Genomic DNA, 115343 nt, shown 5'->3' on the forward strand with positions numbered 1-115343 from the left:
TGGCGAACTGACCCCAGTTCCAGACCGCCTCCACGCCGAGCGCGAAGCCGACCGCCACGGCGACGACCGCCATGAAACCGATCCGCAGCTTCGACAGCCGGACATACGCGGCAATACGCCCCGCCTCCGCGGTCAGAGTCGGAGAGACCGTCAAAACGGTCGGAGAGGGGGACAACGTGGACTGACTCATCGGGTTCCTCCTGGCGACGGGAGGAACGCGGGGGGATTCCAAACCGGCTGCGGACAACAGGCACTCACGCGAAAAACACGGACAAGGTGAACGGCGGCGGCGGCCAGGGTCAGCATCCCGACGACGGCGTGGGCCGTCCGGTGCAGGACCTGAGCGATCGAATCGGCGGTGGCGACATACCCGGTCCAGGGGAATCCCCACTTGAGGACCCACGCCCCGGCCCCGAGGACGACTTGAAGCGAAGCGACGGCCAGGAGCATCCAGCCGGAGCGGCGGATCCACCGCACTCCGCTCCGCTGCGAGACGAAGGTGTTGGCCAGGATCAGGCCCCAGGTCAGGATTCCCATCCCGAGGTGCTCGTGCAGTCCCGACCCGTGGTGGCGGATCATCCCGCCCAGGAGGAACTGCCCGGCGATCGCCACGACCGTGAGGACCGTCCACGGCTTGAGGTGTCCCGTCGCCGGCCCGCGGGCGTAGATCTCGGTATCGAACCATCCTCGGCTTTCCACCGTCGACACGGTCGCCATCAGCGAGAGGACGCAGGCGGCGAAGAAGCCGTGGACCATCGCCAAGCCCCGCTCGTCGAGGACGACGCGGAACCCGCCAAGCAGCCCCTGAACGATCACGCAGCCGAGGACCGCATAGGCCAGCCCCACCACCCACCGCCGCGACTCGCCGCGGTGAATGAGAACGACGAGACCGATCGACCACAGGCCGATCAGCATTCCGGCGAGCCGGTGTCCATGCTCGAGGAACTTGTCCCAGTTGGATGCAAAGTCCCGGAACCACGGATAGGTGACCATCAGGTACCCGTCCGAGTTCGGCCAGTCCCGGAAGGCCATCCCGGCGTTCTTCGACGTTGTCAGCGCCCCGAAGACAAGCGTCACTATCGCCATACAGCCCGTGGAAAAGGCGTAGCGGTGGAGAAGCGGCTTGTAAGGGGCGACGGTCATCAGGGCGAAATGGTCTCGGAAGGATCCAGTGGCAGTATCAAGTCTCAGTCGGAATCAGCATCGATCGCTGACTGATACCTGATACTTGCGACCTCCCCGCCTACGCGTTGACGGGCAACGGCACCGGAGTCGTCTGTGGCACGGTCTTCACCGGCGGAGTCGTCTGCGGCCAGAAGTCTTCGGCCCGGGACGGGTCGGAGTATTCGTAGGGGCCGCGGTAACAGAGCGGCGGAGTTTCGAAGTTGCCGTGTCCGGGAGGCGACGGAGTGTCCCACTCCAAGCCGTTCGAGTCCCACGGGTTCCGCGAGGCGATCGGCCCGAAGAACATGCTGTAGACCATGTTGCCGATCAGAAGGAACTGGGCGAAGCCCATGACGATCGCGCAGATCGTCATGAACTGGTTCATCGGCAAGAGGTGCTCAAGATAGGGGTAGAGGAACGGGTTGGCGTACCGGCGAGGCATCCCCGCGACCCCCAGAAGGTGCATCGGGAAGAAGGTCCCGTTGAACCCCATGAAGCTGAGGGCGAAGTGCCACTGGCCGAGCGTCTCGTTCATCATCCGGCCGAACATCTTGGGGAACCAGTAGACGATCGCCCCGAAGCAGCCGAACAGCGTCGCCCCGAACAGCACATAGTGGAAGTGGGCCACGATGAAGTAGGTGTCGTGGATGTAGATGTCGACCGGGACAGCCGCCATGAAGATCCCCGACAGACCCCCGACGATGAACATCGAGACGAAGGCGGTCGAATTCAGCATCACGGTGTTGAACCGGATCCGGCCCCCCCAGATCGTCCCGATCCAGTTGAAGACCTTCACCGCCGAGGGGAGGGCGATCATGATCGTCGAGACCATGAAGGTCATCCCGAGGGCCGGGTTCATCCCCGAGGTGAACATGTGGTGGCCCCAGACGATGAAGCCGAGGCCCGCGATGGCGGCCATCGAGTAGACCATCGGCTTGTAGCCGAAGATCGGCTTGCGGCTCATGCAGGCCAGCATGTCCGAGACCATCCCCATCGCCGGCAGCAGCATGATGTACACGGCCGGGTGGGAGTAGAACCAGAACAGGTGCTGCCACAGGAGCGGCTGTCCGCCGCCGACTGTCGGCGCGGCGTTGTTGACGACGAGCCCGGCGGGGATGAAGAAGCAGGTCCCGATCAGCCGGTCGGCGACGAGCATGAACCCCGCCGCGGTGAGGACCGGGAGGGCGAATGACTGGAGGATGGCGGTGATGAACATCGACCAGATCGTCAGCGGCATCCGGAAGAGAGTCATCCCCGGGGCCCGCATGTTGATGATCGTCGTCATGTAGTTGACCGAGCCCATCATCGACGAGACCCCGACGAGGGTCACGGCCAGCAGCCACCACGTCTGGGCCGCTTCCGAGCCGGGAGCCGCGCTCTGCAGGGCCGAGAGGACCGGGTACGAGGTCCAGCCCTGCGCGGCCCCGGCATCGATCCCCCCCCGCACGATGAGGGAAGTCGGCAGGATCGCGTTGAGCCAGTCCGGGGCCAGGCCGATCGCCATGGCGAAGCAGAAGATCGCCGGCCACATGAACCAGTAGCTGAGGGCGTTCAGGATCGGGAACGCCATGTCGTCCGCCCCGATCATGAGCGGAATCAGGAAGTTCCCGAAGGCTCCCGCCAGGATCGGGATGATCACGAGGAAGATCATCACGGTGGCGTGCATCGTGAAGAGCATCGTGTACGCCTCGGGGGAGATCTGGCCCCCCTGTGCGGCGAACGCGGCGCCGAAGATCGGCATGTTTTCCCACGGGAAGGCGAGCTGCCATCGCACGCCGAGCGCCAGCGCGCCCCCGACCATCAGCATGAAGACCGTGGTCAGGAGGAACTGGATCCCGATCACCTTGTGGTCCGTCGAGAACCGCCACACCTGCTTGAGCAGGGCCAGGCGGTCATCGGGATTGTGGTGATGGACGTGGCCGTGCGCGTGAGCCGCGTCGCCGTGTCCGTGGGTTGCGATGGAACTCATGACATCCTCACTGGGGTTCGAACGGGGAGACAGACGTCGGGCGAATGCGGGTTCGCCCGTCAGTTCTCGCCGCCGGACCCTTCCCGCGGACCGTGGTATTCCTGGTCCGCCTTGAGCTTTTTGAGGTATTTGACAAACGCTTCGTCGTTCTCGGCCACCATCCGGGCCTTCATCTTGTAGTGACCCCACCCGCACAACTCAGCGCACAGCAGCACGTAGTTCGTGCTCTTGTCCGCCTCGAACCAGACGGGAATGACGAGGCCCGGCACCGCGTCCTGCTTCACCCGCAGTTCGGGGAGGAAGAACGAGTGCTGCACGTCCTGTGTCCGGAGGTTGATCATGACCGGCCGGGCCGACGGCACGTGCAGGTCATTGACGGCGTACAGGTCGGTCGGCTGCGGGTCCGGCATCAGCGGCAGGAGCTTGTCGTTCTCGTCGAGGCCGGGGTAACGGATCCGCCACTCGAACTGCCGGGCCATGACCTCGGCGATTGGACCCTTGCGGGTCTCGGCCGGGAACTGGGACTTGATCCGGTACTCCGCCCACACGTCCATCTGATAGAGGGCGATGAACAGCAGGATTCCGGCGGGGACGATCGACCAGATCACTTCCAGGTTGTGACTGCCGTGCGAGAACCAGGCCCGCTCCGTGCTTCCGGGATCGGTTCGTCTGGCTCCCGAGAACAGGACGTACGCCAGCGCGACCTGCGTCCCCACGAAGGTGATCGTGGTGATGATCAGGATCAGGTAGAACAGGTCGTCGATCTTCCGGCCCAGCGGCGACGCGGCGGAACCGTCGGCGTTGATCGTCGTCGGAAACCACCAGCCCATGCTGGGGGCCATCAGACAGAAGATCGTCGCCACGATCGGCCAGAAGGCAAAAAAGACGCACCAGAAACGTTTCACGGTCACTCCTTCCGCTCACTTTGAACGGACATGAACTCGGCTGGAACCGGTCCGCTCGGGCGAACCGGCCTCGCCGGACACATCTAGTGGGCGGTGTCGGCTACCTTCGGTGGATCCACGGTGGCGCCCACTCCCTTGCCCGGTTCGAGCGTCTCGAACGGGACGGAGAGGACGTAGTTCACAAGATGCCAGCGGTCTTCCTCGGACATCTTGGCTTCTGGAATGCCGGGCATGGGGGTTCCCTTGATCCCGACGGAAATGCGGCAGTAAATGTCGTACGGACGCCGCCCGCCGCGGTAGATCCCGGTCCGGAGGTTTCGCGGCGTGATCGGATGACCCCAGTTGTCGCGAAGGCCCAGGGTCCCTTCGCTGTTGAGGGCGGTGGTCGAAGGCCCGTCTCCGCGGCCCGCCTGGCCGTGGCACTTTGAGCAGCCGGCGTTGTCGGAGAGGTAGAGCATCCGTCCCTTGGCGATCGACTCGGCGGTCGGCTCGACCCCTTCGGACTTCACGAAGACCCGGGCGGTCGGATCGTCGGACTGCGACGTCTTCCAGTTCGTGACGATCTGCTCGATGAGCGGATCGACGGTGTCCGCCATGAAGTCCGGCGAGTCGACTTCGGTCTTGAATCCCTTGATGACTTCGCTCGACGCTTCTCCCCCCTTGACCCGCTCGGCGAACGCGTCATCCGAGTAGTCGCCGCTGAGGTACTTGGCGAGACCTTCTTCGGTCTGGCCTCGCATCGACAGGAAGATGACGTACTCGACGATCGCCGCCGTCTCCGCGTCCGTCAGAAGCTTGAAGGAGGGCATGTAGGTCCCGGGAATCCCGTCCAGGATGATCCGGGAGAGGTCGTCACGGCGGGGGCGGTAGTCGTAGTGCGTGGAGGTGAACTTGAAGAGCCCCTTGCGGTAGTCGCGCGGGAGCGGATTGAGATACTTGGCAGTCGGACCGTTGCCGTCGCCGGCCACCCCGTGGCAGTGCTGGCAGTGCTCGGCATAGAGATGCCGTCCCGTCGACAGGACGGCGCCGGCTCCGACGAGCGCCGGGCTTCCCGAGGCGGGGGCCGCTGCCAAGGCGGTTTCGAGTCTGGCGACCTGCGTCGTCTCATCGAACGACTTGATCGTCCCGGTGAGCGTTTTGGCGCCCGGGAAGACGATCGTGTCTCCGGGCTTGATCGCGAAGACCGTCTTGCCGAACTTCAGGTCGACGGTCCCTTCGTCGCCCGATTCCACCGTGGCGTTCGCCTTGTTGGCCTCGAGCCCCAGGCGGTCCCACACGCGGATCGTCGTCGGCGTGCCGAAGCGGGAGTCGACGAAGGCGTCGACGTACTTCTCCGCCTCGGGCATCAGGGCGTTGCGGTCCTTCGACCGGGCGAAGTCCGACGTCCCCTTGGAACATCCCGCGAGCAGGACGACGCAGGACAGTGCTGTGAAAACCGCGGATCTCACGCGATCCCCTCCCGATATCGGAGCCCGGACGATCAAGTCCGGGACCCGGAACGAATCTGCTTTCAGGCCGGTCTCCGCCGGCAAGCCGGCGTGTGCCGACAACGGTCGACCGCCCTTCACTTCTTCTCCTCCGCGGCCGGAGCGGCGGCGGGGGTCGTGGAGATCGTCTCTCCCCCGGCTCCCACCTTGATCTCCGACTCCTGAATGACGCGGATCGGCGGCGCCGGCTGCGGCGCGCATCCCGTCAGTCCGGCCATCCAGGACAGTCCTGCGGCCGTCAACACGGCGGCAGTGAAGTTGTCGTGACGTTTCATCTTGCTCTCTGAGTGGCTCTCGGCCGGTCTCACGTTACTTCAGTTTGTCCGACGCCACCTTGAGGTCGACGGGAGTCACGGCGTCGGGCTGGACCTTGATCTTGAGCCCGCGTTCGATCGTCCCCTTCTCGTGCCAGACGACGAACTCCCGCTCGCCCGCCGGCACCCCCTGGATCTCAAAGCTCCCGTCGGGACCGGTCACGGCCGCCCACGGATGATTGACGATGGCGACGTATCCCTTCATCCAGGCGTGGATGTCGCACGCCACCGGGAGGGGAGCCGTTTCCGGATTCTTCGGCGTGAACGTCAGGCCGGTTGTGTCTTTCGGTGCGATCGTCTGGTTGAAGTATGAGGACTTGACGTTGTGGGCGGTCCCGTCGCTGTTCTTCATCTGCAGCGGCTGGCCGACACGGCAGAGACTGACGTGCGGGAAGAACTTGCAGCCATCCTGGTCGACGACGACCGGCGTGCTGGGCGGAGCCGGGATCTCGACCTTGGGAGCCTTCCGCAGGAAGACAACGACGTTGGCCAGGCCGCCATCGGCCCCGACAACGATCGTCTCGTTCGGGACGTCCACCTGCTTGCAGATCGCGTCGCTGCTGGTTCCCTTCGGAACGAGCGGCGGGAGCGCGGGGTTGCCCCCTTCGAAAACGATCCGCCCCTTGATCGTCCCGAAGCCGGTGACCTCTTCGGTCGCCTGCGTCTCACCGGCCGTGGCCGCCGCCGAGGCGCTCGAGAGAACGAGTTCGACCGCCACCGGCTGGTTGGCGCCGCCACCCAGGGCGGAGACGGGGCCGCCGCAGCCGCTCGAAAGCAGGCCGCCAGCCCCCAGCAATCCGGCGAGGAGGTAGGATGTCGGTTTCATCTCAGTTCGTCCCTTCCGGTTTGGCCGGAGGCGTGGCGTTCGCGGCGGCTGCAGCGGCGGCGGCTGCCGCCGGGTCGACGTATTGTAGCTTCCCATGCGCTTCCAGCAGTTGCTGGTAGTTGAAGAGGCCGAAGACCGCCGCTTCGATCTGGTCCCAGCCGTCCCCGCCGAAGAGGTCCGCCATGTTTTTCTTGTCGGCCGGGAAGTTGACCGGCATCGACGTGTAGGGCGTGACCCACGGCGGCGAGGAGATCCACAGCTTCACCCAGTCCGGCCGCAGCCGGCGGTTCACCCGTTCCAGGTTCGGTCCGCGGACCACCTGCTTGGGATCCCCCTGGATCTCGTTCCCGCCGACGAAGTGGCACTGCCGGCAGACGTTGCTGTTGATGATCTTCCATCCGGCGAGGTCATAGGCTTCCTTCGAGTCCGGATGCTTGGCGGCGATGGCGGCCGTCTGAAGCTCGACAAAGCCCTGCCCGCTCTGGGGCACGGTCTGGTACGGGAACGGGGCCCCGTCGATCGCCGCAAAGTAGTTCGCGAGCGTCTGGGCTTCGCTGTCGTCCAGGTTGAACTTCGGCATCCGCAGGACGGTCGTGTGGCGGATCTTGTCCGGGTTCTTGAGGAACGAATAGAGCCACGGTGTCTGGACCTTGACCCCCTCGCGGAACAGCGGCGGCGGCGAGGCCTGCAAGGCACGGTTCTGGTCGCCGACTCCCGGATCGTTGAGGATCAACTTCGAGAGCCAGAGGGCGAACGTCCCTCCGCGGCCGGTTCCTCGTGAGACGAGCGACTGGACGGGAATCGCGATAGGCGTGTGCGGCAGGACGATCTTCTCGAACGCTTTATGGACGCCCCACGTATCGACCCGCAGGATCTGATCCTCAGGGAGCTCTTCCAGATCGGGCTCGGCCAGGACCAGGCCGTGAACCTTGACGATCGCCTCGCCGGCCGGCGACCGCTTACCGGTGTCGCCGTTGACCGGCGGGATGAGCTTCAGCAGCAGGTCATAGGCAGACTGGTACTTGTCCGGTGTCAGCTCGGACCCCTGGAATTCTTCCGGCTTGATCCGGTACTGGAACTCCGGCATGTCGACCATGTGGCAGCCGGTGCAGTTGAACTTCTCCAGCAGCCGCTCCCCTTCGACGATCGCCAGCTTCGCTCCGGTCGGCCGGAACTGGTACTGCGGGGCCGGAGGATCGGCGACGAGGCCGAGCACGAACGTCGAGATCGCCTCGATCTGCTTCTGGTCGAGATAGAAGTTCGGCATCCGCAGCCGCTCGTCCCAGCCCTTGGTCTCCGACTTGCGGTAGTCGTAGCTGCGGGGATCGCGGAGCTTCTGCCAGATGAAGCCGGGCCGGCCGTGGTGCAGGAGGCTCTCGAAGAGGTAGGCCTCCGTCAGACTCTCCTCGGGGGCGGTGCCGTCTGCCTTGGCGGAGCCGAGGATCTTCTCGATCTTCTCGCGGGTGCTCGATCCGTCCCGCTCACCGTGATGGTGGAGGTACTCCTCGATGTGCTCGGGAGCGAGCTTGGAGGTGTCCTTGCGTCCCCAGTCGGTGAGGGCCGGACCGATCGGGCGGCCGTCCTCGAAGTTCGCGATGTCATGGCAGCCGAAGCAGCCGTAACGGCTCACCGTCCGGCGGCCGACGAACGTCAGCTTCCGCTGTTCCCACTCCTCGTCGGAGAGGGCGTTCCCGTCCGCGTTGACGAGCTCGATTTCGTCCCCCTTGACGACGTCCTTGAGAGCCGGGAGCGTGCCGTCCGCCTTCGGCTTCTTGGCTGCCTCGGGGACGGCGACACCTCGGTTCTTGAAGACCTCGTCCACCTTGGGCGAGTTCATGCTCTTGGCGAGGTAGAACCGCACGAGATCATCGAGCGGCGTCGTGACCGCCGCTTCCCGCGTCTCGCTCTGTCCCTTCGAGACGATCGTGAGTGTCACCACATCGCCCGACTTCCGGCTGGCGATGAGCGCATCGAGCTGTTCGGGAGAAGTGACCGCTTCCGAGCCGACCTTGAGGATCACGTCGTCGACTTCGATCGGAGCGACGCGGTTCCCTGCCCCACCCTCGGCCTTGACCCACGTCCGGGTCGCGGCACTCGTCTGCAGGACTTCGGTCACGACCACGCCGGACTTCTCGACGCCGAGCCGCGAAGCATCGGCCTCGGTCGTTGCGCGGGCCACGACACCGAGCGAGGTCTTCCAGTCCTTGTTGAGGGGCGCCGGTTCCGGCGTCCCCTTCTGGAGCAGGAAGGCGGCGATATCGGCCGCGGGGTCGATCACGGTCTCCCCGTCTTTGTACGGATCGAGGAACAGGTCCGGCATCCGGGTTCGGGTGTGGTACTTCTCCGGCTGCCGGAGCCAGGTGTAAAGCCACTGGAAGCCCGCTTCGCCGGGGAGCAGCTTTTCGTGAATCCGCGACAGCTCGGGGCCGAAGTCCGCCTTGGCTCCGGCGAGCTCTTCGTCGCCCGGATAGCTGTGGCAGGCGAGGCAGCCGCGGCGGGCGAAGAGGGCCTTGCCGCGGGCAGCATCCGCCTTGTAGTCCGCCTTGGGGGACTCCAGCTCGATGGGCGTCGACTTCGTCGTCAGGTAGGTCGCGATCCCGGACAGTTCGACCGGCTGGAGCTTGCCAGCCAGAGAGTCGTGCTGGTTCGTCTCGTCAAAGAAGACCGGCATCCGGGTCGTCGGACGGAACTTCTTGGGATTCGCGGTCCAGGAGGCGATGAACGACGGGCTCGTCTTCTGGGCGATGTGCCGCAGCGAAGGACCGACCTTGCGGAGCAGGCCGGGGATCGCGCTCGGATCGGCCGCGAGCTTGGCCGCCTCTTCGGCGGTGGACGGCTCGGCCCGCAGGTCTGGACCGATCGGCTTGCCGCCGTCATAGCCGTTGATTTCGTGGCAGCCGAAGCAGCCGTATTCCTTGATGAGCGAGTAGCCCTCGAACACCTTGGGAGCCGAGGCGCCGTGCTGCTTGTTGACGCCGAGCTCCGTCACCGAGTGGTGGCAGCGGATGCAGGTCGCTTCCAGGAACGGCTTCGGGAACATCGGAAGCTCCCAGAAGTGGTTCGAGTGCCAGTGGTGCTTCTGTTCCCACTCGGCCGCCTGGGCGGGGTTCGCCGGATAATGCTCGGCGTTCTGGAAGCTCGTTCCCGACCCGTCCCCTTCGTGGCAGATCGTGCAGCCGAACTTCTCGACCGGGTGCGGGCTGGTCGACGTCAGGAACAGGTCCGGGTTCGGGTGGGCGCTGAACGGCTGGTGGTATTCGTCCGCCGGGAAGTTGGCGACGTTCCCCGCCCCGAAGTCGGAGATGTTGACGTGACAGGTCCGGCAGCGGTCGACGCGCCCGACCCGCTTCATGCCGAGCGACTGATCGAGCCCGAGCGGCCAGTCGTACTGGATCTTGATGTGCGGGTTGAACCCGTTGATGATCGGCAGCTCCTTGAGCCACCGCTTGAAGGACGCCAAGTGGTTGGTCGGCTTGAGGAGTTCCTTCTGGTCGTTAAGCGCCTTCTCGTCCGCCGTGAACTTGGTCAGCTCGGCGTCGATGCTCTTGAGGTCCTCGGAGAGCTTGTTGTACTCCGCCCGCTTGGCGGCGAAGGCGATGTTCTTCTGCTCGAGAGCCCGGGCGATGTCGTCCGACTTCTCCTGCTCGGCGTCGTACAGCTCCTTGCGATGCGCCAGCTCCTTGGCGGGCTTGGCGTCGCGGACGGCGAGGTCGTAGTTCGCGCGGGCCACGTCCCGCTTGGCGTTCTGGAACTTGAGTTCCACCGCCATGATCTCGGTCTCGGCCTTGAGCTTCCGGTACTCCTCGACGAGCGGCTTGTTGTCGGTGCTGGCGAGGGCCTCTTCGTACCGCTTGTTGGCGTCGGTCTTCCGCTCGGAGAGCTTGTCGAGTTCGGACTTGTACTTGGCGTCGGCCAGCCGCTCTTCGTCCTTCTGCAGCTTGTCGACCTTCAGCCGTTCCGCCTCTTTCTGGTACCGCTTCCAGTCCCGGCTCTCATCCTTGGCCATCATGATGAGCGTCGAGCCCAGCACGGCGATCGCGCTGAGCGCGAACACCTTGTGCATGGTGCTGAGGTTACGCCAGTTCTGTTCTGTCGCAGGCATAGGACTCTTTCCAACACGGGGAGCGGCCGGTCTCCCTTCGGAGAGCGGCCAGCCGGTGGCCGGGTCAGATGTTAAAGAACCACTCGGGGATGGCGACGATGTATTTCAAACTGAACGCCCACCGCAGGACCATCTTCACGGGCAGAGCCATCATGAGGAGGATCAGGTTGGCGAACACCATGTAGCGGATGAATCCCATCCGCATGAAGTAGCTCCGCAGGAACGTCTGGGCCATCAGCGGCGGCAGGATGATCAGGTAGCCGAGGCTCAGGACGAGTCCCAGCCACTCCCGCTTGAGGATCGTCAGGATCGACATCCCGATGTCTCCCCCCTGGTAGGAGGGGAGCGACTGCCCGAGTCCCCACACCCAGAAGTATTCCGAGAGGTTGACGTTGTTCAGCACCTCGAGCTTGTGGACGTCCCAGTACTCGTAGGCTCCGAACATGTTCCAGTTCGGGCCGCGGATGAACGTCCCGAGGATGATCATCCCGATCCAGAGCGGAATGAAGCCGAACAGGAAGATCCCGACCGAGACCTTGCGGTCGTTGAAGCAGTAGTAGCCGTTCCCCTTGCGGTTGAAGTCGATGTAGGGGATAGCGCACAGCCCGCCGATGATGACGAGTGGCAGCACGACCCCGGCCATCCAGGGGTCGTAGTACACGAGCATTTCCTGCAGGCCGAGGAAGTACCACGGGGCCTTCGAGGGGTTCGGGGTCTTGACGAGCGAACCGGGCTCTTCCAGCGGAGCGGGCAGAGCCACACCCCAGACGATCAGGAACGCCGTCAGCAGCAGCATGCAGACGAGTTCGGTGTAAACGAGGTCCGGCCAGACGAGAACTTGATCCGACAGTTCTTTCTCGGCGACCGGCCGCCCTTCGGCGACCCGGCGATCGTTCTCCACCGCCTGCTTGAAGTACAGCCAGGTGAAGAACCCGAACAGGAACAGGAGGCCGACGATCGGGACGTTGTCCGGCTTGCCGACGATCTGCCGGAAGTCGTAGTCCGTCATGCTCAGCCCCAGGAACAGGATCGCCCCGTTCAGCAGGAGCCATGCGGGGGTCGGCTTCACCCAGCTTTCACGGTAGTGGATCATCGCCCAGAAGCCGGCAACCGAGAGCGCAAAGAAGATCCGCGCGTCGGATGTCACGAAGTTGACGATGGTCTTGAACCACTCCGGGAGCCGGAGCAGAAACTTCTCGGGATCGCTGCGGGAGACGATGTGAGCGAATGCGACGAAGAACAGGAGGGTCGTGTAGAGAGCCCAAGTGTAACACTTGGGAACGTGATGCAGCCCGGCGACCGACTCGTAGTAGCCGTCCTGCTTGTACGACCGCATCGTCCACCACAGGTTCATGATGGCGAGCAGCAGGTACAGCCAGCCCAGTCCGTTGATGACGGTAAGGGTCAGGTTGGGATGCGTTTCCATGAGTCTTCCGGATCGAACGATCCACCCCGCTTCATCCGAGAGACGAAACGGGATGGGACAAAATCGACTCGCGCCGCCACCAATCGCCTTTGCAGAGAGTCCGGCCTGGCCGGACCCTCCCTCCTCGACGCCTACAACGGCTGACTGATCCCGCCGTCCTTGCGGACTCGCCAGAAGTGGATCGCAATCAGGAGCGATACCACGACCGGAATGGCCACGCAGTGCAGGATGTAGAACCGGTTCAGCGTCTCCTCACCGACGGTGCGGGCCCCCAGGAGGAGGAACCGCGCGTCGCTGGCGTTCGTGATCAGGTCGTAGCCTCCAATGTTCAGCAATTGGAAGCCGGGGCCTTCATGTCCCAGGAAAGGATGGGCGCGGGCCATGTTCGAACCGACGGTGATGGCCCAGATCGCCAGCTGGTCCCACGGCAGCAGGTAGCCCGTGAAGGACAACAGCAATGTCAGAACCAACAACAGGACCCCGATGACCCAGTTGAACTCCCGCGGAGGTTTATAACTCCCCGTCAGGAACACCCGGTACATGTGGAGCCACACCGTGATCACCATGGCGTGGGCGCCCCAGCGGTGGATTTCCCGCATGATGCCGAGCGTGGTGACGTCGCGGAGGGCCCGGATGTCCGTGAACGCCCACTCAAGAGTTGGGCGGTAATAGAACATCAGAAGGACGCCGGTCAGGCTTTCGACCAGGAACAGGAAGAAGGTGACTCCTCCCATGCACCAGGTGTAGGAGAGGGCGATCCCCCCCTTCTGCACCGAGACCGGATGGAGGTGCAGGAAGAAGTTGGTCAGCACGACCACCATCCGGTTACGCCGATCGTACGGCGCCGGGTGGCGGAAGATGCTTTTCCAGATTTGTGACTGACGAATGTACTCGCCGACAGACATCACTGTCCCTTCGGAGACCGAGGCGTTGAACAACCGAAGCCGTGAAGACGAACGACGTGACTACCGAGACATCAGGCGATGCGAACGAACGATTTGGGATCCTGCCACTGACCGAGCTCGTCCTGGAACTTGACACTCTTGTCGACTTCCAGCTGTCCGTCGGGCGACAGGCTTAGACCGACGCGTTCCAGCGGCCGGGGGGCGGGCCCTTCGAAGTTCACACCCGTGATGTAGAAGCCCGAGCCGTGGCACGGGCATTTGAATTTCTGTTCCGCTTCGAGCCAGCTGGGCGTGCAGCCGAGGTGCGTGCAGACCGATGAGAGGGCGTAGATCGCGGGAGCCCCGTCGAACTCTGTGTTGACGATGTAGACGCCGCGGGACGGCTTGAACTTCTCGGAGACCTTGCCGTACGGATAGTCCGACGGCGGCCCGATCTTGAACCGGGAGGGGAGTTCGAGGACCGTGTTCGGCATCATGAACCGGGCGATCGCCAGCGACCAGACGCCGCCGATCGCCGCGAGGACGGTCCATGCCAGATAGTAGGGAACGGCAATGGCCGCGAGCATGGCGGCGGGGAAGCTCCGCCGCGTGACCGGAGCGGCGTCTTTCTTGCCCGGAGCCCCCTTGGCGGGAAGCTTGGGCTTGGCAGGGGCGGCTGCGGTGGCGACCGCGCCAGCGGCTGCCGGCGTGGCTTCGGCCTGCTTGACCGCCTTCAGCATGTCTTGAACGGAGGGACGGTCTCCAGATGCGGCGGCAGCAGCGGCCGCCGGTTTGGCTGCGGCGGGCTTTGCTGCGGGGGCGGCGGCAGCCGGAGTTGCGGCCGCGGGGGCGGCGCCTCCAGCGGCGGCCTTGTTGGCCCGGATGGCGGCCATGATCTCGGCCGGAGACTTGGGCTTGTCAGCAGGGGCCGCAGCCGGAGGACTCGGGGCGGCGGCTGGCGCAGGTGCGGATTCCGCGGCGGCCGGGGCCGCCTCCGCAGCGGCGGGAGCGGGCGTTTCGGGCGGAGGAGCCGCTCCTCCTGCGCCGGCTTTGGCAGCCCGAATTTTGGCCAGGATGTCCGCTGGTGATGGTTTCTGATCGGCCATATCGAGATGGGAGCGGCTGGGCTGGTGGAATGTGTACGGCGACGGGACTCGCTTTGAGAGCGCTCTGCTGGACGGGGCCCACGGCAGACGCTCCTCCTGCCGGAGGCCGGCTTCCGCGAGGCAGAACACTGCACACTATTCGATCACTGCTTCATCGAATGATGGCGGGCGGATTCCGGAGCGGCAATCGAGCCGTTTCAACGCCCGTTGATTTCTCACGATCAGGAAGCGCAAGCCTTTCCGGTTCTCGCCTCAGCGACGAAAGGGTGAGCGCTGAGGGCTGGGCGTTTCGAGTTGAAGGAATGAACGGGCGTGATCAGGGGACTGACGTCCCCCGCTCGCCCTACGCTCGTTTGTAGAACGGGAGCGAGACCACCTTGGCCTCTTCGTGGGTTCCGCGGATGTCGATCTGGAGCGTCGTGCCGGGTGCCGACAGCTCGGTCGGGACGTAGCCCATGGCGATCGAGACCCCCAGCGTCGGCGACTTCGTACCGCTGGTCACGTCGCCGACGGGCTCTCCGTTGTGGACGATCGGCATCTTTTCCCGCGGGATCCGCGGCGTCGCGAGGCGCAGGCCGACACGGGTCTTGCCAGTCGGGTGGGACTGGATCTGCTGAAGCGCTCCCTTGCTGATAAAGTCCGCGGGTTTCTTGATTTTCACAGCGAAGGCGAGTCCCGCCGTCAGCGGATCGATCTCCTCACTGAGTTCGTGGCCATAGAGCGGCATTGCCGCTTCGAGTCGCAAGGTGTCCCGGGCCCCGAGCCCACAAGGGCGGCTGCCGGCGAGGGCTGTGGCGGATAGGAGTTTTTCCCAACCCTTTATGGCGTGGGAGTTTGGGAGAATTATTTCGAAGCCGTCTTCCCCGGTGTAGCCGGTCCGGCTGACGTAGCCGGGGACGCCGCAGACTTCCGTTTCCAGCGCGGAGTAGTACTTCATGTCGACGGTCGCCGCGCTGACGAGGTTGTCGATCAGCACCGCCGCTCGCGGCCCCTGGACTGCGAACATGAACGTGTCGCGGGTCAGGTCGGTCATCTGGCAGTCGAACGACCGACCGTGGTGGATGACCCAGTTGACGATCTTCTCGCGGTTCGAGGCGTTGACGACCAGGAGGTAGTGGGAGTCGAAGCGGTAGATCAGGACGTCGTCGAGGATTCCGCCCCGCTCGTTGCAGACGAGCGAATAGCGGACATCTCCGACATTCAGCTTTGAGACATCGTTCGTGCAGATCCGGTCCAGCAGAGCCGCCGCCTCGGGGCCCTCAAACCGCAGCCGGCCCATGTGGGCGATGTCGAAGATCCCGGACGAGGTCCGCACCGCGTTGTGCTCGTCAACGAGCGTCGTGTACTGCACCGGCATCTGCCAGCCCGCGAAGTCGACCATCCGGCCGCCGTGGGAAACATGCCAGTCATACAGGGCGGTGCGCAAACTCATGAGAACCTCATCCTGGGGAGACATGACAGTTTCGCACAGTGCGTTCAGGCTGTCAGCCCTCAGGGGGCAGCTGTCGGGAAGGAAAGCTGGCCCGGTCTCGTGACTTCCCCAAGCGGCTCGACCGATTCGCCGCGACATCGGCGGCGCACGGACCTCCGCCACGCCCAGGAGACGAAGCTCCGTTTCACGAAAGCCTTGAACGGGCGCCGGAACGCGGCTCTCAGTCAATCAGCGCTGTCGTTTCTTCGAACCCGTACATCAGATTGAAGTTCTGCACCGCGACCCCGCTGGCCCCCTTGATGAGGTTGTCGAGGACCGCGAAGACCAGCACCTTGCTGCGGACCACCCGGACCGTGATGTCGCAGTAGTTCGTCTGCGCAACGTCCTTCGTCTTCGGCAGTTGCTCCGTGACGCGGATGAACGGCTTTCCGGCGTAGAAGCTCCGGACGGCCGCGAGCAGCTCTTCCTGCGTGGCCGGCTTGAGGCGGTCGGCGTAGATCGAGGCCAGGATCCCGCGGTCCATCGGGACGAGGTGTGGGGTGAACAGCACCTCCACCCCTTCCCGGCTGACGTCGCTCAGGACCTGTTCGATCTCCGGCGTGTGCCGATGGTTCCCCACGGCGTACGGGGACAGGCTTTCGTTGCACTCGGCGTAGAGCGTGTTGAGCTTGGGGGTCCGCCCTGCCCCGGAGACGCCGCTCTTGGCGTCGATGATGATTCCGGTCGGCTTGATGAAACCGCCGCACAGCAGGGGGGCCAGGGCCAGGATCGACGTGCTGGTGTAGCAGCCCGGGTTGGCGATCAGCTTCTGGCCGGGGATCTTTTCGGCGTAGAGCTCGGGGAGCCCGTAGACCGTGGCGGCGAGTCGGGCCGAGTCGGTGTGGACGTGGCCGTACCACTGCTCGTAGACCGCCGGATCTTTGAGGCGGTAATCCGCGCTCAGGTCGATGACCCGCAGTCCGGCGTCGAGGAGGCGGGGAATCGCTTCCATGCTGGCGACGTGCGGCAGGCAGCAGAAACAGACGTCCGCCCGCTCGGCGAGCTGCGCCGGGGAGAGGTTTTCCAGGCGAAGGTTGAGCCGGCCGCGAAGAAGCGGATGGATCTCGGAGATGTGGCCGGTCTCGCTGCGGCTCGTCACCGCCGTCACCTGCACCTCGGGATGCCGCAGGAGGATCCGCAGGAGTTCGAGAGCGGTGTAGCCGGTGGCTCCCTGGATGGCGACTCGAATCATTGGCGGCGGGGGACTAGGGATGAGGGACTAGAGGCTAGGGACGGAGCGAACCCGGAATCATATCCGAGTGGTCCGTGCGCTGAAACGGGCGGCGGGGGCGGCGGGTATTTCGCTTGGAAGTCCTGCCGGGATGCGGCAGACTTCGTTTGACGGTGTGCGACTTCTCATTCGACTGCTGGTTTCGATCGTGGGGTTCGATCATGGGAGCTGCCATGGGCTTTCGCGTCTGGACACTCGGCCTTGTCCTCCTGGTTCACGTTGGCTTCGTGCGGGGGGAAGATTTCCGCGAATCGGCGGCGGGGGTCGCGGCGGAGTCGCGGACGATCGCCCGGTGCGGGGCGGGGTGGCTGGAAACGATCGGCGGGTACCCCGTTCTGCATCTCAAGGGGACTCCTTATGAGATGGGGTACCAGCATGGGGCTCTGCTCAAGGACGCCGCGACCCGCAACCTCGGCAACATTGTTCAGATGATGACGGAGCGGGAGCTGGTGAAGCTGGGGCCCGTTGCAATCCGTCCGCGGGATGCGGTCCGCTCGATCGAGGCGGTCCAGCGGAAGTATGTGCCGACCGCTTACTACGAAGAGATCGCGGGACTCGCGGCCGGCTCGCAGCAGAAGTATGAGGAGGTCCAGACCGCCAACTTCCTTCCCGAGCTGTTTCACTGCAGCGGGTTCGCGATCATGAACTCCGCGACGGAGGACGGAACGCTCTATCACGGCCGCGTCCTCGACTACGCGGTGGACTGGGGGCTGCAGGAGCATGCGGTCATCATCGTGGCGGAGCCGAAGGACGGGATTCCGTTTGTGAACGTGTCGTATGCCGGGTTCGTCGGGTGCGTGACCGGGATGAATGTCGAGCACGTCTCGATCGGGGAGATGGGTGGCGGCGGGATCGGGCACTGGACGGGGGTGCCGATGGCGTGGCTGGTCCGGCAGGCGCTTCAGCAGGGGCACTCGCTGGAGGAGGCGATCTCGGTGTTCGAGAAGTCGCGGCGGACGTGTCAGTATTTCTATGTCGTGGCCGATGGTGAGACGAACGAGGCGGTGGGGATGGAGGCCTCGTGGAACCGGTTTGAGGTGATCCGGGCTGGTGAGAAGCATGCGCTCTTGCCGGAGCCGGTGGCGGACTGTGCCCTGCTCTCTGCGGGAGACCGCTATCGGGAGCTGGTGCGGCGGGCGAAGGAGGGGCATGGCAAGTTCACGGCCGAATCCGCTCTGCGGTTGATGGACCGGGGGGTGGCGATGAAGTCGAACCTTCATAATGTGCTGTTTGAGCCGAAGACGACGCGGTTCTGGGTTTCGAATGCGGGTCCGGACAAGCAGCCTGCGGCGGAGCGGCCGTATAAGGCGTTTCAGTTGACGGAGCTGTTGGAGCGGCGGCCGGACGTGAAGGCTGCGGAGATTCCGCTGGTTGTGCAGGCCGCGCGCTGAGGATCGGTTGGCTCACGTCCTCTGCCGGGTCCAGGGGCACCCTGGTGGGGAGTGCAGAGGGGCAACGCCCCTTTGCCCGCCGGAGGCCGTCTCGTCGGAAACCATCGGAAGGAGTGCGTGTCCAAGCGCGGACAACGTGTCGTATGCCCCCTCACCAACCCGCGGGGATCTCGAAGCGAGCGGTCAGTCCTCAACGCCGGTACGACAAAGGGGACATCCGTTGTTCACCACGGTTCCTCACAGGAGTGCCTCCGGCGGCAAGGGGGTGAGACCCCCTTGACCCCAGGCTGCCGTGGCATGTTGGGTTTGAGCTATCAGAGCTGCGCCGGCAAGGACGGTGTTTGAGCAAACAATTGCTCCATTTCGGCGGCATTGCGTGCCACCCGGGAACGGCCGATACTCCCCGATTCTTCCGTTCCCCGACCGACAAGCCCCCACGATGACCGAACAGGACCGCTCCGACGACGAACCCCAGGATCCGACCCTCAACGAACTGGCGTTCGATCTGGTCCACCAGATCCTCACCGCCACCGAAACCATGCGCGTCGAGCCGGTCGAAACCAAGACCGGAGCCATCGTCCTCGACTTCGGCGTCGAAACCACCGGAAGCCTCGGAGCCGGACTCGCCCTCTCCGAAGTCTGCATGGCCAGCCTCGCCGACGTGAACGTCGTCGCCGGCGAAGTCGCCGGCGTCGGCTGGCCTCACCTCTACGTCCAGACCGACTCCCCCCTCGAAGCCTGCCTCCTCAGCCAGTACGCCGGCTGGAAGGTCTCCGTCGGAAAATTCTTCGCCATGGGCTCCGGCCCCATGCGCTCCGCCGCCGGCCGCGAAGAACTCTTCAAAGACTTCGGCTACCGCGAGTCCGCCATCGGCGTCGTCGGCGTCCTGGAATCGGGCGAACTCCCCGGCGACGACGTCGTCCGCTACATCGCCGACAAGTGCGGGATCACCGAAGACAAGGTCGCCCTCCTCGTCGCCCCGACGGCGAGCATCGCCGGCAACATGCAGATCGTCTCCCGCAGCATCGAGACCGCGCTGCACAAGATGCACGCCCTCGGCTTCGACGTCGCCAACGTCGAAGCGGCCTGCGGCTGGGCCCCCATCCCCCCCGTCGCCGCGGATGACTTCGCCGGCATCGGCCGGACGAACGACGCCATCCTCTACGGCGGCCGCGTGACGCTCTGGGTCGCCGGCGAGGACGAGAACATCTCCGACATCGGCGCCCAGATCCCCTCCTCCGGCTCCCCGTCCTACGGCAAGCCGTTCCGCGACATCTTCGAGGACGCCGGCCGGGACTTCTACAAGATCGACCCCAACCTCTTCAGCCCGGCCGAAGTGGTCATCCACAACGTCGAAACGGGCAAAGTCTTCGTCTACGGCAAGACGAACCACGAGGTCCTGCGGCGGTCCTTCGAGTTCTGAGAAGAGACTTAAACACCAAGACACCAAGAGGGCACAAAGGACACCAAGAGAAGACGTGCCGGGGCAGAGAAATCAGCGTCCCCTGCCCTCCCCCTCTTCTCTTCTTCGTGCCCTTGGTGCCTCCTTTGTGTCTTTGTGTTTAACTCCGCCCCCGCCAGGGCTTACACGGCGGCCGGAAAAGTTTCCGGATTCCTCCCAAGATTTCGATTCCTCGAGCGAATAGCTGGGTGTCACCAAGGTTTCGGTGTCCAAGCCGTTTTGTGAGGGGATCAGTCATGGTCAGGAAATTGGCAATCAGCGCGGCGACCGTGGCCGCCGTCGGGGCTCTCGTCTTCGGCAGGGACGCCGTCAGCTATGTCCGCACCGGCTGTGCGTCCGTCCGCAGCGCCGTCCGGTCGGAAGTCCCGGTCGAGTTCGAGATCCAGCGGGCCCGGCAGGAGACGCAGCAGCTCGTCCCGGAGATCAAGCGGTCGCTGCATGTGATCGCCCGCGAACAGGTTGAGGTGGCCCAACTCGCCGCCGCCCTCGAGCGGAAGTCACAAGCCCTGGAATCCCAGGAAGAGGCGATTCTCTCCCTGAGCGGCGACCTCAAGTCCGACAAGGTGCAGTTCGTCTACGCCGGGAACAAGTACAACCGCAAGGAACTGGAGAAGGACCTGACGCAGCGGTTCAACCGCTTCAAGGTCGCCGAGGACACCCTCAAGAAGGAGCGGGAACTCCTCGCGGCCAAGGAAAAGGCTCTCGCGACGCATCGCGAGACGCTCGAAGGAATGCTCTCCCAGAAGAAGGACCTGGAAGTCGCCCTGGAGCGGCTGCAGGCCCGCCTGCGGACCGTTGAAGCCCGCAAGACCGTTGCCAGCCTCGACATCGACGACTCCAAGCTCGCCCAGGTCAAGACGCTCATCAGCGAGATCGACCAGCGGCTCGACGTGGAGGACGCCGTCCTCGACGCCGAGGGGAACTTCAGCGACCTGATCCCCGTCGAGAAGCATGTCGAAGAGTCGGTCGACATTACGTCACGCATCGACGAGCACTTCTTCAAGCCGGGGGTTCCGGAAGCCCAGGTTGCTGCGAATCCGGAATGATCCGCAGCGAACTGCCGACCGTTGCGATAATGCAGTCGCGGCGGTCGGCCTTGGTTCGGCTGTTCGCGAGGAATATCGTTGAGGGCGAAGGGATTCGCCTGGGACCGGAATGAAGCGGACGTGGTCGGGAGCGGTCACTGAGGGGGAGGGGCGGATGAAGTTCACATTCTCACCGGAGTCGCGCCCCCTCTCCGGCTACACGATCAAGCGGGCCATCTATCGGGGCGGGTTCGGCGAGGTCTATTACGCCGTCAGCGACGCGGGCCGGGACGTCGCGCTCAAGCTCCTGCAGAACAATGCCGAGGTCGAGCTGAGAGGGGTGCAGCAGTGCCTCAACCTCAGCCATCCGAACCTCGTGACGATCTTCGACGTCCGGCGGGACGAGGACAACGACCACTGGATCATCATGGAATACGTGCCGGGCGAGACGCTCGACACGACGATCCGGCGGTTCCCCAGCGGCATGCCGATGGAAGACGTCCGCCGCTGGCTGCACGGCATCGCGGGTGGCGTCGACTTCCTGCATCAGCGGGGGATCGTCCACCGCGACCTCAAGCCGGGGAACATCTTTGCGGCCCCCAGCGGTGCGAAGGTCGGCGACGTCGGCCTCTCAAAATTCATCAGCGCCAGCCAGCGGTCGGCCCAGACCCAGAGCGTCGGCACCGTTTACTACATGGCCCCAGAAGTCGCCCAGGGGCGGTACGGCAAGGAAATCGACGTCTACGCCCTGGGCGTGATCCTGTTCGAGATGGTGACGGGCCAGGTTCCGTTCGACGGGGAATCGACGGGTGAGATCCTGATGAAGCACCTCTCGCAGCCGCCGGATCTCCGGAGGCTGCCCGAACGGCTCCGGCCGGTCATCGCCCGGGCGCTCGCCAAGGATCCGCAGCAGCGGTTCGCCTCGGTCACCGCCTTTCAGCGAGCGTTCGACGACGCCGTGGTGGGCCGGGGCGCGTCTCAGGCTCACGCGACCGGCTCCGCCTCGACCTCGACGGAGGAGCCGCGGCGACACAAGTTCGGCTGCGGGCCGAAGCGTTGCCGGCCGGAGGGCTGGACGCGGCGGACGCCGCCGCAGCCGTGGGGGGCGGGGAGCTGCGACGGATGGTCGATCGGTCGCGGGCTCGCGATTGCCGCCTTCGTCGTCGTCCTGGTCTCGCTGTCGCGGGGGAGCTTCGGCCGCGGGCCGATCCTGATCTCGGTCATCGCGGCGCTGTACGGGATGGGATACGGCGCTTACGCCCTGTGCGGCCTGGTCTCGCGTGAATCGCGTCGTTTTCTCGACCGCTCGTTGTCCGGGGTCCCGCAGGCTGCCCCGCTACGGACGGCGATCGGACCGGCCGGGCCGCGGCGGGTCGCTCCGCCGACTGCGCGAGAGCGATGGCTGGCTTGGACGTCGACCGCGTCCATGGCGCCGGTCGTCGTCGCGGCCCTCGCCGCCCTCCTGGGGTGGCTGCAGCCTTCCTTTTACCGGACCTCGTTCGGCTCGCCCGACCTCGGCGCGCTGGGGTTGTTTGCCGGAACCGCTGTCGCGGCGGTCTGGCTCCTCGGCGGCGTGGCTGTGTTTCAGGAAGGCCGCGGCTACGAGCCGATGGCCCGCCGTGTCGGATTCGCGCTGGCGGGAGCGGGGGTTGGTCTCGTGGCCCACGTTCTCGACGACTGGCTGATCGGGACGGGAGCGTTGAGCTCCGTGTCGCGCGGGATGCGGGCGCTCGGTGAGCGTCCGCTCATCGAGTCGTCCGGGAATCCGGGTGGGCTCGCCTACCTTCTCTACTTCGCTTCGCTGGCCTTGGCCGTGCGGTGGGGCAAGCAGACGTCCGCAATCCGGGCGTCGCGGTTCCAGGTGGCGCCCCTCGTGTGGTCGACGATGATCGCGTACGGCCTCACGTTCGTGTGGCCGGTGCCGCAGGAGTGGGGTGTGCTGTGGGGGGCGGTCGTCTCGGCGGGGTTGCAGATTTCATCCCCCTGGACGCGGACCGACGATTTGCGGACGGTGACCTGAGGAGTGAGCCGTGGTGACGACTGCTGTTCCCGTCTTTCCCGTATTGGGGCTGGTGCTGTTCCTCATTGCCGGGGCGATCATCGCTTACGGCCTGACGCAGCCGCGCTGGCGCCCCGCAGCGGTGATGACCCTCGTCTTTGGCGGGGTCGCGCTGCTTCTGCTGGGCTTCATCGGCGTGTCGTCGGTCGAAGTCGTTCGGCCCGCCCAGGTCGCCACGATTCAGTACGGCGGCCCCGAGTCGATTCCTTACGCGCCGCCGCCGGAGTTCCTGCATCGTCATGACGTGCCGATGCCGGTCGGGCTTCAGCCGGACCTCGGTGCCCGCGTCATGAGGGCTCCTTCGTGGATGTTTCTGATCGTGGTGTGCGCCGTCGTCTTCGCGCTGGTTCAGGCGGGGGGCCTTCGTCTGATTGGCTTCATCGCAGGAGGAGCGGCGGTGCTGTTGGGGCTGGCGGTTGCCGTCTACTGGCTCCGCAGCGCTCATGTTCCTCAGGAGGCGGTGCTGGTGGAGTACACGCATCCCGACCGGCAGGCGATCGAACGGGAATGGGTGGCCCGCGCCACTCCGGTCTCGGCGGTCGCCACCGGCGCGGAGGAGGTGGAGCCGGCGACAGCGTCGTCGGGCGATCCGCACCGGATCGAACGGTTCGAAGCGATGAAGGAGAATGGGACGCTGATTGAGGCGTTGCCGGAGTGGGTGGTGTCGCCGGAGACTTCGGATCCGGCGGTGGCGGTTGTCGATTCGGAACCGCAGGCGAACGTTCTGACTGCCGAAGGGGCGGTGCTCTCGCTGGCGCAGTCCCGGTTGGCGGATCGGCTGCGGACGTTGCATCCGGAGGTCGGGGGTTGGTTCCCGTCGATGAATGAGGTTCGGTCGAGCGGGGCGATTGTCGAGCGGGTGCGGGAGACGCAGCTGGTGCGGATCGACGTGGCGGATGCGGTGATTCGGGAGCCGCTTTACCGCGAGTACTGGAAGGTTTCGCTGGAGCCCAAGGTCATCAATCGTTTGTTGGCGGCCTGGCGGCCGGAGGCGACGCAGAATCGGGTGGGGATGCTGGCGGCGGCGGTGGCGGCGGTCTCGGCGCTGTGTGGAGGCGTCGCGTTCGCCCTGCGGCGTTCGATGCCCTCGCCTGCGTAATGAGCGTCCTTGCCGGCACGACTTTGATAGCTCAAACCCAACGTGCCACGGCAGCCGGGGTCAAGGGGGAAACCCCTTGCCGCCGGAGGCACTCCTGTGAGGAACCGTGGGACACAACGGAGGTCCGCTTTGTGGGACCGGCGTTGAGGACTTCATCAAAATACACCGCTGGCGATCCACTCCCCGCGGGTTGGTGATGGGGCATCCGGCACGTTCTCCGCGCTTGGACACACCCTCCTTCAGGCATCTCTCGACGAGACAAGCCTCCGGCGGGCAAGGGGGATTCTCCCCCTTGCAACCCCTGACCAGGGTGCCCCTGGACCCGGTGATGGATCGCTGGTTGCCTATTCGGCGCTCGCACTCGTGATCCGATGCGTCGGAACCGGACGGCCCGGACGAAAACTCTGGATCGACGCAAAGTCAGCCCGCGCCCCCAGCGACTCACACGTCGACAACACCGCCTCCCGAACCAACTCCGTCAACCGCTCCGGAGCAATCGCCACCCGCGCATTCACCACGAGCTGCGCTTCCTTCACCATCGCCCGCGACGGCAAAGACAACTCCGCCTCCGTAAAACTGCTCACCAGGTTCGCCACCCCGTAAAACCCTTCCCAAAGACCAATCGCCTTCAGGTGCGCGGTCTCCGCCTCCTCGGCAGCTAGAGATGTCTTCAGACTCCTCACCACCCCCAGCAGCAGGTCGTCAAGCGCATAGTCCTTCTCGGCCGAGACGGTGATGTTGCTGTTCAGCCACCCCAGCTCCGCCTCTCCCTCGGCGTACACGTCGTAATCGAGATCCATGACGCGCCGGCCGAACTCCCCTGACTGCTCCAGGAACTCGCAGTAAGCGTCGAACCCCTCGCCCGTCTTCGCCGACATCCGCACGATCGGCCGCCCGGGAAACTTTTCGGTGAGCAGCGCCGTCAATTCCTGAACCTGCTCCGGCTTCAGCTCATCGATCCGGTTGATGACCACGAAGTCCGCCTCTTCGATCTGCTTCTCGAAGATATAGGCCGCCTTCGGAGAGAACCCGGACTTCTCCTGCCCCTTGAGAATCCGCAGCCCGTGGCTCGGCTTGATGATCACGCCGTAAGGCTTCATATCGAACGGCTGCCGGTACACCTGCGCCAGCGGACGGATCACCGTGGCGACCAGGTCCGTGCAGCTCCCGACCGGCTCCGCCAGGATCACGTCGGGACGCTCCTCCGCGCTCAGCTTCTCGACCGTCCCGGTCAGCTCATTGAAGTTGCAGCAGAAACACGCCCCCGCCACCTCGCCGACATGATACCCCTGCTGCTGCAGCCGGTGTGTATCGACCAGATCATTGGTCTGATCGTTCGTGACGATCGCCACCTTCTTCCCCTGCTCGACAAAGCGCTGCGCCAGGCGGGCGACAGTTGTGGTCTTTCCGGCCCCGAGAAAGCCTCCAATCAGGATAAAACGCGGTTCAGCCATATTTCCCATTCATGAGATCAGAGCGCATCCCGTGAGGGGTGCACACCGGAACAACCTCCCAAAACTCTAAGCGGGGTTTGACCAATCAACAAGGACTGAGGGAAAATGCACTCGACAATCGTGAATCCGGAATTAGCATCGCTCATCACGAGGAGGGCGTCTCGATGGCCGAAAGCCTGTCCGCTGACGAATGTGCTACACAACTCCGGGTCCTCTCGGAGCCGGAGAGGCTGCGGATTCTCGAACTGCTGATGATGGGGCCGCACGCGGTCTCCGCCATCGCGGACGTTCTGGATGTCAGCGTCGCCCTGGCCTCGCACCATCTCTCCGTGCTCAAGCGGGAGGGATACGTCCAGGCCCAGAAGAGCGGCCGGCAGGTGATCTACGAAATCGTGAGCGATCGGCTTGTTCAAGGGGCCCGTCGCCGCCCGGAAGTCCGCCTTGGCTGCTGCGTGCTCCAGTTCCCGAACTGACCGATTGGACCACCGGCGAGCGGGGGACGTCAGTCCCCTGATGAACGCCGCCCCGCCAGTTCAAACACCGCTGGTGGTTTGGACGGCTTTCCGATTCGCCGCTCCGCAACGGTGCTGAAGCGCAGGGCCACGCTGCAGAGACGCACACGATTCCGGGCGATATCATCGATCCCGTCCGGACAGACAACGTCCCGATTGACGAGGAGCGTGCGATGCGGCGGCCGATTCGGATGTGTCTCGCGTTGAGCCTGGGGGGCGCTCTCGTCGGCTGTGGCCAGTCCTCTCCCCCGGCCGCTCCGCCCGTCGTGGCCCCTGCCCCTCCTCCGGTGGCCGCGCCCGCCCCCGCGGCCCCGGCTGCCGCTCCGATGGCCGCGGCGGCGCCGGCATCGGCCGGTTCCAAGAGCGGCCGCTCGAAGATCGACCCCTCCGTTTCCGAAGACCGCATCTATCTCGTCGACGCCGAACAGGCGAACTTCGACATCGGTGATCCGACCGTGGGCTCGGACGCGGAAGTGGCGGTGATCACCGCCGATCCGGTTTCGCAGGTCGTTGTGAGTGGCGGGACAGTTGCCGGACGGATCACGGCGAAGCTCCCCGACGGGTTCCGGGCCCTGCCCGAGCACGGGGCGACGCCGGACGGCTGGCCCTGGCGGATTACCTGCGAGGCGGACGGCGCGGAGATGGTTTACATCCCCGGCTCCGTTTTCGTGCAGGGAACCAACGAGGGGACGCCGGAAGCGGCGCCTGCCCACGGGGCGTTTGTCGACTCGTTTTACATCGATCTCCAGGAAGTGACGCTCGAGCGTTATTTCAAGTGCCGCAATTCCCTCAAGGACGCCGGCAAACAGACGGTGGGAGAGCCTCTCAACGCCGGTGAACTGCAGAACCATCCGGCGGTGGGAGTGCTGTGGCGGGATGCCACCGCGTACGCCAAGTGGGCGAAGAAGGAGCTCCCGACCGAGGCGGAATGGGAGCTGGCGGCCCGGGGGCCGAACTCTTATCGGTATCCGTGGGGGAACGACCGTCCGATCTGGGAGAAGGCGCGGAGGCTTGGACAGATTGATCCGGTCGGCTCGTACCGTGCGGATGTCAGCCCGTTGGGCGTCTTCGACATGGCGGGGAACGCCCGGGAGTGGTGTGCGGACATCTTTTCGGCCGATTACTACGCATCTGCCAAGGAGCGGGATGGGAGCGCCATTCGCAATCCTCAGGGGCCGCGGACGAATCCCAACCTGCTGACGCGGGTGGCGAAGGGGGGGAAGTCGGATTGGGAGCTTTGGCACCGGGCGGGCGAATCGATGCAGCACCGGAATGAGGGAATTGGTTTCCGTTGTGTGGTGAAGTTGCCGGCTCCCGCGGCGGCGAAGTGATTCTGTCGGCGACATCGCCGTTCACCGGGTCCAGGGGCACCCTGGTGGGGGATGCAAGGGGGCAACGCCCCTTTGCCCGCCGGAGGCCTTCTCGTCGAGAGAAGTCTGAAGGAGTGAGTGTCCAAGCGCGGACAACGTGTCGTATGCCCCCTCAACAATCCGCGGGGATTGCGCAGCGAGCGGTGTAGTTGGAGGGAGTCCTCTACGCCAGTCCCATAAAGGGGACATCCTTTGTGTCCCGCGGTTCCTCTTCGAAGCGCCTCTGGCGGCAAGGGGGACTGTGTTGTTTCTTCGGCCCCTTGACCCCAGCTGCCGTCGCATATTGGGTTTGAGCAAGCAACGCTGTGCCGGCCGGGACGCGGTTCGAGCTGGCGGATAGGCGCGGTGTTCTCACCTCCGCCAACCCGCTAAACTCCGCCCCTTCCCCCCGCCCCCGCCCAATGGCATCCGAAACGGAGTTTGGTGCATGTCGTCCGTCCTCAAGCCGCAGAGCGAAAGCTACTCCTCCGACGACGTCCAGGTCCTCGAAGGACTCGAAGCGGTCCGGGCACGGCCCTCCATGTACATCGGCGGCGTCGACGTCCGCGGACTCCACCACCTCATCTGGGAAATCGTCGACAACTCGGTCGACGAATACCTCGCCGGTGCCTGCGACCGGATCGACGTCACGCTCCACAAGGACGGCTCCTCGGTCACCGTCGAGGACAACGGCCGCGGTATCCCGGTCGGCATCAACAAGAAGTACAAGAAGCCCGCCCTCGAGCTGATCCTCACCACGCTCCACTCGGGGACCAAATTTTCCGACAAGATCTACGCCCGCAGCGGCGGTCTGCACGGCGTCGGTTCGTCCGTCGTGAACGCTCTTTCTGAAGAACTCGTCGCGACCGTCCATCGCGAAGGGCATGAGTGGGTCCAGCGCTTCAAGCGCGGGAAGGCGACGACCCAGCTCAAGCAGACCCGCCCCTTCCGCGGCCACGGCACGATCATCTTCTTCCGCCCGGACGAACAGATCTTCCGCCGGATCCAGTTCTCCGCGGACACGATCCGCCAGCACCTCGAAGACATCTCCTTCATCCACGCCGGCCTGACGATCGTCTTTCACGACGAGGCCAAGGGGGAGAAGTTCGAGCTGCACCACCCCCAGGGGATCTTCTCCTACCTCGACAAGATCATCGTCGACGACGGCAAGAAGGTTGTCCACGAGCAGCTCTTCACCGCCGAGCGGGACGAGGAAAAGATCCGCGTCGAGGTGGCCCTCAAGTGGACCGAGTCCACCGACGAGGCGATCCGCAGCTACGTGAACGGCATCCGCACCCGCGGCGGCGGCACGCACGAGGCCGGCCTGCGGCAGGGGATCGCCAAGGGGATCAAGAACTACATGGACGTCCACGAGATCAAGCCCAAGGGGGTAACGATCACTCCGGACGATATCCGCGAAGGGGTCGTGGCGATCCTTTCGGTCTTCCACAACGACCCGATGTTCCAGGGGCAGACGAAGGACAAGCTCAACAACCCCGAAATGACCTCGCTGGTCGAGAACATCGCCCGCGGCGGGATCGAAGGCTGGCTCAACAACAACCGGTCGATCGCCGACGCCATCATTGGCCGGATCGTCCTGGCGGCCCGGGCCCGCGCCGCCTCCCGCGAGGCGGTCAGCGAAGTCCGCCGCAAGACGCCGGGCTCGAAGCGCAGCAACCTCCCGGGCAAGCTGCTCGACTGCCGGAGCGATGACCCGGAGGAGTCCGAGCTGTTCATCGTCGAAGGTCAGTCGGCCGGTGGCACCGCCGCCCGCGGCCGGGATTCGCGGACGCAGGCGGTTCTTCCTCTTCGCGGCAAGATCCTGAACACGGAGTCGCTCGGCGTCGGCAAGGCGCTCGAAAGCCAGGAGATCAAGGACCTGGTCGAGACGCTCGGGACCGGGATCGGCGGCGGCTTCGATCCGCACCGGCTGCGGTACCACCGGATCATCCTCCTGATGGATGCCGACAGCGACGGCTACCACATCAGCACGCTGCTCCTGACCTTCTTCTTCCGCCACATGCGGGAGTTGATCCAGCAGGGGAAGCTCTTCCTGGCCCAGCCGCCGCTCTACAAGATCGAAGTCGGCAAGGAGCGGCACTACGCCCGCGACGACGCCCACAAGGAAGAGATCCTGCAGTCGCTTCCGAAGAACCGGAACGTCGACGTGCAGCGGTTCAAAGGGCTGGGCGAAATGAATCACGACCAGCTCAAGGAGACGACGCTGGACCCCAAGACGCGGACGCTTCTGCGGGTCGACATCGAGAGCGCGATCGAAGCGGATGCGACCTTTTCGCAGCTCCTCGGCAAAGATGCGTCAGAACGCTACAAGCTCATCATGGACCAGGGGGCGGACGCGGAAGACCTGGACGTCTAGGGTGGGCTGGAGACTGAGGCGGTCGGCGGCCGGGCACAAAGGCGAACGGAGCGGTCGTCTCGAGTCTCTGACCTCCGTTTGGAGCGGGTTTTGCTATAAGCCGGTCGCTGACTGCGGGCGGCTGCAGGGCCGACGGTCGTTGAAATCAACACTCCCCGGGAACGGTGTTCGATCATGTTCGCTCCTCGACTCGCCGTTGCGACTGCTCCGTTCGAGCTTCCTCTCCGGCAGGCGATCAGCCTCGCGGGGGAGCTCGGAGTTTCGGGCGTCCAGTTCGAAGTCCGGACGGAGATCAAGCCCGACGAGATGGGGGAGACGGCCCGCAAGCAGTTCCTCCACTATCTCTCCGAACGCAGCCTTTCGCTCGGAACGCTCGTCGTTCCGCTGAACCGGCCGCTTTATGAACGGGAGAAGCTCGACCTGCGGATGGAGAAAGTCCGCGGAGGGCTCGTGCTGGCGTCACAGCTCCGCGTACGGACGCTCATCTTTCGAGCTGGACGAATCCCGGACAACGACACGCCGGACCGCGCTCGACTCGAGGAACTGCTGGCGGACCTGGCGATGTTTGGCAATCACCTGGGCGTGGTCCCGACGATCACGCCGTCTGACGACAGTGCCGAGACGCTGCTGGAGCTGACGGGAAAGATTTCGTCCGGACCGGTCGGCATCGACTTCGATCCGGCTGGCTTCGCGATCAATCGCCGGAAGCCCGAAGAGGCGCTGCACCGGTTGCATGGCGTCGTTCAGCACCTGCAGATCCGCGATGGCCGGAGCGACGTCGACGGCTCGGGCCAGGAGACCGTGGTCGGCCAGGGGCAGGTCCGCTGGGAAGAGATTCTCGCGCTCGCGGCGGAGATGAATTACCAGGGCTGGATGACAGTCCGCCGCACGGGGGGCGAAGACCGTCTCGCGGACTGCGTCCGCGCCGTCCAGCTGATGAAGAGCCTCGCCCGTCTTCCGTAGCAGGGCCGCCATCTGTGAAGGTGGCCAGCGGGGGACGTCAGTCCCCTCATGATGTCGTCAGTGATCTCGTCCAAAGACACTGATCACTGAAAACTGACGACTCCCAAAACAAAACAACCCTCGGGCCATCCCGAGGGTTGTCTGGTTCACGAGTCTCCACCTGTGGCTGCCGAATCGCGGCAGCGTGTCTTAAGTGGAGCCTTCGAACATCATCCGGTGTGTGCCGGATTCGCCCGTCCGGCCCCACAGTTTCGTTTCATTCCGCTCGGACTACCGAACCATTCCGAAGAGGTTCGACAGGCTCTTGCGGGAAGAAAGCTGGTTCTGGGAGGCCTTCGGCGAGTAAGCCTTGGGCTCCTGCGGCGGGGCCGGAGCCGGAGCGGCTCCATCCATCGGAGCGGCCGGAGCCGCAGCCGGGGCAGCGTGAACGGCCGGAGCCGTTCCGCAGGCGTTGCCGCAAGCGTCGTTGCAGGCCACGTCGCACTGATCGCAGCAGCCATCGACGACGTCGTATCCGCACAGGCAGAGAGCCTGCTCGGCTTCACGACGGACGCCGCGGTCGCAGTCGGCCAGAGCGGTCGTGAGGGCGGCCACCACGCACGGGCTGCAGCAGCAGCCGTTGCGGCGGACCTGATCGCCGATTTCATCGGCCGCCTTGCGACGAACGCGTTCATCCGCGTCGTTCAGGGCATAGATGAAAGCGGACATGATTTCCGGATGGCAGACGCAGTCATAACGGTCGCCGAGCTTGTGGATCGCGGCGGCCCGCTGACGGGCGTAGCAGGCGGTCTGCGAGCAGTAAATCAGCTCAGCGATTTCGCAGGCGTCGTTGCAGACCGGCGCACAGCAGTCATCGCAAGCGGTTTCGCAGCAGCTGGTCTTCTTGCCGAAGAGGCAGCCCTTCTTCCATCCGCCCCACTTGTGGCCGAACAGGCCGCACTTCTTGGCTCCGCCGAGGCAGCCGCTGTCGCAGCAGTTCGGGTCGCAAGGAGCGGCACAGCCCGGATCGCAGGGAGCAGCGCAACCCGGATCGCAGGGAGCGGCACAGCCGGGATCGCAAGGAGCGGCGCATCCGTTGCCGGCACCGCAGGGAGCGGCACAGGCCGGGCCGGTCGTGCAGGCGTTGCCCGCACCGCAAGCACCGGCTCCGGTGTCGGCACAGGCCGAGGGACCGCAGGCGGTCGCGGGAGCGCAGGCCGTGTCACAGCACATCGGCTTGGCGCAGGTCCGCTGGTAGTTGTAGACGTTCCGGTGGCACGGCCGGACGATCGTCGGCCGGCAGCACGAGGGCTGAGAGGTCGGGGCGCAATCGCAGCACTTCGATGCCCCACACCCACCCAGCAGGCCGAAGCCGGCCTGGGCGTAGCCGCCCAGCCCGAGCACTGCGGCCAACGCAGCGATGGTACGAATGGACTTCATAGCGTAGTGTCTCCTTCCCTTGGACTACACAGGCCGTCGTCGCGCCTCGAACGCGGGATACGCTCGTTCGAGGCGAGGGGCAGAAGAACCTCTCCTGCGGACATTCCTTTGACGGCAACTCACAGTTGGGTCGTGAACCCGCCATCCTTAGCGAGGATTCCACTCGCTGGTCGGTCATGGCTTACGAATTCCATCGGGAAGGGGGGAAAAGCCCCTTGAGAGCCGCAAACGTCGAAAATTGCAGGCGTTTTTGTCCTCGCGGCCTTCGGGCTGTGAGACTTTTCCGTCGAGGCAAAGTTCCCGGGCCGGTTTCCCCTCTGGAAGCCCTCGAACCCCATCCGGTCGCGAAGGCCCGGTAGCAGCGGCAAGCTGCGCGGGACTTTTCCGGTCGATCATCGCGTGACAACGATGATTGCTGTAGGACGCCATTTCGCCCCACCGCGCCGCACCACACCGGCAGAAAGTGCGCAGCCGGCGCGGCCCGTTTCGAAGCAGTTCCGCTTTCGCGGGCGGAAGCGGGCGCGGCACGGCCGCGATTGGCGGAATCTGGTATGGTCCGCGGTACTCCCTATCCGCTGCCGCCGAGCTCTCGCGACTCATTCATGCCGGTCTCTGCCGATCCGTCCGCCACTCCGACCGCTTCTCCGTCCGCGGAGCCGATTTCCCCTTCAGGAACGCACTCGGCCGCTGGGGGGCAGCCCGCGGGGGCTCAGGATGGGGAACGGCCCCGCTCGCAGTCCGCGGAAGTGACCACCCTCGCCGGCGGACTGGCGCACGAGATCCGCAATCCGCTCTCGACGATCCGGATGAACCTCGACCTCCTGTTCGAGGACGCGGTGGAATCCGAGGATCCCAAGACGCGGCGGATGCTCCGCAAGCTGGAGACGATCCGCCGGGAATGTGCGCGGGTGGAGGGGCTGCTGAGCGCGTTCCTCCAGTTCGCCCGGGCGGGAGAGATGCAGAAGCTCCCCCGCGACCTCAGCCAGGTCGTGCAGGAGTTCGTGGATTTCTACACGCCGGAGGCCCGGAAGTACGGGATCGAGCTGCGGCCGCATCTGGCGTCGAACCTGCCGCTCGTCGATATGGATCCGACGCTGGTCCGGCAGGCGGTGACGAACCTGACCCGCAATGCTCAGCAGGCGATGCCGCAGGGGGGAGTGATCGAGCTCCAGACCTGCCGCCGGGGGGACCAGGTCTGTCTGGACGTGATCGATACCGGAGTCGGGATCCCGCGGGCGGTCCAGGAGAAGCTGTTCCAGGTCTTCTTTTCGACGAAGGACTCCGGGACGGGGCTTGGCCTGCCGACGGTACGGAAGATCGTCGAGGCGCATGGCGGAACGATTCACTGCGACAGCGAGCCGGGCCGGGGGACGCGGTTTACGCTTTCCTTTCCGTGCGTTCACGAGTTGCCATCGCCTCCGGGGGGCGATGACGACGCGGCGGCGGAGCGGAGCACGTGATCACCCGAAGCCGGCGTACGGAAGCCGTGGCAGCGGTGGCCCTTGTGCTGGCGTGCTGGTGGGGAATGCAGATGGTGCACGAGGCGGGGCACGTCCTCGCGGCTCTCGTATCCGGAGGCCGGGTTGTTGCCGTGGAGCTTCGGCCGTGGGCGATCTCGAGGACGGATGTCGATCCGAATCCGTCGCCGCTGCTGGTGGTCTGGGGCGGGCCGGTCGTCGGTGTCCTGGTGCCGCTGGTGGCCTGGTCGATTCTGCGGGCCTGCCGGGTGGCTGCGGCGGCGCTGGTTCGCTTCTTTGCGGGGTTTTGCTGTGTGGCGAACGGCGTCTATATCGCGGTCGGCGGGCTGAGCGGGATTGGGGATGGAGCGGACCTGTTACGGCACGGCGCGAGTCCGTGGACGCTCGTCGTGTTTGGTACGGTCGCAGTGGCGGTCGGGCTGGGGCTGTGGAACGGGCAGTCGCGAGTTCTGTCGGGCGAGGGAGGGGTTCTTCGCCGGATGGTGCTGGGCGTTGTCCTGGCCGCCCTGGCGATTCCGGTCGCGGGATCGATCGTCACGGTCCTGTAGCCAAACCGCGTCCTCGCCGGCACGGTCCCATAGCTCAAGCCCAACGTACGACGGCCGCTGGGGTCAAGGGGGTCTCACCCCCTTGCCGCCGGAGGCACTTCTGTGAGGAACCGTGGAACACGACGGATGTCCGCTTTGTGGAGCCGGTGCTGAGGATCGGAGCGGGTTGGTGAGGGGGCATCCGACACGGTGTCCGCGCTTGAACACTCAATCCTTCAGACATCTCTCGACGAGAGGGCCTCCGGCGGGCAAAGGGGCGTTGCCCCTCTGCACTCCCCACCAGGGGTACCCCCTGGACCCCGGTTCATTATCAGCGCAAAAAAAAGCCCCTCGGCTTACGACCGAGGGGCCACTCACGTTGCGTCTCACCGAAAACTACACGCCAGGAATATCCACCGGCTCATCCGCCAGAATCTTCCGCATCTTCTGCAATGCACGCGTCTCGATCTGCCGGATCCGCTCCTTCGTCACACCAAACCGATTTCCGACTTCCTCCAGCGTCAGCGGATCGCTCCCGACGTCCAGGCCGTACCGATTCACAATGATCGCCCGTTCCCGCTCATCAAGCTGGTCCAGAATCCCCATCAGAATCTTGTGCTGACCCTGATTGACCTGCTCGTCCAGGAACTGGCTCCCCCGCTTCTCACGGGAGAACTCGAACACCTCTTCATTCCCCGTCCGGAACCGGTCCATCTGCGTGTAATGGGCCGGAATCGACCGGGCATAGTTCTTCATGATCGCCCAGGTGGCGTACGTGGAGAACTTGTTCCCCTTGGTGTAGTCGAACTTCTCGATCGCCCGGATCAGGGACATGTTCCCGTCCGAAACCATCTCGAAGAAACTCGTCGTCGGCGTCATATGACGCTTGGCGATCGACACCACCAGCCGCAGGTTGCTGCGGATGAGGAAGTTCTTCACCTCGCCGGCCTGCTCGACGAGCGACTCCAGCCGGTCCAGCTCCGAAGCCCGCGGGCGGCTCCGGTCGATCTGCTCACGCAGCTCGTGCGCCTGGAACTTCAGGAAGTTCATCTTCCGGAAGTAGTACCCCTCCTCTTCCCGGGTGAGAAGCGGAACGGTGTACAGGCTCGCCAGGTAGGGAGGCAGCCCCGGAGGAGCCTTGACCTTCGGACCCTTCTTGTCGACCACCGGAGGAGCACCCAGGATCACCACTTCCGCGGCGGGAACGTGGAACTCGGGGCTGTCCATGAAGTCGATCGGCTGTTCGAAAATCAGCTCGGCACGAACTTCCGACACGATCCGCTGGATCGACGACTTGCTCCGGCAGTATTCCCCCGCCAGAACGTCGATCGCCGTACCCCGCTTGTACCGCTGGTAGATCTCCTTCTTCCGATCCGCGCCCAAAGGCTCGGAGGCGTCCGGAAACACCGCGTTCTCAGGATGATCCGCGTCGTACTGCTTGAGCGTGTACCGGATCGTCTCCGGCGACCGCTCGAACGACTTCGAAAGCCGCTTGCTGATCTCGGTCAGGCAGGTCCCGGAACGAGCCAGCTTGCGGGCGTGGAGGATGATGTCCTCCCGCTCCGTCTCGCTGAGCTGCGTGAACCGCGATCCCCGATCGATCTCGTCGTGGTGCTCGTTGACGAACCGCGTCAGCGATGAGGTCAGGAAGCCGACACGGGTCCGGTTGCCGAACCGAAACCGACGGCTCACGAGACCGCGCTTCCGCCAGCGGTCGACGGTCTTGGTCGAGACGTTGTACTTCTTACTGACGTCCTCGACGGTCAGGACCGGCTCCGGCATCGTTTCGACGGCCAGGTTGGCGCTCGTCGAAAGGTCTTCGACGAAGAGCTGCAGGTCGTGCGCGAGGTCTCCCCCTTCGATCTCCAGCTGGGGATAAGCCGCGGGGCGGAACGAAGTCACCCGTTCACAGACATCCTGGTAGCGATAGGATTGAGAAGGATCGATCTCCGTCAGGAACTGCTCGGCACGATCCATTTGCTCGACCCGCACATCAATCGGAGCGTATCGGACCTGCTGGTCAGTCAGCTGCCGGATGGCGGGATTTTTGTACTGGGACATGATGGAACTCCTCCAACTTGCCCGGGGGTCATCTTCCGTCTTGAAAGGTGCGACCTCGGTTACCTGCGACGTCCTCGGTGTCGTTTTGACACCCATGTCGCATGAATCTCTTCTTCACATACGTTTCCGTTGGACGCTGAGATCACAGAAAAAGTTCGCATGCGAAGCGATTTTTTCAAAAACGTTAGTTCCAAGACTCTGCAGAGACTGTGCCGCGACTGATTCTATGAGCGTTTGTTCTGTGTAAGATGTTTTTCTGTATGTGCTTGCGTGTTTTTCGTTGTTGGGCACCCGAGCAGGAACCTCGAGTCAGAATGACCTTCAGGGTTTCAAATGACTACGGATCTTCCCGTCCGCCCTCTTGTCGGACAGTTCCAGGACAGGGCTAAACGCTGGCGGGTTCGTTTGTTCAGGTCTGGAGTCCGCTTGGCTGCGTGACGCCGCATTACGCCCGGCAGATTGGGAACGACCGTTTCAGGCTTACGAGGCGGTGAAGTTTCCGCAGGACGTCCGCACGGGAGCCTCAGCGGGAAAATTGGCCAAGGTGGCCGGAGGTGGTGCAGACGAAGTGGCACCTCCGCGCCAAGGTGGTATGAGACACCTGTTCGACAGCAGGAGCCCGAACTGTGAATGGATTCGCTCAACCCGTCCCGCCGCCATGCACCGTGATGCCAAACTCGGTCTTGTGCTTGCAATCCTCGTTATGGGGTTTGCAGCGGCTTTCTGCTGCCCGCGTCAAAAGCGGGGGGACGCCTCCGGTGCGATCGCGGACCTGCAGCTTCCGCAAATTGATCACGATCTGAAGGCCCGGCACGCGAAGGTCTATCTCCCGGTCGAACGACCGGTCGAGCCGATTCGACCCGTTGAGCCGGTCTCCACGGCAAAGAGCGATCCGCAGACGGCGGCCTCTCCCGTGACCGGCCCCGCCTCCGAAACGGACTCCCGTTCTCTGCCCGCTTCCGGAGCGAGCACTCCTCTGGCCTGGAGCCAGACGCCGGAGCCGGAACTCGACGACGCGGACGAAGTGGTCCCCGCCGCAACCGCGCAGCATGTCGTCGCTCCCGGCGACACCCTCAGCAGCATCGCCCTCAAGCGTCTCGGCAGCAGCACGCAGTACGCCCGGCTGTTCGAGGCGAACCGGGATGTCCTCAGCAGTCCCGACGCCCTCCAGATCGGCATGGTCCTGACGATCCCCGGTAAGGAGACCCCCGTCCGGGTTGCCGCGATGGACGACGACTCGTCGTCGAAGCGCCGCGAACGCGGTCCGGCTGTCGAGCCCGCTCCCTCCTCGAAGCCCCGGACCGAGCCGGTCCCGACGCTGGCCGAACCCTACCTGCCGACGAACGCCATCCCGGGACCGGCTTCGCTCGCCCCCTCCCCTTCTCCGTCGTCCTCCGTCGCGCCGACTCTCATCCCCGTGCCGGATGAAAAAGGGAGCGGCGCACCCCGCTCAACGGCCCGCTTCGGCGCCGCCTCGGTCGGTGCCAGCCTGATGCGCCCGTCGCGATAGGCCACTCTCTGGTCACGGCGGCGTTATCGCTCTCCGCTTCCGCGGAGGTTGCTGACGGCGGGTCTCTCCCGTCACACCTTGCCGGCCCGCAGCTCTTCGAGTGGATAGAACGTGTCGCGCCAGCGGATGCCGCGGTTTCGCAGCGTGACCCACATCGAGCGGAGCACGATGACGATGAACACAACCCCGCCCGCGGGGTAGAGGATGCCGGCCAGCACCGGAAAGCCGTGGAGGTAGGCCGACACGGCGAACAGCAGGAGATTGCTGAGGGCGATGATCCGCAGTCCCATGGGCGACCAGGGAAAGAACGCAAGCATCGGGACGACGATCATGATCAGGCTCAGCGCGGCGCACCCGATGAGCGCCCGCGGAACGGAGAAGTGCATCGCCGCGAACATGTTCTTCTCCAGCCCGCGGACGATCCCCCACAGGCCGCCATGCTGCCACTTCACTCGCAGAAGCTCGTTGGCCAAATAGACGTCCTGCCGTCCTCCCGCGTGCTTCATGAGCTTGCCCAGGCACATGTCGTCGGCGACTTCCATCCGGAGCGGCACGTGTCCCTCGAACTGCTCGTACGTTGTCCGCCGGACGAGGTTGAAGGCCCCGACGCCGAGGTACGCCCCCCGCATCCGCGAGAACCGGGCAAAAGCCGCCTCCGAGGCGATGAGCAGCATGACGCTGAAGAAGTTGACGATCAGCTTCTCGCCGAACGTCTCGGTCAGGACCTGCGGCAGCAGGACGAGGTGATCGAGCCGGCGGTCCTCGACCAGCTGCATCGCCCGCCGGAGGACGGACCCTTCATAGAGGATGTCCCCGTCGGTGAAGAGCAGAAAGTCCCCCTTCGCCGCCTGAGCCCCCAGGTGCATGGCGTGGTTCTTTCCCAGCCACCCGGCCGGCAACTCCCTGACATGGACGACCGTCAGCCGCGGGTTCTCTGCCGCCAGCCGGTCCATCACCTCCCCGGTCCCGTCGGTGGAACGGTCATTGATGGCGACGACTTCGAGGTCGGGATAGTCCAGGGCCAGCATCGACCGCAGCGCGGCCTCGATCGCCAGGATTTCGTCCCGGGCAGGAACGATGATCGAGATCCGCGGGGGCTGCGGCGCATCGAGCGGTGGGATGGAGCGGAGGTGCTGCGGCCGCAGCAGCCCGAACCACGCCGGAGCGGAGCGGCGGAGCCATAAGAGGAGAAGTCCCCAGGCGCACCAGTCCCAGATTGTCATCGCCGTGAGGTCTCGTTGCGGAGCCAGAAAAGAAGAACAGGAGTGGCGACAGGATAGCGGCCCGCCCGCAGTCGAGAACCGGACGCGGCCCCCCCGGCTCCGGCGGCCTTTGGCCGCAAGGCGCGACTGTTGCCGAAACTCACCACGGATCCTCGTCAGGCGTTCACCGACCGGCGCCATTCCTCTTGTTGTCAAGATCGAAGGCGCGATAGCTTCCGGGCCCCTCCGGACGACGGTTCCTGTCGTCTCCTCGGCCTGTTCACAGCCCTCCCCTCCTCCCCCCCCCCCTTCCCCTCTCCTTCTGCAGGTTGTCCCATGTCCTGCGCCTTCCCCGTCGGCGTCCGTCGATCGGTCTCCATTGCCCTCCTCTGGGCGGGAGCAGGAACTCCCGGCTGTACCGTCTTCCAGCGGGACCAGACCGTCCACATCCCGGAGTCGCAGCCGACGCAGCTCAGCCAGACGGTTTTCGATCAGGCGATCCTCGGAACGCAGCTTTCGTCCAACGCGGACCAGCGGGCGATGGTCGAACGGGTGGGCCAGCGGCTCGCCCAGGCGTCGTCGCAACAGCATCGCCAGTGGCAGTTTACGCTCGTTTCTGGAACCCGCGGAAACGCGGTCTGTCTCCCCGGCGAGCGGGTCCTCGTTGACGACAGCCTCCTGACGTATTGCGGGAACGAAGCGGGCCTGGCGACGGCGATGTCCCACGCCATGGCGCATGCGATCGCTGACCACGGCGGCGAGCGATTGAGCCGCATGACTCAGGAGCAGGCCGGATCCGGACTTCTCCGGCGTTCCGCGACGGCGCGGACCGCGCCGGAAACCCTGTTCTCGCTCGCCCACGGGCTGCCCCGCGGGGAGCAGACTCCGCTCCCCTTCAGCCAGGACCAGAACGTCGAGGCGGACGCGATTGCGGTGCAGATGATGGCCCGGGCCGGATACGACCCGAAGGAGGCGGTCCGGTTCTGGGAGCAGTTTGAGTCGTGGAACCGGCAGGAACTGCCGATCTTCGCCGAACTCCACCCGATCACCGACCCCCGCCGAAAATCGCTCGACAAGCTGATGCCGACCGCCGTCGGCTACTACGAACAGTCGGCCAAGTACGGACTCGGCCTCGCCATCAGCGTCCCCCGAACGAAGAAGGAGCCGATCGCCACCGTCAGCCATGAAGTGGCGAAGGGGCCGGAAAAGCTCGTTAAGACGGCGGATGCTTCGGCCGTCACGAGTGACCCGTTCCTGCTTGGCGGCGCGACTCCGCCAACGGCTGCGGCGCCAGCTTCGACCGCCTCCAGCGATCCCTTCTCTTCCACCGCGGGCAGTGGCCCGGCCGCGTTCGCCGCGACTCCGCCGGCCGCTCCGGCACTGACGAGTGTGGACTCGGCGACCGTGGCCGCCACGCTGGTTCCCCCCGCGCTCGGTAGCGTCGAGAAGGCGGCCGCGTTCCCCTCGTCGGCCCCTGCCGAGAGTGCATCGCCAGTCGCCGCCCCGTTCTCGAAGGCGCTCATGGCGGCCGCCGCCGCGCCGGCTGAAGAGCCGGCCGCCTTTCCCGGTATCAGTGGCGTTGTGACCTCGTCGGCCTCGCCGGTGGATCTGCCGGCGGCCTTTCCGGGAGTCACAGGAGTTGTGAGCCCGCCCGCGATGCCTGTCGATCGCCCGGCGGCGTTCCCGGCCTCGGCACGCACGTCGAGTCCGGCGATCCCCGCAGCCCCTGCGATGCCCCCTTCGGTACCGCCGGCCGCCGTGCCGACAGCAACTGCTGCACGGCCGACCTGGGCGCCTACGCCGGGGGCCGCCGATTCGGGAGCCCGCTGGGTGGCGCCGGTCCCGGCCGAAGCCCAGACCACCGCCCGCGTCGCCCGCCCGTCGACCGACTTGAGCGAGACTGCTCCTCCGCTTGTCGACGACAACTGGAAGGCTTCCCGGAAGCCGGCGAACTGATGCGGCTGGCCTGAGGTGGCGGAATGGCTCGCCCCGCGTCCTTGCCGCCGCGGCGATGCTTGCTCAAACCCAACGTGCCACGGCAGCCGGGGTCAAGGGGGTCACCCCTTGCCGCCGGAGGCGCTTCCATGAGGAACCGTGGTACACAACGGACGTCCCCTTTGTGGTACCGGCGTTGAGGACTCGCTCCAACCACACGGCTCGCTTTGCAATCCCCGCGGGTTGGTGATGGGGCATACAGCACGTTCTCCGCCCTTGGACACGCTCTCCTTCAGACATCTTCCGACGGCCAGGCCTCCGGCGGGCAAAGGGGCGTTGCCCCTCTGCACTCCCCACCAGGGTGCCCCTGGACCCGGTTGCGGCGTCGATTGCGACCGCCATCCAGCGAATGCCCTCGACCCACTTCATGGAATTCTCATTGGGGGGGCGTATATCGTGGCGGCCCCGTCAGACCACAAGAACGAACGGGAATCCAAGCGAGGAGCGGCGAGTCATGCAGTCCATTCTGGTCACCGGCGGCTGCGGCTTCATCGGCGCGAACTTCGTCCGGTGGATGCTCGGCACCGACTCCAGCCTCCGGATCACCAACCTCGATAAGCTCACCTACGCCGGCAACCTCGAGAACCTCAAGGAGATCGAGAACGACCCCCGCTACCGCTTCGTCCGCGGAGACATCGCCGACCCCGCTGCCGTTGACCAGCTCATCGCAGAGGGGCGGTTCCACGCGGTTGTCAACTTCGCCGCCGAAAGCCACGTCGACCGCAGCATCCTCGACTCGACCCCCTTCATCACGACGAACGTGATGGGGACGCAGGTCCTCCTCGACGCCTGCCGACGGCATCGCGTCCCGCGCTACCTCCAGGTCTCGACCGACGAAGTCTACGGCTCCCTCGGCGACGAGGGCTTCTTCACGGAGGAGACGCCGCTCGCCCCCAACAGCCCCTATTCGGCCTCCAAGGCGTCGGCCGACATGCTCGTCCGCGCGGCGGTCCACACGTTCGGCTTTCCCGCGATCATCACCCGCTGCTCCAACAACTACGGCCCGTACCAGTTCCCCGAGAAGCTGATCCCGCTCTTTATCTCGAACGCCCTGCAGGGTCAGTCGCTTCCCGTCTACGGTCAGGGGACGAACGTCCGCGACTGGATTCACGTCCTCGACCACTGTCGCGGCATCGAGGCGGCCCTCCGCCAGGGACAGGCGGGAGAGGTCTACAACTTCGGCGGCGAGAGCGAGCTGCGGAACATCGACCTGACGAAGCGGCTTCTCAAGGCGCTTGGCAAGCCAGAGTCCCTGATCCGCTATGTCGAGGACCGGCCGGGACACGACCAGCGGTACGCCATCGACTGCACCAAGGCCAAGCGCGAGCTCGGCTGGACTCCGCAGTACCGGTTCGAGGACGGACTGGCCGAGACGATCGCCTGGTACCAGAACCACGCCGATTGGATCGCCCGCGTCCGCTCGGGCGCCTATCGCGACTACTACGAGTCGCAGTACGGCGGCCGGCTCGGCGCTGACAAGACGAGGGCGTAGAGGACGGCAAGAAGGGCTCCGCTCGGCGGTCAACAGCAGTCCGCCTCTTTGATCGCTTACGCATCAAAATCTGGCGATGCGCTTAGCGCGGGGCAGTGGCGTTTCTACGATCCGGGTCGCTCGCTCAGTCTCCCTCCTCAGCTCTTCCCTGCCCTGGATCTCTCTCGATGCTGATCTTTGATGCCCACCTCGACATGGCCTGGAACGCCGTCGAATGGAACCGGAACCTCGAGCTCGAATGCACCGCGATTCGCGAGCACGAGAAGCACTACCCGGACATCGTCCCCGGCGACTGCACGGTCTCGTACCCGGCGATGCGGCGCGGCCGGCTGGGCATCTGCGTCTACACGCTCCTCCCCCGCCTGCACCGCAAGGACAAGGCCCTCACGTTCTACCAGTCGCGGGAGTCGGGGCACGCCGCCGCGCTCGGGCAGCTCGCCTACTACCGGGCCATGTGCCGCAAAGGGATCCTTCGCGAGATCCCCGACCGGGCGACGCTGAAGTCGCACTACGATCTCTGGAAGACCGCCATCGCCAAGAAGCCGGACGACATCTCGGGCGACCCGGCCCTCGGCTTCCTCCTCAGCATGGAAGGGGCGTCGCCGATCCTGTGCCCCGGACAGGTCGAGCAGTGGTTCGAGTGGGGCCTGCGGATCGTCGGCCCGACGCACTACGGCCCCAACGAATACGGCCACGGAACCGGCAGCCAGGGGGGGCTGACGGCGGACGGCCGTAAGCTCCTGAAGGAGATGGACCGCGTCGGCATGCTGCTCGACGCGACGCATCTCGCGGACGAGTCGTTCTGGGAGGCACTCGACATCTACCACGGCCCGGTCCTGGCGAGCCATCACAACTGCCGGAGCCTCGTTCCGGGGGACCGGCAGCTCGCCGACGACCAGATCAAGGCCCTGATCGCCCGCGGCGCGGTGATCGGCGCGGCCTTCGACAGCTGGATGATCAAGCCCGGGTTCAAGAAGTACGTCACGCCTCCCGAGGAAGTGACGATGTCGATGATCGTCGACCACATCGACCACATCTGCCAGCTCGCCGGGAACGCCAACCACAGCGGGATCGGGACCGACCTGGACGGCGGCTACGGCCGCGAGCAGTCCCCCGGCGACCTCGACACGATCGCGGACGTCGCCCGGATGGCCGAGCTCCTGGACAAGCGGGGCTACTCGAAGGACGACATCGAGAAGATCATGTCGCGGAACTTCGTCGAGTTCTTCCTGCGGTCCTTGCGGTAACCGCCGCGGCCGTTGACCACCGCCGTCGAGCGGGGGGCGTCAGGCCCCCCTGATCCCCCCGCTCGACGTCTGCGGCGCGCCCGGCAGTGCCGGGCAGTTACTTCTGGTTCTGAAGCTGTTCCGCGTGCCGGTTGGAAAGCGGGAACTGCCGCGGCGATTCCGTCGGAATCGGTTCCGCGGGGCGCTTCCCCGGAGCGATCAGCTGAGCCGAGGCGGTCATGACTTTGGCCCCCCGTTCTTCGCCGCCGCCGCCGCCGCCGCCGCCGCTCCCTCGTTCTTCACGGGCGTCAGGGCGGGCGGGTTCGCTGGGGAGTCCCTGAGCCCGCCGGACCTCGGCGAGCCAGTGACGGGCCTCCTGCATCTTGGGCTGTTTGTTGAGCGCGATCTTGAGATGCCGCTCCGCCCCGACGAGGTCCCCCTGCTCCTTGAGGATCAGGGCGATGTTGTAGTGCCCGGCGGCATCGCCGACCGTGCTCGCGAAGTGCGGGATGGCCGCCTCGATCCGTCCGCCGCGGACCATCGCCAGCGCCAGCTGGTGGCGGTAGTCGGAGTTCCCCGGCTCCGCCTGGACCGCCTTCGTGTACGACTCGATCGACTTCTCGTAGTCCTGTCTGGCCGCGTAGAACTGGCCGAACGTGGCGGCCACGTCCGCGGAGTCGGCAGATAGCCGCTGGGCCCGGTGAAGCCCCTCTTCGGCCTCGACCATCCGGCCGGCCAGGATGTCCATCCGGGCGAGCCCCAGGATCGCCGCGACGTTCTTCGGCTTCGCCTTCACGACCTCCCGGTAGTGCTGAGCGGCGCGGGTCGCGTCGCCGGCGTCCTCCATCCACTCGGCAAACGTCAGGTGAAGCATCGCTTCATCCTTCGGCTTGGCGGGGATTGTTTCTGCCTCTTCCTCAAAAGAGGCCTGCGCGACCTTGGAGCGGAAGAGGGACTTGAGACCCGACTCCTCGTCGGCGTAGGAAGCGGTCTTCTTGCCCGTCGAGGAGCATCCCGCGGCGCAGCAGCCCAGGAGGCCGACAAGGAGCCAGCGGTGGCGGCAGGTCGTCACGGGCATGGAGCCTCCTTGTTCTGGGATGGATCGCGGCGGCCTGACCGGCGCCCGACGCGGAGATCGGGCCGTCCCGATGGAACGTGCGACCGCCGCGCGGACCGTACAGCCGACACGCCTGTTTCGAGATCGGATCGACGGCGGGGCTGTGTTGAACGAAGTTTGCGGATCGTTCCGCCTGGGAAGAGTTTGACGGACCAGACAGGCCCGGGACCGGCGAAGTCTGCCGGCCCCCGCCCCGCGGACGGCCTTCCCCCGTCCCTCCCGGACGATCCGCCTTCGGTCCGGGGGCGATCCGAGGTGGCCTGGAAACGAACGAACCCTGACGGTCGGTCAGGGTTCGGTGCACGCCTGGAAGGCGGGTTCGCTGCGGTTGCGGTCAGCTGGCCGTTACAGCCCGCCGCCCCCTCCGCCGCCTCCACCCCCGCCCCCTCCGCCACCACCTCCTCCACCGATTTCGGACTGGTAGCCGATGACCGGCGGGAGGGCGTTGGAGATACGGGCTTCGTGGATCGCCTGGACTTCGGCCGCGGGACGCCCGACCGAGTGCGTCATGCGGGAGGCGATCGGAATGTTCCGCCCGGCGCCGATCGACGCGATCCCCTTCTGGACACTCGTCATGCGGACCCGGTCGTACTCCGGATTCGTCGTGGCGGCGATGTGGGCCTGCTGGAACTCGGGCGGGACGTACGACACGATCCACGCCAGGTGGGCCGTACCCGCCTGGTTGAGCTCGTGGGTCGCCTGGTCGAAGTGGTAGTCGTACAGGGTCGTGGCGGCGACCCAGCCGTTGGCGACCTGGGCGTCCATGACCGCCTGCGCGTCCCCGCGGTCCTTGCAGACGTAGGGATACGGCCAGTCGTGGGCGGCGTGATACTTGTGTACGCACGCCTGATGGGGGCCGGTCGGACGCGGCCGATTGGGCCACATCTTGCCGAACAGGTATCGCTGCCGCTGGCCGACCGGATCGTCGGCGTGGGCCTCGTACCATTCCGGAGAGCCGCGGCGGAGGCCGTCTTCCGCGGTGAACGGCCATCCCGCCATAAGGCTCGGAGCGGCGAAGGCCCCTGCGAGGATGGCGAGAGAGGACGAACAGAGGGTCCGATGGACCAAACCGATTCGCCGCATGAGATTCCCCCCTCAAACAGCGCGACGTGAAACCGGAGACGCGGCGCGGCCGGTCTCAACGGATTGTTCATCGTCTGCCGCGTGTAGCGGTCATGACGGGAATTCCGTCGATTTCGACGGGGTCCAGCGGTGCGGGAGACGGAACGGGAGCCCAATCCCGAAGCCGAGGAATCCGCGCGATCCCCGAGGACAACGACCGACGACAGGAACAGACAGAAACGCCCGTTCTGCGACGCCGGCTCAGCTCAACCCGGATGGCCCGACGCTCAACGCCTATTCCACGTGAACGACGTTGCTCAGTTCACGGTCCTTGATTTCCTCAAGGACGGCGTGGGTCACGAGTTGCTTCGTGTAGTACGTCGGAACGACACCCGCCACGACCACCTGGTCGTCGAAGAGGTCGATCCGCAGGTCGCGGATCCGGCCGCCGGTTCGAGCATGGACGACCCGCTCGAGACGGGCGGTGAGATCATCAGTGTTGACGAAAGTGGCCACAGAATCCGATGTCGAGAAGGGCATGACGCCTCCGTGAGCAGTGCCAGGACAGCCGCAGCTGAGGGCCCGTTTTCCTACGGGCTTTCCAGGCAGCTAGCACGGTAAACCTGCCCTCTCAACCTGTCAAACACCGAATTTCCGAGGGACTTCGAATTCGCGAGAAGTTTGCGTTGGGACCTAGGAAAATCCCAGGATCGGGAAGATCGTTACACCCAGGCAAGATTACCGGAATCTTCCGAACGTCCTATCTTGCCATCCCGAGGTCGTGGACCATTTTGACGAGGTCTTTGACGTTCTGGTGCGGGACGTCCGGCAGGACCCCGTGGCCCAGGTTGAAGATGTGGCCGCGGCGGCCCCCTTCGTCCAGGACGGCGGCCGCCCGCGAGCGGATCGTCCCCTGATCGGCGTAAAGCACGATCGGATCCAGGTTTCCCTGGACCGCCCGCCCTTCCCCCGCGAGCGACTTGGCCTCGCGAAGGGGAACCCGCCAGTCGACGCCCAGGACCTGCCCCCCTGCCTCGTTCTGAAGCGGCGTCAGGGCCGGGTTTCCGGTCAGGAAGTTGATGACCGGGGCGAAGCGGGAGGCTTCGGCGACGAGACGTTTCGTGTGCGGAAGGACGAATTCCCGGTAATCGGCCGGGGAGAGGCATCCGGCCCAGCTATCGAAGATCTGGACCGCCTGGCAGCCGTTTTCCACCTGCTTCTGGAGGTAGCCGACGACGCTCGTCACGAGCCGGGAGAGGAGCGCGTCCCACGCCCCGCGGTCGGTCCACATCAACGTCTTGGTGCGGATGTAGTTCTTGGAGCCCCCCCCCTCGATGGCGTAGGAGGCGAGAGTGAACGGCGCCCCGGCGAATCCCAGCAGCGGGATGTTCGGTGCGAGCTCCCGACGGATCAGCCGCACCGCTTCGTAGACGTACTCAAATACGGAAAAATCCTCGATCGGCCGGACGCGGTCGACCTCGGCGGCCGAGGTGAGCGGGTTGTGAATGACCGGCCCTTCCCCCTTGGCGTATTCGAGATCAAACCCCATCGGCTGGAGGATCGGCAGGAGGTCCGCGAAGAGAATCGCGGCGTCGACCCCCAGGACCTGCTGGGCCGTCACCGTCACCTCGGCTGCCAGACTCGGGGTCTTGCACAGCTCCATGAACGTGACTTTGCTGCGAACCGCCATGTATTCCGGCAGGTACCGGCCCGCCTGCCGCATGATCCAGACCGGGACCGTGTCGGTCGGCTCGCCCCGGACGGCGCGGAGGAAACGGCTGTTGTGGAGTTCGGAGGTCATGGAGGGGGAAAGGGCTGGGGGGGACGAGGGTCTAGGGACGAGGGGCTGAGGACGAGGGTCTAGGGAGAGGACTACTCTGGTCGCTAGTCCCTCGTCTCTAGTCCCCGGACCACTTTTCGGGGCCCTTTGGCCCACGCGGGGACCGCTCCCGCAGGGTAACGGTCCACCGAAACCATCCATAGTGACTGATTGACGCAATCCGCAAGCAGAGCGTGGGACTCGGTCGGTTGACCCGGGAAAAGGCGGTCTCCCGTGCAATCGTTCGCCAGGTCTTTAAAATCCGGGGATTCAGGACTGCCGGAGTGATTAAATGGCAAAGCAGCGCGTGCGGATCGGGGTTGTCGGAGCGGGAGCGAATACGCGACTGCGGCACATCCCGAATTTTCAGGGCATCGAGGGTGTGGAAGTCGTCGGCGTCGTGAACCGCTCGCCGCAGTCGGGCGCGCGGGTCGCCCACGAATTCGGGATTCCCAAGGTTTTTCCGGACTGGCAGTCGCTCGTCCATTCGCCGGACGTCGACGCCGTCATGATCGGCACCTGGCCGTACATGCACTGTGAAGTGACCTGCGCCGCCCTGGCCGCGGGAAAACACGTCCTGACCGAGGCCCGGATGGCGTCGAACGCCGCCGAAGCCCGGCGGATGGTCGAGGCCTCGAAGGCCCGTCCTGACCTCACCGCCCAGATCGTCCCCAGCCCGTTCGGGCTCGAGTGCGGGCCGGCGATCCAGACCCTCCTCGACGAACGCTACCTCGGGGACCTGCGGGAACTGGTCGTCATCGGGGCCGACGACACGCAGTGGGACTTCAGCCGCCCGATCCACTGGCGGCAGGACGCGCGAAAGAGCGGCCTCAACGTCCTGACGCTCGGCATTATGCACGAGACCGCCATGCGGTGGACCACTCCGGTCGAGCAGGTCTTCGCCCAGTCCCACATCTTCGAACCGACGCGTCCCGATCTCGACGCCGGGACGGAGGTCCAGGTGACGGTTCCGGACAGCCTCCAGGTCATGACCCGTCACGTCGGCGGGGCCCGCGGGATCTACCATTTCAGCGGAATCACGCTCTTCGGCCCGGGGAAGCAGATCCACATGTACGGCAGCCGCGGAACGATCAAGGTTCACTTCGGCGAGCGGGAGAAGGTCTGGGTCGGGCACCAGGGGGATCCGGCCGAGCGCCTGCTCGATATCGCACCCGAGTCGATGGGCCGGTGGCGGGTCGAGGAGGAGTTCATCGGGGTCATCCGCGGCGAGGAGAAGGTGAAATTCACCGACTTCGCCACCGGGCTCCGCTACATGGAATTCACGGAGGCGGTGGCGCTGAGCGCCGAGCGGAACCTGCCGGTCAGTCTCCCTTCGGCCGAAGCCTGAACAGGACCACACCTCGGCTGCCGCGCGTCGGCGGGTGGCAGCCGGTGAGGTCCGCGTTACCCCGAAGGGGTTTCGTCATACAGCCCAGGGTTGCCCGCAACGCGGGCTACCCTGGGTTCCGAAGCGCATGTTCCACCAACCCCAAAGGGGTTGCGTCAAAACGCGGCGATTTGGCGGAACTCCGTTGGGGTTCAACCACCTCATCCTCAAGACCCAGGGTAGCCGCTCCGCGGCAACCCTGGGCTGTTGGGCGTAACCCCTTCGGGGTAGGTGGCGCTCGCCTCGTCACGCCCGGGGACCGCGCTTCGCCTCCGCCTTTGTCCTATCCAGGTTCGATCCCGGAGTGCCGTGAACGGCGGTCTGGACGTCGAATGTGCTGTTCCTCGTCAGAACGGCCGCCGGGGCCGCCCCCCGCCTGTGAGAACCGTTCGGGGAGCGCCGGAGGCGGCGGAATGCGGGGCGTCCGCATAACCCGCAAGGCTTGTCACAAAAGCGGGCCGAATGCGCGAATGCTGGCTGACACCCGTTTTGCCCGCGGGCAAGATCATCCGATCTGTAGCGAGACGGTCCCGTCTGCGATGGGGGCACGGTCTGTGGACATCGGTTCACAAGGTCGTTGACCACGTTGTCGAGGGGGCCGTATGATGTTGGAGATTTTGTCCCAGGCTCCTGGTGTCCGGCAGCATGACGAAAATTGCCAAGATTCTTGTCGTGTTCGTCGCGATGGCCAGCCTGACGTTCCTGGGCTTCGCGATCACCACCACGGTTGGCGGTCCGAACTGGGAAGACCAGATCCCCGCGCTCGTGAACTACAAGATCACGCTCGGGGGGGACTCGGCGAATCCGGTCTGGCAGGCGGTCACCGTCCGCGACGAACCGGTCAACGGCGGCCAGAACAAGGTCCTGGCGAAGGTCCTCATCGCCTGTGTCGAAGACCAGAACCGGCGGGATGCCGAGAAGCTGACCCGCCTCAATGAACGGAAGCCCCAGCTCGAAGAGAAGCTGGCGCAGGTCAAGGCCTCCACCGCTCCGGATGACGCGTCTCTCCTGGGGTACTCCAAGTACCTGCGGGAGCACCTGGACAAGACCGCCAAGGAGATCGAGGCGGCCACCAAGCAGGTGGTCCAGAAGACCGATGAGGTCAAGAAGATCGAAGACGAGATTGCGACGCGCTACCGCGACGTGCTGCGGCTCGAGGCCCAGCTCCGCCAGACCCGCGGCGACCAGTTCCTGCTCACCACGATCCGCCAGCAGCTGATCGACCAGATCGTCCAGGTCGACGGCCTCCTGTCCCGGGCCCGCGAGCGGAACGAACAGTTGTACAACCCCAAGCCTGAGTGAGTGACGAACGCGTCCCCTTCCGTCCGATCCAACGGAAGGGTTCATCCGTCTGTCCGGAGCGAGATCCATGTCCTTTGTCGGAAAGATGCTGGTGGTGCTCAACCTCGTGTTGAGTTTCCTCTTCATGGCGCTCGCCGGCGGTGTGTTTGCCGTTCACAAGACGTGGAAGGAGAAACACACCCAGGCGCAGACCCAGGTCGACGCCGAGAACAAGAAGAACGCCGCCCTCCAGGCCGAGAAGGACACGGCCGCCAAGACGCACCAGGAAGAGAAGGACGCTCTCACGAACCGGGCCGTCGCGGCGGAAGCGAACCTGGGGAACATGACCCAGCAGATCGCGACCCTCACGCAGCAGAACAACGACCTGCAGACCAAGACCCGCCAGTTCCTGGGGGTCGCGGAATCGAAGACCGCGGAAGCGGGCGCCCGTCAGGACGAAACGGCACTCCGCCGGATCGAGAACGACAAGCTCCGCGAACAGCTCAACGCCGTGACCTCGGAGAACCGCAAGTTCCGCGACACCCTCTTCGCCCGGGACATCGAGCTCAAGGAACTCAAGGACCGCTTCAACTCGACGCTGACCGAATACGGCGACATCCGGACCTTCCTGGCCTCCAAGGGGCTCTCCTTCGACCGTGACTCGATCCGCCGGGCCCAGGAGCCCCCCCCGAAGGTCACGGGACTCGTGACCGACGTGAAGCGGGACAAGACGAACCGGCCTGAGTTCGTCGAGATCTCCCTCGGCAGCGACGAAGGTCTGGCGGTCGGCCACAAGATGGACCTCGTCGGCAGCGGTGTGGGGACCCGTTCGGCGGACTGGCTGGGACGGATCCAGATCGTCGACATCGGACCGGACTGGGCGGTCGGCCGGGTGATCGACAAGGCGGTCAACGGGATCGTCGAAAAGGGCGACAACGCCACCACGGAACTGTAAGCCGCCGTCCCGCGATCTCCGGGATTTCTCCTTCTTCCTTCAACACGCGTGACTGCGACAGGTCGATCCCATGGCCAAAGAACCCGCCGCTCCGGACGTCTACGTGAGCCTGCTGTTCGTCTCCGCCGCGGCCCTCATCACCGGCTGCCTGTTCCTCGTCGCCGAACTGATGCGGTACGACTGGAAGTTCTCGTAGCGCTTGCCGGTCCCGTCGAGGGCCGGTAAAACACCCCTTCCCGGACGTTTAGCGCAGCTGGTTAGCGCACTTCCTTCACACGGAAGGGGTCACAGGTTCGAGTCCTGTAACGTCCACTCGTTTGAGCTCGCTTGACCAAGGGAATCGCTGGTTCCCTTGGTTTTTTCTTGCGCGGATCACGCTGCCGTTCATCGGCCGTCGTCTCCGTTCCGCCGCTTTCGGGCAACGGCGGATGTGCAGAATGACCTGCATCGCCAGCCGCCTTGCGGAAGTCCTTCTGCCGGACCTGGAGATCGTCGCGGCTGGTGACCTGGATCGAATCGCGACACGTCGCAGAGACTGGCTGTGGGGCGACGAATTCGGTCCCCACATGACGTCGCAGAATGCGTGAAAACGGGCTTTTCCGGGCACAGGTCCGGACGGAGTTTTGAAGTTTCGAGAGCGGCCGGGCCACGCTCCCAAAGTGGCCCGCTTGCCCCGAGCGGATTAACCTGCCCTGAGCAACGGATCCGGGCGAGATGGCGTTCGCCCGAGTTGTCGCCGAGGGGACCATTGGTCGTTGATCAATCGGCGTCCCGGTCGTGTTTGACGGGGCTCATGAAGCCCCCGGGCTGTCGCAGCGAGGCATTCCCATGTGGCGGTGGTTGGCCCTGATCGCCCTGAATGTCGTCGCCGTCATGTCTGTTCTCAACTTCAGCAACTGGTTCGACCTGCTGTTCCCGCGGTACGTCCGCACTGCGATTGTGGTCTTCCTCAACCTTCCGCTGGGTATCGTCCTCTACCTCTTCAAGCCTCATGTCAACTTCTTCGTGGCCATCGGGTTGATTGCCGTGAATCCAATCTTCTGGGCCACGATGGTCGAACTCTGGTTGCGCAGATTTGTCGACCGACCGAAAGGTCCAACCCCCGGCCGATCAGACAACCAGGCGTGACGCTGGCGAGGGCATGCTGATTTGGAATTCGGTCTGGATCGGCGGCAGCCTTGCTGAAGTCCTCCGGCCGGACCGGTCGGTCATTCCGGCTGGCGACTTGGATCGGATTCCCGATCCCCTTGCAGACACTTTGCCTTGCAGACACTTTCCACAGCCCAAATCGAACCCACATCGGCCACTGGCGACGATCCGCCCTCATCTCCGCTCGCGCCCACTCACGTTCCTGCTGCTGCAACAACTCTCCGAGTCCGCCGCGGAGTGAGTTGCTTGAATGCGCTTTGAAGAGCGCGTCGGCGCTCATAAAACTCGGATTTGGGATTCGAGAGCAGTCACTCGAACGGAAGGAACCTTCATCGTGATCGCGGCGACGAGTCGACTCCGCTGGGGGCCGGTATTGCTCCTCCCCTTCCTCGCCGTTGCGGCGTGGGCCGTGATTGCGGACTGGCCTCCCGCGGTTGCGATTCGCGGGACACGGCAGAACAGTCCGGCCAATGACCGCTGGCGGGAACCGACCGAGGACGACGAGTACGCCGCCCGAAGTGAACTGCGACGGGCTCTGACCGCCTGGCAGACAACGTCGCCCCGTCCGCCGAGTTCCGCTCTGACGCCTCCGATGGTTCGAATTGTGAAGCGATGGCCGCGGACGGATGCTGGCTACCGGGCTCTCCTGATTCTCTGTCCGCTGGGAGGAGATCCGATTGAAGCGGCGTGGCAAGCCGTCAACCGGCCGTTTCGGCGAGAAGTTCCTGAGTCGGTCGAGAAGCTGTTCCTCGAAATCGCGGGAGAGCCACGTTGAAGGCCGTGGATGATGTGAAGACAACGGGATGGACGCTTCTGCCCGGATGCTTCTCCGCGGACGCGATGGCAGCGTGGGCGGGGCGTCTTGGCGAGAGCTTCTCAGGAGATCCTTCGCGGGGCATTCGCGAACGGGAGGGGGGCGTTTATGCCGCCCGCAACATCATCGAGATCGCTCCCTGGATCCGTGACGCCTGGCGGGCGCCGCCGCTTGTGGAGTCTGTCCTGTCGGTGCTTGGACCGCGGGCGGGACTGGTGCGGGGCCTGTTCTTTGACAAGCCTCCCAACCAGAGCTGGGCCCTCCCCTGGCACAAGGACCTGCTCATCACGGTCGAGCCGGTCGATTCGGTTCCGACGGGCTATTCGACGCCGCGGCTTCGCGCGGGTGTCTGGCACACGGAGCCGCCCGTCGAGGTGCTGGAGGCGATGCTGACGCTCCGGATTCATCTCGATGCCGTGACGGTCGACAACGGCCCGCTCGAAGTCCTGACCGGCTCCCACGTCAGCGGCAAGACGGTCGACCCGGGAGCGTTCCGCGCCGAGACGATCCTGTGCGGCGCGGGAGACGTCCTGGCGATGCGGCCGCTGCTCGTCCATTCCAGCGGCCGGTCTCGCGAGGGGACCGACCAGCATCGCCGGATCGTCCACCTGGAGTTCGCCTCGGAGGCGGTGCTGCCGGGAGGCGTCCGCTGGAACCTGTTCGAGCCGGTCCGCGCGGAGGCGGATCCGCTTCGATCGTGAGTCCGGCCCGGACGGCTACCCGACGTGATCGAAGAGCTGCGGTTCGTCCACGACCCGCAACTGGTCGAGAAGGTTTTCGAGGGCCTTCTCGACCTCGATGAGCTCGCGAACGACGCTCTGAGTGAGCGTCCGCGAACGCCGGAGGCTGCGCCGGGCGCGCGTCATGTTGACCAGGGCGCTGACGAGATGGCCCGCGGCAATGGCTTCGTGGTTGTCATCGATCATGGTTCTGCCCGCTGCTTGGAGGTACACACAAGTGTGCCCGCTCCAGCCGCGTGGCGGAGTTTTTTTCGTACGCCCCCCTGAGGATCCCCGTTGCGTTTCGGGAACATCAGGACCATTCGGCACGTCGCCCTGGCCGCCTGGTTCCAGCCGTGTTCCGACCGACCTACGGGCCCGCGACGAACTCGCCCCGCCGGATCGAGAAACAGTCCTCCCCCGAGAACACGAGGTGGATCGTCAGGCCATCAGGACTGATCCACTTCGTCGGGATCGACATCGCCTCCCCCGGTCCCGTGTCCCAGCGGTCCGGATGGAACACTGTTGTCCACGGTTCCCACGGTTCAGGGGCGTCGTAGATTCCGAACCCGCCCGCGAACTGCGGATCGTCCCCCGGCAGGGTCCGGCTCCACAGGTACCGCTTCAGGCCGCCGTTGTCGCTGACGGACGACCGGTAGAACGGCTCCGCGTTTCAAGTCTCGCGACGGACACCTCGGTGCCGGGCCGACGGGTGTGCAATATGCCATCCCGTGTCGCTGGCCCACGAGGGTCCAGGGGCACCCTGGTCAGGGGGTGCAGGGGGCAGAATGCCTCTTGCCCGCCGGAGGCCTGGCCGTCGAGGGATGTCTGAAGGAGGGCGTGTCCAAGCGCGGACACCGTGCCGGATGCCCCATCACCTAACCCGCGGGGATTGCAAAGCCAGCGGTGTGGTTTGAGGGAGTCGTCATAGCTGGTTCCACAAAGCGGACGTCCGTTGTGTCCCACGGTTCCTCAGGGAAGTGCCTCCGGCGGCAAGGGGGCATGGCCCCCTTGACCCCGGCTGCCGTGGAACGTTGGGTTTGAGCTATGGACGCCGCGCCGGCAGGTGCGTCATCCATTGCCTCCAGCAAGCAACGTGACCACAAGAACGGATGTGCCGCTGCCTTTGTGAAACATGTGTTAATCAGCCCTCCGGATGCGACTCGGCGGCCCGAACCCCGATGCCCCGGTTGAGACGTTCTGGTAGCATCCGACCCGTGAGTGCCGGTTGCCGTTCCAGACAACGGACGCCTCACGAGGGTTCTGATGGAAGCATGCAAACAACGTCGCTGACATTGCTGCATCGCTTGCGCGCGTCCGACGAACCCGAGGCATGGAATCGGTTCGTGCGCCTCTATTCCATGGGCATCTACTCCTGGGTCCGCGGCCAGGGCCTCCGGCATGACGACGCGGCGGACATCGTCCAGGACGTGTTCGTCACCCTCATGCAGAAGCTCCCCCAGTTCCATCATGAGGGAGCCCGCAGCTTCCGCGGGTGGCTCTGGGCCATCACCCGCAACAAGTGCCGCGAATGGGCCCGCCGCCGCAAACCGGTCGTCGTCCCCGCGGACTCGCTCGAGCAGTTCGAAGGGCAGGACGACGAGCCGTTCTGGGAGAACGATTTCCGTCGGCACCTGATCGCCCAGATCGCTTCCATCATCGAGCCCGACTACCCCCCCGACGTCTGGCGGGCCTTCTGGAAGCACGCCGTCGAAGGCAAGCCCGCGTCGCAGGTCGCTGCCGAGCTGCGGATCAACCTGTGGTCCGTCTACACCGCCAAGGCCCGAATCGTCAGCCGCATCCAAGAGGAGTTCGGAGATCTTATCGCCGACTGAACGACCGCCGGGGAACGCCTGCTTCCCGCCCGACCAGATCCGGGCCATTCTGCTGGGACGGGGGACGGCGGACGCCGCCGACCGTGTCGCCCGGCATATGGCTGTCTGTTCGAGCTGCGCGGCGGTCGCCGACGCGATCTCACTCGGCTCGAGCATCGCCTCCGGCTTCCGTCGGGACGACCTCCCCTGCCCCCCCACGGACCGCGAGCTGGCGGACGTGGTCGCCCGTGTCGTCCGGATCGACCGCTCGTCACGGGCCGGAAGCCCGAGCCCGCCTCGCGCGAAGATCGAAGTCCCGGCGCGGCTCGGCCCCTATCGCCCCATCGAGCTGCTGGGTACGGGCGGGATGGGGGTCGTGTACCGGGCCGAAGACACGGCGCTCCACCGGTTCGTGGCGGTGAAAGTCATCCGGGACAGCGCCGACGCGGAAGCCCGAGCCCGGTTCCTGAGCGAAGCCCGGGCCCTGGCGGCGGTCCGGCACGACAACATCGTGACGATTTATTTCGTCGGCGAGGAGCCGACCGCCGCTGGCTCCATCTCCTATCTGGCGATGGAGCTTCTGCAGGGACAGAGCCTGCGGGACTGGATGGCGACTGCCCCCTGCCCGTCGGTCGAGTGGATCGTGCAGGCCGGTCGGCAGATCGCGGCGGGGCTCGCCTTCGTCCACGACGCGGGGATGGTCCACCGGGACGTCAAGCCGGCCAACCTGTGGCTGGAGTCTCCGCAGGGAGCGTCGAACCGCTCCTCGGGAACCCACCCGTCGCCGCTCGTCTCTCCGCCTTCGTCTCCGTCCTCATCCCCATCTGCGATTCCTCTCGGCCGGGTGAAGCTCCTCGACTTCGGACTGGCTCACGAGTCCGGCCATCTGGTCGAAGCGGGGGCCGCCGGAACGCCCGCCTACGCGGCGCCGGAGCAGGCCCGCGGCGAGATCGTCGATGCCCGGGCGGATCTCTTTGCACTCGGCTGTGTGCTGTACGAGCTGTGCACCGGCAAGCTGCCGTTCCCCGGACGGAGCCGGCTGTGGACCGGCTGGGATCCGACGCCGACTCCCGTTCGCTCGCTGAACTCCGCTGTTCCGAAACGACTCGCGGCGCTGATCGACCGGCTGCTTGCCGCGAGCCCAGCCGATCGCCCGGAGTCGGCGCACGCCGTCGAGCTGGAACTCGCCGCCCTCGCTCCTCCTTCGCCCGGCGCCTCGGGCGTTGCAGCCCCGAACGGAGGGCTCCTCGCGATCCGCGAACACCGCCCGCAGCGATGGCTTGTCCCGGCGGCCGGTTTCCTCGTGGCCGCCGGTTTCCTTGCGATGTTCGTCTCTACGCGAGGCTCCGTCCCCTCCGCCGGTTCGGCTCCCGCGCCGGGCAAAGTCGGCAACGACGAACCGCCGCCAACCGCTCCCGTTGCCCAAGCGACGGAACTCACCACAGCGGACCCGCCGAACGCCGTCGCCGCGATCGAGGTCATGGACGACGACTGGCGTCGCGCCGTTGCGGCACAGCCGCCGCAGCTTCAGCTCAACTCCGTTCTACGGATGCTGGGACGCCTGAACCCGAAGTTCGACTGGCTTCAGGGGAGCGGCTGGGTCGAGCAGTACGGAGTGATCCGCATCACGGTCGATGCGGAAACGGTCTCCGACCTCCGCCCGATCGGAGTTCTGAAGGACCTGACGGTCCTGCGATGTCGCGGCTCCGCTCCCGGTCTCGGGATTCTGACCGACCTCTCGCCGATTTCGGGGCTCACCCTGAAAGAGCTTCACTGCCGCAACAATCCCGGTCTCCGGGACCTGTCTCCCGTCCGCCTCGACAGCCTGGAGTTCCTCGATGGGTCGTACACCAGCCTGGAAACACTTTCCGGGCTGACCGGGGCTCCGCTCCACACGCTCAAGATCATCGGAACGCCTGTTACGGACCTGGGGCCGGTCCGCAGGATGTCGAAGCTGAAGACGCTCGACTGCACGGACTGCCCCATTGCCGATTTCGAGCCTCTCGCGGCGACATCGGTTCGTGAACTTCGCGCAAATGTGCGGACCGAGCGCGATGCGGCGGCCCTCCGGAAGATCAAGTCGCTGGAGTATGTGAACCGCTTGCCAGCCAAAGAGTTCTGGAAGGGGTTTTCGGCGGGCAACGCTCCGTAGTCCGCCCCCGCCGGCGGGGGCGATTGTGAAGTCTCTGTAAATCCCCGCCGCGCCGTCCCAAATCTCACCGGGGAGCGCATTCATTCGGGGTGCGATTCGCTGTTGAAGCGGTCGCGGGACGCAGGCCGGAGGGCCCTTCACCCGCGAAGCCGCGGCAGCGAATCCGGCGCGAGATCCTCGCGCCTCGGAAAGCGATCGAGATCGATCGCCTTCCTGTTCGTCCCCGCCCCCGGAGATTCTGGTGAGAAGTCTACTGTCCCCTTGTGGTTCGCGGCCCGGCTCTCGGGGATTCACCCTTATTGAGCTGCTGGTCGTCATCGCCATCATTGCCGTACTGGTCGCGATCCTTCTTCCGGCCGTTCAGCAGGCCCGCGAGGCGGCGCGGCGCTCGCAGTGCAGCAACAACCTCAAGCAGATCGGCCTCGCCCTGCACAACTACGCGGAGGCCTTCGGCAGCTTTCCCCTCGGCGGAGCGGGAACGTCGACCGGTCCTATCACCACGCCGGGCGGGACCTGCGCCTGGACCGGGACCGATCCGATGCGGGCTCCCTGGACGGTGCTGATTCTTCCCCAGCTCGACGAATCGAACCGCTACAACAAGTTCGTGTTCGAGCAGAACTTCACCTGCTACAGCACCAACCGCCAGGGCTCCGCGGCGAACAACGCCCAGTGGCAGATCCCGCTCTCCAAGTACCGGTGTCCCTCGGACGACTTCTTTCCGCAGCAGCCGCTGACGAGCTACCGTGGCGTTGAGGGAGGGGGCGGCGTCCCCTGGTGCTCGTCGAGCTCCCGGCCGACCTCCCGCTTCTTCTTCAACAATGGCGTCCTCTACTACAACTCGGCCATCACGTTCCGCGACATCGCGGACGGGGTCTCGAACGTCCTTCTCGTCGGGGAATCGCCCTACCAGAACTGGTCGGACTCCGATCCCCGCTACAACGAAGGCTGGGCCTCCTCTGCCTTCACGATCAACACCACCGGTTTCCCGTCGGTCTCGACCGGCGTCCGCTTCCCGATGAACACCGGCGTCAACGGCAATGACTCGTCGGGGTGTTTCGGGAGCAGTCACACGGGCGGTGCGTTCTTTGTCCTGTGCGATGGCTCGGTGCAGTTCCTGAGCGAGAACATGAGCCTGGAGATCAGCCAGCAGCTCGGCGCACGGAACGACAAGGCTCCGCTGGGAGGACTCTTCCAGTGAGGATTTTCGTCCAGCGGCGATGGATGCCGAGGCTGGCCCTGTGCGGCGGCCTCGCGCTCGGTCTTTCCGGTTGCGGGTGGAGCGAGTCCGGGCCCCCCAGGCATGACATTCAAGGTCACGTGACCTATGCCGGGCAGCAGGTCCCGCGCGGGCTGATCCGGTTTACTCCGGACCACTCCAAGGGGAACAGCGGGCCGGGGGCCGTGGCAGACATCCACGACGGATTCTTCCGGACGAAGTCCGGCCGGGGGGTGATCGCCGGCCCGCATGTCGTCCTGATCTCCGGTTTCGACGGCGTAGCCCAGGCGGACTCCGCCCTTCCGGAAGGAGCCTCGCTGTTCAGTCCCTACACGACGACCTGGAACTTTGAGGACAAGACGGCTGTGGTCGAGATCGGGGTCCCGGTGAAGAAGACCCGCTGACCTCTTTCGACCGTGATCCTGGCCGAGGCGGTGCGGCTCAGCCGTTCGTCACGCCGACACGATCCAAGGACCTCGCGGCGCGCGACCAGGGGACATCCGGAAACGACGCCGGGTGAAAAAAGACCCGTGCCGCGAGGCCTTGGCCGAGGGAGGTTCTCAGCGCCCAGCAGGCCGCTTCGGCGAGCCAGCGGGAGCTGATCCGTCGCAGTCCCGTCCTCAGCCACAGCCGTGAGCGGAACTTTCGGCGGAACATTTTCCCTGAGTAGGCCGCGAGGGGCGCCGAGCTTCCCGCGCGGAGAGCCTCGTCGAGGACCTCGGTGGCGAACCCGGAGAGCCGCAGACACGGATCGAGGCCCCCTGCCGTGAGAGGCGACACTGCCCCGGCGGCATCCCCGACGAGGAGTCCGCGGGTATTCGCGATCTGCGGAAGAACGCCGCCAACCGGGATCCGTCCACCGCGGCGCTCGACTCGCTCCTCGATCGCAATTCCAAGTTTGGTCCGGACGACCTCGGTCCACCGTGCGAGCGCCGCGGGGGGCGCGAACCGCTCGGCATACCCGCCGACGCCGACGTGGATCTCTTCTCCGTCGTGCACCGCCCAGGCGATATAGCCGGGGGCGAGCTCCGGATCGATCAGGCAATGCATCCGCGGCGGGCCGCCGTTGGACGTGTCGCGGTAAACGTCCTCCAGGCCGACGATCCACTCCGTGTTGCGGCTCAGCCCGAGATGCTCCGCAACGCGGGAGACCGCCCCGTCCGCGCCGACGACGAAACGCGCCGTTGCCTCCCAGCTTTGCTTGCCCGTCCGTAGTCGAAGCGTGTTCGCTCCGCCCGCCTCGCAGATCGATTCGAGATGCGTCTCGAGGGCAATCTCCACCCCAGCGGCCCGGCACTCTTCGAGCCATGCCGTGTAGAGGCGTCCCATACGGCCGACGCGGAACTCGGCGTGCGGGCTCTCCAGATCGAGCCGCCGGAGGCCAGGCGAATAGAGTGAAACGTGACGGATCGCCGGGCCCAGCGAATCGGCCGGGAACGAAAAGTCCTCGAGCGTCCGCCGCACGAAGATCCCGGTCGTGTGGATCCCCGCTTGGAGCGTCTCCTTCCTGTCGATCAGAAGGACGCGGCGTCCCTGCCGCCCGAGGGCCAGAGCCAGGTTCAGCCCGGCCAGTCCGGCTCCAACAACCGCGCAGTCGAACTCGGCCATAACTCGCTCCTTTCGCAAAGACTTTGTGGTGCAGAGTATTTTCCGACAGCGAAACGTTCGGCGGATCAACGGGTGCGGTCAGGCGGGCGAGAAGCCTTTTCGGCCGCGGGGGACGGCCGCCGAGAGGGCGGCGTCGCGGACGACCTGTTCGAGCACTTCCAGGTACTTGAGGAACTCGGCCCGGCCGGTCGCCGTCAGGCGGACGAGCGTCTGCTGGTTCCGGCCCGCGCCGCGCTTCCAGAGTTCGATCAGCCCCGCCTCTTCAAGCACCTTGAGATGCCGGCCCAGGTTGCCGTCGGTCAACCGGCACTGCTCTTTCAACTCGACGAACGTCACGCCGTCCGGCGACGCCGCCAGCGACGTCATCAGTCCCAGCCGGGCCCGTTCGTGGATCACCCGATCGAGGCCGTCGTAGGCATAACGTCCCCCGCTCGAACCGTCGTCGGGAGTCTCGGAAAGGTGTTTCTCAGACGGCATGGCGGCGCTCCAGGGAGAAATAGAGCACGCCGGCCGCCAGCGACTGGCCGACGCCGAAGGTGATCGCCATCGTCCAGCCCGCCAGCGCCTGGCTGTCACGAGCCCACGTCAGGACGAAAAGTCCGGCGACGACATAGTACGCGCCGATCCACCAGGTCCCGCGCGGCAGGAAGCTCGCGGAGGCAAAGATCCCCTGGGCAAACAGGAGAGCCCAGATCGCGGGGAGCGTCCACCCGACATCCGGGGCCTTCAGGGTGATGACCGCCGTCGCCAGTCCCCCGGTCAGGAGGGAGGGAGCCAGGGCCCGCAAGGCGGTCAGCGTCCTCGCCCCTTCGCGTCCGGTTGGATCGCGGAGCCAGCGGGCCAGGAGGTCGACGGCGTTCGCAGCGACCGAGAGCCCGGCCACGGCGGACCAGAGGAGAACATAGGCGTGCAGGTGACGTGTCGGCTCCGCCAGCCCCCACGGCTGAAGTCCCGCCGCCAGAAACGCCAGGAGGGCGGAAAGGGCCGCGGCGTGGGCGCGGTATCCCCGGAAGACCTGTGTCGCGGCGACCCGTTCGCGGATCTCAGCGATCTCCAGAAGTGCGTGCTGCAACTGCATGACGACCCCCAGCGATGAAGACTCTGCACGGCAAAGTAATCCAGCGTCCCCAAAGTCACAAGAGCGAACGAGAGCAAGAGCAGCCACAGCCGCGGATCCAGGGCAGCCAGCCCTTGCCGCCGGAGGCGCTTCCCTCGCGGAACCGTCCAATCCACAACGGACGTCCTTCCCCGCGCAGGCAACCTTGAAGCCGTCTCCCCCGGAAGTACACTCGGCCAAAGCTGTGGGGTCTTCAGTCACAAGGGCAAAGGGAGTCATTCCATGCTTCGAGTTGCGCGCTCGATCGCCCTGCTTCTCGCCATTCCGGTGGCGACTGCTCAGGCGGCCAATGTCACGGTGAACTTTGCGGGGACGGTCCGGGCGATCATCGACGCCAACGACGCGGAGGCGCCGCCGATCGACTTTCAGCCCGCCCCGGTTGGAAGCTCGTTCTCCGGGACGATCACGTACGACGACGGTTCCGCGGTGACGGATGGCGGGACGGGCTACGCCCGTTATCTGAACCTGCTTTCGTCGAGCGGCTCCCTGACGATCAACGGTCACACGATCGTGACGAATGGGCCGGTGACCGCGACCACGGTCTCGGGAGAGAGCGGCTTCGGTTTCTCCGGGATCAACCTCGGCAACCAGCCGGTGACGCTGCCGGCCGGCTGGAACGTCTCGGCCAGCCCGCTCCCGTATTTCACGCTTCAGCTCTGGGACGTGCCGCCGAGAACCAGGCCGCTGACCCTCCCCTCGTCCCAGAACGATTTTGCCACGGACCACCTGAACCTGGTCCTGGACTTCCAGCAGAGCGTGACCGTGGCCGGCCAGGCCTACGGAGGCCGCGTCTTCCTCGAGGGAACGATTACCTCCCTCTCGGTCATCGGTCCCCCTCCCCCGCCGCGGGAGGTGGCGATCGACGTCATTCCGACGAGTCAGAACAACGAGATCAACCTCAAGGACAAGAAGCCGAAGCCGCTCGACGTGGCGGTTTTCGGATCGGCCGACTTTGACGTCACGGCGGTCCTGCCCGAGACGATCATCCTCGGTGATCCGGAGCTGACCGACCCGGAAACGGGTCTGGGGCAGAAGGTCGCTCCCAGTGACATCTTCGAGGTTGACGTTAACCGCGACGGACGTCTCGACCTGCTGATCCGCTTCGACCTGCGGGACCTGAAAGACTTCGGCGCGATCGGTTCGTCAACGACGTCGCTGGAGTTCCAGGCCCTTCTCGACAATCAGGGGCTGGTCTTCGGCAGCGACGACGTGTCGATCTCCGGCGGCAAGGGAAAGGGGCGGAAGTCCAAGCACCGCCCCAGCCGACATGACTTCCAGCTTCGCGGGCGGTGACCGAGGTCGCATCCGCTGTGGTTTGGACGGTTCCTCGAGTGAAAATGCCTCCGGCGGCAAGGGCTGGCCGCCCTTGACCCGCGGCTCCGGTCGATTCGCTCTCGTGAGCGGATCGACCTATGGGCTACTTCTTCGGCACGATGGCCGCGGCGGCCACCGTGCAGACGCGGCCGATCAGCGGATTGACGATGCCGTCGCCCGTCGGGTGAAGGCGGCTGCTCAGGAAGATCACGAACAGCTCCTGCTCCGGGTCGATCCAGATCCCCGTCCCCGTAAAGCCCCCATGCCCATAGGCTGCGGGGCTCAGGAGATCGCCGCGGTTGGCCGAGTAGCCCGAGCGGTTGTCCCACCCCGCCATCCGGAAATTGGAACCGGGAACCGCCGTCGGACGCGTCATCTCCTTGAGCGCCGCCTCCGGCAGGATCGTCTTCCCGTTCCACGTCCCGCCGCTGAGAAGCATCTGGGCGAAGACCGCGAGATCGTCTCCCGTCGAGAACAGTCCGGCATGCCCCGCCACCCCGCCGAGAGCCTGCGCCCGCGGGTCATGGACGAGACCCGTCAGCCACGTTTCCCCCTTCTTCTCCGTCGGGCAGATCCGCGGCAGGAGCGATTTGTCGGGAAGGTAGCCGGTGTCGGGCATCCCGAGCGGCTCGTAGAGCTCGGCCCGGACGTAGTCGTTCAGCTTCCGCCCGCTCACCTCTTCGACGATCCGCCCCAGCACCAGAAAATTCACGTCGGAATACATGAACTTCTCGTCGAGACCGGCGACCGGCTTGAGGGCCAGGATCTTCTGCCACGCCGTCTCGGGACCGAGGGCGTAGTCGCCGATCGCGTTGTCCGGAATCAGCCCGCTCGTGTGGAGCAGCAGGTGCCGGACGGTGATCTTGTCCTTGCCGTTCTCGGCAAAGGCCGGAAGGTACTTCGTTACCGGCGCGTCGAGGTCGACCTTCCCTTCCGAGACGAGCTTGTGAACGCTCGTTGCCGTCGAGATGGGCTTCGTCAGCGACGCCAGGTCGAAGACCGTGTCGAGCGTCATCTCTTCGCGGGTCGGCTCGGCGCGGCGCAGGCCGTACGCCTTCCGATGAACGATCTTCCCCTTGTGGCCGACCACGATGACGCAGCCGGGCATCTTCTTGTCCCGAATTCCCTCGGCGGCAATCCGGTCGATCGCCTCCAGCCGTGACGCCTGCATCCCGACATCCGCCGGAGCGGCCAGCGGCAGCTTCGGCTCGGCCGCTCGGGCCGTCTCCGCCATCCCGAGTAAACAGATTAACAGGGCCGCAGCAGCGGCCGACGGGCGGAGACGCAGGGCGCGGGACATGGCAACTCGCAAGGAGGACCGTTTGAAAACGGACGACTGACCACGGAGCGCTGCGATCAGTTCGTCGAGCAGCCGCCGCCGGTTCCGCACGATCCGGTGGCCAGCACCGGCAGTCCGGGGAGGGGGCGCGGCCGGGGAGCGGCGTTCGTGGGCGGGTACTCGTCGATGTATTCGTAGTACACGTTCCGCTGCCGGGGGATGTAGCCGGCGTCGCTGATGCAGCGGCGGATCGTGTCGAGCGAGAGATGGAACACCGTCCCCGCCTGGGCGACGACGTTCTCTTCGATCATGAGGCTCCCCATGTCGTTCGCGCCGAACATGAGCGCCATCTGGCCAACCTTTTCGCCTTGGGTGACCCAGGACGACTGGATGTTGGGGATGTTGTCGAGGTACAGCCGGGCGACCGCCTGCGTCTTGAGGTATTCGAAGGCGCCGACTTCCGGAATCTGCGACATGTCGACGCCCCCCTTGCGGCCTTCCTCGGCGTCCTTGCCGAACCAGGGGGCGTGGCCGGGAGCCTGGTGCGTCCAGCAGATGAACGCGGTGAAGCCCTTGGTCTTATCCTGGAGCTGCCGCAGCCGGTCGAGGTGCTCGATCCGTTCTTCCAGCGTCTCGACGTGGCCGAACATCATCGTGCAGGTGCTGCGGCCGCCGAGTTCGTGCCAGGCCTCATTGACTTCGAGCCAGCCGTCGGTCAGGACCTTGCCTCGCGTGATGAGCTTGCGAACGCGGTCGACCAGGATCTCGCCGCCGCCGCCCGGGAGGCTGCCGAGGCCGGCTGCCTTGAGCCGTTCGAGGACGGTCTTGAGCGGGAGTTTGCTGATCTTGTGGAAGTGGTAGAGCTCGGGGGGGCTGAAGCCGTGGATGTTGACCTGCGGGAATTTCTCCTTCATGGAGCGGAGGAGGTCTTCGTACCACTCCAGCGGCAGTTTGGGGTGGAGTCCCCCCTGGAGGAGGATCTGGTCGCCGCCGAGGTCGACCGTTTCCTGGATCTTTTCGAACAGGACTTCCTTGGTCAGGACGTAGGCTTCGGGGTGTTCGACCGGGCGGTAAAAGGCGCAGAAGTCGCAGACGGCGGCGCAGACGTTGGAGTAGTTGATGTTCCGGTCGATGTTGTAGGTCCGGAACGGCTCGGGGTGGAGTCGGCGGGTGACGGCGTCGGCCGCGGCGCCGATGGCGGTGAGGTCGTGCGACTGGAGGAGTTGCACGCCTTCTTCTGGGGTGAGCCGTTGTCCGTCGATCGCCTTTTGGAGGATGTGTTCGATGACGGGTGGCGTGACGCTGATCATGAAGGGAATTCCGAGTGCTGCGGGACTGGCGGATTGTACAGGTTCGCTCTGAGGCTCCAACCGACATGACGTTCCGCTCTTAACACCGGGTCCAGGGGCACCCTGGTGGGGGGATGCAAGGGGGGCAACGCCCCTTTGCCCGCCGGAGGCCCTCTCGTCGAGAGATGTCGGAAGGAGTGAGTATCCAATCGCGGACGCCGTGTCGTATGACCCCTCACCAACCCGCGGGGGATTCCAAAGCGAGCATTGAGTCCTCAACGCCGGCTCCACAAAGGGGACGTCCGTTGCTTACCACGGTTCCCCATCGAAAATGCCTCCGGCGGCAAGGGGGTGAGACCCCCTTGACCCCAGGCTGCCGTGGCACGTTGGGTTTGAGCGAGCACAGCCGCGCCGGCAAGTAAAGATAGGCACTTGTCTTTCCGCAGGTCAGGTGCGACCCTTCTGTAATGAACATTCTTTCACAACGGATTCTGACCTACATCGAAGGGCCTTCTTATCACCCATCGGACCTCAAGGGACTCGGCAAAAAGCTCGGACTCAAGCGGGACCGCCTCTCCGCCCTGCAGGAGGCCGTCGACGAACTCGTCGCGGGCGGAGCCGCCCGAGTCTCGACAACCGGACTCATTCTCGGCCGGTCCACCGCCGGACTTCTCCTCGGCAAAGTGAGCCGCACATCGGCGGGCGACGGTTATCTCACACCAGCCCCACCCGTCCCTCGCGGAATCACCGGCGACGTCTTCATCGACCGCGGAGACATGAAGGATGCCCAGGACGGCGACGAAGTCCTCGTCAAACTGACCGCCCGGCGGCGTGCGGGAGGACAACGGTCCGGAGAAATCGTCGAGGTCGTGACCCGCGAGACAACGGTCTTCGTCGGCACGTATTTCGAGGAAGACGGCGCGGGCTGGGTCCAGATCGACGGCCGGAATTTCCCGCACCCGATCTCGGTTGGCGATCCGGGGGCCAAGGGAGCCCAGCCGGAGGACAAAGTCGTCATCGAGATGCTGCACTTCCCGACCGATCGCGAATACGGCGAGGCCGTCCTGACGAAGGTCCTGGGACCGCGAGGCGAGCCGGGCGTCGACACGCAGCTCGTGATTCACGAGTTCGCCCTCCCGGTCGACTTCTCCGAACCGGCCCAGGAGGAAGCCCGCCGCCAGGCGGACGAGTTCGACGAGAACGACCTCTCCGACCGCGAGGACTGGACCGACGAGCTGATCCTGACGATCGACCCGATCGACGCCCGCGACTTCGACGACGCCATCTCGCTCCAGCGGGACGACAAGGGGCACTGGCACCTCGGGATCCACATCGCCGACGTCTCCCACTTCGTCGAGGAGAACAGTCCCCTCGACGACGACGCCCGCCAGCGGGGGACGAGCGTCTACCTGCCGGCCACTGTCATCCCGATGCTGCCGGAAGTGATCTCCAACGGTCTCGCGAGCCTGCAGGAAGGACGGGTTCGGTACGCCATGTCGGCGCTGCTGGAGCTCGACGAGGAAGGGAACGTCCGCAAACGCCGCTTCGCCCGGACGGCGATCAAGGTCCGCAAGCGGTTTGCGTACGAGCAGGTGATGCCGGTCATCCAGCATCCCGACCGGCACCCGGAGATCCCCCAGGAGATCCGGCGGCAGCTGTGCGACATGCACGCCCTGGCGATGAAGCTCCGCCGCAAGCGGTTCCGCAATGGGGCGATCAATCTGGAATTGCCCGAAGTGAAGCTCGACTTCGACCGCGACCTCCGGGTCACGGGAGCCCACGAGGCGTTCCACGACGAGAGCCACCAGCTCATCGAGGAGTTCATGCTCGCCGCCAACGTGGCGGTGGCGACCGAGTTGTCGGACCGCGGGATCGAGTTCCCCCGCCGGATCCACGACGAGCCGAACCTTCCCAAGCTCAAAGCGTTTGCGGAGTTTGCCGACTCTCTCGGCTTCCCGCTTCGCAAGCCGCAAAGCCGGAAGGACCTCCAGGGGCTGCTCGCCCGCGTCAAAGGGACGCCGCAGGAGCGGGCGATCAACTTCGCGATGCTCCGCAGCCTCAAGCAGGCGGAGTATTCGCCGAAGGAGGTCGGGCATTACGCCCTGGCCGAGCCGGAATATTGCCACTTCACGAGCCCCATCCGGCGGTATCCCGACCTGATCGTGCATCGGCTCCTCGGCCAGATCATCGATGGTCACAAGCGGCCGAAGGGGTTTCGCGGGGAAGCCCTGGTCCACATCTCGACGCACTGTTCCATGACGGAGCGGCGGGCGGCGGATGCCGAGCGGACCCTGAGCCGCGTGAAGCTGCTCCTGTACGTGCAGGACAAGATCGGGATGCGGCTGCCGGCGACGATCACCGGCGTCGACCGCTTCGGCTTCTTCTGTCGCGGAACGGAGCTCCCGGTCGAGGGGTTGGTCCACGTTTCCACTCTGCCCGGTCCCGAGTCGTATGAGTACGACAAGGTCGCTCAGCGGCTCGTCGGCCGGCAGACCGGACGGGCCTATCAGCTCGGCGACCGGGTCGAGGTTGAGATCGACCGCGTCGATGTCGACCGTCGAGAGCTCGACCTGCTGCTCGTCCAGCACGCCAAAGCCAAGGCCCCGCCCCGGCGGAGCAAGGGAGCTGGTGGCGGCGGAAGCAAGACGGAGTCACCCCGGCGCCGCGGCCGAAGCCGACCTCGGTGAGCACACTCCTCCCATCTCTGCCTGATCTGTGTGAATCTGTGTTGATCCGTGGCTCAAGAAGAACTAGCCACGGATGAACACAGATAAGAGAGGCCTCGCCCGTGGCTCTCGTATCGGGAATCTCCACAGTCGCTGGCTGAGAACTGACGACCGACGACTGAAAACTCGAAATGTCCGGATTCCCGCAGCCCCGCTCCGCCTACATCCATGTGCCGTTCTGCGCGCACAGGTGCGGGTACTGCGACTTCACGCTCATCGCGCGGCGGGACGACCTGATGGGGGCGTACCTCGACGGTCTCGCGCGGCAGCTCGAATCGCTGGGGAATCCCGTTGAGGTCGACACCGTCTTCTTCGGTGGTGGGACCCCGACGCATCTCGATCCACCGTCCCTCGCGCGGTTGCTGGAGCTCACGAACCGCTGGTTCCGGCTTGTCCCCGGGGGGGAGTTCAGCGTCGAGGCGAATCCGTCCGGACTGACCGATGAGAAGCTCGATCTGCTGGCGGAGACTGGCGTGAACCGTGTCAGCCTAGGCGTGCAGTCGTTTGTCAACGACGAACTGCGGCTGCTCGAACGCGATCACGCCGTGACGGAGGCGGTCGAGACGGTCGGCCGCCTTCAGCGCCGTTTCCGGAACGTCTCGCTCGACCTGATCTTCGCGCTCCCCGGACAGACGCTGGAGACCTGGAAGGCGAACCTCGAGCGGGCTATCGAACTCCAGCCGCAGCATCTCTCAACGTACGGTCTTACCTTCGAGCGGGGAACGACCTTCTGGTCGAAGCAATCGCGTGGGACGATCGTCCCCGCCGAGCAGGAGCTCGAACGGCAGATGTACGAGCACGCCATGGACAGGCTGGAGGAAGCGGGCTACGGGCACTACGAGGTCTCGAACTTCGCCCGACCGGGGTTCGAGTGCCGCCACAACCAGACCTACTGGCGGGCGGATTCGTTCTACGGCTTCGGTCCCGGTGCAGCCTCCTTTGTCGGCGGCGTGCGGCGGATGAATCACCGCAGCGTCACCACCTGGATCCGAAAGGTCCTGGCTGGAGAGTCGCCGATCGTTGAGGAAGAGGTCCTCACGCCGGAGGAACGGGCCCGGGAGGCGGTCATGGTCGGGTTGCGGCAGGCTGTTGGCCTGAACGTCGCCGAGTTTCAGAGTCGGTATGGGTTTGAACTGCTTCCCCTCGGCGGAGAAGCCGCCCCGAGGTTTCTCCAGAAGGGCTGGCTGGAGATCGTTGATGGTTCACTGCGGCTGACGCGCTCGGGCCGCCTCTTCACGGATACGGTCGTGATGGAGTTTCTGTGAACCAGACGAGCGAGGGGCGTCAGCCCCTTGATACGCGGTGCGAATTGTCCGCGCTGTCCCGGTTCCTCGCACCGGTCGGATCTGTGTTCATCCGTGTGGCTGATTTTCTTGAGCCACAGATAAACACAGATAGGAGGTCATAAGTGGGCTGACTCCCACCGCTCTCCTGAGGACGACCAATTACCCGGCGTAGCTTGTCTGCGCCACCAGGATTGCGTTCAGCACCAGCACTGCCGCCACGCCGGCCACGAATCCCACCAGCCCGCCCAGAACAAACGCCCCGGCGACCCACCCGCCGTGGTAACGCCCTCCGCTGATCGTCGCCATCCTTCCCCCCTGCTCTTCTCGCCCGTTTCCGATCGCTCCGATCGTGCTGTCGCTCCAGGCGGCAAACCGCCCCGCTCCCGGGCCTTCTCCAGCATCCGCATCCGCCTCGCGCGATGCAAATTGAATCGTCTTCCGGTGATACGGAATCCGTCCCGCGACCGTTTCCCTCGCAATCTGGCGTCGAAAACTGCGGCGAGTCCTTTCCACACGCCACCTCTCCAGCCACAATTCCGTCATGTGTCGGACGCGCCGGCCGGTTTTTGTCATTGGCGTCAGTGTTCTTAAACGTAGTTGTCCATCCCGGCGCATCGGGAGCACATTCGAACGTGATGCCAGCTCAGGGGAGTCTTCACCGTGATTTTCGGATGGGGCAAGAAGAAGGAAGAAGAAGAGGAAGAGGAAGAGATCGAGCTGGTCACGTTTCAGGGGGCCCTGAACAAGGTGGAGCCCGACCTGAAGGAGAACGCGAAACTCGTCCAGGCGGGGCTCGTTAAAGCCAAGGAAATCGTGACGGACGCCCTCATGAAGCGGGCGGAAATGATCCGCCTGGAGCCCAAGGGGCAGGCCGCCGTCGCCACCTTTTACATCGACGGCATTCCGACCCCCGGGGCGCGGATGCCCGCCCAGACCGGTCTCGCCGTGACGCAGATGCTCAAGCTGCTCTCCGGGCTCGACGTCAAGGTCCGGAACAAGCCGCAGTCAGGGGGGATCAAGGCCCAGTCCAACGAACTGCCGTGGGAAGTCCGCGTCGACAGCCAGCCCATGAAGGAAGGGGGCGAGCGGCTCGTCATCCGCATGCGGAACACCAAGATTCCCTTCGAAACGCCCAATGAACTGGGCTATTCCGAGGTCATCAAGCAGAAGATCCGCGATCTCGCCGCCGGCAGCAACGGGATTATCCTCGCCGCCGGTCCGCCGATGTCGGGGGTCTCGACCCTAGTCCTGGGGATCGTCCGCGGGATCGACGCCTACATGACGACGATCTACTGCATGTTCGACCCGCAGCGGGACATCCCGCACGTGACGCAGTTCAAGGCGGAGCCCGGCGACGACCTGCGGCGGACGATCGTCCGCGCCAAGCGGGCGGAAGCGGAAGTCATGTACATGGAGCCGGTCCGCTCCGTCGAGTTCGGCAAGGTGCTGCTCGAAGACTCCGAAGACGTGACGATGATCTCGGAATTCGCCGCCAAGGACGCGGCGGACGCGATTACCCGGTTCTGCCAGCTCGCGGGGGATCCCAACATCGTCGCGGAGCGGCTTCGGGGGGTGTTCTCCCAGAAGCTGGTCCGCGTCCTGTGCGACAAGTGCCGTCAGGCGTTCCGTCCGAACCCCAAGCTCCTCGAGAAGGTCGGCCTGCCGGAAGAGACGAAGGTGCTCTACCGCAAGTTCGAAGCTCCGAAGGAAGAGGAGACCGAGGAGCTCGACGTCTGCGAGAAGTGCGGCGGAGCGGGCTTTTACGGCCGCACCGCGATGATCGAGGTGATCGAGAACACGGACGCGATCAAGGAGATCATCAAGGCCGGGGCCGATCCCGGCGCTCTTCGCGCGGCCGCCCGCAAGGAAAAGATGCCTTCGCTCCAGGCAGACGGCATCCGGCTCGTCGGCGAGGGAAAAACCTCGCTGGAAGAGCTCCAGCGGGTGTTCAAGGGCGAGCAGTAAGTCCGCGTCTGACCGTCTTCATGGAGCGGCATGTCCCGTGGGGCATGCCGCTCCGTTTCGTTTGGCGACAGGAAGAGGGAATGTTCGTTGTGGCTTGGGCGCTTCCTCGAGGGGGCCTCTGGCGTCGGGCTCGAACCGCATCCTTGCCGGCACGACGTGATAGCTGTGACCCAACGTGCCATGGCAGCCTGGGGTCAAGGGGGCCACGCCCCCTTGCCGCCGGAGGCACTTCCATGAGGAACCGTGGGACACAACGGACCTCCCCTTTGTGGTGCCAGCGTTGAGGACTTCCTCAAGACACACAGCTCGCTTTGCCATCCCCGCGGGTTGGTGAGGGGGGCATACGACACGGTGTCCGCGTTTGGACACGTGCTCCTTCAGACATCTCTCGACGGCCAGGCCTCCGGCGGGCAAAGGGGCGTTGCCCCTCTGCACTCCCCACCAGGGTGCCCCTGGACCCGGCTGGGCCCGTACTTGGTGGCGGCGCCCCTGTCCATGAAACTTCACGGACTTCCGGTCGCGACACGCATCAGCGTCGGTTAAACTATTGCGCCATCGAGCTCGCTTCGCCCCTCCCGGCGCGGCGAACCCGAACGATCCCGAGCGCGAGGATTCCATGCTGAAGTTTGAGGGCAAAGGCCAGGCGACAACCTGCAACGGTGCAACGCGCCGGGATTTCCTGCAGGTCGGAGCGCTCGGGGCCGTCGGACTCTCGCTGCCCCAGTATCTGCAGGCCAAAGAATCGGGCGCGGTCGACAAGTCGAAAGACAACCGCGCCTGCATCATGATCTTCAACCTCGGCGCGCCGAGTCAGCTCGATACGTTCGACATGAAGCCGGAAGCCCCGGCCGAAGTCCGCGGGCCCTTCCAGGCGATCGACACCAACGTCAAAGGGATCCAGATCTCCGAGATCCTCCCGATGCACGCCAAGGTGGCGGACAAGTTTTCGTTCGTCCGCTCCTGCCACCACACCGGCGCCGCGGTCCACGACGCCGGCTGGCAGATGATGCAGACCGGCCGTCTCTTCTCCGGCGGCGTCAACACCCCCCACTGCGGCTCGGTCGTCAGCTACCTGAAAGGCCGCAAGTCCGACCTGCCCCCCTTCGTGATTCTCCCCGAGCCGATGGGCCGCGGCGGCGGAAACCTCCCCAATGGTCAGGCGGGCGGCTTTCTCGGCAAGGCCCAGGACCCGTTCGCCCTGATGGCGGACCCCTCGAAACCGAACTTCAAGGTTCCCGACCTTCTCCCGCCGAGCGACATGGGGACCGCCCGCCTCGACCGCCGCAAGCGGATGAGGGAAATCGTCGACGACGCCGTGAAGGAGTTCGAAGCGTCCGAAAGCGCCGCCCTGCTCGACAGCAACTTCCAGGCGGCGTTCCGGATGATGTCGAGTCCGCAGGCCCGCGAAGCCTTCGACCTCTCGAAGGAGCCGCAGAAGGTCCGCGACCGCTACGGCATGAACCGATTCGGCCAGTGCTGTCTGCTCTCGCGGCGGCTCGTCGAGGCCGGCGTCCGCTTCGTCACGATCAACACGTTCCTGACGGTGTTCGACGAGATCACCTGGGACATCCACGGCTCGAAGCCCTTTACGTCGATCGCGGGGATGAAGGATATCGTCGCCCCGATGTACGACCGGGCCTACAGTGCCCTGATCGAAGACCTCTCTGATCGCGGCATGCTGGACAATACCCTTGTCTGCAACCTGGCCGAGTTCGGACGGACGCCGCGGGTCAATCCGGCGGGCGGCCGCGACCACTGGCCGCAGTGCTTCACGACTTATTTCGCCGGCGGCGGGGTGAAGGGGGGGCAGGTCGTCGGTGCCAGCGACCCGGTCGGCGGCGTCCCGGCGGACCGGCCGGTCGATCCTGGCCACATCGCCGCGACGATTTTCCACTCCCTTGGTCTCAACATTGAGTCCCACCTGCCGGGCCCGGCGGGACGCCCCTTCCCGCTTGTCGATTTCGGCAAGCGTGAGATTCACGAGTTGTTCTGAACGGCTTCGCGAGCCTTCGGTCCCAGATGATTCTGCTTCAAGTCGTCGGCGACGCCGTCCTCCTCCCGGTCAAGGCGCAGCCGGGAGCTCGTCGTGACGCGATCGTTGGGGAGCACGGGGAGCGGCTGAAGATTGCGGTGACGCAAGTTGCGGAGAAGGGGAAAGCCAACTCCGCGCTGTGCGAGCTGGTGGCTGATTCCCTTGGTGTTGCGCGAAGCCGCGTTGCTGTCGTCACGGGGCTGACCTCGTCGCAGAAGGTGCTTCGGATCGACGGTTTGTCGTCGGATGTGGTCCTCGGGTGGCTCGCGGGATTGGGAGTTCCTGTTGGTTTTTCCGAGGGAACATAGCGCGGCGAGCGGTCAATCGAGCGTGGTAACGACGAGTGTTCGAACACCGTGCCGGGTCAACGGGCGTTCAACAACCGGGTCCAGGGGCACCCTGGTGGGGGATACAAGGGGGCAACGCCCTCTTGCCCGCCGGAGGCCTGGCCGTCGAGAGATGTCTGAAGGAGCGCGTGTCCAGGTACGGACAACGTGCCGGATGCCTCCTCACCAATCCGCGGGGATTGCAAAGCTAGCGTTGTGGTTGGAAGGAGTCCTCATAGCGGGTACCACAAAGGGGACATCCGTCGTGTCCCACGGTTCCTCATGGAAGCGCCTCCGGCGGCAAGGGGGTCGCCCCCTTGACCCCGGCAGCCGTGGCACGTTGGGTTTGAGCTATGGAGTCGTGCCGGCAAGGACGCGGTTGGAGTTAGCAGGTAGAATCACCCACATGACCGTCGACGAAATTCTCACCCAGCTTGAGTCCCTCGGCGACGCTGCCCGCCGGGCCCACAACACCAAGACCGGCGCACCCGACAACCAGTTCGGCGTGAAACTCGGCGACCTCCGTGCCATCGCCAAGAAGCTCAAGACGAATCACGAACTCGCCCTCCAGCTCTGGGAGACCGGCAACGTCGAAGCCCAGCTCCTCGCCACGCTCATCATCAAGTCCAAATCCCTCTCAGCAGACGAAGTCGACAAGCTGACCCGCTCGACCACCTGCGCCCAGGTCGCCGACTGGCTGAACTCCTACGTCGTCGCCGAGCATCCCGAGAAGGAAACGCTCCGCGAGAAGTGGATGAAGGCCAAGGACCGCTGGGCGGCCCGCGCGGGCTGGAACTTCACCGCCAGCCGCGTGAACAAAGGGACCGCGGACGGACTCGACCTCCCGGCGCTCCTCGACCGCATCGAGAAGGAGATGCCCAAGGCGAAGCCGGAGGTCCAGTGGACCATGAACAACACCCTGGCCGCCATCGGCATTCACCACCCCCCGCTCCGCAAGCGGGCCCTCGCCATCGGTGAGAAGATCGGCCTCTACCGCGACTGGCCGGTCTCCAAGGGCTGCATCATTCCCTTCGTACCGATCTGGGTGGAGGAGATGGTGAAGCGGCAGGGCTGAGACGAGACTCTGCCGTCTGCCGCAGAGGGAGAATCGGCGGAAGAGCCTGTTCGCGACGACGGGCTTGTTGGAAAGCCGTTTGACATCGCGTCCGTCGCCGGATGCAATTCAGTCCAATCTGCGCTTCTTCCGTTCCAACCTCCACCTGTTCATGGGCAGGCCACACGTTGACTCCGCTTCCCCCGCCGCCGCCGGGACACCTCGCTTGCCACTGAGCGAGGGGACAGGTTCGAAGTCATTGGTGCCGCAGGCCGCCGTTTCTGAGAGCTCACGGCCCCGGACCCTGTGGTGCGACGCCGGAATCGCGGCCGCGCTGGTCCTGCTCGTCGCGATCGTGTTCGGCCAGTCGATCGGGTTCGACTTCGTCAACCTCGACGACTACGCCTACATCGTCCTGAACGATCCCGTGACCGAGGGGCTCACCCCGCGGAACGCCTGGTGGGCCCTCACGACGTTTCACTTCTGCAACTGGCATCCCGTCACGTACTGGTCGTGGCAGATCGACGCCTCGGTAGGGGGAGGACTGAATCCCGCCGGCTATCACCTGACGAGCGTCCTCCTGCACGCGGTCAACGCCGTCGTCGTCTTCCTGATGCTGCGGCGGCTGACCGGCCGCCGGCTGGACGCGTTCCTGGCGGCGGTCGTCTTCGCGATTCACCCCCTTCGCTGGGAATCGGTCGGCTGGATCTCGGAGCGGAAGGACCTGACGAGCACGCTGTTCGCGATGCTGGCGGTCATGAGCTACGACGGGTACGCCCGGCGCCCGGGCTGGCGGCGGATGACGGCCGTCACGTTCTGGTTCGCGCTGAGCCTGATGTCGAAGGGGATGGCGGTCACGCTCCCGTGCGTCCTGATCCTACTGGACTGGCGGCCCTACCGCCGATGGACCTCGATCCGCGATCTCCCCCGCCTCGTCATCGAGAAGTGGCCGTTGTGGATTCTGGCCGCGGCGAGCTGCGTGGTCACGGTCCTGGCGCAGCGCGAGGGGGACGCCATCCGGACCATGGCGGAGGTCAGCTTTCCCGACCGGTTGATCGGGGCGATCTGGGCCTACACGGTCTACGTCGGGCAGACGTTCTGGCCCGCCAAGCTGGCGGTCCTCTATCCGATCGTCCCCTCCCGTCCCGTCTGGCAGTGGCTGGCTTGCTTGGCGGTGCTCGGCGGCGTCACGGCAGCGGCCTGGCTCGTCCGGCGGCGATGGCCGGCGGTGCTGGTCGGGTGGCTGTGCTACCTCGGCATGCTGGTCCCGGTCATCGGCCTCGTGCAGGTGGGAGTCCAGGCCCACGCGGACCGCTACACCTACCTGCCGGGCATTCCGCTCATCGTGGCGCTCGGGACGCTCCTGGTCGAGGCGGCGCGTCGGTGGTTCCCGCCTGCCTCCCGCTGGGCCGTGGCGGTGCTGGCGCTCGTCGCCCTGACCGTCGCCAGCGTCCGGCACGGCGGCGTCTGGAAGAGCCCCTTTGATCTCTGGAGTCAGGCGGTCTACGCCGCTCCCAGCGAGCGAAACTGGTGGGAGTATGGGAGCTCCGCCTTGCGGGCCTCGCGCTACGGGGAGGCGATTGCCGGCTTTCAGGAAGCGTGCCGGCTCGCTCCGGAGACCGCCGAGAATCACGTGGGACTCGCGACCGCCCTCGCCGGCGCCAAGCGCTGGGATGAAGCGGAGCCGGTCGCCCGCCGGGCCCTCGCGCTCTGCGAGGGGCAGACCGATGAGCCGGAGCTGGAGGCGGGGAGCCGCTACGTCCTGGCCAAGGTCGCGATGCGCCGCGGAGAGCAGGACGAGGCGGCCCGTCAGTTCCGCGACGCGCTGCGGCTCACGGCCATGCCGAACGTCGCCAGCGAGAGCGCCGTGGCTCTTGTCCGTCTCGGCCACGCGGACGAGGCGATCCCGCACCTCCGAAAGGCGGTCGAGGAGAAGCCGGAGGACCGGGACCGGCACGGAAGCCTGGCGGACGCCTACCTTCACGCCGGCGACTGGGCTGCCGCGGCGGCGGAGTTCGAACAGGGAGTCAAACTGGCGCCGCAGGAGCCGCGGATGCGAAGCCGCCACGCGACTGCCCTCCTGGCGGCGGGAGAGACCGAGGCCGCGCGGGCGGAGGCGCGGCTCGTCCTGCAGCAGGACCCGGCTTGGCCCAACAAAGGGCTCCGGGCGGCGATGGGGATGGTCCTCGGACCGGCGACGAAAGGCTCATCGATCGCCGAGGGCTACTGGCTCGCGGCGACCATCGCGCTCGTGTTCGATCCCGCCCCCGCGCCGGCCGAAGTGCTGGATGTCATGGCGATGGGAGCCGCCGGCCTGGGCCGCTTTGACGAAGCGGAGCGGCTCGCCGGCGAGGCGATTCGGGCCGCCCGCGCCGCCGGCCGGGAGGACCTGGCGACCGCCATCGCGGGGCGGCAGGAGCTGTATCGCAAAGGGGAGCGTCCGAAGGCACCGGAGCCCGCGGCTCGTCCGTCCGGCGAGAAGTGAGCCGGGATCCGCGGTCCCTTCCGTACGGTCGCGTCGAGCGGTCGTGAAAGTCCTCTTCAACACTCCTCAGTGGATGATCAGCACCGCGACCGGCTGCCCGCCCCCGACCCGGTGCCCGGGCGGCTGTTTCTGGCGATTGCACTCCGTGTCCCTGACCCCGTGACGCTTTTCCTGCACGCTACCCGACCGGCGTGCCCCAACTGTGACGGGCGGCGGGCGGGTTGCGGCAGTGAGGGCGTTTTGCCGCCCGCTGCGGTAGAATTCCGGTCGGGTTGTGAACCGTCTCGTCGTCGCGCTCGCCCTGTTCGAGGGACCCATGCCAACATCCCGTCGCAAGTGGCTGTTGCGATCCACCCTGCTGCCGGTGCTGCTCGCCTCTCCCTTCCTTCTGGCCGCCGACAAGGCGATCGATCCGCACGGGCGGCCCGAGGGCTTCGATCAGGGAAAGCGGCGGATGTACGGCGTGTGGCTCGAAGAGGGAGTGTGGCATCTCCGTGTGACGTCGAAGAACGCCGCCAAGGGAGCCAAGCGCCGGATCTTCAACGGCAAGGTCGAGGTCACCGGAGATCGGCTGATCGGTGAGTTCCAGGGGCTCGAGAAGGCGGAGAAGGCCAAGAACGCGGACTACATCCAGGTCGACCGCGACGGGATGGGCTTCGAGTTCCAGTTCGCGACGTTCGGGAAATCGGACGGCGTCACCTTCAAGGTCGGAAAGAAGGCTGAGACGATTACGTTCCACCTCCTCTCCGACGGTGACGACGAGCCCGACATCATCCTGATCGGGGCCAAGGGGGCGCATCCCGCCAGCGCCAAGTTCACGTTGCCGGCCCAATAGGACCGCCTTCCGGCCGGCCGAGCCGGACTTCCCCGCTGCCGCTGCACCGAGAAGCCGCTGGTCCGCGACGCCGGAACCGCTGTCAAATTGACAGCGGGCGGAGGCCGCAATTTCTCGTGGCGCGGTGTGTTTGTTTGTAAGTCATTTCGAGCATGTGTCTTGTGGCGTGTTGCCTGTTGTTGGCACCGTTTTCGCTGACGCCACCTTAAACACCCGGGTGCGGAGACTGCGCCGATTCCCTTGGCCGGCACCGGCGGCGATCCCCAAGGACGCCTCCCAGCACATTCCACCCGCCCGAAATCAATCGAATTCAATCAGCGTCGTCCTGAGGAGCAGCGGAGTTATGGCAAAGAAGGGCAAGTCCGAAGGTGGAATCAAGATCGTTCCGCTCGGCGACAAGGTCGTTCTGAAGCGTCAGGAAGCGGAAGGCAAGACCGCCGGCGGCATCGTTCTGCCGGACAGCGCCAAGGACAAGCCGCAGCGCGGTGAAGTCGTCGCCGTCGGCGACGGGCACGTCAAGAAGGACGGCAGCCGCGTTCCGCTGACCGTCAAGGAAGGCGATCGCGTGATCTTCTCCTCCTACGCCGGCGATGAAATCAAGATCGGCGACGAAGAGCTCCTGCTCCTCCGCGAAAGCGACATCCTCGCGGTGTATTGAGCGAGTTCTCAGTCGTCAGTTTTCAGTTCTCAGTCAGAAAACGCTCTGGCACCGAACTGTTCCCTCTGGCTGACGACTGAAAACTGACAACTGAAAACCCTCCTAAACCAAACACAAAAGCACATACGGAGCTCTCCACACCATGGCCAAGATGATTGCTTTCGATCAGGAAGCCCAGGAAGCGATGCGGCGCGGCGTCAGCAAGCTCGCCCGCGCGGTCCGCGTCACCCTCGGTCCCAAGGGCCGCAACGTCATCATCGAAAAGAGCTTCGGCTCCCCGACGGTGACCAAGGACGGCGTGACCGTCGCTCGCGAAATCGAACTGTCGGACAAGTTCGAAGACATGGGCGCCCGGATGGTCAAGGAAGTCGCCAGCAAGACTTCCGACACCGCCGGTGACGGCACCACCACCGCCACCATCATGGCCGAAGCGATCTTCAACGAAGGTCTCAAGGCGGTTGTCGCCGGCGTCAGCCCGCTCGAAATGAAGCGGGGCATGGACAAGGCGGTCTCGGACGTCACCGAGAAGCTCAAGAGCATGGCCATCCCCTGCAAGGACAAGAAGGCCATTGCCCAGGTCGGGACCGTCGCTGCCAACGGCGACACGACGATCGGCCAGATCCTCTCCGAGGCGATGGAGCAGGTCGGCAAGGACGGCGTCATCACCGTCGAAGAAGGGAAGAGCCTGACGACCGACTTCGAAGTCGTCGAAGGGATGCAGTTCGACCGCGGCTACCTCTCGCCGTACTTCGTGACCGATCCGCAGGGGATGGAGTGCGTTCTCGAAGACGCCTACGTCCTGATCCACGAGAAGAAGATCGGCAATATCAAGGACCTCGTGCCGGTCCTCGAGAAGGTCGTGCAGTCGGGCAAGCCGCTGCTGATCATCGCCGAAGAAGTCGAAGGGGAAGCCCTGGCGACCCTCGTCATCAACAAGCTCCGCGGGACGTTCAAGATCTCAGCCGTCAAGGCTCCGGGCTACGGCGACCGCCGCAAGGCGATGCTCCAGGACGTCGCGATCATGTGCGGCGGCCAGGCGATCTTCGAAGACCTCGGGATCAAGCTCGAAAACGTCCAGCTCAGCGATCTCGGCAAGGCCAAGAAGATCGTCATCGACAAGGACAACACGACGATCATCGAAGGGGGCGGAAAGACCGCCGACATCAAGAGCCGGATTGACCAGATCCGCCGCGAACTGGAAGCCTCGAGCAGCGACTACGATCGCGAGAAGCTCGAAGAGCGGATCGCCAAGCTGTCGGGCGGGGTTGCCCAGCTCAACGTCGGTGCCGCGACCGAGTCGGAAATGAAGGAGAAGAAGGCCCGCGTCGAAGACGCTCTGCACGCGACCCGTGCGGCGGTCGAAGAGGGGATCCTCCCCGGCGGCGGCGTCGCCCTTCTGCGGGCTTCGATGTCGGTTGACCCGGGCAAGCTCAGCCACGATGAAGAAGTCGGCTACAACATCATCCGCCGGGCCTGCCGCGCTCCGCTGACGCAGATCAGCAACAACGCCGGCGTCGACGGCGCGGTGATCTGTGAGAAGGTTGCTTCGGACAACAAGGGGAACGTCGGTTACAACGCCGCCACGGGTGTCTACGAAGACCTCGTCAAGGCGGGTGTCATCGACCCGGTCAAGGTGACCCGCTCGGCTCTTCAGAACGCCGCCAGCGTTGCCACCCTGCTCCTGACCAGCGACGCCCTCATTGCCGAGAAGCCGAAAGCGGATGGCAAGGACGCTGGCCACGACCACGACGATATGGACTAAGCGTTCGCCCGCCGGCAGGCGGATGCGGATTGCGGTCTTTGTGAAAGCGACACTCCGTTGCTCCTTGCGGGCAGCGGAGTGTTTTTCTTTTGCGGACAAGAACTGAGGATTGCGCCAGCTAAACCGGGGTCCAGGGGCACCCTGGTGGGGAGTGCAGAGGGGCAACGCCCCTTTGCCCGCCGGAGGCCTGGCCGTCGGGAGATGTCTGAAGGAGTCCGCATCCAAACGCGGACAGCGTGTCGTATGCCCCCCTCACCAACCCTCGGGGATTGCAAAGCCAGTGGTGTGGTTTGAGGGAGTCCTTAACGCGGGTCCCACAAAAGGGACGCCCGTTGTTTACCACGGTTCCTCATGAAAGCGCCTCCGGCGGCAAGGGGGCGTGGCCCCCTTGACCCCAGGATGCCGTCGCACGTTGGGTTTGAGCTGTCGAGTCGCGCCGGCAAGGACGCGGTTCGACCCAGTGAAACAACCACCGAACTCTCCGATCGGCATTGACTGCCGGAGAGCGTCGGGGGTAAGACTCCCGGCCGTTAGACGCGGGGGGGAGTACGGACACTCAGAACCCCGCCAGTTCCAGGGATGGACGCGATGCGCAGGACGCTGATTCTCTTCTCGCTCGGAACCCTCGTCGGCTGCGGCTCCGGAGCCTCGACTCCCGACCCCGCCGCGTCCGGGACCCCTTCCGCAACCGCCGCCGCGCCCGGCCAGACCGCGGCTCCCGCGGCCGGCACTCCGGCGACCGCTCCTGCGGCGGCTGCAAACGGGCAGGCCGCGACTCAGGGCCCGCGGCCGCTGACCCCTGAACAGGGACTCGCCGTCGCCCGCGAACTGATCGTCAAGAAGGACTACCAGAACGCCCTGCAGGTCCTGACCAAGGTCATCCAGGCCAAGCCGGACTACGCCGAAGCCTACATCCAGCGGGCGAACCTGCTCTCCGCCGCCAATCGTCCCACGCTCGCCATCGAGGACCTTACCGCCGCCCTCAAGGTCCAGGACGACAACGCCAAGCTCTGGAACAGCCGCGGCTACCTCTACCTCCTCCAGCAGCAGTATCCGGCGGCCCTCGCCGACTTCGAGCGGGCGACGAGCCTCGACACGAGCTTCGCACAGCCGATCAACAACCGCGGACTGGTCCGCGTCGCCCAGGGCGATTTCGAGACCGCCCTGAAGGACTTCGACTACGCCCTCCAGCTCGATCCCAAGTACTTCGACGCCCTCAACAACAAGGGATTCGCCTACCTCAAGCTGAGCAAGCTCGAGCCGGCGATCGACGCCTTCACCCAGGCGGTCACGATCAACCCCAACTACATCAACGGATGGGTCAACCGGGCCCAGGCCTACGCGGAGTCGAAGAAGTTCGACCTCGCCGTCGCGGACTACTCCAAGCTGATCACGCTCCAGCCGGGCGCGCTCCAGTTCTACCAGATGCGGGCGGAGGCCTATCGCCAGCTCGGACAGACCGCCGAGGCCGAGAAGGACCTGTCCCACGTCTCCTGGACGCAGCGGCTCGTGGAGCTGACGCGCGAGCTCGCCAAGAACCCCAAGGATCCGGCTGCCTGGGTCGCGCGGGGTCAGCACCTCCTGCGGCAGGACAAGCTCCCCGAGGCCCTCGCCGATTTCTCGCGGGCGATCACGGAGAACCCGGACTGCGTTCCCGCCCACCTGGGTCAGGCGGCGGTCTGGCATCGCCAGGGAAAAACGGCCGACGCCCTCGCGATCTGTGTCGGCCTGATCGAGAAGTCGGGCGCCATGGAGGCGTACTCGCTCCGCGGAGACATCTATCTCGCGCAGAAGAAGTACCAGGCCGCGATCGCCGATTTCGAGCTCGCCCAGCGCTTCGACGGCCAGGTGGCTCAGGCCTACCTCGGGCGTGCCGAAGAATACAAAGCTCAGGGAAAGATCGACCTGGCGAGCGCCGACGTCGAGCAGGCCCGCTCGATGGACCCGAAGCTCCGTCCGGCGAACTACGAAGTCCCGGCCAAAGAAGGCCCGCAGGCGGCCCGCCCGCTCCCCAGCCGCTCCGAACGATAGGCGGCAACAGCGAACGGGAGAGGGGGAACGACGATGCCCCGATGGGGATGGCTGGGCGGAGCGACGCTGGCGACCGCGCTGAGTGCCGCCCTGCTCTCCCTGCCGACCGCGTTTTCCGAACGCTGCCGAGCCGTTGTCTGCGATCTCACCTTCCCTGCCCTCCGCCGGCTTCTGCCGGACGTCTCAGCGGAGACTCGGCCGGAGCCCGTCTCCAGCGAATCGACCGCGGCCCTCGAACGCCAACTGACCGACGCGACCCGTCAGGCTCTCTACTGGCAGGCTGTCTCCGCCCGGTTGCAGACCGAACGCGATGAGGCGGTCCAGCAGGCCGGACTCCCGGTCGCGTCCCGCGGCGCGAACCCTCTCCTCGACGCCGACTGGATCGCGGCCCGCCTCCTCTCCCGCGGCACTCCCCTCCCCGGCTGGGAGCTGCCGGTCATCAATCGGGGCACGGATCAGACGATCGCCGCCGGGGACCTTGTCGCTGCCGACGGACACCCGCTGCTGGATGTCGGCACGCGGGACTCGGTCGCTATCGACAGCCGGGTCGTCGCAGGTCGGGCGGTCCTGGGACGGATCGCCACGGCCGGGCAATGGACCAGCACGGTCCAGCTGGTCTCCGACGCGGGCTACCGCGGCGCGGCTCAGCTCGTCCGCCAGTCCGGAGGCGCTGCCGTCGAAGGCCCGGAAGGGGTCCTGGTCGGACTCGGCACCGGCCGCTGCTCCCTGCAGTACGTTGCGGCCACGGAGCCGGTCCGCGTCGGAGACCTCGTCGTCACGCCCCTTCGCCAGCCCTGGGGCAATAGCCCGCTCCTCTACGGCACCGTCACCCGCGCCGATGCGGCGGTCGGGGCGACCCACTGGTCGATCGATGTCGAACCGCTGGCTGACCTTCGCAAAGCGGCGGAGGTGCTGATTCTCACGGTCCAGCCCAACCCGCGGCGCCTCGAACGCGGCCGCTGAGCCGATCGGCATGAGCCCACGAAAAAAGCCGGTTGACTCCACAACGGAGTCAACCGGCCGAGGTTCAACAGGACGACGCGCGTCAGCAATCAGAACGCCACGCCACGAACGCGGTAGTGAGCGAAGTGCGGCCCGACACGGTACGACGTCCGGTAGGCACCGAAAGCCGGCCCATAGCCGACACCGTAGTACGAGCTGACGATCGGAGCCGGATAGTACACCGGGGCGACCACGGGAGCCGGGGCGACCGCGATCGGGGCGCCGTAGACCACCGTCGGAGCGTAGTACGAGTAGCTCACCGGAGCCGCGTACACGACCGGCCGCGGAGCGACGTAGAACGTCGGGCTGTACAGGAACGGCCGCGGGGCGTCGAAGTAGCCCGGTCCGTAGTACGAATAACCGTGGTAGCCGTGCCACCAGCCAGCTTCCGCCGAACCGGCAGAAGCGAGAGCCGCAACCGCGGCGACAACGCAACAGAGGATACGCATGATGGACGTCTCGATGGGGGAACCGCGGGCCGTCCAACGGGCGAAGCACTCGAGACGGCAGCTTCACTCTGGCGAAGCTGGGTGAAGTCTAGCTTCTGGGAAAAGCGAAGTCACGAAAGTTCGCGGGCGGGACGGAACAGGCATCGCCTTTGTGGAATCCGGATTGAGGACTCCTTCACCTTACACCGCTCCCCTTGGAATCCCCGCGGGTTGGTGAGGGGGCATACGACACGGTGTCCGCGGTTGGACACTCACTCCTTCAGACATCCCTCAACGGCCAGGCCTCCGGCGGGCAAAGGGGCGTTGCCCCTCTGCACTCCCTACCAGGGGCGAGCCCCTGGACCCCGGCTCACCTGGCGCAATGGATGATCCGCCCGCCGGACCACCGGCCATCGAACACGCCCCGTCAGCGCAGCGGAATCAGTTCTTCCGGTTGTGTCGGCTCGGCCGGAGGTGCCGAAGAAACCGGATCGAGCATCGCCGTCGTATTGCCGTCGGCAAAGTAGACGTACGGCACAATCGATGTCGCAATCCGCGGACAGCTGTAGTAGCCCGGCCACAAATGGTTCTGCCCCACCAGCTGCGTCACGTCGAGATTCGACAGGCGGCACGCAGTCGCACCGAGTTGCCGATAGTCCCGGTCCGTCAGCCCGATCCGCGCCAGCGCCCGCTGCGCCCCCGGCCGATGCAGCGGATAGACGAAGATCGCCATGTCGTCCCGGTTGATGAGATTCAGCATCCCCTCGCAACGGGACAGGGCCCGGTCATACCGCTGTCCGGGATTGAGCCAGTTGTGATCGACCGCCGCCGCCGCCAGCACCGCCCGATACCGTCGCGACGCCCCCAGGCTGTAGCGATAACAGAGGTTCTGAATCTCTCCCCCGCCGGCGATGTGCAGCGTCGAAAGGATCACCCGGCAGCCGTGGCTGTGGCCGATCAGACTCACAGGACACGACTCCGGCAGTCCCGAGATCAACTGGGCAAGATGAAACCCGTTGAACTCCGCCCGCTCGCCATTGATGGCGACGTCGATCGGCGTGATCCGGGTGTACGGCCCTTCGCTCGGCCAGCTGAAGAAGATGACCTGGATCGGCAGGTGTGGAGCCGCCCGGCGGATCCACTGGTACGCCTCGGCCGACTCTTTGAAGTTGCTGTTCCAGTCGACAAAGCTGCCGTGGATGCAGATCAGGACCGGAACCCCCGGCGCCATCTGCCCGGAGAGGTCCGCCATGCTGGTCCGGACGGTCTGGCCACCGACGTGCCGATGGAAGACGTCGAGCGTCCAGTCCTCGCGCCGCTTCAGGCGATGCTGGACCGCCTCCCGACTGCTCACGATCCAGTAGTCCGGCGTGTCGCAGGAGCCAAACCCCGGCGTCAGCGTCGGCAGCGGCGGACGGGCGGCGGGATCGACGGGAATGGAAGCCGGGACGGGGAGCGGCGGCAGCGCCGGCGGAACGCCCGGTTCCAGCGCCGGAACGGGCGAGAAGTCCTGGCCCCGGATTTCAGTCGGGAACAGGACGAGGTTCGCCAGCACCGTCCAGACGGTGAGCGTCCAGATCACGATCCAGAAGTTCGTGCGGGACATGGAGGAGGAGTCGTGCAACTCGAACGTCAAAGGTGTCGAATCCGCACGATCCCTGTGCGATGTCCGGTCTCAAGGAGAAACGCTGAGGCTGCGGTTTCTCCGCTCGACCGAGGCGCCCGTTCGCGGGAGCCGTCGGCCCCGGCGAGCGACGTACTTATCGGCTGAAATTGCCTGTCGCGTGGCCGAAACCGTTCGAGGAACGAGAGAAGCACACGAGATGCCGCTCTCCATTGGGACGGCCGACGGCTGGGGCGCGAATACCGAATGGACCGAACGTCCCGAAAGAATCTCAGGAGGCCCCCCGCGAATCGACAGGGCAAACTGCGCCGCCTCCGCCGACGAAACCGGCGGGGGAGACCATGCCGTCCGCGTAGAATCGGGGCGGGCGGCCGACTACCGTTACGACCCACGCGGCGGGATCGTTAAGGCGGACGTCGGCCGCCGTTGGAAACTGTGGACCGATCAAGAGATCGATCGAATGTGCGGAATCGCGGGTGGCAGCTGGACGGGACGTGGCGAGCGGTTGTCGAACGAGACAGTCCGCCGGATGACCGACTGCATCCAGCACCGGGGCCCCGATGACGAGGGAGCCTACTTCGACACCCTTCCCGACGGCGCCGGCTGTGCCCTCGGGTTCCGGCGGCTGTCGATCATCGACCTCTCCACCGGACACCAGCCGCTCGCCAACGAGGACGAGTCGGTTTGGATCGTCTTCAATGGTGAAATTTACAATTACCGGGAGCTCCGGCCCGACCTCGAAGCGAAGGGGCACCGCTTCTCGACGTCGACGGACACGGAAGTCATTGTCCACCTGTACGAAGAGTACGGACTCGACTGCCTCCAGAAGCTGCGGGGGATGTTCGCCTTCGCGATCTGGGACCGGGCGAAGGAGCGGCTGTTTCTGGCCCGGGACCGGGCCGGAAAGAAGCCCCTCTTCTACCGCCACGAACCGGACCGCCTGACCTTCGGGAGCGAGCTCAAGACGCTCCTCCAGATTCCGGGAGCCCCCCGCGAGGTCGATCCGGAGGCGGTCGATCTGTTCCTGACGTACCAGTACGTCCCGCATCCGCGGACGATCCTCAAGGGCTACAGCAAGCTCCCGCCAGGGCACTTGGCGCTCTATGAACGGGGAACGCTCTCGGTCCGGCGATACTGGTTCCCTCCCTACTCCGACGCCCCGCCCGAGCAACCCCTGGCGGATCCGGAGCTGGCGAACGCGGCTTGCTGGAGCGACGACGACTGGCGGAACCGCCTGCGGTCGACGCTGACCGAGGCGGTCCGGCTGCGGATGCGGTCCGACGTGCCGATCGGAGCCTTCCTCTCGGGGGGCGTTGACTCGACAATCATCTCCGGGCTGATGCAGAGCCTCTCGGACCGCCCGATCCACACGTTCTCGATCGGCTTCCCGGTCAAGCAGTTCGATGAGCGCGAGTACGCCCGGACGGCGGCGAAGCACCTCGGCACGAACCATCACGAGTATCTCGTCGAGCCGAAGGCTCTCGAGATGCTGCCCAAACTCGTCTGGCACTACGACGAGCCGTTCGGCGACAGCAGCGCCATCCCGACGATGTACCTCTCGGAGGTGACGCGGCGGGAAGTGACGGTCGCCCTCAGCGGTGACGGCGGCGATGAGCTCTTCGCCGGGTACGAACGCTATCAGGCGGTCGCCCTCGCCGGCCGGCTCGACGTTCTGCCGCAGTGGGCCCGCGGCCTCTTCGGCGCGAAGCTCTGGCAGCAGATCCCGTCGTTCGGCAACCAGCGGTCGATCGTCCGCCGCGGCAAGCGGTTCCTCCAGGCGCTCGGCCAGTCGCCGCAGCGGCGGTATCTCCGCTGGATCGGGATCTTTGACGACGAGTTGCGACGCGACCTCTACACGCCCGACTTCCGCCGGCGACTGGGCGGCTTCGATTCCGGCACGTTCCTCCTCGATGCCTACACCGCCTGTCCCGACCGGGACTTCATCACTCAGACGACCTGCACGGACGTCCTGAGCTACCTCCCCTGCGACATCCTGACGAAGGTCGACATCGCCAGCATGGCGTTCAGCCTGGAGGGCCGCAGCCCCTTCCTCGATCACCACGTCATGGAGCTGGCGGCCCGGATGCCGATCCATCTCAAGTTCGCTCCCGGACGCGGCAAGATCATCCTCCAGGAGACCTTCCGCGACCTGCTCCCGCCGGCAATCCAGACCCGCAAGAAGATGGGCTTCGGCGTTCCGCTCTCGGTCTGGTTCCGGGACGAGCTCCGCTCGCTCCTCCGCGACACGATCCTCTCGTCCCAGGCGGCCGCCCGCGGCTACTTCGACATGCGCTCAGTGGAGCGACTCGTCGAAGAGCACGAGTCCGAACGCTGGGACCACTCCTACCGACTCTGGAACCTGCTCGTCTTCGAAGAGTGGCACCGGCAGTACATCGATGGCTCGGCGGGTTAAACACCAAGACACCAAGATTGCACCAAGGACACCAAGGGGGGAGATCGCTGCGGCCACGATTCTGTCCTCTTCTTCTCTTGGTGCTCTTTGTGCCTCCTTGGTGTCTTGGTGTTTAACCTCCGGGCGTTATCGGCTCCCCAGCGCCCGATCCAGGTTGAACGCCGCGCTGATGTGCGCCAGGTGCGTGAAGGCCTGCGGGAAATTCCCGAGGGCTTCGCCGCTGAGGCCGGTCTGTTCGGCGTAGAGGCCGAGGTGGTTGGCGTAGCCGGTGATCCGCTCGAAGAGGAGGCGGGCTTCGTCGAGATAGCGCGGGTTCGTCTGGCCGGCGCGGGTCAGGGCCTCGACGAGCCAGAAGGAGCACATGTTGAAGGTCCCCTCCTCTTCCGTCATACCGTCATCCGCCTCGTCGACGCGGTACCGATAGACGAGACCGTCGGCGGCGAGCCCTCCTTTGTGGAGCGGCTGCCGGATGGCGTCGATCGTCTTCAGCATCCGCGGGTCGTTTGCCGCCGTGAAGAAGGTCAGCGGCATCAGGAGAGCGGACGCGTCGAGGGCATCGGAACCGTAGGCCTGTGTGAACGCCTGCCGCGTCTTGCTCCAGCCGTGCCGCATCACGTCTTCGTAGATCTCGTCGCGGACCTTGAGCCAGCGGATGTGGTCCGCAGGGAACGAACGCTTCTGCGCGAGCCGCAGGCCGCGGTCCATCGCCACCCAGCACATGAACTTGGAAAAGACGAACTGCCGCGGTTCTCCCCGGACTTCCCACACACCTTGATCGATGCGTTGCCAGTTGTCCGCCACCCAGTCCACGAGCTTGCGGAGTGAAACCCAGGCGTCAAATCCCAGTGGTGCGGCGTACTTGTTGAAGAGGTACGCCGAGTCCATCAGCTCGCCGTAGATGTCGAGCTGGAGCTGGTCCGCCGCCCCGTTCCCGATCCGCACCGGTTTGGACCCCGCGTAGCCGTCGAGGTGGGACAGGACCTCCTCGTGCAGGTCGATGCTGCCGTCGACCCGATAGAGGATGTGGAGCGGTCCGTTGCCGTCCCCCGGCTCGCGGTATCGATCGCGGAGCCAGTCCATGAACCGGACCGCCTCCTCCGTGAAGCCGATCCGCAGGAGGCCGTAGACCGTGAACGCGGCGTCCCGGATCCAGGTGTAGCGGTAGTCCCAGTTCCGCGTTCCCCCGACCCCTTCCGGAAGGCTCGTCGTCGGCGCGGCGACGATCGCCCCCGTCGGCTCGTAGGTCATGAGTTTGAGCGCCAGGGCCGAGCGCTGGACCGACTCGCGCCAGCGGCCGCGGTAGGTGCACTTGGAGATCCACTTCTGCCAGTAGTGGACCGTCTCCAGGAATCGCTCGTGGGCCTCGCCTGTCCTGGGGCATGGGCACGGCGCACACCCGGACTCGAGGATGCGGAGGACGAAGACCGCCTCGTCCCCTTCGTGAACATCGAACTCGGCGGTGACGCCGCCATCGCATCGCTTCAGCGGAACCGAGGAGGAGAGCCCGATCGTCAGCCCGGCTCCTTCAAAGCAGGCGCCGTGGTCGGTGAGGTGGATCGTCGCTGCGGCGCGGGCGTAGTCGAACGCCGGGGTGCACTCCATCCGCAACGTCATGTGGCCGCGGACGGCTCGCACACGGCGGATCAGTTGGTCCGCCTGGCCGGAACTTTGCGGGTCGCCGCCGACCGGCATGTAGTCCTCCAGCTCCGCGATCCCGTCCGGATGAAGGAACCGCGTGACGAGGACGTTGGTGTCCGGCCAGTAGAACTGTTTGTGCCTGAGCTGCTCCAGCGTGGGAGCGATTCGGAATCTCCCCCCTTTCGCGTCATCGAGGATGGCGCCGAAGACGCTGGGCGAATCGAACCGCGGCAGACAGAGCCAGTCGATCGACCCGTTCATCCCGACCAGGGCCGCGGTGCGGAGATTCCCGATGACGCCGTACTTCTCGATCGGTAGGTAGGGCATACCGCGATTCTTCCGCCCCGAGCGCAGAATTCCAAGAGGAATCCTGGTGAGAACCGTGGGCGCGACTCGCGGTCTATTCCGGGGAATGCGGAATGCGTGTCCTTGCCGGCGCAGCTCCCATAGCTCAAACCCAACGTGCGACGGCAGCCGGGGTCAAGGGGGTCTCACCCCCTTGCCGCCGGAGGCACTTTCGATGAGGAACCGTGGTACACAACGGATGTCCCCTTTGTGGTCCCAGCGTTGAGGACTCCACGCTCGCTTTGCAATCCGCGCGGCTTGGTGAGGGGGCATACGACACGGTGTCCGCGCTTGGACACGTGCTCCTTCAGACATCTCTCAGCGGCCAGGCCTCCGGCGGGCAAAGGGGCGTTGCCCCTCTGCACTCCCCACCAGGGTGCCCCTGGACCCGGTGGGTGTTGCGCAACAGTTGCGCACGCTGCGCCAGCATCTGTCGTTCGCGTAATTCACTTCGCCGCCGACAACTCCTTGAGAAACACATTCTTCCAGCGGATCTCGCCGCCATGCGTCTGCAACTGGATCGGACCCGCCGCCGGGACCGGCTTCTCCTTGGCGAAGTAGTTGTGCATCTTCGCGTTGTCGACGACGAGCTTGTCGTTGAGATGAACCGTCACGTTCTCGCCGACCATCTGGATCTTGAACGTGTTCCACTGACCGAACGGCCGGTCCGCCAGGACGAGCGGAAGCTGACCCGGCTCCCCCTTGGGATTGTTGAAGAGCCCTCCGGAACCCTTGTCGGCGTTCCGGTCCCACTTTCCCCCCTCCTTGGTGTAGTCCCAGATCTGGACCTGGGGCATGCCGCGGAGATAGATCCCCGAATCCGCCTTGGCGACCGTCTTATACTCCAGCAGGAGCTCGAAGTCCCCGTAGTCCTTGTCGGTCGTCAGGTAGAGCCCATTGCCGTCGTTGACGAGTTCGCCGTTCTCGACCGTCCAGTGCTTATGGATGTCCTCGACCGAAGCCTTGTCCTTCTTGGCCCGTTCCTCTTCCGACAGATCGCGACGCTTCTGCGGATCTTCCGTCGTCCCTCCCCGCCACCCGGCGAGGTCCTTGCCGTTGAACAGCGCGACATAGCCGGCCGGCGGCACATTGAGCGGCGCCTCCTCCGCGTGCGACGACGCAGCGATCGAACCGACGACGAAGGCGAGACAAAGCGAGAGGGAGGATCGGAGCACGGGGAGGGACCTGAACAAGGTGGCGGGGCGGCGAGCGGCTCCATTTCAGGCAGTCGACAGCGGGCCGTCAAGAATCGATGAGTGTCACGTCAAATCCACGGTGCGAGCTGGTCGCTGACTTGAATGGAGCCCGCACCTCGCCGAGACTTTCCTGAGGCCTGCGACGCGGGCCTGTTCTGGGGCCGTGGGGCTTTCCCACAGATATCTCTTAAATCAGGAAAGGGCCGTCGTGACAGATCTTGAAGGAAAGTGGCAGTATCAGAGCTTTCGACCGGAGCCGATCGCGCTCTCCGTTGGCGTCGCCAAGCCGCCGTTCGAAGCCTGGTCGAGCGTGGGTGACGTGACGATTGATGCCGGGAGCAAGAGTGGAACGTTGACGTTCTCGCCTCCTCCAATCGCCATCACTCTAGCTCTCACCTTGACGGTCACCGACGGCGACCCGGAGAGCGTTTCGATCTCGGCTGTGGGAGCGTTGCCGAACGGCGCTCCCTTCACCAACACGCTCCACGGTTGGCTAGTTCCGTTGGATCCATCCAAACCGATCGCGACCGACAATCCCGCGGTCATCCGTGGATCGATCGTTCAGACAAGTGCAGCAGCCACTCCCAAGTTCACGACCGGCTTCTTCGTTATCAAGCGGGTGTGACGTCGACTGCGCGGATCATTCTTGTTGCGTCGGTCGTCTCGCGCGGAAGAGCGTGCAGTCGAGCGTAGCAAAAACAGCGAAACGGATGTTCGCGCCGACTGTTGTCAGTCGGCGCTCGCATCCGTTTTCGCGTTATATCGACCGGGCCAGGGAGCGGCTTGGAGACTGCGGACCGTCCGAAGGGGGGACGGCCTGTGTGTCCAAGGGGGGACCGCACTCGGCTCGGGGGACTCCGGAGTCGTCCGGGTGACCGAATACATCGGACGTCCCTCCCGGCAACTTTGTTCGTGTCCGCAGGATTCCAGCCGTCGCAGCCGGCTCCGGCGTGCGGGACGCGAGCTGTAGCGATCGATCCGGAACCGTCTCGTCGATCCCCTCGGCTTCCCGCCTCCGCGGTCGAATTGGCTCAAGACCGACCGCGGTCGCGGAACGGCTCTCCCCGGCGTCCGGAGGTGTTCAGCCGCCGATCGTCCGGAGTGTCTGCTGGAGATGCTCGATGCTCTCCTGCGCGATCCGCTGCGCTCCCGGCTTGTAGTCGAAGACTTCGACCGAGACCCAGCCGTCGTAGCCTGAGTTCTTGAGGGCGGTGAGGATCGGGACGTAGTCGGTCTCCCCCATCCCGGGGCCGAGCAGGTTTGAGTCGTTGACGTGGAAGTGCTTCGTCACGTCCTTGTAGCGATCGATCAGCGCCGGGATCGGCGTCGTCTCGCCGCCGAGCATCGCCTTGACGTCCTGGTGGAGCTGGAAGTTCGGATGGTCGACCGCCCAGATCATCGCGGTCGCTTCGCCGCAGGTGTTGATGAAGTCGGTCTCTTTGGGGGTCAGCGGCTCCATGCAGATCGTGACGCCGAGGTCGCCGATGGCGGGCATCGCCTGCCGGAAGACCTCGACGGCGTTGCCGAACGCCCGCTGCCAGGTCGCCCCTTTCTCCAGGCTCCGCTGACCGGGAGAACCGAACACCATGACCGAGCCGCCAAAGTCCGCGCAGAGCTGCGCGAGCTCGACGAGATACCGCGCCGTAGCGGCCCGAACCGCCGCGTCGGCGGTCGTCAGATGGAAGCCGGTCGTCTTCGCCAGGAGCCAGTGGAGGCCCATGAGCTGAAGTCCGTGCTTCTCCGCGGTTTCCCGGATTTCCTTTCGCTCACCGGCAGAAACTGCCGCAGGCGGACGGCCGAGAGTGAACGGCGCGAACTCGATTCCGCGGTATCCAAGCCGCGCAATCTCTCGACACTGATCCTCCCAGGACCAGTTCTCGAACAGCTCGTGGCAGATGGCAAATTTCATTGAAGTCGTCGCGTCTGGAAGTTGGGCAAGAAAGCGAAGAGTTGCGGAATGCCAGCATTTCTCCGTGCGAAGCAACATTATCAGCCCCCGCCGGCTCAGGCGAGCCTCCCCGGAACGCCCGTTCGGATCGACATGGAGCGAGCCCTTCGCGGGGGTCGATCACGAGACTGAGCGGAGTGACGCCGCTCCGTCCCGAGAGTGAGTCGTCCGGTCGTGACGATCATGCGGGATGGGCCGACCCCGGGAACTGGGGCGGGGAGAAACAACGGCAAAGGCTGCCTGTCGTTCGAGTTTTTCGGAAGGAAAAGCCGAAGCAAATGGGCAGAGCGTGTAGCGTTGTGCTCCCGCCACTGACGGGGTGTTCTGAGAGGACTAGAAACCATGAAACTGAGAGCGTGGGTTCCCGTCCTGGCGACGTTGCTCCTGGTCGCCGGGGGGACGCAAGCCGATGCCGGCTTGTTCTGCGGGATGGGACGGTACAAATGCTGTCCCCCACCTGCGTGCCAGGTTTGTGAAGACTACGGCAACGCCCGCGTCATGAGCGGGTCGTGCTACAAGACCGTCCGCGAAACGATCTACTGCACCGAGCAGTACACCGAGCAGCAGACTGTCTACACGACGTGCGTCGAGAAGATTCCGGTGCAGAAGACCCGCACGGTCTATGACACCTGCTATCGCGACGAGTGCTACAACGTCTGCCGGCCGGTCTACAACACCTGCTACCGCGACGTCTGCTGCACCGTGAAGCGGCCCTGCTACAACACCTGCTACCGCACGGTGTGCTGCACGGTCCGCCGTCCGATCTACAACACCTGCTACAAGAACGTCTGCTACACCGTCCGTCGCCCGTGCTACAACACGTGCTACCGCGACGTGTGCCACACGGTTCGCCGGCCGGTCTACAACACTTGCTACCGTACCGTCTGCTGTACCGCCTACCGCACCGAATCGCAGACCTGCTACCGCGACGTCTGCTACACCGTCTGCCGTCCGGTCACGGAAACGAAGTGCGTTCAGGAATGCTGCGGTGAATGGCAGATCGTCAAGGAATGCATCCCCGGGACGGTCGTTGCCGATCCGGGCTGTGCGGCTCCCTGCGACGTTGCCTACGGCACCGCCGCCGATCACTGCTGCCCCGGCCCGGTCGCCTGCCCGCCGCGGATCGTCTGCAAGCGGGTCTGGGTTCCGAAGGTTGTGACCCGTCACATCACCTGCACCCGGATGGTTCCGGAAGTCCGTCACTGCAAGGTTCCGTACACGACCTGCACGCGGATTCCCTACACGATCACGAAGCAGGTTCCCTACACGACGTGCAGCTGGGTTTGCGAAACGAAGCACTGCCGGGTTCCTTACACGACCTGCCGCTACGTCTGCGAAACCCGCACGAAGCAGGTTCCTTACACGACCTGCAGCTGGACCTGCCAGACGATCACCAAGAAGATCCCCTACACGACCTGCACCTGGACCTGCCAGACGATCACCAAGAAGGTTCCTTACACGACCTGCAGCTACGTGAACGAGACCCGCACCCGCCGCGTCCCGTTCTGTGTGCCGCGGACGGTCTGCGAGACCTCTTACGTCTGCAAGACCCGCTGCGTCCCGCACACGGTCTGCGTCACGAAGACCCGTTGCGTGCCGAAGGTTGTCTGCCGTCAGGTTCCGGTCGATCCGTGCTGCCCGGTTGATCCCGGCTGTGCGGCTCCGATGACCGCCTGCGACAATGCTGGGACCTGCACTCAGTGATTGTTTGAAAGACTCTCAGAACGTCGAGACGGCCGGCTTCCTGTGAAGCCGGCCGTTTTCGTTATTTACTGGGTCCAGGGGGACCCTGGTGGGGGATGCAAGGGGGCAACGCCCCTTTGCCCGCCGGAGGCTTGGCCGTCGAGAGATGTCTGAAGGAGATCGTGTCCAAGCGCGGACAGCGTGCCGGATGCCCCCCCACCTGACCGCGGGAGTTCAGTGCGAGTGGTGAGTCTTCAACGCTGGTCCCCCAAAGGGGACGTCCGTTGTGTCCCACGGTTCCTCATGGAAGTGCCTCCGGCGGCAAGGGGGCGTGGCCCCCTTGACCCCAGGCTGCCGTCGCACGTTGGGTTTGAGCGAGCAGAGCCGTGCCGGCAACGGCGCGATTCGTGCCTCCACCCCCCGCTCCGATCGCGCTGGAATTCGGAACGGCGCCGATCTATCGTCGAAGTTCACGGATCGACTCGGCCGACACCAGGGATCCGGACTCGCGTCTTCCCACCGGAGATCACCGATCATGCCTCAGCTCTCAAGGCGCCACTTCCTCCTCGCCTCCGCGGCCGCGTCCATCGCCGTCGCCCCCGCCCGCAAAACCTTCGCGCTCGCCAACGACTCGATCAACCTCGGCTTCATCAGCTGCGGCGGCCGGGCCAACGAGCACATGCAGCAGTTCAGCAAGCTCTCCGGCGTCAACATCGCCGGACTCTGCGATCCCGACGAATCCCGCCTCGACGACGCGAAGAAGAAGTTCCCCAAAGCTCAGACCTGGACCGACCTTCGCGCCCTCATCGACGACCCGACGATCGACGCCGTCGTGGTCGCCACCACCAACCACTGGCACTGCCTCGCCGCCATCTGGGCCATGCAGGCCGGAAAGCACGTCTACGTCGAAAAGCCCCTCTCGCACAGCCAGTGGGAAGGCCGCCAGACCGTCGAGGCCGCCAGGAAGTACAAGAAGGTCTGCGCCATCGGAACCCAGCAGCGGTCCGACCCCATGCAGGCGGAGATCAAGGACTTCCTCCACAAGGAGAAGGCCCTCGGCGAGATCCAGTCGGCCCGCGTCAACCGCTACGGCATCCGGGCCTCGATCGGCAAACGCGCCACCCCTCTTCCGATTCCGTCCTCCGTCCAGTACGACCTGTGGCTCGGTCCCGCGCAGGACAAGCCGATCTACCGCGAGAAGCTCCAGTACGACTGGCACTGGGACTGGAACACCGGCTCGGGCGAAATGGGGAACTGGGGCGTCCACGTCCTGGACGATCTCCGCAACAATGTCTTCCAGGACACGGTGACCCTGCCGAAGCGGATCTTCGGCGGCGGCGGACGGGTGGTCTGGGACGATGCCGGCGAAACGCCGAACGTCCACTTCGTCTACTTCGATACCGGCTCGATCCCGGTCGTGATCGGCCTCAGCAACCTCCCGGCCGCCCCGATGTCGAAGGAGATTCCGGCTCACCCGGGGCCCGGCAGCGGCTACATCGCCTACTGCGAAGGGGGCCGATTCGAAGGCCAGCGCGGCTCCGGCGCGGCGTTCGACAAGGAAGGAAAGCTCATCAAGAAGTTCAAGGGGAACGGCGGCAACGGCGTCCACCACCAGAACTTCCTCGATGCCGTCCGGGTGGGCGATCCGTCGCTCCTCAACGCCAGCGTCGCCGTCGGCCACGACTCGACCGGCTGGTGCAACCTGGCGAACATCGCCTTCCGCGCCGGCCGCCCCTACACCGCCGACGCGGCGAAGGGCTTTGATGACCCGAAGGGGATCTGGGCGAGCCTCCTGAAGGAGACCGAGGAGCACCTTGCGGCCTACTCGATCCCGATGGCGAGCAAGCCGATCGTCCTCAGTCCGACCCTGACGGTCGACCCGGAGAAGGAAGTCTTCGTCGGCGAGAACGCCGAGATCGCCAATGCGTTCCTGAAGCGCGAGTACCGGGCTCCGTACGTCGTCCCGGAGATCGCCAAGGCCTGAACAGGGGGCTGCACGAAAAGAGGCACCGTTTGTGCTCATCCGTCGTTCACGGAACGACGGATGAGCAGGACGGGTGTCCACAGCCTAGGAGGCGGCTGAGAGATCGGCCTTGGCGATCACGGTGATCGGCCGGCCCGCAGGACACACCCGCAGCTTGTCGTCGTCCGTGCAACGCCGGGAGACGACATCATGCTGGGAACCGTTCTGCTGATTGTGTTGATTCTGCTTCTGCTCGGCGCCGTGCCGACTTGGCCGCACAGCCGGAACTGGGGCTACGGTCCCAGCGGCGGGCTGGGACTGGTTCTGGTCATCCTGCTGATCCTGGTCCTGCTGGGACGGATCTGACACGCAGGCGAGCATCGAGGGGATCCGTTGGCGCGTCAGCGGCGATCGGGAGAGCCGCCTCGTTACCCGCGCGGGTGGCACTTCGTGTGGATGTTCTTCAGCCGGCTGTGCTCGACCTGCGTGTAGATCTGGGTCGTGCGGATGCTGGCATGGCCGAGCATCTCCTGCAGGGCCCGGATCTCCGCCCCGCCGGCGAGCATGTGCGTCGCGAAGCTGTGACGGAGCGTGTGCGGGCTGACATCCGCCGCGCATCCGATGCGGCCGGCATAGCGCTTCACGAGATGCCACACCATGATCCGTGAGAAGGCCCGGCCCCCGCGGGTCACGAACAGCCAGTCGACCGATCGGCCTTTGGCCAGCGCCGGCCGCTCCTTCGTGAGGTAGGCCTCGAGTGCCGCCCGGGCGACCGGGTTCAGGTTGACGATCCGCTCCTTGTTCCCCTTCCCCAGGCACCGGCAGAAGTTCTCCGAGAGCTTGAGGTCCTGGATCTTGAGGTTCGAGACCTCCGAGGCCCGGCAGCCGGTCGCATAGAGCGTCGTCAGGACCGCCCGGTCCCGCAGAGGAAACCGGTCGTCGCCCGACGGAGCACTCAGCAGCTGATCGACGACCTCCGGACTGAGGACCGTCGGGAGGTATTGCCACAGCTTCGGCGAGGTGAGCAGATCGACCGTACTTTCGGTGAGGACCTGCTCCAGGACGAGGAATCGGAAGAACTCCTTGATGGCGACCAGCCGGCGGGCGATCGTCGAGGCGGCGAACTTCTGCTCGTGAAGGAACGCCAGGAAGTCGCCGAGGAGAGCCAGGTCGATCTGATGAAGCGAGGCGACCTTCCGCGACGAGACCCAAGTGAGGAACTGGTTCAGGTCGTTCCGGTAGGCGGCGACCGTGTTCCGCGACATCCCGCGCTCGGCGGTCAGGTACTGCAGGAACGGCTCGAAATGGGTTGCCGGATGGGCGGTCGCCATGGCGGCGGGGCCGGCGGAGACCGGTTTGCGACGCGGCGGCATGACCCTCCTCCTTCGGAAACTCCGTCAATCACCCGGGCGGGACCGGCTCCGGCGTCGGAGACGCCTCGCCGCGGCCGACCATCGAGTGAGCATCGTCCTGAATCGCGGGCCGGTTGAACCTCTCCCCGTCCGGCGGAATCGTCGTTACAGCCTATCCCGCCTGCCGCGTTCGCTCCAGAGGAAGCGGATCGGCGGGCCCGCCCTGATCCCCCGCCGGTCCTTCAGCCGAACCCCTCCCCGATTGACCCGTCTCCCAGTCCCCGGCACACTCCGGGAACAACTCGGGTCCGGCAGCTTCAGCGATCGATCTCATGATTATCAGCGGTGCGGAGATTCAGGCCCGGATGGGGAAGGAGATCGTGATCGATCCCTTCGACCCCGCGCAGCTCAACCCGAACAGCTACAACCTCCGGCTGCACAACGAGCTTCTGGTGTACGAGGAGATCGTCCTCGACATGCGGCGGCCGAACCGCTTCCGCCGCTACGAGATCCCCGCCGAGGGCTTCGTTCTGAACCCCGGTCAGGTCTACCTGGGCCGGACCGTGGAGCGGACGGAAACCCACAATCTCGTCCCGATGCTGGAGGGGCGGTCCTCCGTCGGCCGGCTGGGGCTGTTCGTCCACGTCACCGCGGGGTTCGGCGACGTCGGCTTCTGCGGGTTCTGGACGCTCGAGATGTATGCCATCCAGCCGATCCGGATTTACGCCGGCGTGGAGATCGCCCAGATCTTCTACCACACCCTCGAAGGGGCGATCGAGGAGTACCGCAGCGACAAGTACCAGCACAACCGCGACATCCAGCCGAGCCTGCTCCACCGGGAGTTCGACCAGGCGGACCGTCAGAAGAAGCTCTTCGAGAACACCCCGTAGGCGCGGATCGACGGGCTGCGTCGATCGCGCCGACCGGGTTTCCTGACAGGACTACTTCCCGTGGGCGGGCACGCCGGGCAGCCGCTTTGCCGCCGGATCGGTCGGCGGCTTGTCGAGGCCGATGAAGGAGAACAGGTCGGCCAGCTCCTGCGGGGTGAGCTGCTTTTCGAGCTGCTCGGGCATCATCGAGACTTCGCTCGCCCGGAACTCGTCGATCTGGTCGCGGGGGATCGTCTCCGTCTTTCCTCCCTGGACCTTGAGGATTACCCGCTCCGGGCTGTCCTCGACCGGCAGACCGGTCAGGACGCGGCCGTCGGCCGTGATCAGGATCCTGGCCTGGTAGCCGTTGCCGATGACGAGCGATGGATCGAGGACGTTCGAGAGCATCTGCTCGAAGCTGGCCCGGCCGTTCGACGTGATGTCCGGCCCAACCTCCACCCCTTCGCCGTAGATCTTGTGGCACTGGGCGCAGACCTTCTTGAAGACTGCCTGTCCCCGCATGGGGTCTCCCGGCGTGCCGTTGAGGAAGTCGCGGGTTTGATTGATGACCTGCTCGCGGTTAGGGTTCCGTCCCTCGCGGAGGACGCCGTAGAGGGCCTTGAAGCGGTTCTGGACGCTCTCGTCCTTGAACGTCCCGACGCGGCGGAGCTGGTTGAGGTTGAGCGCTTCCTTGGCGATCTGCTTCTGTTCGACGGCGGCGAGCAGCTCACCGGCCCACGGTCCACGCTGGGTGAGGAGCTCGATCGCTTTCGGCTGCACCTGCGGGCCGAGGGCCGAATACTTCCGCACGACCGCCTGCCCGACCTCCGGACGGTCCATCCGGCTCATCAGGAACAGGACCTGTTCCTGGAGCGCCGGGCGGTCCAGAAGCTGACGCGACCATTCGAGAGCCGCGACGTCGCCGCTCGCGATGAGGGCCTTGAGGAGCTCGATCTGTCGATTGTCGTCTGGCTTCGCTTCGAGGGCCGCCTTGATCGCGCTGACCCCTTGCGGATCGCCCCAGCTGCCGCTGAGAAGGAGAGCCGGCCAGTGATGGCCTGTATCCGGCCCCTTCGCCAGGATCGCGGCCAGCTTAGGAGTGAACGCCTGCTTGAGGGCTGCTCGCCGTTCGCCGTGAATGGCTCCCGATTGAACATCGTTCACGAGCGAAACGAGAAGGCTCCCCGCCGCCTCCCGGCCGACTTTGGCCCCTTCGGAAAGACGCTCATAGATTCGAACGGTCTGTGCCGGCGTCAGATCGGGACGACTCTGAATCCGCGCCAGCGCTCGGGGCATCAGAGCCTCGAGTCCCTGAACGTCATCGCCCTGCGCCAGGTCGAGCAGCGTGTCGACTGCGGCCTCCTGAGCGAGCAGGGGATGCAGGTTCTGCCAGACGATCGAGGGAATCAGCGGGTCCTTGTGTCCGACGTTCAGCAGCGCGCCGAGGAAGGCCACCTTCGTCGACGCGAGTGTCGAGGCCTCTCCGTCCCGGAGCTTGGAAAAGGCGATGATGGACTGGAGCGCGACGCTCAAGTCGTCGCCGGCCACAGACCCCTTAAGGGCGAATCCGGCGACATACGCTCCCCACAGCTCGCGGAACTCTCCGCCCCGATCGGCCAGGAGCCGAAGTGACCAGGCGGTCACGACGTCGCGCGTTTCCATTGCCAGGGTGAGATCGTCCGCCGCCAGGAGCTTTTCGCCCGAGGCCAGTGTCCACAGGGCCCGCAACCGCTTCGCCTGGGGAGCCTTCGGATTGGCGACGGTCGCGTGGAGGAGATCGAGCGCCGGCTTCGATCCCGCGTCCTTCGCCGAGAGCTTCTCCGCCAGGATCTGCCGGGCGGTCTCGCGGACATACTCGTTGCCGCCATTGAGGGCGGCATCGGCGAGCTTCGTGGGCTCCAGCGTGGCCAGATCGCGGACCGCCGGCTTCTTGCGCTCGCCGTAGACGAGGCGATACAGCCGTCCGTTCCCGCGGTCGATCCCGTCCGGGTCCGCATTCGCGTCCTGATAGCAGTGATACCGGTCGTACCAGTCGAGGATGTACAGGCAACCGTCCGGACCAGTCTTCTGAACGACCGGCATGAACCACGGATCGTTCGCGGTCAGGAGGTCGGCGAGCTTGGGGCTCTTCTCATCGCCCGTTTTGGCGATGGTGTTGTCCGGCAGGTCGAAGGCCCCGGTCTTCGCCGGGAAGCCGGGATGCGGTTTGCCGGCGTAGGTCGAGCCGTTCCGTGCGAGAATGTCGGCGTTGATGCAGCCGCCGTGGATGTTCCCCATGTAGAGGACGTTGCGGTACGGCTCGGGATAGCAGTCGCTGTCGAACCAGGTGATCCCGCAGTAGGCCGCCTTCTGATGCTTGTGCTTGACGATCGAGCCGATCGGCCACGTGTGCGGCGGATACGGGCCCCCCTGGCGGATGTAGTAACCGGTCTCCGTCATGTGCCAGAGGTGGTCGATGACGCAGGCGGAGAGGAACATCTCGCCGTCATCGTTGAAGGCGATCCCCCACGGATTGCTCGTCCCTTCCGCCCAGATCTGGAATTCTTTGGTTCTTGGGTGGATCCGCCACACTGCGCAGGTGAACTTCCAGCCGGGATGATCCGCTTTGAAGTTCGGATTCTTCGGGCCGTAGTGAACGTCGCAGTAGTTGAAGACGCCGTTGAGTCCATACAGCCAGCCGTCCGGGCCCCAGGTCAGCGAGTTCGGCAGCTCGTGCGTGTCCGTCCGGCCGAAGCCGCTGACGAGGACTTCCGTTTTGTCCGCCTTGAGGTCGCCGTCTGTGTCCTGCAGGAACAGGAGGTCCGGAGCGTTGGCGACCCACACGCCGCCGTAGCCGACGGCGATCCCGCTCGGGATGTTGAGTCCCTCGGCGAAGATCGTGACCTTGTCGACCTTGCCGTCGTCGTCGGTGTCTTCGAGGACCTTGATCCGGTCCCGTCCCGGTCCGGGCTCGCGGCGCGGGTACTCAAAGCTCTCGGTAACCCAGAACCGCCCCTTCTCGTCGATGAACATCGCGACCGGGTTCACGACGTCGGGCTCGGACGCCACGATCTCGACGTGAAACCCTTCGGGAACGGTCATCCTCTGGACCGCCTGCTCCGGCGTCAGCGCGGGGCCGGGGGGCCGGTCATGGCGGCGGGGAACGGCGATCTTCTGACCGAAGGCCGGGACCTGTGCCAACAGCAGCAGGGCGAGAAGACTCGACGAAAGACGCGCCGGCGACATCAAGACACTCCGTGAGCGGGGAGCGAAGGAAGTTTCATCAGGATCGAGCGGCAGCCACGCGGACGTCGTCCCCTGGCCGATCGCCGATCCTATTGAAGTCGCGCCCAAGTCGCGAGCAATCAGCGCCCGTTGATGACACGCGCGCTCCGGCCCGAGACTCTGCGCGGGACGGGCTGTAAAGAATGTCGAAAGAAAGTTGGAATTGCGCCCTCACCCGGGCCGGCGCTCCCCGGCTCATACCGCTGGCCACCGAAGTCCGCTAAAGTTCCTGCAATCTGGATGTCATGAAGCGCGGTAGAGGTCGTGCGTGAGCGAGCATCATGAGTGGTTGCGGGCCGTTGAGAAGAACATCTCGCAGGCGATTCTGGGAAAGTCAGATGTCATTCGCCTGGCTCTCGTCGCCCTGCTGGCGGAAGGGCACCTGCTGATTGAAGACGCCCCCGGCGTGGGGAAGACGTCGCTTGCCAAGGCGATCGCGCACACGCTGGGCTGCAAGTTCACCCGTCTTCAGTGCACGCCCGACATGCTCCCGGGGGACATCCTCGGGACGAGCGTGTTCCTCCCCAACAAGGGGGAGTTCGAGTTCCGCCCGGGGCCGCTGTTCACGAACCTGCTCCTGACCGACGAAATCAACCGCACCACGCCGCGAACCCAGAGCGCGCTGCTGGAAGCGATGATGGAGCGGCAGATCTCGATCGACGGGCAGACCTACAAGCTCCCCCGCCCTTTCATGGTGCTGGCGACGCAGAACCCGCTCGAGTTCGAGGGGACCTACCCGCTGCCGGAGAACCAGCTCGACCGGTTCATGCTCTGCCTGGAGGTCGGGTATCCGGACCGTGAGGCGGAGAAGAACGCCCTTATCAACCACCGGCACGGCGAACCGTCCGACGAGCTGCACGCGATCCTGACTCCCGAGCGGCTGATCGAGCTGCAGACCCTGACGCATCACGTCCGGGTGGACGACGCGATCAACGACTACATCCTCGACATCGTCGCCGCGACGCGGAAGCACAGCGAGCTCACGCTTGGCGTCAGCACCCGCGGAGCGATCACGTTCTCGAAGGCGGTCCAGGGGCTGGCGCTGGTCGAAGGGCGGGACTATGTGATTCCCGACGACGTGAAGCGGATGGCGATCCCGGTGCTGGCCCACCGCGTGATCGGCCGCGGCGTGATCCGCGAGGGGCAGCGGGACCGGACGCGGGCGGTCGTCCGTCAGATTCTCGATTCGGTCCCGGTTCCGAAGTAGCAATCTGGCTCCGCGAGGTGGGCCAGCAACTGTGTTCTGCGCGGGAGGCGCAGCTCAGGGGGCGAATGGGCTCGCACTGGTGTCTCAAACCGCGTCCTTGCCGGCGCAGCTCCGATAGCTCAAACCCAACGTGCTACGGCAGCCTGGGGTCAAGGGGGCCACGCCCCCTTGCCGCCGGAGGCACTCCTGTGAGGAACCGTGGTAAGCAACGGATGTTCGCGTTGTGGTACCCGCGTTGAGGACTCACCGCTCACTTTGGAATCCCTGCGGGTTGGTGAGGGGGCATCCAGCACGTTGTCCGCGCCTGGACACTCACTTCTTCAGACATCTCTCGACGAGAGGGCCTCCGGCGGGCAAAGGGGCGTTGCCCCTCTGCACTCCCCACCAGGGGTACCCCCTGGACCCCGGTTTTGGGGCCGGTAAGGCTGGTGGACGCCGATGCCTTCAGCTCAGTTGCGAACTGGCGGCGGCCCCGAACCCTCACTTCTCGCCGCGGGCGAACTTCTTGAACCGCTGCCGCAGGTCCTGCGTGATCGGCCCCGGCGTTCCCGCCCCGATCACGCGACCGTCGATCTTCACGACCGGGATGACTTCCGCCGCGGTTCCCGTCAGGAACAGCTCGTCAGCGACATAGACGTCATGCCGGATCAACGTGCACTCCTGAACGGTGATCCCCGCCTCGCGGGCGAGCTGCATGACGGCGTTGCGGGTGATCCCCTCCAGGATCCCGGCGTCGGGACCGGGGGTCTTGAGGACACCGTTCTTCACGAGGAAAATGTTGTCCCCCGTGCACTCGGCGACTTCCCCCTTGTGGTTCAGCATCAGGGCTTCGGCACAGCCCGCGTCGGTCCCTTCGATCTTCGCCAGGATGTTGTTGAGGTAGTTCAGCGACTTGATCCGGGCGCTCAGCGCGCCGGGATGGTTCCGGATCGTGCTGGCGGTGATGATCGCCATTCCCTTTTCGTACAGCTCATCCGGGTAGAGCGTGATCGTGTCGGCAATGACGATGACCTGCGGGTCGCTCGTCTTGCGGATGTCGAGCCCCAGGGCCCCTGCCCCGCGGGTGACGACCAGCCGGACGTAGCCGTCGACGATGCCGTTGGCCGCCACCGTCTCCTGGACCGCCTTCGTCATTGCCTCGGGCGTCATCGGGATTTCGAGTCGGATCGCCTTGGCGCTCTCGTAGAGCCGTTCGACGTGCTCCTTCAGCAGGAACACGTTCTTGCTGTAGACCCGGATCCCTTCGAACACTCCGTCGCCGTAAAGCAGCCCGTGGTCGTAGACGTTGACGACGGCCTGTTCCTTCGGAAGCAGCTTGCCGTTGATGAAGACTTTGACGGACATGGAATCTCGACGGGAGGCGGGGGGTGAAGCGGAGCAGGTCGACAGAGAGGCCCGAAGCCGACGTGACCTGCCGGGGCGGAGCGATCACCGCCTGCGGGATCAACGGCCGACAAATGGGCCGCATAAGACAGCTCGGACCCACCGCGACGCCGCCGGAAACGGCACGATTTCAGGCAGCCTCTTCCAGCCCCTGAATCCGCCCCTCGGCCAGCCGGACAATCCGCTGCGCCTTGTGGGCTATGGCGTTATCGTGAGTGACCATGATGATAGTCAGCTTCTCGTCGGCGTTCAAACGGGTCAGAACGTCCATGATCTCCTGCCCTGTATGGACATCGAGATTCCCGGTGGGTTCGTCCGCAAGCAGAATTTGAGGGCGGCCGATCAGGGCCCGGGCGATCGCGGCCCGCTGCATTTCCCCCCCGGAGAGCTCCGACGGCCGATGGCTCATCCGGTGCCCCAGACCGACCCGCTGCAGGATCTCCTTGGCCGAGTCCCGGAATTCCCGCCGCCGCTTCAGGTAGGTCCAGACGGGATACCGGATCATCAGTGGCGAGAGGACGTTCTCGAGAAGCGTCAGTTCCGGCAGCAGGTGGTAGAACTGGAACACGAAGCCGAAGACCCGGTTCCGCAGTTCGTCGCGGGTCGTCAGCGGCAGGTCGTCGATGCGGTGGCCGTCGAGACGGACCTCGCCGTTCTCCGGGGTGTCGAGCAGCCCCATGACGTGCAGGAGCGTGCTCTTGCCAGAGCCCGACTGGCCGATGATCGTGACGAATTCCCCCCGTCCGACGCTGACATCCACTCCCCGCAGGACGGGAACGGTCCCCGCTCCCTTGCGGTAGGCTTTGCTGAGGGCCACCGCACGGATGTGGGACTCACGGGGCTTCGAGGCCGGCAGAGGGAGGATGGCGGACATGGGAGAGTTGTCAGTGGTCGGTTTTCAGTTGTCAGTCAGAGCAGGTTCCGCGGTCTCGGCGTCAGCGATCAGCGGTCTGGCTGAAAACTGACAACTGAGGACTTCCTTACTCGTATCGCAACGCCTGGACCGGGTGCAGCCGCGAGGCGTAGCGGGCCGGGAGGACGCTGGCGAGGATCGCGATCACGATCGCGCCGAACGCGACCCAGAAGACCATCGTGGGGGTCACCTTGGTCGGGATCTCGTGGAAGTAGTAGATGTTCTCGTCGAACACCTTATGTCCCATGAACCACGAGACGACCATCTCGACCTCGTTGATGTAATGCACGATCCCGAGGCCCAGCAGCACCCCCACGCCGCTCCCGACGATCCCCAGCGAAAGGCCGTAGGAGAGGAAGATCGACATGACCCCGTGCGAGGTCGCTCCGAGGGCCTTGAGGATTCCGATGTCCTTCGTCTTCTCGACGACGATCATGTAGAAGATCGCCAGGATGCCGAACCCGGCCACGGCGATGATCAGGAACAGCAGCACGTTCAGGATCGCCGCTTCGATTTCGACCGCCTGCAGCAGCGGTCCCTGCTCCTGTTCCCAGGTCCGGACGTTGAGCAGCCCGAGGTCGAGGGACCGGCGGAGCTTTTCGACGACCATCGGCGCGTTGGCGTAGTCCTTGAGTTTGATCTGGATGTTCGTGACGGAGCCCTGCCGCCAGTCGCCGTGGTTGGTCCCCTGCCCCGGCATGGGGAGGAGCATCCCGCGGACCCGCTGGAGCTCTTCGAGGTTGCAGAAGACGAGGCTCGAGTCGTACTCGCTCATCCCGCAGCGGAAGATGTCGACGACCGTGGCCGACATGCTTCCCGGCTGGGGCGTCCCCGCTTTATAGGTCGTCAGGTTCACGTCCGTGCCGGGCTCGACCATCATGGTGGTGGTCTGCTTGCCGGTCTCTTTGTCCGGGTTGTGGAAGCTGACGAGTCCCTCGGCGACGAAGATCCGTGCCGGCTGCGCGGCATAGGGGTCGGCCGGGGCTGCCGACTCGGGAGGCGCCCCAAAGGGATTTCCGCCCGCATCGGGAGTGTCTGTGAATGGATTCTCACCGACCGCCGAGGCAGCCTCGACGGCGGGGCCGACCGGCACATCCTCACTCTGGGACTGTGCCTGGAACTGCTGCCGCATCCGGGTCGAATCGAGCCACTTCTTGCGGTTGTGGAGGGCCTGCTCCGAGAGGTCCCAGGAGAGAGGTGCGTTGGGATCCTTAAGCACCGTTGCCGGACCCGCCTCGGCGCCCGGGGCGCGGCGGCTGGCCAGGAAGGGGCGAAGGGGGCTGACGAGTTCCTTGGTCTCGGGGACGATGCCGACGATCGTGACCGGTCGTGGACAGTCGCGCCCGTACCAGTTGAACGACATCATGCCGTAGACTTCGACCGAGGGGGTCATGGCGGCGATGTGCTGGCCAGCCGCCTCTTCGATTTCTTTCATGAGACCGACGGGGTCTTCGATACCGTCGGTCGACATGGTCTGGACGCAGATGTCGGAGCGGATGCCGCGGATGCGGTCTTTCATCTGCGTGCTGAAGCCGGTCATCACGCTGTTGACGACGATCATCGTCGCCACGCCGAGCATCACGCTGATGATGCTGGCCAGTGCGATGAAGCGGGTGCGGAGATAGCGTAATGCCAGAAGCAGTTTGTACATGCGGGCAATCCCTTGCCTTGGTTCGTGGCCGTCCGGGCCGCGCTCTCCGGCCGATTCCGCCGGTCGGGCGAGTCTACGAGCTTGCGGAGGTTGAGTCGAGAGGGAAAGTCGATGCCCGGACCGCGTCCTTGCCGGCGCGACTCCCATAGCTCAAACCCAACGTACTACGGCAGCCTGGGGTCAAGGGGGCAGCCCTTTGAAGGTGGCTATCCCGTGTTGGATCGCCGCTGCTTGAGAAGCCTGTCGGTCGAGATGTGCTGAGCCCTCGCGGCTGGACGTTTGGTGCGTGTCTTTGGACCACGAATCGATTTGCGATATCGCATGACATCGACGCTCTGGGCCCAGACGTGGAGCTGCCGGCTGAGAGCTTCGGTGGGAAGAGTTCCATACTGTTCCCATTGATCCGCCGGAATCGCGATCATCATCCCGACGTAGGTGCGGCTGAGCTCATCCGACATCCGCCAGTGCGAGAACTGCTCGTCAACGAACTCCTGGCCATGAGCAGAAGCCAGAGCGGCCTGCACGACCGCCAGGACGTTGTAGCACGCAACCGCCGTGCAGAAGCCGAAGAGGGCCGCAGGCGGATAGCCAAGGGTGTTGAGTTCACACCTCAGGTGTGTCGTCAGTTCCTGGAAGGCTGTCTCGATCGTCCATCGCTCCCGATACAGCTCAGCGACCTGTGCTGCGGTGACCTCACTGGCGGGCAGGTTCGTCAGCAAGTGGAGCGTGGAGTCGTGATCCCGGGTTGGTTCGTCCAACTCGATGGTGATTCTGCGGACCGGCAGGACCTCACCGGTTGTGGGATCCGTCAGGCGGACAGGCTCTTCCGTCAGGCGGCCGGAATCGCCCCGGCCGAGCGATTTGGCTTTCCCGGTAACCTCCCATCGCAGCCGGCCCCGATGCTGCCGGGTGATGAAGAACGCGGCGTGTCGGGCCAGACAGAACAGGAGTTCGCTCGTACAGAAGTTCCGATCGTCGATCACCACATCCTTGGGGTCGATCCCCTCCAACAGAGGCAGGCAGAGACGACACTCCTGGGTGTAGGCATCCAGACCAGGAATCACGTCCAGGATCATCCGCAGCTGGGGATCGAGCAGGACGACACACTGGCCCGGCAAGGCTCCGCCTCCTTGAGTTCGCAGCGGCTTGAGCCGATGCTCTGTTCCCTCCAGGTGGTTGCCGTCGAGAATCTTGACCCGGTATCCGGGAAGGAGGGGAGCCGCCATCGCCGGCAGCGTCCGGATCAGCTCGGCCATCTCAGAGGCGGTCTGCCGCACCAGTTCTCGGGACGTGGCCGGTTCGATATGCCCCAGTTTGTCGTAGAGAGCCCGGATGGAGACGGGAATCTGGGCCTTCTTCTGCTGATAGGCCCGATGAACGGACGGCGTGACACGACAGACGACCAGGCTCATGAGATCGACGACGGTCGAGAACAGAAGCTCCCGTTCGTACTGTCGGACAGCCGTCCGTTGAAACAGGGCATCCAATCTCTGCGGGGCGAAGACTTTCTCCAGCGTCGCCCGGGCCATAACACAAAGCGGAGCCTGCTGAATGAAGCGGTCGAGGACCGATTGACCAACCATGGTCGCCTCCTCCCTGGAAATCCTGTGCATGTCTCGACATGACACCGGTTTACCATGAAGGAGGATGCACCTTCAAAGGGCTGGGTCAAGGGGGCCACGCCCCCTTGCCGCCGGAGGCACTCCTATGAGGAACCGTGGCAAGAAACGGGCGTCCGATTTGTGGAACCGGCGTTGAGAACTCGCCGCTCGCGTTGGAATCCCCGCGGGTTGGTGAGGGGGCATCCGGCACGTCGTCCGCGTCTGGATACGTGCTCCTTCAGACATCTCTCGACGAGAGGGCCTCCGGCGGGCAAAGGGGCGTTGCCCCTCTGCACTCCCCACCAGGGTGCCCCTGGACCCGGTTGATAGGGCGCAATCACCCGTGCAGCTCGACCTTATGAAATGGGATTGTTTCCACGACTTCGTTGCCGTAGATTCATCAAGGTTTATACGGTTGGACCGTGTGCAGACCGCCGCAGGGAGGCAGCAGAATGAGTGCAGGAGCACTCCCCCCAACAAGCTCTGGGGCTCAGGCCGCGACAACGGTCCGAGGAAACCGGGGAACCCGCACAACCGCGGGAACACTTTCCGGAATTCATTCATCCGGATTCGCACTGGATCGCCCGCTCGACGGCGTTCCCGATCTCCCTCCGCGACTTCGCGACCTCCTCATCGACGCCCGCTTCCGCGCCGCGGAACGCGTCTTCGGCACCGCGATCTCCCACGGCGCGGAACTGATCCTCCTCGCGGGCGACATCCTCTCCAGCGACAGCGGTCCGGGCTCCCGAGGCCCCTGGTTCCTGCGGGAGCAGTTCCGCCGTCTCGAGACGCACGGCATTCACGTCGTCTGGGCCGAGCCGACCGCCGGCCTCCATCGCTGGATCGAGACCCACGTCGGACTCCCCGGCAACGTCACGCTCCTCTCCGAGGAGGCGTCGGCCGACCTCGTCCTCTTCAATACGAACGTCCGGGTCCATTGCCGCACGTCCTCGTCCTCCCTGGCCGTTCCTAAGGGGGGAGCCGACTGGAACCTGATCGTCGTTCCCGGTCTGGCGGTCGATCCCGGACTGATCCGCTGGGCCGACTATGTCGCCCTCGGCGGACCGATGCGGGACTCGCTCCACGCCAACGTCTTCGCCGCCGGCGCACCGCAGGGATCCGGCTTTGAAGAGGCGGGGATCCACGGCTGCCTCGGATTCTCCCTCGCCGTCGGCCGTCCGCCTCAGACGGAGTTTATCGCCTCCGACGTCGTCCGCTGGGTCGAAGAGGAACACGCCGTCCTGCCGGGAACCACCGCCGATTGCCTCCGCAGCCAGCTGACGCACCGCCTCGAAGAGTTTTCGTCGGCCCACTCCTGCGACGCCTGGATCGCCCGCTGGACGCTCGATCCCCAGTCGCCGGATACGCTGGCGCACTGTGCCGCGGATCGTCTGCGGAGCCTTCAGCAGGACCTCCAGCGCGTCGCCGCAGCAACCGAGATTCCGTTCTGGCCCGCCAGCCTCTCGGCCCGGTTCGATTCAACGGCGAGCCGGTTTCAGGCGTCTCTCCCCGAGACGCTGGCCACCATTCTGGACGGCTGCCGCGATTGGTCCGCTGAACAATCTTCGGTACACGACCTCGTCGCCCTGACCGCCGCCGACGGCATTTCCGTTCCGGACGCGCTGCGGTTCGTCACGCCGTCCCAGGTCCATCGTTCACTTCAGTCACGTCTCAGCGCCGAAGCGGTCCGCGTTCTTGCGGTTCACGGCTTCACGGCGCTTCGTTAGTGCGGTCGCACGTCACGTCGGGGCGTTCTGTCCCATGCCGGGGGGTCTCTCATGAAAATTCGTGATCTTCGCATCGAAGGGTTTGGCGTCCTGTCCGCCCTTCCATTGCACGACCTGAACGAAGGACTGACGGTCCTTCACGGTCCGAATGGATCAGGCAAGAGCACGCTGCTGCAGTTCATCCGCGGCCTGTTCCTCGGCTACTCCGAGGCCCGCCGCCTCCGCCTCCTGCCGCCGCTTCGCGGTGGAACCCCCGGCGGCTCGATGGTCCTCACCGATCCGGTCCGCTTCACGCTCACCCGGCACGCCCGCAACGATCTTTCCGACACGCTCGCGATCAACGTCAGCCACGGCTCGCCGGAGGATGCCCGCCGGCTGCGGGGAACGATCGAGGGACTGCGGCCGGACCTGTTCCGGACGCTCTACGCTGTCGGCAGCCTGGAAGCCCACAGCCTGGGACAACTCGTCGACATTGCGGACCGGGACGGCATCGACCTGCGGACCCGCCGCTCGGATGCCACCTGGCTGCGGAGCCAGATGGAGACTCTTCAGGGGGAACAGTCGGGCCTCCTCTCCCCTTCCCCGCAACAGGGCCGGATCCAGGAGCTCGAGACGGAACGGGACCGGCTCCGCGCCCGGATCGACGTCTGTCGGGGCGAACAGCAGACCCGCCACGAGGACCACTCCGCCACGCTGCGCCGCCTCCAGGAGCAAGGGGCCCGCCTGCAGCGCGAGATCGACTGGCTCGACCAGCAGCTCCAGACGGTCCAGTGCGATCTCAATGCCTGCCACGACCGCCTGTGGGGCCGCACCTCCCGCACGATTCGGACGGTCCGCCGTGTCGAGGTCGAGCAGCCCGTCGCCGCGCCGCTCGTCACGACGGCGCTCCCGGAGATCGAAGAACTGGACCGGCAGATCGAACATTGCCGGCAGGTCCTCCGCGACCTCGCGTCGTCCCGGCGGAAGCTGACGGTCGAGTCCGCCAGCCTCGCCGGAGCCGAGACCCCGGATGATCCGACGACATTCGCTCGGGACCGCGCTGCCCTGCGGCTGCTGGAAGGGAATCTCCACAGGCTGGACGGGCTCGTCGAGCAGGTTCTCGACGCTCAGAAGATCGGCCGCTGCCTGTGCGACGCCACGCAGGCGGCGCTCGCCGGCAGTTCGGACAGCATGCGGGAGCAGGTTTACCTCCTGTGCCAGTCGCTCAATCGGCGAGAGAAGGAGTCGCAGCGGCGGATGCTCCTCGCGCAGCGCGACGGTGTCGACCGGATGGAGCTCGATCTGGAAGCCCGGATCCGCGACCTGCGGTCCCGCCGCGACGCGATCCTCACCGCGCAGGCGGACACCGATCGGGAGCGGATCCGCTATCGCAGCGACCTCGAACGCGTCGGCTGCGAGTGCGATGCCCATGGCCGCTGGGAGGCGTTGGCCGCCGCGCCGGTTCCCACGGCTGTCGAGCGGTCGATCGTCGAGATCCCCGAAGAGCAGATCGTTGAAGACTCGACGGCCCGTCCCGGCGATGCCGCACTGGCTCGCGAACTCGCCGACCTCAAAGACCAGCTCTGGCTCCAGCTCCAGGGAGTCCGGGGGCGGCAGGCGGCGCTGATTCGGGATCTCGCTCGAATCGAAGGCCGCGGCGGCGAGTTCGCCGACGACCGCGCGCTGCAGAGCATGCAGTACGAATACTCGGTCCTTGAGCAGAAGCTGGCGGACTCCCGCTCGCAGTGGCAGTCGCTGGCCCTCCTCCAGGCGACCCTCAACCTCGCGCGGCGGAAGCTGGAGAACGAAATCCAGCCGCCGGTCATTGCCGACGCCTCCGCCACGTTCCGCCGTCTGACCGAGGAGCGCTACAGCGGCTTCCGGTACGCACCCGAGACCCGCGAGCTCTACGCCGTCCTGTCGAGCGGCCAGCAGCACGGGCTTTCCTCGCTCAGCCGGGGGACGCTCGATCAGGCTGCGCTGTCGCTGCGGCTCGCCCTCGCCGACGAGTACGCCCGCCGGGGGCTGCGGTTGCCGTTCATTTTCGACGATGTCCTTGTCGACACGGACGAAGGACGGCTCCGCATCGCCGTGACCGTCCTCAAGGAGGCGGCCGCCCGCGGGCATCAGATCCTCTTCCTCACCTGCCAGGACCACCTCGCGGGGCTGTTCCACGAGATGGGGATTGCCGTCCGCGGTCTGCATCGGGAGTGGCAGCCGGTTGTCCGCGGCACCGCCGCGGAACCCCGTCCTGTCCGCGCAGCGGAGGTTCCGGCCTCCATCGAGCGAAGATTGACCGCGCCCGTCATGCTCGCACCGAGTGCGATCCCGGCCGCCGCTTCGGCTCCCGAGGCCGTCTCGGCCATGGACGAGATCGATGAGCCGGGCGACACCATCTCTCTCCGGAGTCAGCCCGACAGCCCGTTCTGGCTCCAGGTCGATTCCCCCGTCAGCTTGATTCCGTCTCTCGGCGCCCAGATGGGCCGCCGGCTCGGCGCGATTGGCATCGCCACCGTGGCCGATCTGATCGACGTCGATCCCGAGTCGGTCGACATGCCTCTCAGCAGCCTCCAGGTTTCGGCGGCGCAGCTTCGCACGTGGCAGGCGGAAGGCCGCCTTCTCTGCTGCGTCCCGGGACTGACGGGGCGTGATGTCCAGCTGATCGTCGCCTGCGGTATCGTCAACCCCGCCGAGCTCGCCGAGATCGACGCGGACGTTCTTCTGGCGCGGGCCCTCCGGCTGCAGGATGGGATGTCGCCTGGCTCGTTTGAATGGCTGGCGCCCGGACAGACGTTCCCGTCGCGGGAATCGGCCCGTCAGTGGATTGGCGCTGCCCATCGCTCCCGCACTCTGGCTGACGCCCTCGATGCCGCCGGATGGGGAGAGGATGACGACGGCTCGGACGGCGAAGGGGACGGGGGAAACGGCTTTGGCGGTGATGATCCCGGTCCCTTCGGGGATGACTCCGGGCGCGGTCCACGGACGTTGCGGCGGGCTCGCCGGACGCGCGCCGGACGAAAGAACCGTGTCACCCTGAGGAACTCCGCTTCGCGGATGCGGCTTCGTGCCGAGTCGCCCGGCGAAGCGGGGGGCAAGGCGGAGCCCTCGGAATGGCGGTACTTCCTGCAGACCGACAGTCCCGTCGTCGACGCGCCTTCGATTGGTCCCAAGATGGCGGAGCGGCTGAAGGAACTTGGGATTCTGACGGTGTCGGACCTGATCGGGCGTCGGGCGGAGTCGATTTCGGCGGGACTCACGGAGGCCAAGGTGACCGCGCGGCAGGCTCAGGACTGGCAGCGGCAGGCGGTGCTGATGTGCCGGGTCCCCGAGCTGCGGGGGCACGATGTGCAGATCCTGGTCGCGTGCGGCGTCGATACGGCGGAGCAACTGGCGGGGATCGCTCCTGCGACGTTGTGGAAGCAGGTCGAGGCCTTCCTGGAGACTCGTGACGCCGCGCGAGTGCTGCGTTCGTCGACGCCGCCGGATCTGGACGAGGTGACAGACTGGATCCGTTTCGCGGGGCATTCACGGGCATTGCGGGCTGCGTGAAGCGACGGTCATGCCGGACGGGCTTCCATAGCTCAAACCCAACGTGCCACGGCAGCCTGGGGTCAAGGGGGCAACCCCTTGCCGCCGGAGGCGCTTCCATGAGGAACCGTGGTACGCAACGGACGTCCGCTTTGTGGTACCGGCGTCGAGGACTCACCGCTCGTTTTACAATCCCCGCGGGTTGGTGAGAGGGCATACGGTACGGTGTCCGCGCTTGGACACGCGCTCCTTCAGACATCTCTCCACGGCCAGGCCTCCGGCGGGCAAAGGGGCGTGGCCCCCTTGCATCCCCCCACCAGGGTGCCCCTGGACCCGGTACTTGGGGCATCTTCCGGATAGAATGCCGGACACGATCTTCGTTTCCGACCTTCGCTCTCCCGCCCACGAGACCACCATGCACCCAGGCAACATCTCCGGCGCTGCAGGACGAATCCACGAAGCCATGGACGAACTCCAGATCGCCTGGCAGACCGCCAGCAACCACTGGAAAGACAGCAGCAGCGAAAACGTCCTCGAAAACCACCTCAAACCTATGGAACACGAGGTCCGGCTCGCCATCCCGGCCATCTCCCACTTCCTCCAGGTCGTCTCCCAGGCCCAGCGCGAACTGCAGGAGTAAAGGTTTCCCGCGGAACGCCCGCGCCGACAGCGCTCAGGCACCCCCTCCCGGCCTATCCGCGCTGGACGGACCAAATCCCGCCCCATACCTTTCGCACTGCTGTCCGCTCCGGCCCGTCGCCGGACGGTTTTTCCCAGGCGTGCTGGATTGACGAGGGTGTCCGTGTCCCAGGCTGAAGTGCTCGAAGCGAATCGCAAGCTGCTGACGACGATCGACAAAGGAGACTGGGCGGCCTACGCCGAACTGTGCGC

At 65.4% G+C, this 115343-nt stretch carries 90 protein-coding genes and 1 tRNA gene (2 of these 91 running past the window's edge); 52 read left to right on the top strand and 39 right to left on the bottom strand.

Annotation, left to right across the window (positions count from 1 at the left end; translation table 11 throughout):
• From cyoE to argC, 13 genes are all read right to left on the bottom strand, one after another.
• Window positions 1–190 carry the 5' portion of a heme o synthase gene (gene cyoE / locus VT03_RS28525; RefSeq protein WP_075096154.1) on the bottom strand. It extends 740 nt beyond the left edge of the window, so the window shows 190 of its 930 coding nt (coding positions 1–190); it begins with the start codon at window positions 188–190; its stop codon lies beyond the left edge, outside the window.
• Window positions 187–1143 (bottom strand): COX15/CtaA family protein, encoded by a 957-nt coding sequence (locus VT03_RS28530; protein WP_075096155.1) that lies wholly within the window; start codon window positions 1141–1143, stop codon window positions 187–189. The genes cyoE and VT03_RS28530 overlap by 4 nt, the downstream gene beginning before the upstream one ends.
• 100 nt (window positions 1144–1243) lie before the next feature.
• Window positions 1244–3133: a cbb3-type cytochrome c oxidase subunit I gene (locus VT03_RS28535; protein WP_075096156.1), complete on the bottom strand. Its 1890-nt coding sequence runs from the start codon at window positions 3131–3133 to the stop codon at window positions 1244–1246.
• Window positions 3134–3192: 59 nt separating this feature from the next.
• Window positions 3193–4038 (bottom strand): cytochrome c oxidase subunit II, encoded by an 846-nt coding sequence (locus tag VT03_RS28540; protein ID WP_075096157.1) that lies wholly within the window; start codon window positions 4036–4038, stop codon window positions 3193–3195.
• Window positions 4039–4121: 83 nt separating this feature from the next.
• The gene (locus VT03_RS28545) at window positions 4122–5486 is read right to left on the bottom strand and encodes a c-type cytochrome (RefSeq protein WP_197489110.1); all 1365 of its coding nucleotides are present in this window, start codon (window positions 5484–5486) and stop codon (window positions 4122–4124) included.
• A 116-nt stretch (window positions 5487–5602) separates the two neighbouring features.
• Window positions 5603–5800 carry a hypothetical protein gene (locus VT03_RS34400; protein ID WP_075096159.1) on the bottom strand — a complete coding sequence of 66 codons (198 nt, stop codon included), beginning with the start codon at window positions 5798–5800 and terminating at the stop codon, window positions 5603–5605.
• A 34-nt stretch (window positions 5801–5834) separates the two neighbouring features.
• The gene (locus VT03_RS28555) at window positions 5835–6665 is read right to left on the bottom strand and encodes a hypothetical protein (protein WP_075096160.1); all 831 of its coding nucleotides are present in this window, start codon (window positions 6663–6665) and stop codon (window positions 5835–5837) included.
• Window position 6666: 1 nt separating this feature from the next.
• Window positions 6667–10767 carry a c-type cytochrome gene (locus tag VT03_RS28560; protein ID WP_075096161.1) on the bottom strand — a complete coding sequence of 1367 codons (4101 nt, stop codon included), beginning with the start codon at window positions 10765–10767 and terminating at the stop codon, window positions 6667–6669.
• 64 nt (window positions 10768–10831) lie between these two features.
• Window positions 10832–12193, bottom strand: coding sequence for a hypothetical protein (locus VT03_RS28565; protein WP_075096162.1), 1362 nt, complete (start codon window positions 12191–12193; stop codon window positions 10832–10834).
• Between the two features lie 131 nt (window positions 12194–12324).
• Complete coding sequence (locus VT03_RS28570) at window positions 12325–13098, bottom strand: cytochrome b N-terminal domain-containing protein (RefSeq protein WP_075096163.1); 774 nt, start codon at window positions 13096–13098, stop codon at window positions 12325–12327.
• Window positions 13099–13169: 71 nt separating this feature from the next.
• Window positions 13170–14183: a ubiquinol-cytochrome c reductase iron-sulfur subunit gene (locus tag VT03_RS34405; protein WP_197489111.1), complete on the bottom strand. Its 1014-nt coding sequence runs from the start codon at window positions 14181–14183 to the stop codon at window positions 13170–13172.
• 343 nt (window positions 14184–14526) lie between these two features.
• A complete protein-coding gene (gcvT, locus tag VT03_RS28580; protein ID WP_075097344.1) occupies window positions 14527–15615 on the bottom strand; it encodes a glycine cleavage system aminomethyltransferase GcvT in 1089 nt (362 codons plus the stop codon).
• Between the two features lie 220 nt (window positions 15616–15835).
• Window positions 15836–16846: an N-acetyl-gamma-glutamyl-phosphate reductase gene (gene argC / locus VT03_RS28585; protein ID WP_075096164.1), complete on the bottom strand. Its 1011-nt coding sequence runs from the start codon at window positions 16844–16846 to the stop codon at window positions 15836–15838.
• Window positions 16847–17058: 212 nt separating this feature from the next.
• Between argC and VT03_RS28590 the strand changes: the two genes are divergently transcribed.
• The 5 genes from VT03_RS28590 to VT03_RS28610 all read left to right on the top strand — a co-directional run bounded on the left by VT03_RS28590 (window position 17059) and on the right by VT03_RS28610 (window position 23921).
• The gene (locus tag VT03_RS28590) at window positions 17059–18276 is read left to right on the top strand and encodes a C45 family autoproteolytic acyltransferase/hydolase (protein WP_075096165.1); all 1218 of its coding nucleotides are present in this window, start codon (window positions 17059–17061) and stop codon (window positions 18274–18276) included.
• Between the two features lie 439 nt (window positions 18277–18715).
• Entirely contained in the window at window positions 18716–19699 is a 984-nt protein-coding gene (gene mch / locus VT03_RS28595; protein WP_075096166.1) for a methenyltetrahydromethanopterin cyclohydrolase, read from the top strand.
• 275 nt (window positions 19700–19974) lie between these two features.
• On the top strand, window positions 19975–20784 hold the full coding sequence (locus VT03_RS28600) for a hypothetical protein (RefSeq protein WP_075096167.1): 810 nt from the start codon (window positions 19975–19977) through the stop codon (window positions 20782–20784).
• Between the two features lie 154 nt (window positions 20785–20938).
• Window positions 20939–22783: a serine/threonine-protein kinase gene (locus VT03_RS28605; protein ID WP_197489112.1), complete on the top strand. Its 1845-nt coding sequence runs from the start codon at window positions 20939–20941 to the stop codon at window positions 22781–22783.
• A 10-nt stretch (window positions 22784–22793) separates the two neighbouring features.
• Window positions 22794–23921, top strand: coding sequence for a hypothetical protein (locus VT03_RS28610; RefSeq protein WP_156514822.1), 1128 nt, complete (start codon window positions 22794–22796; stop codon window positions 23919–23921).
• Window positions 23922–24265: 344 nt separating this feature from the next.
• On the opposite strand, the gene VT03_RS28615 is transcribed toward VT03_RS28610, so the two are convergent.
• Window positions 24266–25375 carry a GTP-binding protein gene (locus tag VT03_RS28615; RefSeq protein ID WP_075096170.1) on the bottom strand — a complete coding sequence of 370 codons (1110 nt, stop codon included), beginning with the start codon at window positions 25373–25375 and terminating at the stop codon, window positions 24266–24268.
• Window positions 25376–25539: 164 nt separating this feature from the next.
• Between VT03_RS28615 and VT03_RS28620 the strand changes: the two genes are divergently transcribed.
• The 4 genes from VT03_RS28620 to VT03_RS28635 all read left to right on the top strand — a co-directional run bounded on the left by VT03_RS28620 (window position 25540) and on the right by VT03_RS28635 (window position 30576).
• The gene (locus VT03_RS28620; RefSeq protein WP_075096171.1) at window positions 25540–25848 is read left to right on the top strand and encodes an ArsR/SmtB family transcription factor; all 309 of its coding nucleotides are present in this window, start codon (window positions 25540–25542) and stop codon (window positions 25846–25848) included.
• Between the two features lie 212 nt (window positions 25849–26060).
• On the top strand, window positions 26061–27218 hold the full coding sequence (locus VT03_RS28625; protein ID WP_075096172.1) for a formylglycine-generating enzyme family protein: 1158 nt from the start codon (window positions 26061–26063) through the stop codon (window positions 27216–27218).
• Between the two features lie 466 nt (window positions 27219–27684).
• Window positions 27685–29613, top strand: coding sequence for a type IIA DNA topoisomerase subunit B (locus VT03_RS28630; protein WP_075096173.1), 1929 nt, complete (start codon window positions 27685–27687; stop codon window positions 29611–29613).
• A 174-nt stretch (window positions 29614–29787) separates the two neighbouring features.
• Window positions 29788–30576: a sugar phosphate isomerase/epimerase family protein gene (locus VT03_RS28635; protein ID WP_075096174.1), complete on the top strand. Its 789-nt coding sequence runs from the start codon at window positions 29788–29790 to the stop codon at window positions 30574–30576.
• 270 nt (window positions 30577–30846) lie between these two features.
• Here VT03_RS28635 and VT03_RS32975 read toward each other — a convergent pair whose 3' ends face one another.
• Window positions 30847–31995: a HEAT repeat domain-containing protein gene (locus VT03_RS32975; RefSeq protein WP_231870543.1), complete on the bottom strand. Its 1149-nt coding sequence runs from the start codon at window positions 31993–31995 to the stop codon at window positions 30847–30849.
• A 551-nt stretch (window positions 31996–32546) separates the two neighbouring features.
• On the opposite strand from VT03_RS32975, the gene VT03_RS28645 reads away from it, so the two are divergent.
• Window positions 32547–33455 carry a two-component system sensor histidine kinase NtrB gene (locus VT03_RS28645; protein ID WP_075096175.1) on the top strand — a complete coding sequence of 303 codons (909 nt, stop codon included), beginning with the start codon at window positions 32547–32549 and terminating at the stop codon, window positions 33453–33455.
• The gene (locus VT03_RS28650) at window positions 33452–34021 is read left to right on the top strand and encodes a hypothetical protein (protein WP_156514823.1); all 570 of its coding nucleotides are present in this window, start codon (window positions 33452–33454) and stop codon (window positions 34019–34021) included. Before VT03_RS28645 ends, VT03_RS28650 begins: the two co-directional genes overlap by 4 nt.
• A 375-nt stretch (window positions 34022–34396) precedes the next feature.
• Here VT03_RS28650 and VT03_RS28655 read toward each other — a convergent pair whose 3' ends face one another.
• Window positions 34397–36061, bottom strand: coding sequence for a sigma-70 family RNA polymerase sigma factor (locus VT03_RS28655; protein WP_197489113.1), 1665 nt, complete (start codon window positions 36059–36061; stop codon window positions 34397–34399).
• 703 nt (window positions 36062–36764) lie between these two features.
• On the opposite strand from VT03_RS28655, the gene VT03_RS28660 reads away from it, so the two are divergent.
• The gene (locus tag VT03_RS28660; protein WP_075096177.1) at window positions 36765–37571 is read left to right on the top strand and encodes a LysM peptidoglycan-binding domain-containing protein; all 807 of its coding nucleotides are present in this window, start codon (window positions 36765–36767) and stop codon (window positions 37569–37571) included.
• A gap of 71 nt (window positions 37572–37642) precedes the next feature.
• Here VT03_RS28660 and VT03_RS32980 read toward each other — a convergent pair whose 3' ends face one another.
• Window positions 37643–38794: a glycosyltransferase gene (locus tag VT03_RS32980; RefSeq protein WP_197489114.1), complete on the bottom strand. Its 1152-nt coding sequence runs from the start codon at window positions 38792–38794 to the stop codon at window positions 37643–37645.
• Between the two features lie 315 nt (window positions 38795–39109).
• On the opposite strand from VT03_RS32980, the gene VT03_RS28670 reads away from it, so the two are divergent.
• The 3 genes from VT03_RS28670 to VT03_RS28680 all read left to right on the top strand — a co-directional run bounded on the left by VT03_RS28670 (window position 39110) and on the right by VT03_RS28680 (window position 43507).
• The gene (locus tag VT03_RS28670) at window positions 39110–40729 is read left to right on the top strand and encodes a M48 family metallopeptidase (RefSeq protein WP_075096178.1); all 1620 of its coding nucleotides are present in this window, start codon (window positions 39110–39112) and stop codon (window positions 40727–40729) included.
• Window positions 40730–41222: 493 nt separating this feature from the next.
• Window positions 41223–42260 (top strand): dTDP-glucose 4,6-dehydratase, encoded by a 1038-nt coding sequence (gene rfbB, locus VT03_RS28675; RefSeq protein WP_075096179.1) that lies wholly within the window; start codon window positions 41223–41225, stop codon window positions 42258–42260.
• A 167-nt stretch (window positions 42261–42427) separates the two neighbouring features.
• Window positions 42428–43507, top strand: a complete 1080-nt coding sequence (locus VT03_RS28680) for a dipeptidase (protein ID WP_075096180.1) — start codon at window positions 42428–42430, stop codon at window positions 43505–43507.
• A gap of 97 nt (window positions 43508–43604) precedes the next feature.
• Here the strand turns inward: VT03_RS28680 and VT03_RS28685 are convergent, their stop codons facing one another.
• The 4 genes from VT03_RS28685 to hemE all read right to left on the bottom strand — a co-directional run bounded on the left by VT03_RS28685 (window position 43605) and on the right by hemE (window position 47466).
• On the bottom strand, window positions 43605–44564 hold the full coding sequence (locus VT03_RS28685; protein WP_075096181.1) for a tetratricopeptide repeat protein: 960 nt from the start codon (window positions 44562–44564) through the stop codon (window positions 43605–43607).
• A 384-nt stretch (window positions 44565–44948) separates the two neighbouring features.
• Window positions 44949–45686 carry a hypothetical protein gene (locus VT03_RS28690; protein WP_075096182.1) on the bottom strand — a complete coding sequence of 246 codons (738 nt, stop codon included), beginning with the start codon at window positions 45684–45686 and terminating at the stop codon, window positions 44949–44951.
• Between the two features lie 273 nt (window positions 45687–45959).
• Window positions 45960–46205 (bottom strand): hypothetical protein, encoded by a 246-nt coding sequence (locus tag VT03_RS28695; protein WP_075096183.1) that lies wholly within the window; start codon window positions 46203–46205, stop codon window positions 45960–45962.
• Window positions 46206–46425: 220 nt separating this feature from the next.
• The gene (hemE, locus tag VT03_RS28700) at window positions 46426–47466 is read right to left on the bottom strand and encodes a uroporphyrinogen decarboxylase (protein ID WP_075096184.1); all 1041 of its coding nucleotides are present in this window, start codon (window positions 47464–47466) and stop codon (window positions 46426–46428) included.
• Window positions 47467–47776: 310 nt separating this feature from the next.
• Between hemE and VT03_RS28705 the strand changes: the two genes are divergently transcribed.
• The 9 genes from VT03_RS28705 to VT03_RS28735 all read left to right on the top strand — a co-directional run bounded on the left by VT03_RS28705 (window position 47777) and on the right by VT03_RS28735 (window position 53771).
• A complete protein-coding gene (locus VT03_RS28705) occupies window positions 47777–48832 on the top strand; it encodes a Gfo/Idh/MocA family protein (protein ID WP_075096185.1) in 1056 nt (351 codons plus the stop codon).
• Window positions 48833–49516: 684 nt separating this feature from the next.
• Complete coding sequence (locus tag VT03_RS28710) at window positions 49517–50173, top strand: hypothetical protein (RefSeq protein ID WP_075096186.1); 657 nt, start codon at window positions 49517–49519, stop codon at window positions 50171–50173.
• 67 nt (window positions 50174–50240) lie between these two features.
• Window positions 50241–51107, top strand: a complete 867-nt coding sequence (locus tag VT03_RS28715) for a hypothetical protein (protein WP_075096187.1) — start codon at window positions 50241–50243, stop codon at window positions 51105–51107.
• A gap of 70 nt (window positions 51108–51177) precedes the next feature.
• A complete protein-coding gene (locus VT03_RS35035) occupies window positions 51178–51303 on the top strand; it encodes a hypothetical protein (RefSeq protein ID WP_255378455.1) in 126 nt (41 codons plus the stop codon).
• Between the two features lie 42 nt (window positions 51304–51345).
• A tRNA-Val gene (locus VT03_RS28720) sits at window positions 51346–51419 on the top strand.
• Between the two features lie 125 nt (window positions 51420–51544).
• Entirely contained in the window at window positions 51545–51694 is a 150-nt protein-coding gene (locus VT03_RS33865; RefSeq protein WP_156514824.1) for a hypothetical protein, read from the top strand.
• A gap of 241 nt (window positions 51695–51935) precedes the next feature.
• Window positions 51936–52235 carry a hypothetical protein gene (locus VT03_RS28725; protein WP_075096188.1) on the top strand — a complete coding sequence of 100 codons (300 nt, stop codon included), beginning with the start codon at window positions 51936–51938 and terminating at the stop codon, window positions 52233–52235.
• Window positions 52236–52590: 355 nt separating this feature from the next.
• Window positions 52591–53031, top strand: a complete 441-nt coding sequence (locus VT03_RS28730; protein WP_156514825.1) for a hypothetical protein — start codon at window positions 52591–52593, stop codon at window positions 53029–53031.
• Window positions 53032–53036: 5 nt separating this feature from the next.
• Complete coding sequence (locus tag VT03_RS28735; RefSeq protein ID WP_231870722.1) at window positions 53037–53771, top strand: phytanoyl-CoA dioxygenase family protein; 735 nt, start codon at window positions 53037–53039, stop codon at window positions 53769–53771.
• A gap of 15 nt (window positions 53772–53786) precedes the next feature.
• Here VT03_RS28735 and VT03_RS28740 read toward each other — a convergent pair whose 3' ends face one another.
• Window positions 53787–53996 carry a hypothetical protein gene (locus VT03_RS28740; RefSeq protein ID WP_075096190.1) on the bottom strand — a complete coding sequence of 70 codons (210 nt, stop codon included), beginning with the start codon at window positions 53994–53996 and terminating at the stop codon, window positions 53787–53789.
• A 1067-nt stretch (window positions 53997–55063) separates the two neighbouring features.
• Between VT03_RS28740 and VT03_RS28745 the strand changes: the two genes are divergently transcribed.
• The 4 genes from VT03_RS28745 (at window position 55064) to VT03_RS28760 (ending at window position 59375) form a co-directional block, all read left to right on the top strand.
• Complete coding sequence (locus VT03_RS28745) at window positions 55064–55624, top strand: RNA polymerase sigma factor (protein WP_075096191.1); 561 nt, start codon at window positions 55064–55066, stop codon at window positions 55622–55624.
• A gap of 97 nt (window positions 55625–55721) precedes the next feature.
• Complete coding sequence (locus tag VT03_RS28750; RefSeq protein WP_075096192.1) at window positions 55722–57755, top strand: protein kinase domain-containing protein; 2034 nt, start codon at window positions 55722–55724, stop codon at window positions 57753–57755.
• 241 nt (window positions 57756–57996) lie between these two features.
• The gene (locus tag VT03_RS28755; protein ID WP_231870544.1) at window positions 57997–58953 is read left to right on the top strand and encodes a DUF1559 domain-containing protein; all 957 of its coding nucleotides are present in this window, start codon (window positions 57997–57999) and stop codon (window positions 58951–58953) included.
• Window positions 58950–59375, top strand: a complete 426-nt coding sequence (locus tag VT03_RS28760) for a hypothetical protein (RefSeq protein ID WP_156514826.1) — start codon at window positions 58950–58952, stop codon at window positions 59373–59375. Before VT03_RS28755 ends, VT03_RS28760 begins: the two co-directional genes overlap by 4 nt.
• Window positions 59376–59412: 37 nt before the next feature.
• On the opposite strand, the gene VT03_RS28765 is transcribed toward VT03_RS28760, so the two are convergent.
• The 3 genes from VT03_RS28765 to VT03_RS28775 form a co-directional block, all read right to left on the bottom strand.
• Window positions 59413–60579, bottom strand: coding sequence for an NAD(P)/FAD-dependent oxidoreductase (locus VT03_RS28765; RefSeq protein ID WP_075096194.1), 1167 nt, complete (start codon window positions 60577–60579; stop codon window positions 59413–59415).
• Between the two features lie 78 nt (window positions 60580–60657).
• Window positions 60658–61056, bottom strand: a complete 399-nt coding sequence (locus VT03_RS28770; RefSeq protein ID WP_075096195.1) for a transcriptional regulator — start codon at window positions 61054–61056, stop codon at window positions 60658–60660.
• Window positions 61046–61657 carry a hypothetical protein gene (locus VT03_RS28775; protein ID WP_075096196.1) on the bottom strand — a complete coding sequence of 204 codons (612 nt, stop codon included), beginning with the start codon at window positions 61655–61657 and terminating at the stop codon, window positions 61046–61048. Before VT03_RS28775 ends, VT03_RS28770 begins: the two co-directional genes overlap by 11 nt.
• A gap of 261 nt (window positions 61658–61918) precedes the next feature.
• Between VT03_RS28775 and VT03_RS28780 the strand changes: the two genes are divergently transcribed.
• Window positions 61919–62989, top strand: a complete 1071-nt coding sequence (locus VT03_RS28780) for a hypothetical protein (protein WP_075096197.1) — start codon at window positions 61919–61921, stop codon at window positions 62987–62989.
• 124 nt (window positions 62990–63113) lie between these two features.
• On the opposite strand, the gene VT03_RS28785 is transcribed toward VT03_RS28780, so the two are convergent.
• Entirely contained in the window at window positions 63114–64310 is a 1197-nt protein-coding gene (locus tag VT03_RS28785; protein WP_156514827.1) for a serine hydrolase domain-containing protein, read from the bottom strand.
• Between the two features lie 56 nt (window positions 64311–64366).
• Window positions 64367–65599, bottom strand: coding sequence for a cyclic dehypoxanthinyl futalosine synthase (gene mqnC, locus VT03_RS28790; protein WP_075096198.1), 1233 nt, complete (start codon window positions 65597–65599; stop codon window positions 64367–64369).
• A gap of 446 nt (window positions 65600–66045) precedes the next feature.
• Here mqnC and rnr point away from each other — a divergent pair, with 446 nt between their 5' ends.
• On the top strand, window positions 66046–68265 hold the full coding sequence (gene rnr / locus VT03_RS28795; protein WP_075096199.1) for a ribonuclease R: 2220 nt from the start codon (window positions 66046–66048) through the stop codon (window positions 68263–68265).
• 170 nt (window positions 68266–68435) lie between these two features.
• Window positions 68436–69569 carry a radical SAM family heme chaperone HemW gene (gene hemW / locus VT03_RS28800; protein ID WP_075096200.1) on the top strand — a complete coding sequence of 378 codons (1134 nt, stop codon included), beginning with the start codon at window positions 68436–68438 and terminating at the stop codon, window positions 69567–69569.
• A 180-nt stretch (window positions 69570–69749) separates the two neighbouring features.
• On the opposite strand, the gene VT03_RS28805 is transcribed toward hemW, so the two are convergent.
• Entirely contained in the window at window positions 69750–70103 is a 354-nt protein-coding gene (locus VT03_RS28805) for a hypothetical protein (RefSeq protein WP_075096201.1), read from the bottom strand.
• Between the two features lie 147 nt (window positions 70104–70250).
• Here VT03_RS28805 and VT03_RS28810 point away from each other — a divergent pair, with 147 nt between their 5' ends.
• From VT03_RS28810 to mreC, 10 genes are all read left to right on the top strand, one after another.
• The gene (locus VT03_RS28810; RefSeq protein ID WP_075096202.1) at window positions 70251–71555 is read left to right on the top strand and encodes a GspE/PulE family protein; all 1305 of its coding nucleotides are present in this window, start codon (window positions 70251–70253) and stop codon (window positions 71553–71555) included.
• A gap of 616 nt (window positions 71556–72171) precedes the next feature.
• Window positions 72172–73548: a DUF1501 domain-containing protein gene (locus tag VT03_RS28815; protein ID WP_075096203.1), complete on the top strand. Its 1377-nt coding sequence runs from the start codon at window positions 72172–72174 to the stop codon at window positions 73546–73548.
• Window positions 73549–73574: 26 nt separating this feature from the next.
• Window positions 73575–73895, top strand: coding sequence for a DUF167 domain-containing protein (locus VT03_RS28820; RefSeq protein WP_075096204.1), 321 nt, complete (start codon window positions 73575–73577; stop codon window positions 73893–73895).
• A gap of 424 nt (window positions 73896–74319) precedes the next feature.
• Complete coding sequence (locus tag VT03_RS28825) at window positions 74320–74988, top strand: DNA alkylation repair protein (protein ID WP_075096205.1); 669 nt, start codon at window positions 74320–74322, stop codon at window positions 74986–74988.
• A gap of 241 nt (window positions 74989–75229) precedes the next feature.
• On the top strand, window positions 75230–77452 hold the full coding sequence (locus VT03_RS28830) for a tetratricopeptide repeat protein (protein WP_075096206.1): 2223 nt from the start codon (window positions 75230–75232) through the stop codon (window positions 77450–77452).
• Window positions 77453–77768: 316 nt separating this feature from the next.
• Window positions 77769–78287 carry a hypothetical protein gene (locus tag VT03_RS28835; RefSeq protein WP_156514829.1) on the top strand — a complete coding sequence of 173 codons (519 nt, stop codon included), beginning with the start codon at window positions 77769–77771 and terminating at the stop codon, window positions 78285–78287.
• 343 nt (window positions 78288–78630) lie between these two features.
• The gene (gene groES / locus VT03_RS28840) at window positions 78631–78945 is read left to right on the top strand and encodes a co-chaperone GroES (RefSeq protein ID WP_075096208.1); all 315 of its coding nucleotides are present in this window, start codon (window positions 78631–78633) and stop codon (window positions 78943–78945) included.
• A 142-nt stretch (window positions 78946–79087) separates the two neighbouring features.
• On the top strand, window positions 79088–80707 hold the full coding sequence (groL, locus tag VT03_RS28845; RefSeq protein WP_075096209.1) for a chaperonin GroEL: 1620 nt from the start codon (window positions 79088–79090) through the stop codon (window positions 80705–80707).
• 588 nt (window positions 80708–81295) lie between these two features.
• The gene (locus tag VT03_RS28850; RefSeq protein ID WP_156514830.1) at window positions 81296–82738 is read left to right on the top strand and encodes a tetratricopeptide repeat protein; all 1443 of its coding nucleotides are present in this window, start codon (window positions 81296–81298) and stop codon (window positions 82736–82738) included.
• A 33-nt stretch (window positions 82739–82771) separates the two neighbouring features.
• On the top strand, window positions 82772–83701 hold the full coding sequence (gene mreC, locus VT03_RS28855) for a rod shape-determining protein MreC (RefSeq protein WP_075096211.1): 930 nt from the start codon (window positions 82772–82774) through the stop codon (window positions 83699–83701).
• 89 nt (window positions 83702–83790) lie between these two features.
• Here the strand turns inward: mreC and VT03_RS28860 are convergent, their stop codons facing one another.
• On the bottom strand, window positions 83791–84189 hold the full coding sequence (locus VT03_RS28860; RefSeq protein ID WP_075096212.1) for a hypothetical protein: 399 nt from the start codon (window positions 84187–84189) through the stop codon (window positions 83791–83793).
• 406 nt (window positions 84190–84595) lie between these two features.
• Window positions 84596–85774, bottom strand: a complete 1179-nt coding sequence (locus VT03_RS28865; RefSeq protein WP_156514831.1) for an alpha/beta hydrolase — start codon at window positions 85772–85774, stop codon at window positions 84596–84598.
• Window positions 85775–86252: 478 nt separating this feature from the next.
• Between VT03_RS28865 and asnB the strand changes: the two genes are divergently transcribed.
• On the top strand, window positions 86253–88205 hold the full coding sequence (asnB, locus tag VT03_RS28870) for an asparagine synthase (glutamine-hydrolyzing) (protein ID WP_075097351.1): 1953 nt from the start codon (window positions 86253–86255) through the stop codon (window positions 88203–88205).
• A gap of 126 nt (window positions 88206–88331) precedes the next feature.
• On the opposite strand, the gene VT03_RS28875 is transcribed toward asnB, so the two are convergent.
• A complete protein-coding gene (locus VT03_RS28875; protein ID WP_075096214.1) occupies window positions 88332–90170 on the bottom strand; it encodes a glycoside hydrolase family 15 protein in 1839 nt (612 codons plus the stop codon).
• Between the two features lie 464 nt (window positions 90171–90634).
• Complete coding sequence (locus VT03_RS28880) at window positions 90635–91363, bottom strand: DUF1080 domain-containing protein (protein WP_075097352.1); 729 nt, start codon at window positions 91361–91363, stop codon at window positions 90635–90637.
• A 229-nt stretch (window positions 91364–91592) separates the two neighbouring features.
• On the opposite strand from VT03_RS28880, the gene VT03_RS28885 reads away from it, so the two are divergent.
• Window positions 91593–92009, top strand: coding sequence for a hypothetical protein (locus VT03_RS28885; protein ID WP_075096215.1), 417 nt, complete (start codon window positions 91593–91595; stop codon window positions 92007–92009).
• A gap of 456 nt (window positions 92010–92465) precedes the next feature.
• Here VT03_RS28885 and VT03_RS28890 read toward each other — a convergent pair whose 3' ends face one another.
• Entirely contained in the window at window positions 92466–93293 is an 828-nt protein-coding gene (locus VT03_RS28890; protein WP_075096216.1) for a sugar phosphate isomerase/epimerase family protein, read from the bottom strand.
• 381 nt (window positions 93294–93674) lie between these two features.
• On the opposite strand from VT03_RS28890, the gene VT03_RS28895 reads away from it, so the two are divergent.
• From VT03_RS28895 to VT03_RS28905, 3 genes are all read left to right on the top strand, one after another.
• A complete protein-coding gene (locus VT03_RS28895) occupies window positions 93675–95036 on the top strand; it encodes a hypothetical protein (protein ID WP_075096217.1) in 1362 nt (453 codons plus the stop codon).
• 514 nt (window positions 95037–95550) lie between these two features.
• Window positions 95551–96999: a Gfo/Idh/MocA family protein gene (locus VT03_RS28900; RefSeq protein ID WP_075096218.1), complete on the top strand. Its 1449-nt coding sequence runs from the start codon at window positions 95551–95553 to the stop codon at window positions 96997–96999.
• Window positions 97000–97188: 189 nt separating this feature from the next.
• Window positions 97189–97344 carry a DUF3309 family protein gene (locus VT03_RS28905; protein WP_075096219.1) on the top strand — a complete coding sequence of 52 codons (156 nt, stop codon included), beginning with the start codon at window positions 97189–97191 and terminating at the stop codon, window positions 97342–97344.
• A 62-nt stretch (window positions 97345–97406) separates the two neighbouring features.
• Here the strand turns inward: VT03_RS28905 and xerD are convergent, their stop codons facing one another.
• Entirely contained in the window at window positions 97407–98351 is a 945-nt protein-coding gene (xerD, locus tag VT03_RS28910) for a site-specific tyrosine recombinase XerD (protein ID WP_082846615.1), read from the bottom strand.
• Between the two features lie 311 nt (window positions 98352–98662).
• On the opposite strand from xerD, the gene dcd reads away from it, so the two are divergent.
• Window positions 98663–99220 (top strand): dCTP deaminase, encoded by a 558-nt coding sequence (gene dcd / locus VT03_RS28915; protein ID WP_075096220.1) that lies wholly within the window; start codon window positions 98663–98665, stop codon window positions 99218–99220.
• 51 nt (window positions 99221–99271) lie between these two features.
• Here dcd and VT03_RS28920 read toward each other — a convergent pair whose 3' ends face one another.
• Window positions 99272–102424: a PVC-type heme-binding CxxCH protein gene (locus VT03_RS28920; protein ID WP_075096221.1), complete on the bottom strand. Its 3153-nt coding sequence runs from the start codon at window positions 102422–102424 to the stop codon at window positions 99272–99274.
• Between the two features lie 307 nt (window positions 102425–102731).
• Here VT03_RS28920 and VT03_RS28925 point away from each other — a divergent pair, with 307 nt between their 5' ends.
• Window positions 102732–103670 carry an AAA family ATPase gene (locus tag VT03_RS28925; protein ID WP_075096222.1) on the top strand — a complete coding sequence of 313 codons (939 nt, stop codon included), beginning with the start codon at window positions 102732–102734 and terminating at the stop codon, window positions 103668–103670.
• 480 nt (window positions 103671–104150) lie between these two features.
• Here VT03_RS28925 and ilvE read toward each other — a convergent pair whose 3' ends face one another.
• From ilvE to VT03_RS28945, 4 genes are all read right to left on the bottom strand, one after another.
• Window positions 104151–105014, bottom strand: coding sequence for a branched-chain-amino-acid transaminase (gene ilvE / locus VT03_RS28930; protein ID WP_075096223.1), 864 nt, complete (start codon window positions 105012–105014; stop codon window positions 104151–104153).
• A 169-nt stretch (window positions 105015–105183) separates the two neighbouring features.
• Window positions 105184–105927: an ABC transporter ATP-binding protein gene (locus VT03_RS28935; RefSeq protein ID WP_075096224.1), complete on the bottom strand. Its 744-nt coding sequence runs from the start codon at window positions 105925–105927 to the stop codon at window positions 105184–105186.
• Window positions 105928–106033: 106 nt separating this feature from the next.
• The gene (locus tag VT03_RS28940; protein ID WP_075096225.1) at window positions 106034–107617 is read right to left on the bottom strand and encodes an ABC transporter permease; all 1584 of its coding nucleotides are present in this window, start codon (window positions 107615–107617) and stop codon (window positions 106034–106036) included.
• A gap of 206 nt (window positions 107618–107823) precedes the next feature.
• Complete coding sequence (locus tag VT03_RS28945) at window positions 107824–109200, bottom strand: transposase (RefSeq protein ID WP_075096226.1); 1377 nt, start codon at window positions 109198–109200, stop codon at window positions 107824–107826.
• A 470-nt stretch (window positions 109201–109670) separates the two neighbouring features.
• Here VT03_RS28945 and VT03_RS28950 point away from each other — a divergent pair, with 470 nt between their 5' ends.
• The 4 genes from VT03_RS28950 to VT03_RS28965 all read left to right on the top strand — a co-directional run.
• Window positions 109671–110945 (top strand): exonuclease SbcCD subunit D, encoded by a 1275-nt coding sequence (locus tag VT03_RS28950; RefSeq protein WP_075096227.1) that lies wholly within the window; start codon window positions 109671–109673, stop codon window positions 110943–110945.
• 51 nt (window positions 110946–110996) lie between these two features.
• Entirely contained in the window at window positions 110997–114473 is a 3477-nt protein-coding gene (locus VT03_RS28955; protein WP_075096228.1) for a DUF4332 domain-containing protein, read from the top strand.
• 394 nt (window positions 114474–114867) lie between these two features.
• A complete protein-coding gene (locus tag VT03_RS28960; protein WP_156514832.1) occupies window positions 114868–115092 on the top strand; it encodes a hypothetical protein in 225 nt (74 codons plus the stop codon).
• A 162-nt stretch (window positions 115093–115254) separates the two neighbouring features.
• Window positions 115255–115343: the 5' portion of a DUF4440 domain-containing protein gene (locus VT03_RS28965; RefSeq protein ID WP_231870546.1), read on the top strand. Its footprint extends 292 nt past the window's final position; only the first 89 of its 381 coding nucleotides appear in the window; the start codon lies at window positions 115255–115257; the stop codon falls past the right edge of the window.

The sequence above is a fragment of the Planctomyces sp. SH-PL14 genome, assembly GCF_001610835.1.
Classification (GTDB): Bacteria; Planctomycetota; Planctomycetia; order Planctomycetales; family Planctomycetaceae; genus Planctomyces_A.

Bases quoted from the DNA above. Each gene is read 5' to 3' on its own strand.
- VT03_RS28530 (WP_075096155.1), bottom strand. From the start codon at position 1,143: ATGACCGTCGCCCCTTACAAGCCGCTTCTCCACCGCTACGCCTTTTCC.
- VT03_RS28535 (WP_075096156.1), bottom strand. From the start codon at position 3,133: ATGAGTTCCATCGCAACCCACGGACACGGCGACGCGGCTCACGCGCAC.
- VT03_RS34400 (WP_075096159.1), bottom strand. From the start codon at position 5,800: ATGAAACGTCACGACAACTTCACTGCCGCCGTGTTGACGGCCGCAGGA.
- VT03_RS28555 (WP_075096160.1), bottom strand. From the start codon at position 6,665: ATGAAACCGACATCCTACCTCCTCGCCGGATTGCTGGGGGCTGGCGGC.
- VT03_RS28560 (WP_075096161.1), bottom strand. From the start codon at position 10,767: ATGCCTGCGACAGAACAGAACTGGCGTAACCTCAGCACCATGCACAAG.
- VT03_RS28565 (WP_075096162.1), bottom strand. From the start codon at position 12,193: ATGGAAACGCATCCCAACCTGACCCTTACCGTCATCAACGGACTGGGC.
- VT03_RS28570 (WP_075096163.1), bottom strand. From the start codon at position 13,098: ATGTCTGTCGGCGAGTACATTCGTCAGTCACAAATCTGGAAAAGCATC.
- VT03_RS34405 (WP_197489111.1), bottom strand. From the start codon at position 14,183: ATGGCCGATCAGAAACCATCACCAGCGGACATCCTGGCCAAAATTCGG.
- gcvT (WP_075097344.1), bottom strand. From the start codon at position 15,615: ATGAGTTTGCGCACCGCCCTGTATGACTGGCATGTTTCCCACGGCGGC.
- argC (WP_075096164.1), bottom strand. From the start codon at position 16,846: ATGATTCGAGTCGCCATCCAGGGAGCCACCGGCTACACCGCTCTCGAA.
- VT03_RS28590 (WP_075096165.1), top strand. From the start codon at position 17,059: ATGGGCTTTCGCGTCTGGACACTCGGCCTTGTCCTCCTGGTTCACGTT.
- mch (WP_075096166.1), top strand. From the start codon at position 18,716: ATGACCGAACAGGACCGCTCCGACGACGAACCCCAGGATCCGACCCTC.
- VT03_RS28600 (WP_075096167.1), top strand. From the start codon at position 19,975: ATGGTCAGGAAATTGGCAATCAGCGCGGCGACCGTGGCCGCCGTCGGG.
- VT03_RS28605 (WP_197489112.1), top strand. From the start codon at position 20,939: ATGAAGTTCACATTCTCACCGGAGTCGCGCCCCCTCTCCGGCTACACG.
- VT03_RS28615 (WP_075096170.1), bottom strand. From the start codon at position 25,375: ATGGCTGAACCGCGTTTTATCCTGATTGGAGGCTTTCTCGGGGCCGGA.
- VT03_RS28620 (WP_075096171.1), top strand. From the start codon at position 25,540: ATGGCCGAAAGCCTGTCCGCTGACGAATGTGCTACACAACTCCGGGTC.
- VT03_RS28625 (WP_075096172.1), top strand. From the start codon at position 26,061: ATGCGGCGGCCGATTCGGATGTGTCTCGCGTTGAGCCTGGGGGGCGCT.
- VT03_RS28630 (WP_075096173.1), top strand. From the start codon at position 27,685: ATGTCGTCCGTCCTCAAGCCGCAGAGCGAAAGCTACTCCTCCGACGAC.
- VT03_RS28635 (WP_075096174.1), top strand. From the start codon at position 29,788: ATGTTCGCTCCTCGACTCGCCGTTGCGACTGCTCCGTTCGAGCTTCCT.
- VT03_RS32975 (WP_231870543.1), bottom strand. From the start codon at position 31,995: ATGAAGTCCATTCGTACCATCGCTGCGTTGGCCGCAGTGCTCGGGCTG.
- VT03_RS28645 (WP_075096175.1), top strand. From the start codon at position 32,547: ATGGTCCGCGGTACTCCCTATCCGCTGCCGCCGAGCTCTCGCGACTCA.
- VT03_RS28655 (WP_197489113.1), bottom strand. From the start codon at position 36,061: ATGTCCCAGTACAAAAATCCCGCCATCCGGCAGCTGACTGACCAGCAG.
- VT03_RS28660 (WP_075096177.1), top strand. From the start codon at position 36,765: ATGGGGTTTGCAGCGGCTTTCTGCTGCCCGCGTCAAAAGCGGGGGGAC.
- VT03_RS32980 (WP_197489114.1), bottom strand. From the start codon at position 38,794: ATGACAATCTGGGACTGGTGCGCCTGGGGACTTCTCCTCTTATGGCTC.
- VT03_RS28670 (WP_075096178.1), top strand. From the start codon at position 39,110: ATGTCCTGCGCCTTCCCCGTCGGCGTCCGTCGATCGGTCTCCATTGCC.
- rfbB (WP_075096179.1), top strand. From the start codon at position 41,223: ATGCAGTCCATTCTGGTCACCGGCGGCTGCGGCTTCATCGGCGCGAAC.
- VT03_RS28680 (WP_075096180.1), top strand. From the start codon at position 42,428: ATGCTGATCTTTGATGCCCACCTCGACATGGCCTGGAACGCCGTCGAA.
- VT03_RS28685 (WP_075096181.1), bottom strand. From the start codon at position 44,564: ATGCCCGTGACGACCTGCCGCCACCGCTGGCTCCTTGTCGGCCTCCTG.
- VT03_RS28690 (WP_075096182.1), bottom strand. From the start codon at position 45,686: ATGCGGCGAATCGGTTTGGTCCATCGGACCCTCTGTTCGTCCTCTCTC.
- VT03_RS28695 (WP_075096183.1), bottom strand. From the start codon at position 46,205: ATGCCCTTCTCGACATCGGATTCTGTGGCCACTTTCGTCAACACTGAT.
- hemE (WP_075096184.1), bottom strand. From the start codon at position 47,466: ATGACCTCCGAACTCCACAACAGCCGTTTCCTCCGCGCCGTCCGGGGC.
- VT03_RS28705 (WP_075096185.1), top strand. From the start codon at position 47,777: ATGGCAAAGCAGCGCGTGCGGATCGGGGTTGTCGGAGCGGGAGCGAAT.
- VT03_RS28710 (WP_075096186.1), top strand. From the start codon at position 49,517: ATGACGAAAATTGCCAAGATTCTTGTCGTGTTCGTCGCGATGGCCAGC.
- VT03_RS28715 (WP_075096187.1), top strand. From the start codon at position 50,241: ATGTCCTTTGTCGGAAAGATGCTGGTGGTGCTCAACCTCGTGTTGAGT.
- VT03_RS35035 (WP_255378455.1), top strand. From the start codon at position 51,178: ATGGCCAAAGAACCCGCCGCTCCGGACGTCTACGTGAGCCTGCTGTTC.
- VT03_RS33865 (WP_156514824.1), top strand. From the start codon at position 51,545: ATGACCTGCATCGCCAGCCGCCTTGCGGAAGTCCTTCTGCCGGACCTG.
- VT03_RS28725 (WP_075096188.1), top strand. From the start codon at position 51,936: ATGTGGCGGTGGTTGGCCCTGATCGCCCTGAATGTCGTCGCCGTCATG.
- VT03_RS28740 (WP_075096190.1), bottom strand. From the start codon at position 53,996: ATGATCGATGACAACCACGAAGCCATTGCCGCGGGCCATCTCGTCAGC.
- VT03_RS28745 (WP_075096191.1), top strand. From the start codon at position 55,064: ATGCAAACAACGTCGCTGACATTGCTGCATCGCTTGCGCGCGTCCGAC.
- VT03_RS28750 (WP_075096192.1), top strand. From the start codon at position 55,722: ATGGCTGTCTGTTCGAGCTGCGCGGCGGTCGCCGACGCGATCTCACTC.
- VT03_RS28765 (WP_075096194.1), bottom strand. From the start codon at position 60,579: ATGGCCGAGTTCGACTGCGCGGTTGTTGGAGCCGGACTGGCCGGGCTG.
- VT03_RS28770 (WP_075096195.1), bottom strand. From the start codon at position 61,056: ATGCCGTCTGAGAAACACCTTTCCGAGACTCCCGACGACGGTTCGAGC.
- VT03_RS28775 (WP_075096196.1), bottom strand. From the start codon at position 61,657: ATGCAGTTGCAGCACGCACTTCTGGAGATCGCTGAGATCCGCGAACGG.
- VT03_RS28780 (WP_075096197.1), top strand. From the start codon at position 61,919: ATGCTTCGAGTTGCGCGCTCGATCGCCCTGCTTCTCGCCATTCCGGTG.
- VT03_RS28785 (WP_156514827.1), bottom strand. From the start codon at position 64,310: ATGTCCCGCGCCCTGCGTCTCCGCCCGTCGGCCGCTGCTGCGGCCCTG.
- mqnC (WP_075096198.1), bottom strand. From the start codon at position 65,599: ATGATCAGCGTCACGCCACCCGTCATCGAACACATCCTCCAAAAGGCG.
- rnr (WP_075096199.1), top strand. From the start codon at position 66,046: ATGAACATTCTTTCACAACGGATTCTGACCTACATCGAAGGGCCTTCT.
- hemW (WP_075096200.1), top strand. From the start codon at position 68,436: ATGTCCGGATTCCCGCAGCCCCGCTCCGCCTACATCCATGTGCCGTTC.
- VT03_RS28815 (WP_075096203.1), top strand. From the start codon at position 72,172: ATGCTGAAGTTTGAGGGCAAAGGCCAGGCGACAACCTGCAACGGTGCA.
- VT03_RS28820 (WP_075096204.1), top strand. From the start codon at position 73,575: ATGATTCTGCTTCAAGTCGTCGGCGACGCCGTCCTCCTCCCGGTCAAG.
- VT03_RS28825 (WP_075096205.1), top strand. From the start codon at position 74,320: ATGACCGTCGACGAAATTCTCACCCAGCTTGAGTCCCTCGGCGACGCT.
- VT03_RS28835 (WP_156514829.1), top strand. From the start codon at position 77,769: ATGCCAACATCCCGTCGCAAGTGGCTGTTGCGATCCACCCTGCTGCCG.
- groES (WP_075096208.1), top strand. From the start codon at position 78,631: ATGGCAAAGAAGGGCAAGTCCGAAGGTGGAATCAAGATCGTTCCGCTC.
- groL (WP_075096209.1), top strand. From the start codon at position 79,088: ATGGCCAAGATGATTGCTTTCGATCAGGAAGCCCAGGAAGCGATGCGG.
- VT03_RS28850 (WP_156514830.1), top strand. From the start codon at position 81,296: ATGCGCAGGACGCTGATTCTCTTCTCGCTCGGAACCCTCGTCGGCTGC.
- mreC (WP_075096211.1), top strand. From the start codon at position 82,772: ATGCCCCGATGGGGATGGCTGGGCGGAGCGACGCTGGCGACCGCGCTG.
- VT03_RS28860 (WP_075096212.1), bottom strand. From the start codon at position 84,189: ATGCGTATCCTCTGTTGCGTTGTCGCCGCGGTTGCGGCTCTCGCTTCT.
- VT03_RS28865 (WP_156514831.1), bottom strand. From the start codon at position 85,774: ATGTCCCGCACGAACTTCTGGATCGTGATCTGGACGCTCACCGTCTGG.
- asnB (WP_075097351.1), top strand. From the start codon at position 86,253: ATGTGCGGAATCGCGGGTGGCAGCTGGACGGGACGTGGCGAGCGGTTG.
- VT03_RS28875 (WP_075096214.1), bottom strand. From the start codon at position 90,170: ATGCCCTACCTACCGATCGAGAAGTACGGCGTCATCGGGAATCTCCGC.
- VT03_RS28890 (WP_075096216.1), bottom strand. From the start codon at position 93,293: ATGAAATTTGCCATCTGCCACGAGCTGTTCGAGAACTGGTCCTGGGAG.
- VT03_RS28895 (WP_075096217.1), top strand. From the start codon at position 93,675: ATGAAACTGAGAGCGTGGGTTCCCGTCCTGGCGACGTTGCTCCTGGTC.
- VT03_RS28900 (WP_075096218.1), top strand. From the start codon at position 95,551: ATGCCTCAGCTCTCAAGGCGCCACTTCCTCCTCGCCTCCGCGGCCGCG.
- VT03_RS28905 (WP_075096219.1), top strand. From the start codon at position 97,189: ATGCTGGGAACCGTTCTGCTGATTGTGTTGATTCTGCTTCTGCTCGGC.
- xerD (WP_082846615.1), bottom strand. From the start codon at position 98,351: ATGCCGCCGCGTCGCAAACCGGTCTCCGCCGGCCCCGCCGCCATGGCG.
- dcd (WP_075096220.1), top strand. From the start codon at position 98,663: ATGATTATCAGCGGTGCGGAGATTCAGGCCCGGATGGGGAAGGAGATC.
- VT03_RS28920 (WP_075096221.1), bottom strand. From the start codon at position 102,424: ATGTCGCCGGCGCGTCTTTCGTCGAGTCTTCTCGCCCTGCTGCTGTTG.
- ilvE (WP_075096223.1), bottom strand. From the start codon at position 105,014: ATGTCCGTCAAAGTCTTCATCAACGGCAAGCTGCTTCCGAAGGAACAG.
- VT03_RS28935 (WP_075096224.1), bottom strand. From the start codon at position 105,927: ATGTCCGCCATCCTCCCTCTGCCGGCCTCGAAGCCCCGTGAGTCCCAC.
- VT03_RS28940 (WP_075096225.1), bottom strand. From the start codon at position 107,617: ATGTACAAACTGCTTCTGGCATTACGCTATCTCCGCACCCGCTTCATC.
- VT03_RS28945 (WP_075096226.1), bottom strand. From the start codon at position 109,200: ATGGTTGGTCAATCGGTCCTCGACCGCTTCATTCAGCAGGCTCCGCTT.
- VT03_RS28950 (WP_075096227.1), top strand. From the start codon at position 109,671: ATGAGTGCAGGAGCACTCCCCCCAACAAGCTCTGGGGCTCAGGCCGCG.
- VT03_RS28955 (WP_075096228.1), top strand. From the start codon at position 110,997: ATGAAAATTCGTGATCTTCGCATCGAAGGGTTTGGCGTCCTGTCCGCC.
- VT03_RS28960 (WP_156514832.1), top strand. From the start codon at position 114,868: ATGCACCCAGGCAACATCTCCGGCGCTGCAGGACGAATCCACGAAGCC.